Annotated in this window: 117 protein-coding genes and 4 pseudogenes (1 of these 121 running past the window's edge); 60 read left to right on the plus strand and 61 right to left on the minus strand. The window is 62.8% G+C overall.

The genetic code is table 11. The annotated features are described in order from the left end of the window. Positions 1-152: 152 nt before the first annotated feature. Positions 153-1,124 carry an alpha/beta hydrolase gene (locus AOT83_RS21825; RefSeq protein WP_057964204.1) on the plus strand — a complete coding sequence of 324 codons (972 nt, stop codon included), beginning with the start codon at positions 153-155 and terminating at the stop codon, positions 1,122-1,124. A gap of 56 nt (positions 1,125-1,180) precedes the next feature. On the opposite strand, the gene AOT83_RS21830 is transcribed toward AOT83_RS21825, so the two are convergent. From AOT83_RS21830 to AOT83_RS21845, 4 genes are read right to left on the minus strand one after another with little or no spacing between them, the layout of a single operon-like run. Continuing rightward, the gene (locus tag AOT83_RS21830; protein WP_057964205.1) at positions 1,181-1,984 is read right to left on the minus strand and encodes an MBL fold metallo-hydrolase; all 804 of its coding nucleotides are present in this window, start codon (positions 1,982-1,984) and stop codon (positions 1,181-1,183) included. Continuing rightward, complete coding sequence (locus AOT83_RS21835) at positions 1,981-3,498, minus strand: NAD(P)/FAD-dependent oxidoreductase (RefSeq protein ID WP_234797705.1); 1,518 nt, start codon at positions 3,496-3,498, stop codon at positions 1,981-1,983. Before AOT83_RS21835 ends, AOT83_RS21830 begins: the two co-directional genes overlap by 4 nt. Positions 3,499-3,540: 42 nt before the next feature. Beyond that, positions 3,541-4,272, minus strand: a complete 732-nt coding sequence (locus AOT83_RS21840) for a dienelactone hydrolase family protein (protein WP_234797704.1) — start codon at positions 4,270-4,272, stop codon at positions 3,541-3,543. Continuing rightward, complete coding sequence (locus AOT83_RS21845; protein ID WP_057964207.1) at positions 4,269-5,090, minus strand: MBL fold metallo-hydrolase; 822 nt, start codon at positions 5,088-5,090, stop codon at positions 4,269-4,271. The genes AOT83_RS21840 and AOT83_RS21845 overlap by 4 nt, the downstream gene beginning before the upstream one ends. A gap of 250 nt (positions 5,091-5,340) precedes the next feature. Between AOT83_RS21845 and AOT83_RS21850 the strand changes: the two genes are divergently transcribed. The 4 genes from AOT83_RS21850 (at position 5,341) to AOT83_RS21865 (ending at position 9,676) form a co-directional block, all read left to right on the plus strand. Beyond that, positions 5,341-6,219 carry an SDR family NAD(P)-dependent oxidoreductase gene (locus AOT83_RS21850; RefSeq protein ID WP_057964311.1) on the plus strand — a complete coding sequence of 293 codons (879 nt, stop codon included), beginning with the start codon at positions 5,341-5,343 and terminating at the stop codon, positions 6,217-6,219. Then, on the plus strand, positions 6,216-7,805 hold the full coding sequence (locus AOT83_RS21855; protein WP_057964208.1) for an AMP-binding protein: 1,590 nt from the start codon (positions 6,216-6,218) through the stop codon (positions 7,803-7,805). The genes AOT83_RS21850 and AOT83_RS21855 overlap by 4 nt, the downstream gene beginning before the upstream one ends. A 57-nt stretch (positions 7,806-7,862) precedes the next feature. Then, positions 7,863-8,972, plus strand: a complete 1,110-nt coding sequence (locus tag AOT83_RS21860; protein ID WP_057964209.1) for an alpha/beta fold hydrolase — start codon at positions 7,863-7,865, stop codon at positions 8,970-8,972. A gap of 89 nt (positions 8,973-9,061) precedes the next feature. Next, on the plus strand, positions 9,062-9,676 hold the full coding sequence (locus AOT83_RS21865; protein WP_057964210.1) for a TetR/AcrR family transcriptional regulator: 615 nt from the start codon (positions 9,062-9,064) through the stop codon (positions 9,674-9,676). Between the two features lie 16 nt (positions 9,677-9,692). Here AOT83_RS21865 and AOT83_RS21870 read toward each other — a convergent pair whose 3' ends face one another. Beyond that, positions 9,693-10,169 (minus strand): hypothetical protein, encoded by a 477-nt coding sequence (locus AOT83_RS21870; RefSeq protein WP_057964312.1) that lies wholly within the window; start codon positions 10,167-10,169, stop codon positions 9,693-9,695. 90 nt (positions 10,170-10,259) lie between these two features. Between AOT83_RS21870 and AOT83_RS21875 the strand changes: the two genes are divergently transcribed. Next, positions 10,260-10,871: a TetR/AcrR family transcriptional regulator gene (locus AOT83_RS21875; protein ID WP_057964211.1), complete on the plus strand. Its 612-nt coding sequence runs from the start codon at positions 10,260-10,262 to the stop codon at positions 10,869-10,871. 3 nt (positions 10,872-10,874) lie between these two features. On the opposite strand, the gene AOT83_RS21880 is transcribed toward AOT83_RS21875, so the two are convergent. Together AOT83_RS21880 and AOT83_RS21885 are read right to left on the minus strand one after the other, a co-directional pair. After that, positions 10,875-11,711, minus strand: a complete 837-nt coding sequence (locus AOT83_RS21880; protein WP_109394597.1) for a metal-dependent hydrolase — start codon at positions 11,709-11,711, stop codon at positions 10,875-10,877. Positions 11,712-11,720: 9 nt separating this feature from the next. Then, positions 11,721-12,557 carry a metal-dependent hydrolase gene (locus tag AOT83_RS21885; protein ID WP_057964213.1) on the minus strand — a complete coding sequence of 279 codons (837 nt, stop codon included), beginning with the start codon at positions 12,555-12,557 and terminating at the stop codon, positions 11,721-11,723. Positions 12,558-12,687: 130 nt separating this feature from the next. Here AOT83_RS21885 and AOT83_RS21890 point away from each other — a divergent pair, with 130 nt between their 5' ends. From AOT83_RS21890 to AOT83_RS21900, 3 genes are read left to right on the plus strand one after another with little or no spacing between them, the layout of a single operon-like run. After that, positions 12,688-13,023, plus strand: coding sequence for a metalloregulator ArsR/SmtB family transcription factor (locus tag AOT83_RS21890; RefSeq protein ID WP_030097128.1), 336 nt, complete (start codon positions 12,688-12,690; stop codon positions 13,021-13,023). Further along, on the plus strand, positions 13,020-13,514 hold the full coding sequence (locus tag AOT83_RS21895; protein WP_057964214.1) for an SRPBCC family protein: 495 nt from the start codon (positions 13,020-13,022) through the stop codon (positions 13,512-13,514). Before AOT83_RS21890 ends, AOT83_RS21895 begins: the two co-directional genes overlap by 4 nt. A gap of 28 nt (positions 13,515-13,542) precedes the next feature. Then, the gene (locus AOT83_RS21900; RefSeq protein ID WP_030097126.1) at positions 13,543-13,989 is read left to right on the plus strand and encodes a nitroreductase family deazaflavin-dependent oxidoreductase; all 447 of its coding nucleotides are present in this window, start codon (positions 13,543-13,545) and stop codon (positions 13,987-13,989) included. On the opposite strand, the gene AOT83_RS21905 is transcribed toward AOT83_RS21900, so the two are convergent. Beyond that, entirely contained in the window at positions 13,973-14,722 is a 750-nt protein-coding gene (locus tag AOT83_RS21905) for an acyltransferase (RefSeq protein WP_030097125.1), read from the minus strand. The two genes, AOT83_RS21900 and AOT83_RS21905, sit on opposite strands and share 17 nt — an antisense overlap. A gap of 85 nt (positions 14,723-14,807) precedes the next feature. Here AOT83_RS21905 and AOT83_RS21910 point away from each other — a divergent pair, with 85 nt between their 5' ends. Next, on the plus strand, positions 14,808-16,100 hold the full coding sequence (locus tag AOT83_RS21910; RefSeq protein ID WP_030097124.1) for a PQQ-binding-like beta-propeller repeat protein: 1,293 nt from the start codon (positions 14,808-14,810) through the stop codon (positions 16,098-16,100). Here the strand turns inward: AOT83_RS21910 and AOT83_RS21915 are convergent. The 5 genes from AOT83_RS21915 to AOT83_RS21935 are packed head-to-tail and all read right to left on the minus strand — an operon-like array spanning position 16,054 to position 20,722. Beyond that, positions 16,054-17,247, minus strand: a complete 1,194-nt coding sequence (locus AOT83_RS21915) for a class I SAM-dependent methyltransferase (protein ID WP_057964215.1) — start codon at positions 17,245-17,247, stop codon at positions 16,054-16,056. The two genes, AOT83_RS21910 and AOT83_RS21915, sit on opposite strands and share 47 nt — an antisense overlap. 18 nt (positions 17,248-17,265) lie before the next feature. After that, entirely contained in the window at positions 17,266-18,231 is a 966-nt protein-coding gene (locus AOT83_RS21920) for a class I SAM-dependent methyltransferase (protein WP_030097122.1), read from the minus strand. Positions 18,232-18,252: 21 nt separating this feature from the next. Continuing rightward, positions 18,253-19,047 (minus strand): enoyl-CoA hydratase, encoded by a 795-nt coding sequence (locus AOT83_RS21925; RefSeq protein WP_057964216.1) that lies wholly within the window; start codon positions 19,045-19,047, stop codon positions 18,253-18,255. Beyond that, entirely contained in the window at positions 19,044-19,877 is an 834-nt protein-coding gene (locus tag AOT83_RS21930) for an NUDIX hydrolase (protein ID WP_057964217.1), read from the minus strand. The genes AOT83_RS21925 and AOT83_RS21930 overlap by 4 nt, the downstream gene beginning before the upstream one ends. After that, positions 19,877-20,722, minus strand: coding sequence for an ABC transporter ATP-binding protein (locus AOT83_RS21935; protein ID WP_044105339.1), 846 nt, complete (start codon positions 20,720-20,722; stop codon positions 19,877-19,879). The genes AOT83_RS21930 and AOT83_RS21935 overlap by 1 nt, the downstream gene beginning before the upstream one ends. Before the next feature lie 120 nt (positions 20,723-20,842). Here AOT83_RS21935 and AOT83_RS21940 point away from each other — a divergent pair, with 120 nt between their 5' ends. Next, on the plus strand, positions 20,843-21,589 hold the full coding sequence (locus AOT83_RS21940) for a helix-turn-helix transcriptional regulator (RefSeq protein ID WP_057964218.1): 747 nt from the start codon (positions 20,843-20,845) through the stop codon (positions 21,587-21,589). Here the strand turns inward: AOT83_RS21940 and AOT83_RS21945 are convergent. Next, positions 21,571-22,260, minus strand: a complete 690-nt coding sequence (locus AOT83_RS21945) for a membrane protein (protein ID WP_057964313.1) — start codon at positions 22,258-22,260, stop codon at positions 21,571-21,573. The two genes, AOT83_RS21940 and AOT83_RS21945, sit on opposite strands and share 19 nt — an antisense overlap. 62 nt (positions 22,261-22,322) lie before the next feature. Between AOT83_RS21945 and AOT83_RS21950 the strand changes: the two genes are divergently transcribed. Beyond that, the gene (locus AOT83_RS21950) at positions 22,323-23,771 is read left to right on the plus strand and encodes a PLP-dependent aminotransferase family protein (RefSeq protein ID WP_030097116.1); all 1,449 of its coding nucleotides are present in this window, start codon (positions 22,323-22,325) and stop codon (positions 23,769-23,771) included. An 18-nt stretch (positions 23,772-23,789) separates the two neighbouring features. Here the strand turns inward: AOT83_RS21950 and serB are convergent, their stop codons facing one another. Together serB and ctaD are read right to left on the minus strand one after the other, a co-directional pair. Continuing rightward, the gene (serB, locus tag AOT83_RS21955; protein WP_030097115.1) at positions 23,790-25,025 is read right to left on the minus strand and encodes a phosphoserine phosphatase SerB; all 1,236 of its coding nucleotides are present in this window, start codon (positions 25,023-25,025) and stop codon (positions 23,790-23,792) included. An 18-nt stretch (positions 25,026-25,043) separates the two neighbouring features. Beyond that, a complete protein-coding gene (ctaD, locus tag AOT83_RS21960; protein WP_030097114.1) occupies positions 25,044-26,741 on the minus strand; it encodes a cytochrome c oxidase subunit I in 1,698 nt (565 codons plus the stop codon). A 170-nt stretch (positions 26,742-26,911) separates the two neighbouring features. Between ctaD and AOT83_RS21965 the strand changes: the two genes are divergently transcribed. From AOT83_RS21965 to AOT83_RS21980, 4 genes are all read left to right on the plus strand, one after another. Then, positions 26,912-27,985, plus strand: a complete 1,074-nt coding sequence (locus tag AOT83_RS21965) for an iron-siderophore ABC transporter substrate-binding protein (RefSeq protein ID WP_232783313.1) — start codon at positions 26,912-26,914, stop codon at positions 27,983-27,985. Positions 27,986-28,036: 51 nt separating this feature from the next. Further along, a complete protein-coding gene (locus AOT83_RS21970) occupies positions 28,037-28,315 on the plus strand; it encodes a YciI family protein (RefSeq protein WP_030097112.1) in 279 nt (92 codons plus the stop codon). Beyond that, on the plus strand, positions 28,312-28,824 hold the full coding sequence (locus tag AOT83_RS21975) for a nitroreductase/quinone reductase family protein (RefSeq protein ID WP_030097111.1): 513 nt from the start codon (positions 28,312-28,314) through the stop codon (positions 28,822-28,824). Before AOT83_RS21970 ends, AOT83_RS21975 begins: the two co-directional genes overlap by 4 nt. A 135-nt stretch (positions 28,825-28,959) precedes the next feature. Then, the gene (locus AOT83_RS21980) at positions 28,960-29,433 is read left to right on the plus strand and encodes an SRPBCC family protein (protein ID WP_030097110.1); all 474 of its coding nucleotides are present in this window, start codon (positions 28,960-28,962) and stop codon (positions 29,431-29,433) included. Between the two features lie 6 nt (positions 29,434-29,439). Here AOT83_RS21980 and AOT83_RS21985 read toward each other — a convergent pair whose 3' ends face one another. Then, positions 29,440-29,856 carry a hypothetical protein gene (locus tag AOT83_RS21985; protein WP_057964220.1) on the minus strand — a complete coding sequence of 139 codons (417 nt, stop codon included), beginning with the start codon at positions 29,854-29,856 and terminating at the stop codon, positions 29,440-29,442. A 36-nt stretch (positions 29,857-29,892) separates the two neighbouring features. On the opposite strand from AOT83_RS21985, the gene AOT83_RS21990 reads away from it, so the two are divergent. The 8 genes from AOT83_RS21990 to AOT83_RS22025 all read left to right on the plus strand — a co-directional run bounded on the left by AOT83_RS21990 (position 29,893) and on the right by AOT83_RS22025 (position 37,573). Beyond that, on the plus strand, positions 29,893-30,465 hold the full coding sequence (locus AOT83_RS21990) for a TetR/AcrR family transcriptional regulator (protein WP_046254320.1): 573 nt from the start codon (positions 29,893-29,895) through the stop codon (positions 30,463-30,465). Continuing rightward, on the plus strand, positions 30,462-31,331 hold the full coding sequence (locus tag AOT83_RS21995) for an EamA family transporter (RefSeq protein WP_057964221.1): 870 nt from the start codon (positions 30,462-30,464) through the stop codon (positions 31,329-31,331). Before AOT83_RS21990 ends, AOT83_RS21995 begins: the two co-directional genes overlap by 4 nt. A gap of 26 nt (positions 31,332-31,357) precedes the next feature. Next, entirely contained in the window at positions 31,358-31,948 is a 591-nt protein-coding gene (locus tag AOT83_RS22000; RefSeq protein WP_057964222.1) for a TetR family transcriptional regulator, read from the plus strand. Positions 31,949-31,983: 35 nt separating this feature from the next. Continuing rightward, the gene (locus tag AOT83_RS22005; RefSeq protein WP_057964223.1) at positions 31,984-32,460 is read left to right on the plus strand and encodes a nitroreductase family deazaflavin-dependent oxidoreductase; all 477 of its coding nucleotides are present in this window, start codon (positions 31,984-31,986) and stop codon (positions 32,458-32,460) included. Between the two features lie 92 nt (positions 32,461-32,552). Continuing rightward, positions 32,553-34,433 carry an ABC transporter ATP-binding protein/permease gene (locus tag AOT83_RS22010; RefSeq protein WP_057964224.1) on the plus strand — a complete coding sequence of 627 codons (1,881 nt, stop codon included), beginning with the start codon at positions 32,553-32,555 and terminating at the stop codon, positions 34,431-34,433. Positions 34,434-34,492: 59 nt separating this feature from the next. Next, on the plus strand, positions 34,493-35,533 hold the full coding sequence (locus AOT83_RS22015; protein ID WP_030097103.1) for an NAD(P)-dependent alcohol dehydrogenase: 1,041 nt from the start codon (positions 34,493-34,495) through the stop codon (positions 35,531-35,533). A 56-nt stretch (positions 35,534-35,589) separates the two neighbouring features. Then, positions 35,590-37,041, plus strand: a complete 1,452-nt coding sequence (locus AOT83_RS22020; protein WP_030097102.1) for an LLM class flavin-dependent oxidoreductase — start codon at positions 35,590-35,592, stop codon at positions 37,039-37,041. A gap of 10 nt (positions 37,042-37,051) precedes the next feature. Beyond that, positions 37,052-37,573 (plus strand): hypothetical protein, encoded by a 522-nt coding sequence (locus tag AOT83_RS22025; RefSeq protein ID WP_057964225.1) that lies wholly within the window; start codon positions 37,052-37,054, stop codon positions 37,571-37,573. Here AOT83_RS22025 and AOT83_RS22030 read toward each other — a convergent pair whose 3' ends face one another. Together AOT83_RS22030 and nrdF are read right to left on the minus strand one after the other, a co-directional pair. Continuing rightward, on the minus strand, positions 37,574-37,903 hold the full coding sequence (locus AOT83_RS22030) for a DUF3349 domain-containing protein (RefSeq protein WP_030097100.1): 330 nt from the start codon (positions 37,901-37,903) through the stop codon (positions 37,574-37,576). Between the two features lie 121 nt (positions 37,904-38,024). Next, a complete protein-coding gene (nrdF, locus tag AOT83_RS22035; protein WP_044105336.1) occupies positions 38,025-38,987 on the minus strand; it encodes a class 1b ribonucleoside-diphosphate reductase subunit beta in 963 nt (320 codons plus the stop codon). A 186-nt stretch (positions 38,988-39,173) separates the two neighbouring features. Between nrdF and AOT83_RS22040 the strand changes: the two genes are divergently transcribed. The 3 genes from AOT83_RS22040 to AOT83_RS22050 are packed head-to-tail and all read left to right on the plus strand — an operon-like array spanning position 39,174 to position 41,926. Next, entirely contained in the window at positions 39,174-40,028 is an 855-nt protein-coding gene (locus AOT83_RS22040; RefSeq protein WP_057964226.1) for an SDR family oxidoreductase, read from the plus strand. Between the two features lie 29 nt (positions 40,029-40,057). Then, the gene (locus AOT83_RS22045) at positions 40,058-41,251 is read left to right on the plus strand and encodes a geranylgeranyl reductase family protein (protein WP_057964227.1); all 1,194 of its coding nucleotides are present in this window, start codon (positions 40,058-40,060) and stop codon (positions 41,249-41,251) included. Positions 41,252-41,281: 30 nt separating this feature from the next. After that, on the plus strand, positions 41,282-41,926 hold the full coding sequence (locus AOT83_RS22050; RefSeq protein ID WP_057964314.1) for a YoaK family protein: 645 nt from the start codon (positions 41,282-41,284) through the stop codon (positions 41,924-41,926). On the opposite strand, the gene AOT83_RS22055 is transcribed toward AOT83_RS22050, so the two are convergent. Next, on the minus strand, positions 41,906-42,643 hold the full coding sequence (locus tag AOT83_RS22055; protein WP_057964228.1) for a maleylpyruvate isomerase family mycothiol-dependent enzyme: 738 nt from the start codon (positions 42,641-42,643) through the stop codon (positions 41,906-41,908). The two genes, AOT83_RS22050 and AOT83_RS22055, sit on opposite strands and share 21 nt — an antisense overlap. A gap of 219 nt (positions 42,644-42,862) precedes the next feature. Here AOT83_RS22055 and AOT83_RS22060 point away from each other — a divergent pair, with 219 nt between their 5' ends. Then, on the plus strand, positions 42,863-43,588 hold the full coding sequence (locus AOT83_RS22060) for an alpha/beta hydrolase (RefSeq protein ID WP_030097094.1): 726 nt from the start codon (positions 42,863-42,865) through the stop codon (positions 43,586-43,588). Positions 43,589-43,614: 26 nt separating this feature from the next. Here AOT83_RS22060 and AOT83_RS22065 read toward each other — a convergent pair whose 3' ends face one another. Beyond that, a complete protein-coding gene (locus tag AOT83_RS22065; RefSeq protein WP_057964229.1) occupies positions 43,615-44,328 on the minus strand; it encodes a LysR family substrate-binding domain-containing protein in 714 nt (237 codons plus the stop codon). A gap of 28 nt (positions 44,329-44,356) precedes the next feature. Between AOT83_RS22065 and AOT83_RS22070 the strand changes: the two genes are divergently transcribed. Further along, on the plus strand, positions 44,357-44,737 hold the full coding sequence (locus AOT83_RS22070; protein ID WP_030097092.1) for a DUF5997 family protein: 381 nt from the start codon (positions 44,357-44,359) through the stop codon (positions 44,735-44,737). Between the two features lie 26 nt (positions 44,738-44,763). On the opposite strand, the gene AOT83_RS22075 is transcribed toward AOT83_RS22070, so the two are convergent. Genes AOT83_RS22075 through AOT83_RS22100 form a run of 6 tightly spaced genes read right to left on the minus strand, consistent with a single transcriptional unit; the run spans position 44,764 to position 50,155 of the window. Further along, positions 44,764-45,471, minus strand: a complete 708-nt coding sequence (locus AOT83_RS22075; RefSeq protein WP_057964230.1) for an anti-sigma factor — start codon at positions 45,469-45,471, stop codon at positions 44,764-44,766. Continuing rightward, positions 45,468-46,049 carry a sigma-70 family RNA polymerase sigma factor gene (locus tag AOT83_RS22080; protein ID WP_057964231.1) on the minus strand — a complete coding sequence of 194 codons (582 nt, stop codon included), beginning with the start codon at positions 46,047-46,049 and terminating at the stop codon, positions 45,468-45,470. Before AOT83_RS22080 ends, AOT83_RS22075 begins: the two co-directional genes overlap by 4 nt. Then, entirely contained in the window at positions 46,046-46,831 is a 786-nt protein-coding gene (locus AOT83_RS22085) for a DUF1295 domain-containing protein (protein ID WP_030097089.1), read from the minus strand. Before AOT83_RS22085 ends, AOT83_RS22080 begins: the two co-directional genes overlap by 4 nt. Beyond that, entirely contained in the window at positions 46,828-48,102 is a 1,275-nt protein-coding gene (locus AOT83_RS22090) for a class I SAM-dependent methyltransferase (RefSeq protein ID WP_057964232.1), read from the minus strand. Before AOT83_RS22090 ends, AOT83_RS22085 begins: the two co-directional genes overlap by 4 nt. After that, entirely contained in the window at positions 48,099-48,836 is a 738-nt protein-coding gene (locus tag AOT83_RS22095) for a DUF1365 domain-containing protein (protein ID WP_057964233.1), read from the minus strand. The genes AOT83_RS22090 and AOT83_RS22095 overlap by 4 nt, the downstream gene beginning before the upstream one ends. Then, the gene (locus tag AOT83_RS22100; RefSeq protein ID WP_057964234.1) at positions 48,833-50,155 is read right to left on the minus strand and encodes an FAD-dependent oxidoreductase; all 1,323 of its coding nucleotides are present in this window, start codon (positions 50,153-50,155) and stop codon (positions 48,833-48,835) included. The genes AOT83_RS22095 and AOT83_RS22100 overlap by 4 nt, the downstream gene beginning before the upstream one ends. 224 nt (positions 50,156-50,379) lie before the next feature. Here AOT83_RS22100 and AOT83_RS22105 point away from each other — a divergent pair, with 224 nt between their 5' ends. From AOT83_RS22105 to AOT83_RS22120, 4 genes are read left to right on the plus strand one after another with little or no spacing between them, the layout of a single operon-like run. Then, positions 50,380-51,273, plus strand: a complete 894-nt coding sequence (locus tag AOT83_RS22105; RefSeq protein WP_057964235.1) for a cyclopropane mycolic acid synthase family methyltransferase — start codon at positions 50,380-50,382, stop codon at positions 51,271-51,273. 23 nt (positions 51,274-51,296) lie between these two features. Beyond that, entirely contained in the window at positions 51,297-51,944 is a 648-nt protein-coding gene (locus AOT83_RS22110; RefSeq protein WP_030097084.1) for a heme-binding protein, read from the plus strand. Between the two features lie 50 nt (positions 51,945-51,994). Then, positions 51,995-53,353: a TIGR01777 family oxidoreductase gene (locus AOT83_RS22115; protein WP_057964236.1), complete on the plus strand. Its 1,359-nt coding sequence runs from the start codon at positions 51,995-51,997 to the stop codon at positions 53,351-53,353. Continuing rightward, a complete protein-coding gene (locus AOT83_RS22120) occupies positions 53,350-54,717 on the plus strand; it encodes a deoxyribodipyrimidine photo-lyase (protein ID WP_057964237.1) in 1,368 nt (455 codons plus the stop codon). The genes AOT83_RS22115 and AOT83_RS22120 overlap by 4 nt, the downstream gene beginning before the upstream one ends. On the opposite strand, the gene AOT83_RS22125 is transcribed toward AOT83_RS22120, so the two are convergent. The 3 genes from AOT83_RS22125 to AOT83_RS22135 all read right to left on the minus strand — a co-directional run bounded on the left by AOT83_RS22125 (position 54,714) and on the right by AOT83_RS22135 (position 58,731). Beyond that, positions 54,714-55,208: a TspO/MBR family protein gene (locus AOT83_RS22125; RefSeq protein ID WP_057964238.1), complete on the minus strand. Its 495-nt coding sequence runs from the start codon at positions 55,206-55,208 to the stop codon at positions 54,714-54,716. The two genes, AOT83_RS22120 and AOT83_RS22125, sit on opposite strands and share 4 nt — an antisense overlap. Before the next feature lie 220 nt (positions 55,209-55,428). Next, entirely contained in the window at positions 55,429-55,794 is a 366-nt protein-coding gene (locus AOT83_RS22130; protein ID WP_057964239.1) for a hypothetical protein, read from the minus strand. A 3-nt stretch (positions 55,795-55,797) separates the two neighbouring features. Further along, the gene (locus AOT83_RS22135) at positions 55,798-58,731 is read right to left on the minus strand and encodes an amidase domain-containing protein (protein ID WP_082628297.1); all 2,934 of its coding nucleotides are present in this window, start codon (positions 58,729-58,731) and stop codon (positions 55,798-55,800) included. A 780-nt stretch (positions 58,732-59,511) separates the two neighbouring features. Between AOT83_RS22135 and AOT83_RS28465 the strand changes: the two genes are divergently transcribed. Together AOT83_RS28465 and AOT83_RS22140 are read left to right on the plus strand one after the other, a co-directional pair. Then, positions 59,512-59,613: an excalibur calcium-binding domain-containing protein gene (locus AOT83_RS28465; protein ID WP_324610512.1), complete on the plus strand. Its 102-nt coding sequence runs from the start codon at positions 59,512-59,514 to the stop codon at positions 59,611-59,613. Positions 59,614-59,729: 116 nt separating this feature from the next. Then, positions 59,730-60,029: a cyclic-phosphate processing receiver domain-containing protein gene (locus tag AOT83_RS22140; RefSeq protein ID WP_057964240.1), complete on the plus strand. Its 300-nt coding sequence runs from the start codon at positions 59,730-59,732 to the stop codon at positions 60,027-60,029. 129 nt (positions 60,030-60,158) lie between these two features. Here AOT83_RS22140 and AOT83_RS22145 read toward each other — a convergent pair whose 3' ends face one another. From AOT83_RS22145 to AOT83_RS22160, 4 genes are all read right to left on the minus strand, one after another. After that, complete coding sequence (locus tag AOT83_RS22145) at positions 60,159-60,398, minus strand: hypothetical protein (protein WP_057964241.1); 240 nt, start codon at positions 60,396-60,398, stop codon at positions 60,159-60,161. Positions 60,399-60,483: 85 nt separating this feature from the next. Continuing rightward, positions 60,484-60,720, minus strand: a complete 237-nt coding sequence (locus AOT83_RS22150) for a hypothetical protein (RefSeq protein WP_234797702.1) — start codon at positions 60,718-60,720, stop codon at positions 60,484-60,486. Positions 60,721-60,835: 115 nt separating this feature from the next. Continuing rightward, the gene (locus AOT83_RS22155; RefSeq protein WP_057964242.1) at positions 60,836-61,252 is read right to left on the minus strand and encodes a hypothetical protein; all 417 of its coding nucleotides are present in this window, start codon (positions 61,250-61,252) and stop codon (positions 60,836-60,838) included. A 53-nt stretch (positions 61,253-61,305) separates the two neighbouring features. Continuing rightward, entirely contained in the window at positions 61,306-61,773 is a 468-nt protein-coding gene (locus AOT83_RS22160; RefSeq protein WP_234797701.1) for a hypothetical protein, read from the minus strand. 711 nt (positions 61,774-62,484) lie between these two features. Here AOT83_RS22160 and AOT83_RS22170 point away from each other — a divergent pair. After that, entirely contained in the window at positions 62,485-63,150 is a 666-nt protein-coding gene (locus AOT83_RS22170; protein ID WP_234797700.1) for a hypothetical protein, read from the plus strand. A 220-nt stretch (positions 63,151-63,370) separates the two neighbouring features. On the opposite strand, the gene AOT83_RS22175 is transcribed toward AOT83_RS22170, so the two are convergent. The 3 genes and pseudogenes from AOT83_RS22175 to AOT83_RS22185 all read right to left on the minus strand — a co-directional run. Beyond that, a complete protein-coding gene (locus AOT83_RS22175) occupies positions 63,371-63,787 on the minus strand; it encodes a DUF2628 domain-containing protein (protein WP_057964245.1) in 417 nt (138 codons plus the stop codon). Between the two features lie 43 nt (positions 63,788-63,830). After that, positions 63,831-64,166, minus strand: coding sequence for a hypothetical protein (locus AOT83_RS22180; protein WP_057964246.1), 336 nt, complete (start codon positions 64,164-64,166; stop codon positions 63,831-63,833). 44 nt (positions 64,167-64,210) lie between these two features. Next, positions 64,211-64,402 (minus strand): annotated as a pseudogene (locus AOT83_RS22185) (DUF1963 domain-containing protein); the annotation flags it as partial. Between the two features lie 262 nt (positions 64,403-64,664). On the opposite strand from AOT83_RS22185, the gene AOT83_RS22190 reads away from it, so the two are divergent. Next, entirely contained in the window at positions 64,665-65,327 is a 663-nt protein-coding gene (locus tag AOT83_RS22190; RefSeq protein WP_234797699.1) for a sensor domain-containing protein, read from the plus strand. 217 nt (positions 65,328-65,544) lie between these two features. Beyond that, complete coding sequence (locus tag AOT83_RS22195) at positions 65,545-66,075, plus strand: hypothetical protein (RefSeq protein WP_057964317.1); 531 nt, start codon at positions 65,545-65,547, stop codon at positions 66,073-66,075. 442 nt (positions 66,076-66,517) lie between these two features. Here the strand turns inward: AOT83_RS22195 and AOT83_RS28470 are convergent, their stop codons facing one another. From AOT83_RS28470 to AOT83_RS28045, 6 genes are all read right to left on the minus strand, one after another. After that, on the minus strand, positions 66,518-67,189 hold the full coding sequence (locus tag AOT83_RS28470) for a DUF6636 domain-containing protein (RefSeq protein WP_346424263.1): 672 nt from the start codon (positions 67,187-67,189) through the stop codon (positions 66,518-66,520). Next, a complete protein-coding gene (locus AOT83_RS22205; protein WP_131726932.1) occupies positions 67,119-67,991 on the minus strand; it encodes a hypothetical protein in 873 nt (290 codons plus the stop codon). Before AOT83_RS22205 ends, AOT83_RS28470 begins: the two co-directional genes overlap by 71 nt. Before the next feature lie 224 nt (positions 67,992-68,215). Beyond that, on the minus strand, positions 68,216-68,743 hold the full coding sequence (locus tag AOT83_RS22210; protein ID WP_057964249.1) for a hypothetical protein: 528 nt from the start codon (positions 68,741-68,743) through the stop codon (positions 68,216-68,218). A 105-nt stretch (positions 68,744-68,848) separates the two neighbouring features. Further along, entirely contained in the window at positions 68,849-69,184 is a 336-nt protein-coding gene (locus AOT83_RS22215; protein WP_057964250.1) for a hypothetical protein, read from the minus strand. 72 nt (positions 69,185-69,256) lie between these two features. Then, the gene (locus tag AOT83_RS22220; RefSeq protein WP_057964251.1) at positions 69,257-69,817 is read right to left on the minus strand and encodes a hypothetical protein; all 561 of its coding nucleotides are present in this window, start codon (positions 69,815-69,817) and stop codon (positions 69,257-69,259) included. Between the two features lie 5 nt (positions 69,818-69,822). Further along, positions 69,823-73,236: a toxin glutamine deamidase domain-containing protein gene (locus AOT83_RS28045; RefSeq protein ID WP_234797708.1), complete on the minus strand. Its 3,414-nt coding sequence runs from the start codon at positions 73,234-73,236 to the stop codon at positions 69,823-69,825. A 3,018-nt stretch (positions 73,237-76,254) separates the two neighbouring features. Between AOT83_RS28045 and AOT83_RS28475 the strand changes: the two are divergent. The 7 genes and pseudogenes from AOT83_RS28475 to AOT83_RS22255 form a co-directional block, all read left to right on the plus strand. Beyond that, positions 76,255-76,917 (plus strand): annotated as a pseudogene (locus AOT83_RS28475) (DUF4132 domain-containing protein); the annotation flags it as partial. 12 nt (positions 76,918-76,929) lie between these two features. Beyond that, positions 76,930-77,154 (plus strand): annotated as a pseudogene (locus AOT83_RS28480) (hypothetical protein); the annotation flags it as partial. Then, on the plus strand, positions 77,151-80,339 hold the full coding sequence (locus tag AOT83_RS22235) for a DUF4132 domain-containing protein (RefSeq protein WP_057964253.1): 3,189 nt from the start codon (positions 77,151-77,153) through the stop codon (positions 80,337-80,339). The pseudogene AOT83_RS28480 and the gene AOT83_RS22235, both read left to right, overlap by 4 nt. A gap of 19 nt (positions 80,340-80,358) precedes the next feature. Continuing rightward, a complete protein-coding gene (locus AOT83_RS22240) occupies positions 80,359-81,447 on the plus strand; it encodes an AAA family ATPase (RefSeq protein WP_057964254.1) in 1,089 nt (362 codons plus the stop codon). Further along, a complete protein-coding gene (locus AOT83_RS22245; protein ID WP_057964255.1) occupies positions 81,444-83,720 on the plus strand; it encodes a DUF5682 family protein in 2,277 nt (758 codons plus the stop codon). The genes AOT83_RS22240 and AOT83_RS22245 overlap by 4 nt, the downstream gene beginning before the upstream one ends. Positions 83,721-83,746: 26 nt before the next feature. Next, positions 83,747-84,865, plus strand: coding sequence for a VWA domain-containing protein (locus tag AOT83_RS22250; protein WP_057964319.1), 1,119 nt, complete (start codon positions 83,747-83,749; stop codon positions 84,863-84,865). Then, a complete protein-coding gene (locus AOT83_RS22255) occupies positions 84,858-86,807 on the plus strand; it encodes a hypothetical protein (RefSeq protein WP_057964256.1) in 1,950 nt (649 codons plus the stop codon). The genes AOT83_RS22250 and AOT83_RS22255 overlap by 8 nt, the downstream gene beginning before the upstream one ends. A gap of 402 nt (positions 86,808-87,209) precedes the next feature. On the opposite strand, the gene AOT83_RS22265 is transcribed toward AOT83_RS22255, so the two are convergent. Continuing rightward, the gene (locus AOT83_RS22265) at positions 87,210-87,428 is read right to left on the minus strand and encodes a cold shock domain-containing protein (protein WP_057964257.1); all 219 of its coding nucleotides are present in this window, start codon (positions 87,426-87,428) and stop codon (positions 87,210-87,212) included. Positions 87,429-87,489: 61 nt separating this feature from the next. Between AOT83_RS22265 and AOT83_RS22270 the strand changes: the two genes are divergently transcribed. Together AOT83_RS22270 and AOT83_RS28250 are read left to right on the plus strand one after the other, a co-directional pair. Continuing rightward, positions 87,490-87,921, plus strand: coding sequence for a DUF2628 domain-containing protein (locus tag AOT83_RS22270; protein ID WP_234797698.1), 432 nt, complete (start codon positions 87,490-87,492; stop codon positions 87,919-87,921). 434 nt (positions 87,922-88,355) lie between these two features. Then, positions 88,356-88,913, plus strand: coding sequence for a hypothetical protein (locus AOT83_RS28250; RefSeq protein WP_057964258.1), 558 nt, complete (start codon positions 88,356-88,358; stop codon positions 88,911-88,913). Between the two features lie 479 nt (positions 88,914-89,392). Here the strand turns inward: AOT83_RS28250 and AOT83_RS22280 are convergent, their stop codons facing one another. Both AOT83_RS22280 and AOT83_RS27940 read right to left on the minus strand, forming a co-directional pair. Continuing rightward, positions 89,393-89,740, minus strand: a complete 348-nt coding sequence (locus AOT83_RS22280) for an SdpI family protein (protein WP_057964259.1) — start codon at positions 89,738-89,740, stop codon at positions 89,393-89,395. Positions 89,741-90,158: 418 nt separating this feature from the next. Continuing rightward, positions 90,159-90,326 carry a hypothetical protein gene (locus AOT83_RS27940; RefSeq protein WP_165592893.1) on the minus strand — a complete coding sequence of 56 codons (168 nt, stop codon included), beginning with the start codon at positions 90,324-90,326 and terminating at the stop codon, positions 90,159-90,161. A gap of 675 nt (positions 90,327-91,001) precedes the next feature. On the opposite strand from AOT83_RS27940, the gene AOT83_RS27945 reads away from it, so the two are divergent. Then, a complete protein-coding gene (locus tag AOT83_RS27945; protein ID WP_157858374.1) occupies positions 91,002-91,148 on the plus strand; it encodes a hypothetical protein in 147 nt (48 codons plus the stop codon). A 235-nt stretch (positions 91,149-91,383) separates the two neighbouring features. Here AOT83_RS27945 and AOT83_RS22290 read toward each other — a convergent pair whose 3' ends face one another. Continuing rightward, on the minus strand, positions 91,384-92,745 hold the full coding sequence (locus AOT83_RS22290; protein WP_057964261.1) for an SMI1/KNR4 family protein: 1,362 nt from the start codon (positions 92,743-92,745) through the stop codon (positions 91,384-91,386). A 102-nt stretch (positions 92,746-92,847) separates the two neighbouring features. Between AOT83_RS22290 and AOT83_RS22295 the strand changes: the two genes are divergently transcribed. Then, positions 92,848-93,426, plus strand: a complete 579-nt coding sequence (locus tag AOT83_RS22295; RefSeq protein ID WP_057964262.1) for a hypothetical protein — start codon at positions 92,848-92,850, stop codon at positions 93,424-93,426. Positions 93,427-93,541: 115 nt separating this feature from the next. Further along, on the plus strand, positions 93,542-94,111 hold the full coding sequence (locus tag AOT83_RS22300; RefSeq protein WP_234797697.1) for a hypothetical protein: 570 nt from the start codon (positions 93,542-93,544) through the stop codon (positions 94,109-94,111). Positions 94,112-94,417: 306 nt separating this feature from the next. On the opposite strand, the pseudogene AOT83_RS28255 reads toward AOT83_RS22300, so the two are convergent. Then, positions 94,418-94,665, minus strand: a pseudogene (locus AOT83_RS28255) (hypothetical protein); the annotation flags it as partial. Between the two features lie 121 nt (positions 94,666-94,786). On the opposite strand from AOT83_RS28255, the gene AOT83_RS27495 reads away from it, so the two are divergent. The 5 genes from AOT83_RS27495 (at position 94,787) to AOT83_RS22330 (ending at position 98,171) form a co-directional block, all read left to right on the plus strand. Beyond that, the gene (locus tag AOT83_RS27495; protein ID WP_057964264.1) at positions 94,787-95,680 is read left to right on the plus strand and encodes a hypothetical protein; all 894 of its coding nucleotides are present in this window, start codon (positions 94,787-94,789) and stop codon (positions 95,678-95,680) included. Between the two features lie 73 nt (positions 95,681-95,753). After that, positions 95,754-96,113, plus strand: coding sequence for a DUF732 domain-containing protein (locus AOT83_RS22315; protein ID WP_081343793.1), 360 nt, complete (start codon positions 95,754-95,756; stop codon positions 96,111-96,113). Between the two features lie 615 nt (positions 96,114-96,728). Further along, positions 96,729-97,280 (plus strand): SMI1/KNR4 family protein, encoded by a 552-nt coding sequence (locus AOT83_RS22325; protein WP_131726933.1) that lies wholly within the window; start codon positions 96,729-96,731, stop codon positions 97,278-97,280. A 95-nt stretch (positions 97,281-97,375) separates the two neighbouring features. Continuing rightward, a complete protein-coding gene (locus AOT83_RS28370; RefSeq protein WP_267888687.1) occupies positions 97,376-97,510 on the plus strand; it encodes a hypothetical protein in 135 nt (44 codons plus the stop codon). Positions 97,511-97,649: 139 nt separating this feature from the next. Continuing rightward, positions 97,650-98,171 carry a hypothetical protein gene (locus AOT83_RS22330; RefSeq protein ID WP_057964267.1) on the plus strand — a complete coding sequence of 174 codons (522 nt, stop codon included), beginning with the start codon at positions 97,650-97,652 and terminating at the stop codon, positions 98,169-98,171. Between the two features lie 21 nt (positions 98,172-98,192). On the opposite strand, the gene AOT83_RS22335 is transcribed toward AOT83_RS22330, so the two are convergent. The 7 genes from AOT83_RS22335 to AOT83_RS22360 form a co-directional block, all read right to left on the minus strand. After that, positions 98,193-98,792, minus strand: a complete 600-nt coding sequence (locus AOT83_RS22335) for a DUF805 domain-containing protein (protein WP_234797696.1) — start codon at positions 98,790-98,792, stop codon at positions 98,193-98,195. Positions 98,793-98,990: 198 nt separating this feature from the next. Then, positions 98,991-99,542 (minus strand): hypothetical protein, encoded by a 552-nt coding sequence (locus AOT83_RS22340; RefSeq protein WP_070943209.1) that lies wholly within the window; start codon positions 99,540-99,542, stop codon positions 98,991-98,993. A gap of 46 nt (positions 99,543-99,588) precedes the next feature. After that, positions 99,589-100,131 (minus strand): hypothetical protein, encoded by a 543-nt coding sequence (locus AOT83_RS27670; RefSeq protein ID WP_131726934.1) that lies wholly within the window; start codon positions 100,129-100,131, stop codon positions 99,589-99,591. A 297-nt stretch (positions 100,132-100,428) separates the two neighbouring features. Continuing rightward, positions 100,429-100,659 (minus strand): hypothetical protein, encoded by a 231-nt coding sequence (locus tag AOT83_RS22345; RefSeq protein ID WP_057964270.1) that lies wholly within the window; start codon positions 100,657-100,659, stop codon positions 100,429-100,431. Positions 100,660-101,175: 516 nt separating this feature from the next. Continuing rightward, positions 101,176-103,257, minus strand: a complete 2,082-nt coding sequence (nrdE, locus tag AOT83_RS22350; protein WP_044105330.1) for a class 1b ribonucleoside-diphosphate reductase subunit alpha — start codon at positions 103,255-103,257, stop codon at positions 101,176-101,178. A gap of 53 nt (positions 103,258-103,310) precedes the next feature. Next, complete coding sequence (nrdI, locus tag AOT83_RS22355) at positions 103,311-103,751, minus strand: class Ib ribonucleoside-diphosphate reductase assembly flavoprotein NrdI (RefSeq protein ID WP_030097076.1); 441 nt, start codon at positions 103,749-103,751, stop codon at positions 103,311-103,313. A 28-nt stretch (positions 103,752-103,779) separates the two neighbouring features. Further along, positions 103,780-104,022 (minus strand): redoxin NrdH, encoded by a 243-nt coding sequence (locus AOT83_RS22360; RefSeq protein WP_005056596.1) that lies wholly within the window; start codon positions 104,020-104,022, stop codon positions 103,780-103,782. A gap of 605 nt (positions 104,023-104,627) precedes the next feature. On the opposite strand from AOT83_RS22360, the gene AOT83_RS22365 reads away from it, so the two are divergent. After that, on the plus strand, positions 104,628-105,899 hold the full coding sequence (locus AOT83_RS22365) for an MFS transporter (RefSeq protein ID WP_057964272.1): 1,272 nt from the start codon (positions 104,628-104,630) through the stop codon (positions 105,897-105,899). Between the two features lie 77 nt (positions 105,900-105,976). Here AOT83_RS22365 and AOT83_RS22370 read toward each other — a convergent pair whose 3' ends face one another. Beyond that, positions 105,977-106,531 carry an NADPH-dependent FMN reductase gene (locus AOT83_RS22370; protein WP_044105234.1) on the minus strand — a complete coding sequence of 185 codons (555 nt, stop codon included), beginning with the start codon at positions 106,529-106,531 and terminating at the stop codon, positions 105,977-105,979. A gap of 116 nt (positions 106,532-106,647) precedes the next feature. Between AOT83_RS22370 and AOT83_RS22375 the strand changes: the two genes are divergently transcribed. Together AOT83_RS22375 and nadE are read left to right on the plus strand one after the other, a co-directional pair. Then, the gene (locus tag AOT83_RS22375; protein ID WP_030097073.1) at positions 106,648-107,262 is read left to right on the plus strand and encodes a TetR/AcrR family transcriptional regulator; all 615 of its coding nucleotides are present in this window, start codon (positions 106,648-106,650) and stop codon (positions 107,260-107,262) included. A gap of 22 nt (positions 107,263-107,284) precedes the next feature. After that, positions 107,285-108,106, plus strand: coding sequence for an ammonia-dependent NAD(+) synthetase (gene nadE, locus AOT83_RS22380; RefSeq protein ID WP_030097072.1), 822 nt, complete (start codon positions 107,285-107,287; stop codon positions 108,104-108,106). Here nadE and AOT83_RS22385 read toward each other — a convergent pair. Continuing rightward, a complete protein-coding gene (locus tag AOT83_RS22385) occupies positions 108,103-108,987 on the minus strand; it encodes an SDR family oxidoreductase (protein ID WP_030097071.1) in 885 nt (294 codons plus the stop codon). The genes nadE and AOT83_RS22385 overlap by 4 nt on opposite strands. A 137-nt stretch (positions 108,988-109,124) precedes the next feature. Here AOT83_RS22385 and AOT83_RS22390 point away from each other — a divergent pair, with 137 nt between their 5' ends. Continuing rightward, positions 109,125-110,000 (plus strand): DUF4349 domain-containing protein, encoded by an 876-nt coding sequence (locus AOT83_RS22390; protein ID WP_057964273.1) that lies wholly within the window; start codon positions 109,125-109,127, stop codon positions 109,998-110,000. Here AOT83_RS22390 and AOT83_RS22395 read toward each other — a convergent pair. Then, a complete protein-coding gene (locus AOT83_RS22395) occupies positions 109,971-110,594 on the minus strand; it encodes a TetR/AcrR family transcriptional regulator (protein WP_030097069.1) in 624 nt (207 codons plus the stop codon). The genes AOT83_RS22390 and AOT83_RS22395 overlap by 30 nt on opposite strands. A gap of 116 nt (positions 110,595-110,710) precedes the next feature. Here AOT83_RS22395 and AOT83_RS22400 point away from each other — a divergent pair, with 116 nt between their 5' ends. Further along, positions 110,711-112,189, plus strand: a complete 1,479-nt coding sequence (locus tag AOT83_RS22400) for a cytochrome P450 (protein WP_030097068.1) — start codon at positions 110,711-110,713, stop codon at positions 112,187-112,189. 12 nt (positions 112,190-112,201) lie between these two features. On the opposite strand, the gene AOT83_RS22405 is transcribed toward AOT83_RS22400, so the two are convergent. From AOT83_RS22405 to AOT83_RS22415, 3 genes are all read right to left on the minus strand, one after another. Continuing rightward, complete coding sequence (locus AOT83_RS22405) at positions 112,202-112,651, minus strand: hypothetical protein (RefSeq protein WP_057964323.1); 450 nt, start codon at positions 112,649-112,651, stop codon at positions 112,202-112,204. Positions 112,652-112,796: 145 nt separating this feature from the next. Beyond that, the gene (locus AOT83_RS22410) at positions 112,797-113,789 is read right to left on the minus strand and encodes a GTP-binding protein (protein WP_030097066.1); all 993 of its coding nucleotides are present in this window, start codon (positions 113,787-113,789) and stop codon (positions 112,797-112,799) included. A 35-nt stretch (positions 113,790-113,824) separates the two neighbouring features. After that, a protein-coding gene (locus tag AOT83_RS22415) for a hypothetical protein (RefSeq protein ID WP_232784388.1) crosses the window boundary here: on the minus strand, positions 113,825-114,527 show its 3' portion. Its footprint extends 302 nt past the window's final position; only the last 703 of its 1,005 coding nucleotides appear in the window; the start codon falls outside the window, past its right edge — the gene reads right to left on this strand; it ends in the stop codon at positions 113,825-113,827.

Genomic DNA, 114,527 nt, shown 5'->3' on the forward strand with positions numbered 1-114,527 from the left:
CTGGCCACCCGCTACGACAAACTCGCCATCGTTTACCGCGGCGGAGCAGTCCTAAGGGCCATCACACTTTGGCTACCGCATTTATCAGACACGGCCTAGCCCGACAGCCGTTAGTCCACCGATTCTGCTCCACCCGACGAAAGGACCCCGCCGTGCACAAAAAACTCGAAGCCCAGGACCGTGCAAATACCTTTGTGCCGCATACACGCCCCGAACATGCCATCGACCTTGGCGAGATTCGCATGAACCATGTGATCGCCGGAAGCGCGGAACTGCCGGCGCTACTACTCATCCCGGCTCAGGGAGAGTCGTGGTGGGGATACGAGAACGCTATCCCGCTGCTGGAAAAGACTTTTCAGATATTTGTCGTCGACCTTCGCGGACAAGGCAAATCAACCTGGACACCAGGGCGCTACACCTTGGACAATTACGGAAACGACCTCGTACGATTCATCGATCTTGCCATCGGCCGCGAGACACTTGTCGCGGGCAACTCATCCGGCGGCCTACTGGCCGCGTGGTTAGCCGCCTATGCCAAACCAGATCAGATTCGCGGCGCATATCTCGAAGACCCACCACTGTTTGCATCCGAATTGACCCCAGCGTGTGGACCGGGCATTAAGCAGGGCATCTTGGGCCCGCTCTTTGCCTCATGGGCCAAATGGTTCGGCGACCAATGGTCCATCGGTCATTGGGAGGATTGGCGCAACGCGCTGCCACACGAACTCCCTGACTCACTGAAGCCCAAAGCCGCTGACATACTGGAGTTTTTGGGCATCAGCAACGACGACAGCGATCCGCCGCAGCACCTGAAGGAGTACGACCCGGAACTATGCCGGACGATCATCGAGGGCCGGTTCTTCTCCGGTTGCGACCATGAAACGCTCCTCTCAGATATACGCAGCCCCATATTGCTGAGCCATCACTTCCGTGCCATCGACCCCGAGCATGGGCTGCTGGTCGGAGCGATGGCAGATGTGCAGGCACGGTTCGCTGCGAGTCTTATCGCATCGTCAGGCAACCCGCTGGTACACAAGGACTTCCCTGACGCGGAACACGCGATGCATGACGCGGACCCACATCTGTACGCGGAGACGCTGATCGAGTGGAACAACGGCCTCTGAGCCAACACTTGGCGACCACGCAGGAGTGCCTCGACCCTGCCTCGGACTTTGTCGAGTTAGGCCTTCGAGGCCGCGGCGATCCGTTGGGCATGTTCGAGCAGCTCGCGGTCATGGGCGCAGACGATCAGTAGATCCGGCCGACTTCTGTCGGAAAGCGCCTTAAGTACGTCGTGGTTCCGCCGAACGTGTGCGTAGCTTTCGGCGGAAAGTCGTTCGAAAAGCCTTGATGTAGTGGGCACTTTCGACTCCGTCCGCAGGGTCTGGTGGTGGTAGAAGGCATCACCGCAATGCAGGATCCAGCGATGGCCGGCGTCGACGGCGACACAAGCGTGCCCCATCGTATGGCCCGGCATCGGAATGAACGCGATCCTGTCGTCGATCTCCGGCAACGGGGTGACGTTCGTAAACCCTTGCCAGGCTGTTGTTCCCGGATGGTGTTCAACAACGGACGCTCTATCGGAAGGCAGCTGGGATTGACGGTAGCGCAGGCGAGCATATAGACGCGAGGAGTACGCCGATGTCGCCTCGGAAGCAGTCGTGTGTAGCTGCGCGTGAGGAAAATCCGAGACGCCGCCGACATGATCGATATCCAGATGCGTGGCGACGATATGTCGCACATCTGCTACGTCGAAACCCAAAGCTGCTACTTGCGCAGCGGCCGTCTCCTCTTCGAGGAGGCGCGGTCGAATGAGGTGCCGTATGGCGCCGATCCTGCGCTGAGGGTTCGCAATGTCGCTGCGACCAAATCCGCTGTCGACCAGAACCAGGCCGTTGTTGGTCTCCAGTAGCAGGACATGGCATATGTGCCGCTCCGAGAGCAGCGGATCCATTGTGCCGCAGTTGAGATGATGAACTTTCATCTCTCACCTGTCTGAAGTACCGAATCGTCGCAAATGCCCTGTCCATTAGTACCGTTGAGCCGGACGGTGAAATCCGCAGGGTTCGGCCTCGACAACATCCGCGTCATGGTTCTGCGGTCAAAGGGCCACAGATCGACCGTTCCGTTGTCGGTGAGATACCACGAGTTGCAACCCGTATTCCAGACGGTGGGCCCCAGGGCTTCCGCGACCTCTTCGTTGAAGCGGGCAGTGGCCTGTTCGGTCACTTCAACGGTATCGATTTCACCATCACGGAATCGGTCAAGCCATTGCACGATGTAGCGCGCCGTCAGTTCTGAGGTGTACTGCAACGAAATCGAGCCCGTCGGCGAATTCGGTCCTAACACCGTGAAGAGATTGGGGAACCCAGGGATTGCGGTCATCCGGTATGCGCGCGGCCCATCCTTCCAGGCTTGATCGATGCCGATTCCGTCGCGTCCCCGTAAATCCATCGGGCGCATGTAATTGTGGGCCGCAAATCCGGTAGCCAGCACGATGATGTCGACCTCGCGTTCGACACCGTCCGCTGTCCGGATGCCGGACTGCGTGATGCCGCTGACGGGAGCCGATACCAGCTCCGTGTTGTCTGCCCGGATAGCCCGGTAGTAGGTACCGGACATCACTTGTCTTTTACAGAACGGCTCGTAGTCGGGCGTAAGCGCCTCGCGCAACGGACGATCACGCACTTGTGTCTTCAGGCTCCATCGCGCCATGCTTTGCGCCAGGCGCCGGCGCCAGCTAGGTGTTGTTGTCACGTCGGCGAAGATCCACGATCCCGCCAGCAATGCTCGGTACAACGTGTCTCGGAGTCCGGGCCAACGGGTAAGGGCGGCGGTGACCAGTCGCGGTTGGTGTAGACCCATCGGTGCCCACAGGATCCACTGGGGAGTTCTGGTGAAGTGATGCACACGGTGGGCATGAGACTGCAGGGCGGAAACAATTTGCACACCAGTCGATCCCGACCCTATGACGGCGATCTTCTTCCCGCGGGTGTCAAGAGCGTCATCCCAACGCGCAGTGTGGACGACTTGCCCGCCGAAATCATCCAGGCCCGGTATATCCGGTATATGAGGGTGATGCAGCAGCCCAGTGGCCATGATGACGAAGTCTGCGGTCAACGTGTCGCCACGGGAGGTCTCGACGCGCCAGTCCTCACCGGTGAAATGGGCGGCGGTGACTTCCGACCCAAAGACGATGTGAGCAGCAAGCCCGTGCTCGTCGGCTACGAACCGTAGGTAACGCTGAATCTCCGGTCCTGTGGCGTAGACACGTGACCAATCAGGCTTGGGGGCAAAGGAATACTGATACAGGTTCGAAGGCACGTCGCAGGTCAGGCCCGGGTAGTGGTTCCAGTACCACACGCCTCCGACGTCGGAACCCTTCTCAAGGATCGTCAGATCGTTGTATCCGTGGCGTTTGAGGATTACCGCCGTGGCGATGCCTGCCACACCGGCACCAACGATAATGACGCGCGGCTGACGCGGAGCATTGGTCACGTGTCTCTCCATTGAGTATCGAGAAGTTAAATCGTCTGTGCACTAATCTGATTCACCGCGCGCAAGGTGCTCCTCGAAGAAGGTCCGCACGCGGCCCCATGCGTGGTTCGCGGTATTCTCGTCGTACCCGAAACCAGTGACACGCAGCAACGGCGTGGCTACCCCCAGATCAATCTTGTTCGCGAAGCTATGCCCCACACCGGAGTACGTCTTGATGTCATGCGTAATCCCGGCCTTCTCCAAGGTTTTCCGAAGGCGGTAGCCCGCAGCCGGCAGCGTCGGATCAAGTTTTCCGAAGGAGGCCACGATAGGGCACGCATCTTGCAACGCGCGGCCCTGGCCGAGGGGTATCTGTCCGTAGAAAGGTGCGGCAGCGTCAAATCCCTGCGAGGCCGCGAGCAGAGCAAAGCCCCCGCCAAGACAGAACCCGACAACCCCCGTCTTTCCGCTGCAATCGGCGCGCGAAGACAGCCAGTCAGCGACGGACAACACATCGGCCAGTACCGGACCACGCCGCCGGACGAGATCGCGCATTGCCCTGGCGATGCACGTGATTGGGCGACCGTTCGCGAAAAGATTGGGCCCCACGGCAACGAATCCATAGCCGGCTACCCGCTCCACATGGCTACGCAGATCCTCTCCTGCACCGGTGATGTCGTGGAGCACAACCACTCCCGGATACGGTCCCGGACCGAACTCTTCACTATCGGGAACCGCAACGAACACGGGCAGGGAACCGCGAGGTGTCTCGATAACGCATTCGGTGATGGTCACTGCTCTGCCTCCACCAGATAACGCTTGGCCGGAGCCGAGACCAAGGAGGCTCCCAGAGGCACCTGCGCGACACCCTTGTGGGAACACATGACATCGACACCGTCGAGTTTCGCAATACGCTCGAGGTGATTGCGGCTGGATACAGCAGCGGCGCGATCGGAGGCCGCTACGTGCTGATACTGACGCAGCGGAAAGCTCGGTGGAATCACCGACTCCCCCGTGGATCGCGTCGGCGTGCTGTACGTGGCGTCTCCCGCATGCAGAAGCCAGCGGTCGGGTGCGGTACGAACCGCAATTCCACAGTGCCCCAGGGTATGTCCCGGAAGAGGTACCAACAAGACATCGGCACTGATGGCGGCCACACCCTGGATGCCGTTCCACGTCTGGGCTCCGCTATGCAGCTCCCACCGCGGTCCATGCGCCCAGATATTGCGGCGATAAGAAATGCGCGAACGTACCGAGCCATCATGTGCAACGTCGAATTCCCGCTTCGCCACGTGGATCCGAGCGCTCGGGAAGTCCATGATTCCAGCGGCATGCTCGCTGTGCAGGTGGGTCAGCACTATGTCGGTCAAGTCGCCCGGGCGGTAGCCCAGCGCCTGAATCTGGTTGACCAGAGCCAGCGCGGGAAGCTTCGGCGGTCTGATGAAGAAGCGCTCGAACGACAGACCCCGCGGATCCTCCAACAGCGCTCGGCTGAGGCCGGCATCCACGGCCAACAGCCCCTCTGGCCGTTCGATCACCAGGCACTGCGTGGGAACTTCACCACCACCCAGTGGACGTAGCGTGCCCACGTCGAGCACATACACAACTGTCATCCCTTGCCACCTCCGAGCCACGACGGGGAATCTTCTTCCGGCGAAAAGATCTAAATGAACGTTGTTCATTGAACTTTGTTCATTCAGTGAAACACCCGCCCGTCCGGGCTGTCAATGCCCAGTTTTGATCGCTTTACATGCCGATTTATCTCTATCCATACGCGGCCTTGACAGCAAGAGCTCACGCATGGCGTAATGAACATTGTTCATTACGCCGAACATTGACCGCCCTAAAGGGAGATTCATGTCGATGAGAAACAGCCCTGCACTGACCAGCCGGCTGCTCAGCCCTCGGAGAGAGCCAGACCTTGACCGGCTGCGTCACGCAGTCCACGGCAAGACGATTCTGGTGACGGGCGCCTCTTTCGGCCTGGGCGAGGCCACCGCACGCGCGCTTGCCGCCGCCGAAGCCCAGGTGCTGCTGACCGGACGCACCAGTGACAGACTCCAGGAGGTCGCGTCGTCTGTCACCGCCGCCGGGGGTCGCGCCGTGGTTTATCCCGCCGATCTCGCCGACCCCGCCGCAGCAGACGATCTCGCTCAGCGGATCACTCGCGAGCATGGCGCGCTCGATGTGATCGTCAACAACGCCGGCAAGTCGCTGCGTCGGTCACTGGAGCTGCAGTACGACCGGCCGCAGGACTTTCAACGAACCATCGCGATCAACTATCTGGGGCCAATCCGGCTGTTACTAGGCCTTTTACCTCCCATGCGGCAAAACCGCGGAGGTCAGATTGTGAACATCTCCACCATCGGAGTGCGCATAGCACCGGGGCCGCGCTGGGGCGCCTATCAAGCCTCCAAGGGGGCGTTCGACATCTGGTTGCGGAGCGTTGCCCCGGAACTCCACCGTGACCGCGTCGCAGTCAGCTCTATCTACATGGCGCTGATTCATACTCGAATGAGTGCCCCCACACCCATCATGCGCAAGCTTCCGGGCCTGAACCCCGACGAGGCGGCCGACGTTGTCGCCAAAGCCATTATCGAACGGCCTCGCAGCCTGGCGCCGTGGTGGGCAGCACCCGCCAACGTGCTCGCTGCCAGCATTCCCGGGCCCATAGACAAGGCGATGCGCTTGATGCACCGCTTCTCCGATGACTCCGACAGCGCACGAAGGATTGACCGATGATCGACATGGATGTTGCAACCACCTGCTTGTCGGCCGCATTCACCTCCCGTCTCCCCCTCGCGAGCCCGGGCGAAATCTACAGATTTGCAAAGACTCTGGGAAACACACGCGGCGCCAATCCGGCCTCGTTGCTGCGGATCGCCGCGGCGCGGTGGCCGGATCGCACCGCCATCGTCGACGACCACGGCTCGCTCACGTACATACAACTGCTGAATCGCGCCCAAGCGGTTGCGGCCAATCTACGACAGGAACATGGCATCCACGATGGCGCGGCAGTAGCGGTGATGTGCCGCAACGGCAGAGGTTTCATCCAGGCTGTATTCGGCGCAGCAATGGCCGGCTCCGACGTCGTCTTACTGAACACAGACTTCACCGCACCCACCTTGGCAGCAACCTTAAGTTCGCACGCGATCGGCGCCGTACTGGCCGATGACGAGTTTGCCGAAATCCTCGCCGTGGCTGACTCACGTGTCGTGGTCGTGAACCCGGAACAAGGAGCACGCCAAAGTAATACGTTCCAACCCAGCCAACGTGAGATAAGTCTCGTGCTTCTGACCTCGGGCACCACGGGGACACCCAAAGGTGTCCCCCGTAAGCCCAGTCCGTCGCAGGTGCTAGGAGTTACCGCAAGCATCCTCCAGCGCACCAAACTACGCACCGGCGACCGCGCCGTTGTCGCCGTACCGTTCTTCCACGCATTTGGGCTCGGGTCATTGTTCCTGGCAGTAACTTTGGGCGCCACCATCATCACTCGACGGCGCTTCGATGCCGAAACCACACTGGCCCTGGCCAGCATCCACCGGGCGCGGGCGATGATGGTCGTACCCGTCATGCTGGCACGCATCCTCGATCTCCCCGAAAACGTCCAAGATCGGAACCCGTTGTCCTGCTTGAGCATAATCCTCTCCGGAGGAGCACCCCTTGAGCCAGCGCTGGCCACTCGGGCACTCTCCACATACGGTCCTGTCCTGTTCAACGGATACGGATCATCGGAAGTCGGAATCGGCGCTATCGCCACCCCAGCAGATCTGCAACGGGCGCCCGGCACCGTGGGCCGACCCGTAGCCGGGTCACCGATGCAAGTGCTGGACGACGACGACAATCCCCTGGGACCCAATACCGTCGGGCGCATCTTCGTCGGCGGCAGACTGGCATTCGAGGGCTACAGCAATGGAGCAACCAAACCAGTCGTCGCGAACCTAACCGCCACCGGTGACATGGGATTCATCGACAACCACGGCTGCCTACACGTCGTGGGTCGCGATGATGACATGATCCTCAGCGGCGGCGAAAACGTGTACCCCCAAGGAGTCGAGAACGCTCTCGCCAGCCACCCCGATGTGCTCGACAACGCCGTAATCGGAGTACCCGATCGTGAATTCGGCCAGCGACTCGCAGCTTTCGTAGTCGCGCGACCCGAGAAGGAACTCACCGAAAACTCTCTGCGCGACTATCTGAAAGGCGCGGTCTCGCGCTTCGAACAACCTCGCGACTTCTGGTTCATGGACGAAATTCCACGTAACCCCACCGGCAAGGCGCTCAAGAAGGAACTCGCCGAACGCTACGAATGGTTCGCCGGCAGGTAATTCATCAGACTTCGGCTCGATGACGAGCCCTCCATATCGATTCGAAAGGTAAGAGTCATGACCGCACCACAGCCGACAACCGACAGCCCCGAAGTCCTCGGCTACAAGCGCACAGACATAACCTTTCCCTCGGGCAAATCGACCTGCGCGGCATGGCGGTATCTTCCAGACAATGCGGGAGACGGCCCATTACCGGTGGTCATCATGGCACACGGGCTCGGGGCTGTACGTCAACTGCGTCTACACGAATTCGCAGAGCGCTTCGCGCAAGCAGGTTACGCGGTTGTCGTTTTCGACTATCGACACTTCGGCGCGAGCGGCGGTCATCCACGCCAACTCGTCGACATCCGTGCCCAACTGCAAGACTGGCATAGTGCGCTGGCCTACGTGCGCAGCGAAGAGCTATTCGACAGTAGCCGCATTGCACTGTGGGGCAGTTCATTCGGCGGTGGCCACGTCCTGCAGGTCACAGCTGACGACAAGGCGGTGAAAGCCGTTATCTCCCAGTGCCCCTTCACCGACGGGCCCGCTTCCTTCCTCGCACGCATGCGCACCGGAAAGATCAGCGCCCCAATCATGTTGCTAGCAGCCATCGCCGACTGCGCCGGCGCAGCGCTCGGCCGCAATCCACTGCTGCTACCCATGGTTGGCACACCGTTGATGCCTGCGTTTCTGGCCGCACCGGATTCACTTCCCGGAGCAATCGAACTCTCACCACCCGGCGCGCAGCTCTCGGCCCGAACCACACAGACAATACGCAAGATCCGGCCCCTGGCACGACGTATCCCAGCTGCCCACTGGGCTGCAGCATCGAGGACTCCCAACCCCAGCGATGACATCTGGGGCGTTCTGGAAGCCAAAGACGGCAGCGTGATCATGCGCAACGCCATCGCCGCCCGGCTGGTGCTGACCTTGCCACGTTACCGGCCCGGACGCTCACTCAAAGAACACTCCATCCCCACCCTTGTCTGCCTAAGCGAGAACGACACGGTAGCGCCCGCAACCGCCACCGCACGCCATGCACGCGGCCTGAAACACGTCAAGGTAAATCCCTACGAGGCTGGGCATTTCGATCTCTACGTGGGCACTTGGTTCGAACAAGTATCAACGGATCAGATCAAATTTCTGGTACACCATATGCCGTCTACGCCTCCGGCAACTCATTGATACCGTTCGGCGAGCGAACTTGACAAAGACTGCTTCATTGCCAACCCTTGGCGCTGGACAGTAAATGAACTGCGTTCAGTGGGGTGATAGTGGCGCAACATGGCGATAAAGAGGCTCGGCGCCGCGAAATCCTCGACGCCGGCCGCGCGGTCCTTCGGAGCGGCGGACTTGCCGGGATGCAAATGCGCGAGGTCGCACGCCGCGCCAGCGTAGCTCTTGGCACCCTATACACCTACTTCGCCACCAAAGAGTCGTTGTACGCCGCGCTGTATTCCGAAGCGGTGGAGCAATTCTTCCTCGACATGGAACCACTGCTTGAGGACCGAGCCGTCGATCCAGAAGAACTATTCGTGGCATTCGCCAACGGCCAACGCACGATGTACGCCGAATACGGCAGGGAGCTGGATCTCTTCACCATGCTGGGCTCAAAGTCCGGGGTGGATCAGCAGGTTCTTGAGCGGCTCATCCAGGCAACCACGCGCATGACGAGTGCATTCAGGAAGCAGTTGGCTGACCGACACATCGACAACCCCGACCTCGCCCTGGTTGTCCTATGGTCGACAGCCACCGGTCTCGCCGAGCATTTCACCGGCCCACGGCACGCGTTCCATGGTTTGAGCTGGGACGAAACCGTACGGTACGCGGCAAGTGTCCTCACCAACAATGCGTTGTCGTCGGCAACCCCAGACTCATCGCAGCAGTAAGCGCCCGGAACCGCCGCTACCCCTGGGCGTATGCGGGCCCGACCGGCAGCAGGTGCTTGTCGACCAGCTTGTGCCAGCGTCGCTGCCGGTATCGGAATATCGCCGCGGCTCCCCTGGCGGCCAGCGCAGTGAGTATGCCGGCGTCGATGTCTATCGAATCGCTGTAACGGCTTCGGCCTTGGCCAATCGGTTCAACGTGCAGAGTATGGTTCCAGGTCCGCAGGATTCCGCCGCGTTCGTTGGTGCGCACAGTGCGGGTCTTCTCGTCGACCTCGATGACATGGATGGTGTGCCGGTACAACGGGATCAGATGCAGCCCCCACAGCCAGGCAGTGCCAACCTCGCCGACGCGCATCGGGTCGGTACGGCCGGAGAGCGCCGGTATGCCGAACAGACCACGACAGAGGTACAGGAAGGTACCGGCATATCGCATGGCCTCCCACACCCTGTCTGCGTCGGTGGGCAGTTCAGTTTCCAGGTAGACCGTCTTCATCCACATCCCCTTCCATAGGGCCAGGTCAACCACTATTATGAGTAATTACTCACATAAGCGGTACTCGCTTTTGAGGAAGGCGCCAGCATCATGTCCAGCACCCGGCTACAGCCGCGTAAGCAGCCACGACAAGACCGTGCGGAGAACACCCGGCAGCGCATCCTGGATGCGGCTGCTCACGTTTTCGCCGACTTCGGCTATGCCGCCGGGACCACCAATCGCATCGCCGAGCGGGCCGATATTTCGATCGGGTCGTTGTACCAGTACTTCCCGAACAAGGACTCCATCCTCGTCGAACTCATGACCGCGCACACCGAGGAAGGCTTCGCAGTCATCCAGCGCCACCTTGCTGCGGGACTGCCGGATTCAATCGAAGACACCCTGCGTGTCTTCGTCAGGGCGGCCATCGACAACCATCGCGATAACCCCAGGCTGCACCGGGTGCTATTCGAAGAGGCACCCCGCCCGCCTGAGTTCCTGGCGATGCTGCACCGGTCTGAGGATGCCGTTGTCGCCGCCGCGGAAGCACTTCTGGTGGCACACCCCGAGGTCCGGGTCGCCGAAACAGCCACGGCGGCAAGGATGGTGGTAGCGACTATCGAGTCATTGGTACACCGCCTGGTGGCGGGTCCACGCCCCGTCGACCTTGCGCCATTCGAGGACGAGTTGGTCAGCATGTTGACGCGGTACCTGACGGGCTGAGGATCAGTGCAGATGGTCGGCGATCTGCCCCTGCTCACCGAACAACGCGGCATTCCACTTCGTGATGAGTTCGGAGTTGTCGACTTCGTCGGGGTGAAAGTCTTTGCGGCTGTAGGACAGTAGGCGTCGAAACACCGCTCGTGAGAAGAACGGCGAGCCAAAGAGTCGTCGAGCACTGCCCACTAAGATCCTGGGGTTATAGAAATCACGGTCCCGAAGCAACGATAAGAACGATGCGCACGCGGCGAGGGTGAAGAACCCAAATGTTGTGAACCACATGACGAGAACCCTCATCCGATGGGTTCCACCGATGGCCCGGTAGACGTTGAACGCCACCGTGCGATGCTCGGATTCTTCCAACGCATGCCACAGCAGCATCGATCGAACCTCGCCCTGACCCAACATCTGCTGGGCGCGTTCGTCGGCCAGCAGAGTCTCAGCCAGGATCGCGGTGTAATGCTCCAACGCCGCGGTCATCGCAAGGCAGTACTTGGCCGAGGAGTAGCGCGTGCGCGCTTCCAGGATCTTGTTGGTCGCCCGGTCCACCAACGCGGTCGGATAGCCCATCTCCTGCAGACGTTCGTTGAGCTGGCGATGCTCACGGCTGTGTGTGGCCTCTTGGCCGATGAATCCGGCCACCTGCTTCTTGAGCTCCGGGTCGACAATCTGATCCGAGACCGCGCGCACCGAACGGATCATGAACGCCTCCCCCTCGGGGAACGCCGCCGACAGTACGGCCACCACATGACTCATCCCCAGATCGCCCTGCACGTAGTGACGGCGCAGAGAGCCCGCGGGATAGCGAAACTTGATCCGCCTTGTCGCGATTTCCGGTCCCACCATCACCCCCTAGTGCAGATGACCGGTCAGCTGCCCGTTCTCTCCGAAGAGCTCGGCGTGCCATTTCTCGATCAGTTCGGTGTTGTCGGAATCGTTGGGGTGGAACCCCGGGCGGTTGTATTCACCGATGCGACGCCGTACCTCACGACTCAAGAAGGGCAAGTGCCGCAACGCCGCAATGCTCTTCACCAGCCGGACCGGGTTGTAGGCGGCCTTATCGCGCAGCAGCGAGATCACCGTCTCAAAGAACGTGGTGTAGATGAAGGCGATGGTGGTGCGGCGCATCACCCAGATGCGTAGCCGCTCGCTACCACCGACGGCGCGGTACACATCGAAGGTCACGCACCGGTGCTCGGCTTCCTCGAAGGCATGCCACAGCAGCATGGAACGCACCTCACCCTCACCCAGCATGTCCAAGGCACGCTGATCGGTCAGCAAGGTCTCGGCAAGGACCGCGGTGTAATGCTCCAACGCGGCCGTGACGGCCAAGGTGTAGATCGGCGGATAATTCCGGGTCTGGAAGTTGAAAATCCGCCGAGCCAGCCGCTCCACGAACGCGGTGGGATAGCCCATCTCCTGCAGGCGCTCGTTGAGTTCGCGATGTTCACGCCCGTGTGTCATCTCCTGGCCGATGAACCCGGCCACCTGCTTTTTGAGCTCAGGATCGGTGATCTGGTCCGAGTAACGCCGGACCGACCGGATGAAGAACTCCTCACCCTCCGGAAACACCGCCGACAGCATCGCCATCATGTGGCTAGACACCAGGTCGCCTTGTACAAAATGACGATCCAGCGAACCAGGTTGGTAGCGAAACTTGATACGGCGGGTCTTGATCGGCCTGTCCATACTCAGCTTCCCACTACCCCGCAATGACTGATTTCGGTCGGCATCGCCGACGCGCTCAGGGTACCGCAATCCGCTGATTTTCCGAGGATTCCGGGCTTGACATATACCTATATCGGTATATGTTTCCTTCATGGCCCGCACCCCCACCACCGCCGATGCGTTCAACGCGATCGCGGAGGCCGGCCGTCGCGACCTTCTCAGTGCCATCGGCACCGGCGAGGTCACGGTGAACGATCTGGTGGCGCGGACCAGGATGGGTCAGCCGCAAGTGTCGAAGCATCTGGGCGTGCTCCGCGCCGTCGATCTGGTGCGGGTGCGCTCGCATGGACGGCACCGCTTCTATCGGGTCAACGGTGCGGCTCTGCGGCCCGTCCATGACTGGGTGACCGCGTTTGAACGCACCTGGAACGAGCGCCTCAACCGGCTCGACGACCTACTCACCGAACTACAGGAGGAAACCCCATGAGCAGTCGGTATGGCAGCGCCACCGTCGAACTTCCCTCGGATACAACGATTCTCATCACCCGATCCTTCGACGCGCCCGCCGCACTGGTCTTTCGAACGCTCACCGAGCCCGATCTGGTCAAGCGCTGGTGGGGATTCGAGACCGCGCGCTGGCAGGTCTGCGATATCGATCTGCGAGTCGGTGGCACATGGCGGTATGTAGTCAGCCAACCGTGCGAATCCGCGCCGGACATGGAGGTCGGGTTCCACGGCGAGTACCACGAGATCGACAGACCCCACCGATTGGTCAATACCGAGGTCTACGAGGGGATGCCCGATGCCTCGGCCCTGGTGTCCACCACCCTGGACGAGGTCGACGGGGTCACCACCATGCGGGTCTTGGTACAGCACAGCTGCAAGGAGCATCGGGACGGACACATCGAGTCCGGCATGGAGGTGGGCATGCAGATCAGCTACAACCGCATCGAGGATCTGCTGGCTGACCTGAAATAGCACGCCCACGGCGGGTGTTGCAGCCACGGTGACCAACGAATTCACCTTCGAATACATCGCCGCCAACCCACAGTGGGTCGACGAGCAGATCGAGATCTACGAATCCAGCGGCGGCGTCGAGGGCACCACGTTAGAGGGCATCCCCGTCGTGATCTTGTACACCGTCGGCGCGAAATCGGGACAGATCCGCAAGGCGCCGCTCATGCGTGTGGAACACGAGGGCGTATACCTCGCGGTCGGCTCGATCGGCGGCGCACCGAAGAACCCTGCCTGGGTCGCGAATCTGCGTGCCAATCCGGTCTTCGAGCTGCGCGACGGCGAGAACGTGCAGACCGTCCGTGCCGAAGAAATCTCGGACGACGCCGAGCGTGCGAACTGGTGGGAACGTGCCGTGGCGGCCTTCCCGCCCTACGCCGAGTACACGAAGCGCACCACGCGGGTGTTCCCGCTGTTCACCCTCACTCCGGTGAGTTAGCGGCCGCCTTCTTACGTTCGATATCGGCCAGCGCCTCGGCCAGCTGAGCTCGTTGCGCGGCCGAGGCGTCCCAGGCCACCTTGCGGTTCTTGACGACCCTGGCCGGGGCACCGACCGCAATCGAGTAGTCCGGAATGACACCCTTGACCACGGCGTGAGCGCCGAGCACGCAGCCGCGGCCGACGATCGTGTCCCGCAGGATCGTCACCTTGGCGGCGATCCAGGTATCCGGCCCGATGCGCACCGGGGACTTGACGATGCCCTGGTCCTTGATCGGATAGGTGATGTCTTCCATCCGATGGTCGAAATCGCACACATAGCACCAGTCGGCCATCAGGGCGGAGTCGCCGAACTCGATATCGATGTAGGCGTTGACGACGTTGTCCTTACCGAACACCACCTTGTCACCCAGCCGCAGTGACCCCTCGTGGGCGCGCAACGAGTTTCCATCGCCGATGTGCACCCACCGGCCGATCTCCATCCGGGCCAGCTCGGGTGTGCAGTGGATCTCGACGTTCTTGCCCAAGAACAGCATGCCGCGCGTGACGATGTGCGGATTGGAGAGCTTGAACTTGAGCAGCCGCCAGTACCGCACCAGGTACCACGGTGTGTATGCCTTGTTCGCGATCACCCATCGCAGTGAAGCCTTGGTCAGGAATTTGGCTTGTGCCGGGTCGCGCAGGCGCTGTCCGCGCCACCGCTTGTGCAGGGGAGCGCCCCACATCGTCGTCATGGCCGCACAGCCTACGGGACGCGGCAGAGCGCGCACGCTACCCTGCGATGGGCCGGACCGCCCCCTAAGGAAGGAGTGTCTCACCGTGCTTTCCCGGGCACGAGTACTCGCGAGCATGGTCTTCGCGGCACTCCTCACCGTCACCGGATGCTCCGGCGATGATTCCTGGATCAACATCAAAGCGGCGCCAGGCTGGTCCGCAAGCTACGCCGACGCGCACAACAGCAGCTACACGCCCACCGAGGGCGCTCGCGAACTGACCCTGGAATGGAGCCGGAACACCAAGGGCCAGATAGGCAGTGCCGCGGCCATCGGCATCGACAACTTCATCGCGGTCAGTGCCGACACCCCTGCCGGTTGCACGCTCATGGAGTGGGAGAACAACAAGGCCGCGCGCCAGCGCTGGTGCACCCGGATGGTCACCGGCAGCCCATGGTCAGGACCGCTCGCCGACGGCTACAACAACATCTACATGGGCCAGCCCGGCGCCGTGGTGTCATTTCCCCCCACCCAGTGGATCCGGTGGCGCAAGCCAGTAATCGGCGCACCCACCACACCCAAGATCGTCGAGCCCGGACGGCTCCTCATCGTCACGCACCTCGGTCAGATACTGATCTTCAACGCGCAGCGCGGTGAGGTCGTGGGCACCCCCATGGATCTGCTCGAAGGTGTCGATCCGACCGATCCGCGGCGCGGCCTGGGTGACTGCGAAGCGGCGGGACCGCAATGTCCGGTATCCGCCTCACCCGCCTACGACCCGGAAACCGGCACCATCGTCACCACGCTGTGGCAGCCAGGAAAACCCGTACCCGTGCTGCTGGGAATCACGTACGACGCCGACGGCCACATCACCCTGAAACACAAGTGGGCCAACAAGATCATTGACGAAGGCGTGATCGGCTCCCCGGTGATGTCTCGAGATGGCGAAACGGTCTACATCAATGACCGCAAGGGTTCGCTCCACGCGATGCATACCTTCGATGGCAGCCAGAAATGGTCGCTGCCCTTGGGATTCAACGCCGTCACACCGCCCTCCGTCGCACCGGACGGAACCATCATCGCCGGAACCGGCGATAAGGCCACCCTGGTGGCCATCAAAGACTCCGGCAGCAAGGGTGAAATCGCCTGGCGGCGCGACGACCTCGTTCCGCTCTCGACATCCAGCCAGGCCGCCGGAAACGTCGGTTATGCCGTGGTCAAGGACGGAGACAAGGGCCTGGCTCTGGTGGTGTTCAACACCCCGGACGGAGCCACCATCAACCGCTATCCGCTACCCGATGCCGCCGGCGTCCCGGTCGGCATCTCGATTGGACCGGATCAGCGCGTGATCGTCACGCTGAGCGAGGGCCAGGTGTACGGGTTCCGCCCGGGGACCTAGCCGCACAGACGAATGCTCTTGCGTCACTACCTATCCGGGTGATGACGACCGAGAGCGCCACACCGCCTCGCAACTTCATCCTGGTGCGCAGCACCGCGGGGTCAACGTCTACCCCGCGCACGGTGATCTCGACAGAACCGCAGTCTCGTGCGGCGAGCGCCTGGCGCAGCCGTTTCTCGCTATACGCCAGCGCGTCGAGCACCCGGTAGCCCTGCACACCGGCGGGCACCGAATCCCCCGACAGGTACGCGATGCGGGGATCCAACTGCCACAACCCATGCCGCGCAGCGTATTGCCGCACCAGGCCCGCACGCACCACCGCACCATCGGGGTCGACGATCCACTCGCCCGCCTCGGCGAGTGCACAGTCATCGGGATCGGCATCTGTCAGCTGGAAGCCGTCGCCGGCCGTCGAGAGCACCGTGGCGCGTCTGCGTGCCCGTGCCAACCCCGCCGACCACAGACACGCCTCCCGAACGCCGCCATCAAGGGAAACAACCTCGATCTCGCCACCGAATCCGGTCTGTTCCCGTAGATCGGTGAAGTCCAGTCCCGGCGCACATTTGACGACCAGGTCGCGATCCGCGTATGTCCGCAGCACCAGGTCCAGAGGCGGCGAGTATGCCGAGGGGTCGAACCGCCGGCGCCCGCCGGAGCGGCGCCCCGGATCGGCAATCACCACGTCGGCGCGACTGGAAGGTGCCAGCGCATCTGCCTGACAGATCAGAACTCGCCTGCCAATGTTGTGACGTGCCATCGCCGTTCGCACCGGATCGATATCGCTGCCGATGACCGTCGCGGCGACACCGTCGAGGGCGGCCAGCTCGGCCCCGACCGAACAGGTGACATCGTGAACCACCCGATCGGCCAGCCGCTCGGCGCGATGCCGCGCCACTGCCGCAGGTGTCGCCTGCTGTAGCGCGTCATCGGTAAACAGCCAATTCTGTACGTCGCCCAGCTTGGCCGCCGCCTTACGGCGCAACTGCACCGTCTGCGCCAAAACTGCGGCGCGGTCACCGAATTCGGTACGCAGAGCCGCCGTATCGGCCACCAGGGTGCCCGCAGAGAACGTGTAGGCCGATGCCCGTGCGAGGTCCGTACTGCCTGCCTCCGACGACAGATATGCAACGTCGGAAGGCTCGAACACCGGCGGGAATTCGAGGGATTAGGAGGACTTGAGCCCTGTGATCATCACGTTGTAGTACCAGCCCTTCGGCACCACGTGACGCCACACGTTCTCGTCGACCCAGCTGAGCGCCTTCCAACCGCCGAACGCGAACTTCGCCCAGCCCCAGCCCAACTTGCCGGGCGGCACCGTCGACTCGAACGTGCGCACGGGCCAGCCCAGCATGGCGGCCGTGAATTCCTCGCTGGCGGTCCGCACCGCGACAGCACCGGCGTTGGTGGCCATCTTCTCCAGGTCTGCAGGATCAAAGGTGTGCAGGTCAACCACCCATTCGAGGGCGGCAGCGCGCGAGTTCTCGTCGAGTTCCTCCTGCGGACGCCGCCAGCTCTCCAGTCCGGGCAGCTTCATCGCCTGGACCGTGGCCTTCCAGGTCAGATTCGCCAGCGCGCGGGCGTATAGGTTGCCGACCGTGGTGGGCTCCCCGGCGAAGATGAACCGTCCACCCGGCTTGAGCACCCGCAGCACCTCACGCAGCGACAGCTCGACATCGGGAATGTGGTGCAGCACGGCATGGCCCACCACCAAATCGAAGGTGTTGTCGTCATAAGGAATCCGCTCGGCGTCGGCGACCCGGCCGTCGACGTCCAGACCTAGCTCCTTGCCGGTACGCGTGGCGACCTTGACCATGCCCGGCGACAGGTCGGTGACCGAACCACGGCGCGCGACACCCGACTGCATCAGGTTCAGCAGGAAGAAGCCGGTGCCACACCCCAGCTCCAGGGCACGTTCGTAGGGCAGCTCGCGCTGGTCCTCGACGGGCACGATGGCGTCGAACCGGCCGCGCGCGTAGTCGATGCATCGCTGGTCATAGGAGATGGACCACTTCTCGTCGTAGGTCTCTGCCTCCCAGTCGTGGTACAGGATCTGGGCGAGTTTGTTGTCCTCAAAAGCAGCAGCGACCTGCTCCGCAGTGGCCTTGGTCGTCGGCTCCGAAATCTCCGTCATGGCCGTCAGCCTAACGCCTGGTTAGGCTCCCCTGAACCGGGCCGTCCCTGGGCCGATCTCCAGCTGAGCAGCCACCCCGTCCACGCGGTCCTGCGTCGCGAACACCTGGCAAAACAGCTCGCGTTCCCTGTCCAGTCCCCCGGCCAACGGACTGTCGAAACCGTGGTCGATGGCCTGTTTGGCGGCGGCGAGTGCCAAGGGCGGCCCGTCGACAAAGCGCCGGGCCCACGCTGCCGCCTCGGTGTAGACGTCGTCGGGTGCCACCATCTGGTCCAGGAGCCCCATCCGCAGGGCCTCCTTGGCGCCAACCAGGCGGCCACTGAACACCATTTCCTTGGCCCGGCTCAGCCCCACAACGCGCGCCAACCGCACCGTGCCGCCGCCACCCGGGATCATGCCCGCCAGGATCTCGGGCGAACCGACCTTGGCGTTGTCCCCGGCGATCCGCCAGTCGGCTGCCAGTGCCAGCTCCAGGCCGCTACCCAAGGCGTACCCGGTGATGGCGGCGACTGTTGGTTTGGCCAGCTCCGCCACCGCGGTCAGCGCGGCCTGCCGGTCACCGGTGCTGCGCGACATCTCCTCGGCGGTCAACTCCGATAGTTCATCCAAATCATCTCCAGTGCAAAAGATTTCGTGCCCGCCGTAGACAATGACGACCCGGATGTCCTCGCGTGCGTTCGCCTCGGCCGCAGCCAGCGCCAGTTCGCGGTACATCTGGCGGGTAAGGGCATTGGTGGGCGGACGCGACAGTGCGATGGTGCCGATGCCGGGGTATTCGGGCGCGGTGCGCACCGACACGAACTCGGGTTCGGTCACGTCAGCTCCGTCCCGGTCACCTCGGGGATCTCCACGGCGCCCTGCCGGGCCGCCTCGTAGCGGTCCACATCGGCGAATTGGACGAGCCATCGGCCGTCCTGCTCGGTCAAGATCGGCATGATCGGCGCGATCTCCCGCACGGAAGCCAGCACGTCCGCGACCGTCGCACCGGACGAGGACACGGCGTCGAGCTGGGACCAGGTCGGTGGAAGCAAGAAACTGCGCCGTTCGGTAAAGGCCGAGATCGCGGCGCCGGGGGTCTGCCATCCCGAGGCGACCGCCTCGGTGTTGTCGCCGTCGGCATCCTGTCCCGAGGGCAATGCCGCGACGAAGAAGAAGGTGTCATAGCGACGCGGTTCTGCCTCCGGAGTGATCCAGTTGGCCCACGGCCGCAGCAAGTCTGCCCGCAAAAGCAAGCCCTCGCGCTGCAGGAACTCCGCAAAGGACAGGGACTTGTCCGACAGATCCTTGCGCGCCTGGTGATAGACCGCCGCGTCCTCGACGATCGAGGTATCCGAGGTGCCCGCGAACAACACACCGCATTCCTCGAAGGTCTCGCGCGCGGCCGCGCACACCAGTGCCGATGCCAGCTCGGGTGTCACGCCGAATTGTTCGGCCCACCACGTGACATCCGGGCCCACCCACGGCACATCCGCACGCAGATCCCGCGAGTCCACCCCGCCGCCCGGGAAGACCGTCATTCCCCCGGCGAAGGCCATGGCGTTATCGCGACGCATCAGAAAGGCCTCGACACCGACGGCGCCGTCACGTATGAGTACGACGGTCGCCGCCGGCTTCGGCGGCGTTGGATCGTTGGGGGTAGATGTCACTACTGCCTCCTGGAATGTGCGGCGCGGGGCCGGGCGCGTCGCGCGAAGTAACGCCCATCGATCATCTCAACCACGATCGACTGCCCAAACGCGCGGGACAAATTCTCACTGGTCATCACATCCGCCAACAGACCGTGAGCGACAATCCCTCCCTCGGACAGCAACAACGCGTGACTGAAACCCGGAGGGATCTCCTCCACGTGGTGAGTCACCAAAACCATCGCGGGCGCATCCGGATCGGCCGCGAGCTCACCCAGCCGGGCCACAAGTTCCTCACGCCCACCCAGGTCCAGCCCGGCCGCCGGCTCGTCGAGGAGTAGCAATTCGGGATCGGTCATGAGCGCACGCGCGATGAGCACCCTCTTGCGCTCTCCCTCGGAGAGCGTGCCGTACGTGCGTTCTGCCAGATGCTCGGCGCCCAGCGTCTCAAGCATGTCGATGGCGCGCGCCGTATCGATCTCCTCGTACTCCTCGCGCCAGCGCCCCAGCACCGCATAGCCGGCCGATACCACCAGGTCACGCACTACTTCGTCATCCGGTATCCGCTGCGCAAGGGCGGCCGAGCTCAGTCCGATTCGCGCCTTGAGCTCGGAAACATCGACACGGCCCAACCGCTCGCCGAGGATCACGGCCTCCCCCGATGACGGGTGCTCCATGGCCGCCGCGATCCGCAGCAACGATGTCTTCCCGGCACCGTTGGGGCCGAGAACCACCCACCGTTCGTCAAGCTCGACCGACCAGGTAACCGGGCCTACCAACACCTTGCGATTACGGCGCAGCAGCACATCGCGGAAATCGAGCAGAAGGTCCGGATCAATTTCGGCCACGGGGCCATCGTGCCGCATCGAGCCCGGCAAGCGGCGAGCGGGAGCCATCTCGCGGGCCGTCCTGACCGTGCGCCCAGACCTCTATCGCGTATCCTCATCCATACGTCAGCAAGCTCGGAAGGAATTCTAGGCAACCATATGACAAACGATCTTGATCCGGATCCCTACCTGGACACGGTGCACAACATCGGGCTTGCTAACCATCGACTGATCGCACAGCTCGATGCCGAGGCATGTCGCATTCAGCAACGTGCAGCTCATGGCGAGGATCGATCATGGGTATGGGATGACCTCAAGGCATGGCGTCGCCGAGTGGACGCCTTCCAGTCTCAGCTGCGTCGCGATACGACGGCTCTCGGCCGCCTGATCGATGCCAACCGGCGAATTCAAGGATCGGACAGTCCGGACGATAGTCGCACATCAAAACTCGATTCTTCGGCTGAGAGCAACCGCAATGCCCTCTATCCGTTCAAGGACTCCCGAGCACAAGAGGAATTCGTCGCCAGACTTAACCGGGTGTTCGCGGTACTGCATACACCGGGCCGCGGCCCCTACTCCAACAGCGAATTTCTTGTGTTCATGCGCACTGGCGGCACCGTGGTCTCGGCGCCTTATCTGTCACAGCTGCGCAATGGGCAGCGGGGACGCCCTTCCCTGCAAGCACTGGAGAGCATCGCGCACGCTTTCCGCATCGATGTCCGTTACTTCACAGATAGTGGCTACGCAGACGAGCTGGATGCCGATCTGACCACCCTTGAACTCGCCCAGAACCCAGTGGTGGCCGAGCTGACATCCAAACTGCTCGACCTCCCGGAAGCGGTTCGCAATCAGTTGTTTGCCGATGCCGAGTCACTCGACCGACACAGTCAAGCCGCCACATCCTGAGGTGATTTCGACGGCGCCGCGCATGCGGCGCTCTCACGCTGCGTGCTCAACACCACGCCCCAGCCGCTGACGGCCAGCAGCCGCCGTGGCAGCAGCCGCAACACCACCTGAATGAGGGGGCCGATACCTAGCGCGTAGAGCACGGTCCCCACCCCGACGTTGCCGCCGAGCAGCCAGCCCGTCCCCACCACGATGACCTCGATGGTGGTTCTGATCAGCCGTACAGACCGACCGGTGCGATGAACCAGTCCAGTTGTCAGTCCATCACGAGGCCCCGGGCCCAGCCCAGCGCCTACATACAGCACCGTGGCAATCGCGTTCAGCAGTACGCCGCCGACCAGGAACGCCACCCGCACAGCCATCGCCGAGGGCGCGGACAACCAGGCCAATGTGGAATCGACGGCGACGGCGATGACGACAATATTGGCGATCGTTCCGACACCAGGCTTGTTACGCAACGGAATCCACGCGAGAAGCACCACGACACCGGTCACCGCTGAGGCCAGCCCAATGCTCATTCCGGTCCGCAGGGAGAGCCCCTGATGGAACACGTCCCACGGGTCCAGCCCGAGGCCCGCCCGCACCATCAGTGCCATCGAGACCCCGTACAGATACAGACCCACCAACAGCGCGGTGCCGCGAGCACTCCATCCAATCCATTTCCCGGTCACCACACGATTTTCTGGGCTAACTGGCTTGTCTTTCAATAGCCAGTTGAGTCACACTGGCTTTTATGTCCGATCGTGTGGTCGTTGCAGACGCCCTGGCCCGTCACCTCGGCCAATGGCGCACGGCTGGGTCTGCCGGACCCGCCTACGGAGCGTTGGCGGATGCGATCCGGCTTCTCGTCATCGATGGACGCCTGCCCCTGGGCGCCCGCGTCCCCAGCGAACGAGCATTGGCAAGTTCCCTGCACGTCAGCCGTACCACCGTCACCGCCGCGTACGCAGAACTGCGCGAGAGCGGATATCTGCGCGGCCGCCAGGGCGCGCGCAGCACTACCGCCCTGCCCGGCCCCGACCGATCACCCTCGGCCACAACGGGATTGGCAACCCCGATGATCGACCTACAAAACGCCGCGACCGCAGCGCCGGCGGCCGCGGTACTGGACGCCTACCAGGTGGCCCTGACCAAGCTGCCGACCCACCTTCGGGGAATTGGCCATGAGCTGGTGGGCATTCCAGAACTGCGCCCTCGTATCGCCGAACACTTCTCACGACGCGGGCTGCCTACTACCGAGGATCAGATCATGGTGACCTGCGGCGCCCAGCAGGCCATCGCCTTGCTCCTCGGCGCCTTCGTGGAGCCCGGCGACCGGGTCCTGGTGGAGCAGCCGACGTACCACGGCGCACTCGATGCGATCACCCAGCGTGGCGGGCGCCCGGTTCCGGTACCGATGCACACCCACGAGCGCGAATCCGGCTGGGATATGACCGGCATGGAGACCACCATCCGCCAAACGGCCCCCAACCTGGCCTACCTGGTGCTGGACAACCACAACCCCACCGGTCTCACGATGCCGCTTGCGCAGCGAAAGACGTTGGCGGACATAATATCCCAGACTCGAACCCGCACCGTTGTCGATGAGTCACTTGTCGGTGCCTGGCACGAGGCCTCGACCCCCGCGCCGATGGCTTCGCTGGTGGCCCGGCCCGATCTGGTGGTCACCATCGGGTCGATGTCGAAGTCGTTCTGGGGCGGCATGCGCGTCGGCTGGGTCCGTGCCGACCGCACCACGGTCGCCCGGCTCGCGGCAGTGCGCTCCGCCATGGACACGGGCACGCCGATCCTGGAGCAGTTGGCCGCCGCCGAGCTTCTGGAACACGCGGACGAGGTGGAGGCCATGCAGCGGGCGACCCTGCGCGCACGGCGCGCCCTGGTATTGGCCGAGCTGCGTCGTCGCCTCCCCGATTGGGAGCTACAGGAAGCCGAAGGCGGACTGTGCATCTGGGCCCGGTTGCCCGCCCCGATGAGTACCGCACTCGCCGCCGCTGCCGCGCGCCTCGGGGTCCGTATCGCCGCCGGCCCTCGGTTCGGTGTCGGCGGCTCGCTGGAACGATTCGTGCGAGTGCCCTTCACCCAGCATGACGATGAGTTGATACGCGGTGTCGAGCTGCTGGCCCAGGCCTGGCACACCGTGACCGGTGCGCTGCCGCTTTCCGACTCGGCGATGGTGGGCTGAGGCCCGATCCGGCAGCGGCTAGTCGTCCGGTATATCGACGCGACGCACGCCACCGTCGACGGCATCGGCCGCCTCGATCTCGGCGCGGGTGATACCGAGGATGAAGAGCACCACATCCAGATACGGCTGGCTCACCGATGCGTCGGCCACTTTCCGCAGCGCGGGTTTGGCATTGAAGGCCACGCCGAGCCCGGCCGCCGAAAGCATGTCGATATCGTTCGCACCGTCTCCGACGGCCACCGTTTGCGCCAGCGGAACACCTGCCTCATAGGCGAATTGGCGCAATGCCTTGGCCTTGCCGGGGCGGTCAACCACCTCCCCGATCACCCGGCCGGTGAGCTTCCCGTCGACGATCTCCAAGACATTGGCCGCCACGAAGTCCAGGGCCAGTTCATGGGCCAGCGGCTCGATCACCTGACGGAATCCACCCGACACCACGCCGCAGGAGTAGCCCAGCCGACGCAGAGTCCGGATGGTGGTACGCGCGCCCGGCGTGAGCACCAATTCGTCGGCGACATCGTCGAGTACCGACTCGGGAAGCCCGGCGAGTGTGGCGACCCGCTGGTGCAGCGACTCGGCGAAGTCGAGTTCCCCACGCATGGCGGCCTCGGTGATCGCGGCGACCTGCTCGCGCGCGCCGGCCCGATCGGCCAGCATCTCGATGACCTCACCCTGGACAAGGGTCGAATCCACGTCAAAAACGATGAGCCGCTTGGCCCGCCGGTCCAGACTGCTGTGCTCGACGGCGATATCCACCGGCTCGTCGGCGGCCACCTGGGCCATCGCGGTGTGCAGGTCGACATCGGTCAGCTGAGCTTGCGGGACGGTGACACGCAGTTCCAGGCCGGTCACCGGGTAGTCGGCGATACCCCGGATGAGGTCGATGTTGATGCCAAGTCCGGCCAGCCCGCGGGCGACCGCGCCGAAAGCGCGCGCCGTGACCGGCCTCCCGAGCACCACGATGGTGTGCGTCGACGGATCTTTGATCACCGAACTGTCCCCACCGAATTCGACGTCGACATCGAATCCGAGGGTATGCATGGCCTCTTCGAGCTCGTCCTGCAGCGCCTCAACAGCTTCGCTGCGACCCTGTGCCTTGACGAGGACACCGAGCGTGAGCTTGCCGCGAATGACAACCTGTTCGACATTCAGCAGCTCGACACCGTGGCGGGACAGCACCCCCATCAGCACCGAGGTGACGCCGGGCTTATCGGCCCCGGTGACGGTGATCAGAACCGTGACGCGGTCACTCACAGCTGCGTATCGCGGCCGTTATTTATGGCCGCCACCCACATGTGCCTCAGCGCGCATGCGCTCGGACATGTGCGGGTAGTGCAGCTCGAATGCCGGGCGCTCCGAACGGATTCGGGGCAGCTCGGAGAAGTTGTGCCGCGGCGGCGGGCAGCTGGTGGCCCACTCCAGGGAGTTGCCGTAGCCCCACGGGTCGTCGACCGTGACAACCTCGCCGTACCGGTAGCTCTTGAACACGTTCCACAGGAACGGCAGGGTCGAGGCACCCAGGATGAAGGCACCGACCGTCGAGAACGAGTTCAGGAAGGTGAAGCCGTCGGTGGGCAGGTAGTCGGCGTAACGGCGCGGCATGCCCTGGTTACCCAGCCAGTGCTGCACCAGGAACGTGGAGTGGAATCCGATGAAGGTCAGCCAGAAGTGGAACTTGCCGAGGCGCTCGTCGAGCAGGCGGCCGGTCATCTTCGGGAACCAGAAGTAGATACCGGCGTACGTCGCGAACACGATGGTGCCGAAGAGCACGTAGTGGAAGTGCGCGATCACGAAGTACGAGTCAGTGACGTGGAAGTCGACAGGGGGCATGGCCAGCAGCACGCCGGTCAGACCACCGAAGAGGAAGGTGACCAGGAAGCCCACCGAGAAGATCATCGGGGTTTCGAAGGTCAGCTGCCCCTTCCACATGGTGCCGATCCAGTTGAAGAACTTGATGCCGGTCGGGACGGCGATCAGGAACGTCATGAAGGAGAAGAACGGCAGCAGCACGGCGCCGGTGGCATACATGTGGTGCGCCCACACCGCGATGGACAGCGCCGCGATACCGAGCGTCGCGTAGATCAGCGTGGTGTAACCGAAGATCGGCTTGCGGCTGAACACCGGGAAGATCTCCGAGACGATGCCGAAGAACGGCAGCGCGATGATGTACACCTCGGGGTGTCCGAAGAACCAGAACAGGTGCTGCCACAGCAGGACACCGCCGTTGGCGGGATCGAAGACGTGTGCGCCGAGGTGGCGGTCGGCCGCCAGACCGAACAGCGCCGCGGTCAGCAGCGGGAAGGCCAGCAGCACCAGCACGCTGGTCACCAGGATGTTCCAGGTGAAGATCGGCATCCGGAACATGGTCATGCCGGGGGCGCGCATACAGACGACCGTGGTGATCATGTTGACCGCACCGAGGATGGTGCCTAGGCCACCGACGGCCAGACCCATGATCCATAGGTCAGCACCGGCACCCGGCGAGTGGATGGCGTCGGTCAACGGGGTGTAGGCGGTCCAGCCGAAGTCGGCGGCGCCGCCGGGGGTGATGAAGCCGGCGATACCGATCATGGCGCCGAACAGGAACAGCCAGAAGGAGAAGGCGTTCAACCGCGGGAAGGCGACGTCGGGGGCGCCGATCTGCAACGGCAGCACCACGTTCGCGAAGCCGAACACGATGGGCGTCGCGTAGAACAGCAGCATCACGGTGCCGTGCATGGTGAACAGCTGGTTGAACTGCTCGTTGGACAGGAACTGCAGACCCGGCACGGCCAGCTCGGCGCGCATGAACAGCGCCATCAAGCCGCCGATGAGGAAGAACGCGAAGCACGCGACCAGGTACATGATGCCGATCAGCTTGTGATCGGTGGTCGTGATCAAGCGATAGATCAGAGTGCCCCGCGCGCCCGTGCGGGGCGGGAACGGGCGGCTGGCCTGCAATCCACCAATGGGGGGTGCTTCGGCGGTCACGGCTCCTCCGATTCCTCGTAGCGCGCAGTCGTTCCAGTGACTGCATGTCTGGGGTGAATCCTAGCCCGCGCCACCCCCGATCGCGGAGCGGGTCCTACAGAGAGTCGTACTTAGGGTTGATTACCATCCGCGCGGACGTGGTCACCGGGCCCTGCCGCGGTCCTACCCGCGTGTTCACGACCCCGCGCGGTAAGTTCAACCGGGTGCAGACAGTGAGGTTCTGGGGCGCTGCCGTGATATCGGCGGCACTGGCGGCGGCGACGGTGGCCGGCTGTACCGAGAAACCCACCAACGAGACCGCGAGCACCGTGGTCACCAGTACGACGAGGATTGCCGGCGCGGGCGTGTTGGGTAATGAGCGCAAGCCCGACGAGTCCTGCGCCAAGGATCCGGCGGCGCTCGACTCGGCCGCGCCACGCGAGGTGAGGCACGCACAGGGCGAGACCGAGGTACCCGAGGACCCCAAGCGGATCGTGGTCCTTGACGGCGGCGCCATCGACACCCTGTGTGCGCTCGGGCTGCAGGATCGCATCGTCGGGGTCGGGTTGGCTGACCGCGCGACCTCTCCCCCGTCATACCTGGGCACGACGGTCCACGACCTGCCGTCGATCGGCCCGATGGCATCTCCGGACCTGGCCAAGATCGGCGCCGCCAAGCCGGATCTCATCCTGAGCTCCAATGGGGAGCAGAATTCCTACCTCGACCTGAGCGCCATCGCTCCCACCGTGATCGTGTCGGGCCACGATCTGGCCGAGCACGTCCGGCTGGTAGGTAAGGCGACCCGCCGGACCGCAGAGACCGACAAACTGTGGTCGGATTTCGTCGACGCCGCCAAGAAGGTGGGCCGCGAGAACGACACCGCACACTTCCAAGCCTCTATCGTCCAGTTCACCGATCAGACGGTGCGGGTATACGGGGCCAACAACTTCCCGGCATCGGTGCTCACCACAGCGGGATTGGATCGTCCTGCCACCCAACGGTTTAGCGATACCCCCTTCATCGAGATCGACACCGACGACTTCTCGGCCGCCGAGGGCGACATCGTCTACGTCTCGTTCACCAGCCCGTCGGCCAAGGATCGCGCCGCCCGGATTTTCAGCACCAAGCCCTGGATGGCGCTCGGCGCCACCCGCGACCACCGGGTGTTCGCGGTCAACAACGAGATCTGGCAGACCGGGGACGGAATTGTCGCGGCGCGCGGGATTCTCGATGACTTGCAGTTCGTCAACCGACCCATCAACTAGATCCCCGGTCGCCCGGCCCGTGCCCGCCGCTGCACGCGTTACGCTCCCGGCATGTACCACGTACTGCAGCTGACCTATACCCAACCGCTCGATGTCGTGGACGCTGTCCGCCCCGCACACCTGGAGTGGCTCGATGGCGAGATCGCGGCAGGCAACCTGCTGATCAGCGGCCGCAACGAGGCCGGCACCGGGGGCGTGCTGGTCACCGGCGATATCAGCGCGCAGGACGCCGAAGCCCTGATCGCCGCCGACCCCTACACCACGGCCGGGGTCGCCGAATACACCCGAATCGGGTTCAACGCGGGCCGCAAGGCGGAGATAATCCCATGAGCGATAAGGGTTTTCCTGAGAATCGCTGGGGCAATCCGGACAGTGCTCTGTCGCGGGTCGCGGCCAAGTTCGCCGCCACCAAACCGGGTTCGTGGACCATCCGGAAACTGACGCCACTGGACCGGGCCGTTATGGAGCGCACCGGTAGCAGATACACCGTGCTGGGCCCGCTGGGCTTGTCGACGCTGCTGCTGACCACGACGGGTCGCAAGTCTGGCCAGCCTCGGGTCTCTCCGCTGCTTTATCTGCATGATGGTGACCGAATCGCGCTGGTGGGCAGTAATTTCGGCCAGGAGAAGCACCCCGCTTGGACCACGAACCTGCTCGCCGACCCGCGGGCCAAGGTGACACTGGCCGGCCAGACCTTCGACGTGATCGCGACCCTTGTCCAGGGCCCCGAGCGCGACGACTACTACCGGCGCTTCGAGGCGATGCTCGAGGTGTACTCCGCGTACAAGGGCCGCACCGGACGCGAGATCAGGGTTTTCACCCTTGAGCGCACCCCGTAAAGCTATCCGTTACGGGTAGTATCCGTACCTTAAGTACCGGTTCTGAACTGGCAATTTACAATCAACTTGCCACAAAGGCCCCCATTTAGGCTCGTATTGGGCTAACGTTCCCCGCAGTCCGCGGAAGGATGGAACGTGATCCAGGAACGCTTAGACATCACCGTCGCAGCCCGGCCGGAAACCGTCCTTGAGGTACTCAAGGACGTTGAGTCCGTCGACAGTTGGCTACGGCCACATCTGCCGACATGGCCACCGGTCACCAGCACCATGACCGTCGTCGAATCGTTTGACGACGGCTCACCACGGCTGGTGCGAACGGTGAGCTCCACGCTCGGAATCTCCGACGATTCCCTGACCGAGTACGAGTGGTATCCCGACGGCTGCCAGCTCACGCTGCTGGAGAGCAGAACCCTGCGCCACAACGTAAGCCGGTTCACCGTCATCCCCGACGAGCCCGAATCCCGGCTGACCGCCGACATCTCCCTGGATCTCAAGATCCGGTTGCCGGGCCTGCTGGAACGCCAGCTCAAGAAGACTCAGGTCGGATTCGTCCGGAGCTTCCAACGGGCGCTTGCCGAGGAATCGGCACGACGAGAACTGAATTCGTAGCTGAGTTCAACGCGAACCCACATCGACGGCGCGGCGTTTCACCGAGCGCAGCACGTGATTGGTCGCCAGCACGTGTCCGCGGGTGCCGATCACCAGCGCGCGGTAGATCCGGCCGCGCACCCCGGGAAAGTCCGCGTACGTCTGCGCGCGCAGACGGGTAGTGCCGCCGCAGTCGTCATCGAGCTCAAACACTAGTTTGTACCGCGAAAAACGATGCCGCCCAGTTAAACTCAGGCGCTGTTCGGGGTCGATGCGGTCTACCGCGAAGCCCGCACGCGGACGGGTACCCAACACAGCGCCGAGCGGATTGCGCTCGGCGGATCGCAGGACCGCGTCCACGTAGCGCCGCAAACTCTCCCACACCTGCCCCCGCGGCGCGTCGATACGAATCGCATGCTCGTCAATATAGGATAGATGTTCCATATTCCAGATTTACCAGAATTAGGACGAATATTCCAGATGGCTCCTGAACGCAAACACACCAGCGATGCCATCCTTGATGCGGTGCGATCACTGCTGCTCGACGGCGGCCCCCGCGCCGCGACCATTGCGGCGATAGCGGAAGCCTCGGGTGCACCACCGGGGACGCTCAATCACCGCTTCGGCAACCGCGAGGCCATCATGTCGGCAACGTGGCTACGTGCGGTTGAGCGCTTTCACCAGCACGCCCTCCATGCGTTACGCACCTCCGCCGATCCTGTTGAAATTGCCGTGGCACTAGCCCTTTCGGTGCCCGCCTTCGCGCGTGCATACCCCGAGGACGCCCGGTTGCTGCTTTCCCTGCGCAGTGCCGACGTCCTGGGTACCGACGCGGGCTCCACGCTCGACGAGATGAACGAGCCACTGTTCACCTCCGTGCGGGATCTGACGCGGGCCATCTACGGCCGCACCGATGCGCGCTCACGCGACCGGCTCACCCGGGCCGTGGTGGACTTGCCGTATGCCGCAGTACGCCGCCACATGCCCGCCCTGCCCGCGTGGCTCGAAGAAGATCTGGCCGACGCGGTCCGCACGCTCTTGGCAGCGCGGTGACTGAACCCGGGCACCACCGGCTCACCGCGCCGGCACTCATGCTCGTCAGCGGCACCTCCCTGTACATCGGGGCGGCGGCCGGAGTCAGCCTGTTCCGCTGGCTCGACCCGGTGAGCGTGGCCTGGCTGCGGATATGTGGTGCGGCGCTCGTGTTCCTCGCCATCGCCCGGCCCGCGGGCTCGGCCTGGCGGGGCCGGGCGTTGTGGTGGGCGGGGGGCTTTGGCGTGGTCACCGCGCTGATGAACATGTCGTTCTATCTGGCCATCGACCGGCTGCCGTTGGGCACCGCGGTGGCGATCGAATTTCTGGGGCCGATCGGTGTGGCCGCCGCCGGATCACGGTCCCTTCGAGACGGATTCTCGGTACTGGCCGCGCTCGTCGGCGTGGTCCTGATCGCAGATGTACAGCTTTCCGCCGAGCCGGTGGGAATGGCCTTCGCACTACTGGCCGCGTTGTTCTGGGCCGGATACATCGTGCTTGGAAAACGTGTTGCGCTGCAGGGCAACCCGGCAGACTCACTTGCGGTGGGCTTCACGGTCGCCATGATCGTGACCGCCCCGGCCCTGGCTGTGGGCATCGCTGGCATCCACGGTCAGGTACCCGTCGTTCACATCCTCGTCCTGGGACTCCTGATGGGCGTGCTCTCCAACGTCATCCCCTACGGGCTAGATCAGGTGATCCTGCGGCGGGCGGGGCGAGGCCACTTCGCGGTACTCCTGGCACTTCTCCCGCTCTCCGCGACCGCGATCGGTGTACTTGTCATGCACCAGATTCCCAGCACACCAGAACTTTTCGGCATCCTGGCAATCGTGGTGGCGGTGGCTGCACGCCGAGACTCCCCGCCAAGCGAGCTCCCCGGCGCATAACCTCCGGCGCGTGGTAATTTAGCCATATGACCAACTTGGTCGATCGGCCTAGTTTGGGGCGCGGTGACCGGCGACGTGCCCAACTCGTGCAAGCCGGGGTCGAGCTGTTGTGCGAAGGCGGATGGCCCGCGGTAACCACCCGAGCGGTGGCCGCCCGCGCGAATACCAACCCCGGGGTCATCCATTACCACTTCGGCGGACTGCCGGGCCTGCATTGCGCCGTCGCCCGCCAGACTTGTGAACTGGTGATCAGCCCATTGGTGACGATGTTTCTCGATGCTCCCGATACACGCACCGCCCTGCGCACGATGCGGGATGCGCTCCCCCAGACTGCGAGTGACGACCACGCGATGCATCTGGCCGTTGAACTCATCGCGGGGGCGACCCGCGATTCCACGTTGGGGTCGGCGCTGGGCGCCAAGCTCAAAGAGGTACGCGCGGAGATCGCCGATCATGTACGGATCCGTCATCCCGACTGGACCCGGCGCCGCGCCGCCGGGATGGCGACGTTGATCATTGCTTTCATGGACGGACTGGTGCTGCACCACTCAGTCGATCCCAATATCGAAACGGCCGAGGCATTTTCACTACTCGAAGGCCTGCTGGTCGAACAGTGAGCCGAATCGACCGCACCATCTGAAGGGAGAGTGTCGTGAGGAGGATCCAAAGACCCAATCCGCCAACCGGTTTCCAGCGCCTGCTGTGGCGCCTACCAATTACGTTGTTCCGGGCCCACCTCGGATTCCTGGTGAGCAAGAGACTGATGTTGGTCACTCATGTGGGCCGGTCTTCCGGTCAGCCCCGACAGGCCGCGCTGGAGGTGGTCGAGCTCAGGGACGACGGCAGCATCATTACGGCGTCGGGATTTGGCACGGCCGCAGACTGGTACAAGAACATCCGCAAGACACCCGAGGTGACCATTCAGGTGGGTAACCGCGTTCACGGTGCGCGGGCAACCACGCTGTCCACCGAGGAAGGCGGCGACATCATGGCGAACTACGCGATAAAGCGTCCGCGGTTGGCGAAGCGACTGAGCCGTGTGATGGGTTTTGAGGTTGACGGCTCCGTCGATGACTATCGCGCGGTGGGATGCGCCATCCCGTTCGTGAGGTTCGTACCCGTCGTCTAGTAGTTCACTCTTGGCGCTTGTCAGGACGTGCTCAGCATGTGCCCGTACACTCCGCGGTCAACTGGATAGTGATGGACTCGGAAGGTGTACGGATGAAGACAGCCATCGACTGGGGCGACGCGCTCGCCGAGTCACTCAAGTGGATCGCCTGGGTGTGGCCGCTAACAATCGCGGTCTTCCTGCTTATAGCGCTCATCATCATTCGGTTCACCCAATGGGGCCAACAGTTCTGGCGCATCAGTGGAGGTTTTTTCACCGGCGCCGAACGTCTGGCCGCGTGGATACTGCTGGCGCTCCTGCTGTTATCCGTCGTATGCGGTGTGCGGCTCTTGGTCCTCTTCTCGTACTACTCCAATGACTTTTCGTCCTCGATCCAGTACATCGTTCAGGCGACCGCACGCCACGGTGAAGGCATGGCCGAGGCCAAGGCGGCGTTCTGGCACGCCATGCTGATGTTCTGCATCTTGGCGACCATCCATGTAATCCGTGCGCAGATCGATGTCTTACTGTTGCAAACGTTCATTATTCGGTGGCGCGTGTGGCTTACCGACCGCATCACCGCTGACTGGCTCTCGAAGCGGGCCTTCTACCGATCCCGGTTCATCGACAACACGATCGATAACCCCGATCAGCGAATCCAGGCTGATATCAACAACTTCGTGTCCATGTCGACGAGTCCCGACGCCCCGCAATCCACCGCTGTACACCTTGTCTTCGGCGCTATCAAATCCACGATTTCGTTGGTCTCATTCACCTTGATCCTGTGGGAGCTATCCGGCCCCGTCGATGTCTTTAGTGTCGAGGTGCCAAGAGCTATGGTCTTCCTCGCCTACGTCTACGTGCTCATCGGAACCTTCATCGCGTTCCGGGTGGGCCGCCCGCTCATCCGGTTGTATTTCCTCAACGAACGCCTCAACGCCATGTTCCGGTATGCGCTGGTGCGCCTGCGCGACACCGCGGAAAGTGTGGCCTTCTATCGCGGCGAGCGCGCCGAATCCAAGCAACTGAAGGGGCGATTCACGTCGATCATCGCCAACTTCTGGCACCTTGTGTTCTGGACTGTGGGTTTCAACGCCTGGAATCTGAGTGTCACCCAGGCCGCGCAAGTGTTCCCGTACATCGTCCAGATCCCGCGTCTCATAGCAGGCCAGATCACCTACGGTGACCTAACTCAAGCTGCTGGCGCTTTCAACAGCGTTCACGACAATCTGTCGTTTTTCCGGAACATGTACGACACCTTCGCGGCTTACCGCGCCACCGTCATGCGTCTGGATGGCCTGTTACAGGCGAATGCGCAGTCGCGCGAGCTGCCTATGCTCGAGCCGGGCGATCAGGAGAACGGCGTCACGCTGCACAACATCTACGTCCGTAAACCCAATGGTGACAGTCTGATCGATGATCTGAACCTGAGTCTTGACGCGGGCGACGCGCTACTGATCAAGGGGCCCTCGGGCGGAGGCAAGACCACGCTGCTGCGCTCGCTGGCCGGGCTGTGGCCCTACACCGATGGCGATTGGACTCGCCCCGGCGGCGAACACGAAACGTTGTTCCTCTCGCAGCTGCCGTACCTCCCGCTCGGCGATCTGCGCGAGGCGGTGAGTTACCCGGCACCAGCTGGCACCTTCACCGACGAGGAACTGCGCACAACGCTCGACCAGGTGGCACTTGGTCATCTGTCCGACCGGCTCGACGAAGAATCCGACTGGATCAAGGTGCTCTCCCCCGGTGAGCAGCAACGTGTCGCATTCGCCCGGGTGCTGCTTCTTAAGCCCAAGGCCGTGTTCATGGACGAGTCCACGTCCTCGCTCGACGAAGGGCTGGAATTCGCGCTCTATCGGCTCCTTCGCACCGAGGTGCCCAACTGCACACTCGTCAGCGTCGGCCATCGCAGCACCATCGATCAGCATCACGATCAGAAATTGCAGCTGGTGGGCGAGGGTCGCTGGGCGCTCTCTCCCATCGGACAGGAATAAGCGGGGCCGAGTAGGCTTTTAATCGGTAGCAATGTTAACTATCGCAAAAGGATGCATATATGGTCACCGTGTCGGCTTATGCCGCCGTTTCCGGTAAGGACCCACTGGTTCCCACCACTATCGAACGGCGCGAAGTAGGGCCCCACGATGTCTTCATCGACATCAAGTTCGCCGGTATCTGTCACTCCGATATCCACACCGTCCGCGACGAGTGGGGCCGCGCCAACTACCCCATCGTCCCCGGTCACGAGATTGCCGGCGTCATCACCGAGGTCGGCTCCGAAGTAACCAAGTTCAAGCCGGGCGACCATGCCGGCGTCGGCTGTTTCGTCAACTCGTGCCGTGAGTGTTCGAGCTGCCTCGCCGGGCTGGAGCAGTTCTGCGAGCGCGGCATGGTGGGCACCTACGGCGCCAAGGATCGTGACGGCACCCAGACCCAGGGTGGGTACAGCCAGGCCATCGTCGTCGACGAGAACTATGTGCTGCGCATCCCGGACAGCCTGCCGCTGGACGCGGCCGCGCCACTGCTGTGCGCAGGCATCACCACCTTCTCTCCCTTGCGGCACTGGAACGCAGGCCCCGGCAAGCGCGTCGCTGTCGTCGGACTCGGCGGCCTCGGCCATATGGCCGTCAAGCTCGGCAAGGCGATGGGCGCCGAGGTGACAGTCCTGAGCCAGTCACTCAAGAAGATGGAAGACGGCCTGCGTTTGGGCGCCAGCCACTACTACGCCACCGCCGACCCGGACACCTTCAAGTCGCTGCGCAGCAGCTTCGACCTGATTCTCAACACCGTGTCCTCGAACCTGGACATGGGCAAGTACCTGGGCCTGCTGGGTGTCGACGGCACCCTGGTGGAATTGGGTCTGCCGGAGCACCCGATCGAGGTCCCCGGCTTCCCGCTGCTGACCAACCGGCGCAGCATTTCCGGTTCGTTGATCGGCGGCATCCCGGAAACCCAAGAGATGCTTGACTTCTGCGCCAAGCACGGCATCGGCTCGGAGATCGAAGTCATTGACGCCAACTACATCAACGAGGCCTACGAGCGCGTCGTGGCCAGCGATGTGCGGTACCGGTTCGTGATCGACACCGCCACTTTGTAAGTTTCATCCCGAGTACAACCGGTGACTGATGTCGTCGGGGTGCCGATGCTGAGGGGATGACCCGCGTCATCCGTTTCAACGCGTTCGATATGAATTGTGTTGCGCACCAATCCCCCGGCCTATGGCGGCACCCCGACGACCAGTCGTGGAGGTACAAGGATCTGTCCTATTGGACGAATCTGGCCAAGCTCCTCGAACGCGGTCGCTTCGACGGACTGTTTATCGCCGATGTACTCGGCACCTACGACATCTACGACGCCAGCGATGAGGCCGCTATCCGCCAGGCAGCGCAGATACCGGTCGCCGATCCCCTGCTCCTGGTCTCGGCGATGGCCCTTGTCACCGAACATCTTGGCTTCGGAGTCACCACGGGCACCGGATTCGAACACCCATATCCGTTCGCGCGCAGGCTATCCACCCTCGATCACCTCACCGGAGGCAGGGTCGGATGGAACGTGGTCACGGGGTATCTGCCCGCCGCGGCGCGCAACATGGGACAGACCGACCAGCCCGCGCACGATGCCCGCTATGACCACGCCGACGAGTACCTGGAGGTGCTCTACAAGCTCTGGGAGGGCTCCTGGGAGGATGACGCCGTTGTCCGCGATGCCGCGCGTGGTGTCTTCACCGATCCCGACAAGGTGCACCACATCGGCCATGAGGGAACGCATTTCACCGTCCCCGGTGTGCACCTGGTGGAACCATCGCCGCAGCGCACCCCGGTGATCTACCAGGCGGGATCCTCACCGCGCGGGGTGCGCTTCGCCGCCGAGAACGCCGAGGCCGTGTTCACCGCGGCCCCCACCAAAGAGCTGCTACGCCAGACGGTCACCACCATCCGCCGCGAGCTGGAGCTCGCCGGGCGAGACCCCTACTCCGCCAAGATCTTCAACCTCACCACCGTGGTCACCGGCGAGAACTCCGAAGCAGCGCACGCTAAGCACCGAGAGCTGCTGAGCTACGGCAGCGCCGAGGGCGCGCTGGTGTTCATGTCCGGCTGGATGGGCGTGGATCTGGCCCGTTACGGCCTGGACGAACCCATCGGAAACGTGGACTCCAACGCGATCCTGTCGGCGGTCGCAGCGTTCCAGTCCGCCACCGATGATGGCAGGGAGTGGAAGGTGCGCGATATCGCCGAGTGGGGCGAAATCGGTGGCATGGGACCGCGTGTGGTCGGCTCGGGCGCCGAAGTCGCCGACACCCTGCAGGAATGGGTGGAGGAAACCGATGTCGACGGCTTCAATCTGGCCTACGCGATCACCCCCGGCACTTTCGAGGACTTCATCGAGTACGTCGTTCCGGTGCTGACCGAACGTGGTGCCTACCAAACCGAGTACGCATCAGGGACATTGCGCCACAAGCTGCTGGGCAAGGGTGATCGCCTCCCCGACGAGCACCGAGGGGCCAAGTACCGAATCGGCGGGCCGCTCTCGACGATCATCGACCGTCCCTCGACCGTTCCCTCGTCGTCGGGTTCCACCGCACCGGCTCCGACACGCGGGCGGTAGATTTCCGTGTATGAAGAGCAGCGTCAGGCTAGGCGTGTGCGCATCGGTCGCGCTGCTGTGCGCGACAACCGTTAGCGCTGGTTCCGCTGCCGCCGACCCGCCCTCTGGCTTCCCCGACATCAGCGGGCTCCCCGCCGTCGAGTCCCGGCAGTACTTCAGCGTCAAGGTCTACCGGTTCGCGACACCCGATGGGGTTTTGTGTGAAAGCGCCGGATGGAATCCGTATTTTCAGTGGACCTGCATCGGGCCTAAGGGCTCCGGGTCGGCGCAACTGGATCTGGGTAGCTATGCACGGAACAACGGCACCCCTGCGACCGTGGGCGAATCGCAGGGCAACCCCGATTTGTCCCGTGTCCCAGTGCTGCCCGGCAATCACCAGGTACGGATAGCCGCCCCAGTGCACAACGACGACGGCAGCCAGACCACGTTGACATGTGCCACCCCGGCACCCAAGACCACGGCGTGTTTGGTGGACGATCTCCGCGGTACACACGGATTCGTACTCAGCCCAGAACGCAACTGGGCGTTCTAGTTACGCGTTGAGCGCGGTGGAGTCCACGCCGGCAAGCGGCCAGCCACCTGCGGCCAAGCGCGAGGCCACCCGCGAAATGTCTTGAGCGGTCGGCTCATCCTTCGTCACGTCCGTGATGAACTTCTCGATCTCGTCCTGACTCACCACACCGTCGATCTGTGCAGACGACTGGGGGTCGGTCAGCTTGGCGACGACTTCCTTGACCTGCTCTTCGGTTAGCGTGCGGCGCAACAGCGCCAGCAGTGGAAACCGATCCGTGGGGGGTACTCCCTCGGGGTATCCCGCAGACAGCCAAGACAGGATCGAACCGATAATCGATGTGCTCGTCACGCTAATAGTGTCCCTGCAGCAGGTTCACAGCGCGAGGTGACATCAGTACAGTTCACCGGCCGTTCATTTGTTCTCGGCGAACAGTCCCCCGGCGTCGAGGGACTGTTCAGCAGTAGAAGATCTAGAAGTCCCAGTCCTCGTCTTCGGTGTTCACTGCCTTGCCGATGACGTACGAGGAACCGGACCCGGAGAAGAAGTCGTGGTTCTCGTCGGCGTTCGGTGACAGCGCCGAAAGGATCGCCGGGTTCACGTCGGTCTCCTCGCGCGGGAAGAGCGCCTCATAGCCCAGGTTCATCAGGGCCTTGTTGGCGTTGTAGCGCAGGAACTTCTTGACGTCCTCGGTGAGCCCGACCTCGTCGTAAAGGTCTTCGGTGTAATCGGTTTCGTTCTCGTACAGCTCGTAAAGCAGGTCGTAGGTGTACTCCTTGATCTCGGAGCGGGTGACCTCATCGACGCGCTCCAGACCCTTCTGGAACTTGTAGCCGATGTAGTACCCGTGCACTGCCTCGTCGCGAATGATGAGGCGGATCATGTCGGCGGTGTTGGTGAGCTTGGCGCGACTCGACCAGTACATCGGGAGGTAGAAGCCGGAGTAGAACAGGAAGCTCTCCAGCAAGGTCGAGGCAACCTTGCGCTTGAGCGGCTCGTCGCCCCGGTAGTACTCCATGACGATCTCGGCCTTGCGTTGCAGGTTCGGGTTCTCCTCCGACCAGCGGAACGCGTCATCGATCTCGCGCGTGGAGCACAGCGTCGAGAAGATCGAGCTGTAGCTCTTGGCGTGCACCGACTCCATGAACGCGATGTTGGTGTACACCGCTTCCTCGTGTGGAGTGATCGCGTCGGGGATCAGGCTGACCGCGCCGACGGTGCCCTGAATGGTGTCCAGCAGCGTCAGGCCCGTGAAAACCCGCATGGTCAATTGTTTTTCGAAATCGGTGAGGGTGTTCCACGACGGGATGTCGTTAGATACCGGCACCTTTTCGGGAAGCCAGAAGTTACCGGTGAGCCGGTCCCAGACCTCGGCATCCTTCTCATCGGGAACCCGGTTCCAGTTGATCGCCGAGACGCGGCTGACCAGCTTCAGTTTTTCACTCACGAGACCACTCCTGGAGAACGTCGAACAGATTCGCGGGATTCGCTGACTGTGGGACAGACACTACCCCTGGGGGCCGACATCGCGGCGCAACACAACGTGTTGTGGTTAAGCGTGTCGAACTCATTCGGCAGAATTCCCAGTGACACAAACTTGACACGTGTAAAGTCCGTGGTCATGGACAAAATCACGGGTAAGAACATCGCCATTACCGGTGCCGCGCGCGGTATCGGCTACGCCACCGCCACCGCCCTGCTGCGGCGCGGCGCCCGCGTGGTGATCGGCGACCGTGATGTTGAGGCACTCGGCGCGGCCGTCGAGGGCCTCAAAGAAGAAGGCAATGTCGACGCCCACCCCGTGGACGTGACCGACCCCACCTCGTTCAAGCGTTTTCTGGAGGCAGCCGGTGTCGGCGGACCTGTCGATGTGCTCATCAACAACGCGGGTGTCATGCCGATCGGACCATTCCTGTCCACGAGCGACGGCGCGATTCGGTCGATGCTGGAGGTGAATCTGTACGGCGTCATCAACGGCTGTCGCCTGGCACTTCCCGAGATGGTGGCGCGTCGCGGCGGTCAGATCGTCAACATCGCCTCGGTGGCCGGTTTGATGGCGGCCCCCGGCATGGCCGTCTACAACGCGTCCAAGTTCGGTGTTGTCGGGCTGTCCCGCGCGCTGAGCGACGAGTTCGAGCCACAAGGGGTCCAGGTCAGCGCCGTACTGCCGACGTTTACCAACACCGAGTTGATCGCGGGCACCGATTCGACCGGCGCCCAGAAACCCGTCGAACCCGAAGACATCGCCGCGGCCGTGGTGCGCATCATCGAGAAACCGCGCGTGCAGGTCACCGTCCCCAAGCCACTCGGTGCCGTCACCACGATCGTCAACTCCCTGCCCACCAAGGTCCGCCGGTTCATGAGCAAAAAGACCGGAACCGATCGCGTGTTCCTCGATATCGACACCAACGCACGCAGCGCATACGAGAACCGTGCGGGTTCGAGCCTGGGCGTGACCAAGCCCGACGGCGAATAGCCGCGCTCTCGGCCCTTACTATTTGATACGTGAGCGAGAAGCACTACGACATTGCGGTAGTCGGCGGAGGCCCGGCCGGGTCATCCGCGGCCTGGCAAGCCGCCCGAACCGGCGCCAGCGTGGTTCTCGTCGACAAGGCCGAGTTCCCGCGGGATAAGCCCTGCGGCGACGGCCTGACCGCCCGTGCGGTGAGCTACCTACAGAAAATGGGCCTGGCCCATGAGGTCGCCCAGTTCCATCGCGTCGATGGTGTGCGCGTGGACAGCGGCAGCGTCTGGGAACTCACCTTCCCCAAGCGTCCCGGTATGCCCGATCACGGACATGTGGTGCGCCGCCCTGAGCTGGACACCCTGCTGCTCAAACACGCCGAGTCCGCAGGCGTGGAAGTGCGCCAGTCCACCGAGGCAGTGGCCCCAATCGGCGACGGCGACCTGGTCAAGGGCATCGAAGTCAAAACCGCGAATGGATCTTGCGAGACCATCTCGGCCGACGCGGTGATTGTCGCCGACGGCGCCTACTCCCCCATCAAGCGCGCGATGAACCTCGACTCCGAGGTCAAGGGATACACCGCGATTGCGATCCGGGCCGAGATGGAAGCCAACCGCGAAGACTCCAACATGCTCGACATCGACCTGCGACTGCACCACAACAACGACGCGTTGATCGGATACGGCTGGGTTTTCCCACTCGGCGCCGGACGCATCAACATCGGCATCGGGTACGTCAACAGCTACAAGAAGTGGCAGGACGTCAACGCCGCGCAGGTGCTCGACACCTACATGAAGAAGCTGCCCAGGGAGTGGGAGCTACCCGACCTGGCCGAGCTGCGCAAGAACAAGGGTGTGCGCGCCTGGCGCCTGCCCATGGGATTCACCGCGTGGCCGCCCTGGCGTCCCGGCGTGCTGTTCGCCGGCGACGCGCTGGGCGCGGGTAAGCCGGTCAGTGGCGCCGGCATCTCCAAGGCGCTCGAATCCGGTTTGGCGGCAGGCGAATGCGCGGTGGCGGCGTTGCAGAACGCCGGGCCACAGGACTTCACCAACTACCAGCAGCGGATGAACGACGCCTGGGGCCGGGAGTACCGCCGCGGGCGGATCATGCACCGCGCGCTGGGCAATCCGTGGCTATGCGACAAGGGCATCAAGCTGATGGACAACGCGACCTTCCGCGACAACATGCTCAAGGCCTTGTACAAGCGGGCTCAGGGCCCCGGCCACAAGCACTGATTCGCCGTGTGGTCGATCCGGCGGCGTGAGATGGTGCTCGCCACCGGACTATCCACTGTCGCGGGGTTTCTCGATGCGATTGGGTTCGTGCATCTGGGCGGGTACTTCCTGTCCTTCATGAGCGGGAACACGACCAGGATGGCGGCGTCAACCGCCACCCAGCACTGGGAATCCGCTTACAAGGCAGCCGGTTTGATTGGCATGTTCTTCATCGGAGTGATGGTCGGCTCGGTCGCATCACGCATCAGCGGCCAACATGAACGGGTCGCCGTCCTGGCGGTTGCCTCAAGCACCGTGGCGGCGGCGGCGATCACCCAGGAATTAGGCGCGGGCGTCGCGGCGCTGCTCCTGACGGCACTCGCGATGGGCTCCATGAACTCGGTTTTCCAGCGCTCCGGCGAAGTCCAGGTGGGCCTCACCTACATCACCGGCACGGTGGTCAAGGCCGGGCAGCGACTCGTCGATGCGTTCTTCGGCGGCCCTCGGTGGGTGTGGCTGCGCTACATCACACTCTGGGCGGGCCTAACCGTCGGCGCCGTCCTGGGCGCGGCGACCTACCACCGCATCGGACTCAACGCACTGTGGATTGGCCTGGCGCTGCTGCTCATCGCCACTATCACCACGTGGTTGGTGCGCCGTTCCAGCCCTGAGGATTTAGATCCGGACCAGATCTAGCACCCGCTCGACACGAGCCACATCTCCATCGACCGTCAAGTGTGACAACGGAACCCGGTGCCATAGCGCCAGCAATAGGTCAGACGTCGACGCCGTAATCGTGGCGTCCGGTTCCGCGTCGTCGTCCACGATGCCGATGCCGTCGGCATCGGCACGCAACAGCCAGGAGCCGTCGGCGTCGTTGGCGTGCAGAAGTATTCGCGCTCCCCGTAGGTCCTCCGGGGTGCCGCCGTCACGCCCGATACGCCTGGGTGTGAAGAGCTCCGACCACTCGCTGATGCCATCGGCCGCGAGGGTCTCGTCGATGGGGGCGGCGTCCCAGCCCCGGTATGCGTACTCGATGTCCCAGCGGTGCACCGCCACCTCGTTGGCCTGCCGGCGATACCAGAACCGCACCGGCCGCTCACCGAACGGCGACTTCGTCGGCGCATCAAGGTAGTTCGACGTCAACGCAGCGACAAGGCTATCTGCGCGATCGGCATACCACCCGATGACGGTCTCCCCTGTCGGAGCCTCCGGGTCGACATCCGCGTACGGAATCTTTTGACCGGTAACGACTCCCACGGCCCAGCGGTGCACTCCGCCGAGATGGGCCACGACGTCGCGTGCTGTCCAGCCAGGGCAGGACGGCGCTTCCCGGTCCAGATGCTCGGGCGGGGTCGCGACGACCGCCGCAATCCCGGTACGTAGCGCTTCTAGCCACTGATCGGGTGTCATACGGCAGTCATACCAGCATCCGGCAAGTGCCGAGACCCGAGTCCGCTCAATTGACCGAACAGATACGGTGCGGCGAGTTTCGCGCGACATGATCGTCATCGCGTGCCGCCGCCGTGCATGCCACTACGCATGCATGTTCTCGTGCTCGACAACAACCCACGCGGCGGGGCCACCTCGTTACCGCAATCGCCGAACACACACGATCAGTAGAGTCGTGACGTGCCTTTTTTCGATGCAGAGAACACCAGCCTCTACTACGAGGAACAGGGCTCCGGACACCCCATCCTGTTGCTTGCGCCCGGTGGCCTGCGCTCATCGATTCCGTACTGGGAACGCGTCGCATGGAACCCTATCCAGGAACTCTCCGCCCACTATCGCGTCATCACGATGGATCAGCGCAACGCAGGCCAGTCCTCGGCCAGGGTCACCGGCCAAGAGACCTGGGCGACCTATGCGTCCGATCAGTTGAGCCTGCTCGATCACCTGGGTATCGACCGCTTCCACGTCCTGGGCATGTGCATCGGTGGCTCCTTCATCGCCAAACTCGCCACCACCGCACCGGAACGGATCACCGCCGCGGTGGTGGCGCAGACCATCGGCCAGGACGACAATCTCGCCACATTTCGGGAGATCTTCGACGAGTGGTCGACAGGCTTGGTGTCAACTCACCCCGAAGCCGATGACACCGCATGGCAGAAATATTGGAATGCGTTGTTCATCAACGACAATCGAGTCTTTAGTGTGCCCGACGCGGAATTGACGAATATCCGGGCTCCGCTGCTCGTCCTCAACGGTGACGACAGGTTCCATCCCGCGGTCGCCAGTCGCGCACTTGTGGACGCGGTACCGGATGCGCAATTCATCGAACGGTGGAAAGAGCCCGAGGAGCTTTCCGCTGCACGAGAAGCGGTGTCCGAGTTCCTGAAACGACATACCCCGGTCTAACCCGACGCACACCACTTCACTCGGTGTCAGCGCCGACCGCGCTCGGTTCGTCCCGGCTTGCGGGCGACCTTGCCCGCGGTGGCGCGGGCGGCCTGCTTGGCCAGGGTCTTCTCGCGGGCGGTACGTTTCGGCGCCGGCTCGGCCTGCCCCCGCGATGAACCGGGTTTGCGGCCACGCACAATGCCGATGAATTCCTCGACCAGTGCCGACTGCGTGCCCTCCGGAAAGGCAAGCGCCACCGGACACGTGGGCGCGTCGGCGATCGGGCGATAGGTGAGGTCCTTACGGTGATAAAGCCGCGCCAAGGACTGCGGGACGATGAGCGCACCCAGCCCCGCCGCGACGAGTTCTATTGCTTCCTCGGTGGTCTCGGGTCGATGCTTCACCGGACTGCCCGGAGCGTCATCCCAGTTCAGGACATCGTCGAGCGGCACCAGCGTCGGCTCGCCATCGAGGTCCGCCGCGGTTATCGCGTCGGCAGCACTGAGATGGTGATCGACCGGAACCACGGCCACCGTTGTCTCGTCGTAGAGAGGGATCACCGCCAGCCCGGCTGGGTCGGGTAGCGGCCGCAACAAGGCCACATCGACGACGCCGGCCCGCACCGCGTCCGCCGCGTCGGCTGCGGCGACCGCTCGCAACTGCAGCGGGACCCCGGGATGACGCTCCGCCCAGATGCGGGCCCACTTCGCGGGCGTCCCGCCGGGGACGTACCCGAGAGTGAGCGAGGGCGGGGTCACCGCATCAGGCTACCGATAGGCTGATGCCATGAGCAGGCCGAACGCGCAGTCCATGAAACCCGCCACCGCGGCGAAGAAGTTGGACGTGTACTTACAGGCGACCCCTGCGGAGTTCCAGGAGAACCCGATCACCCGCGCCGAGCTGGCCGCCCTGCAGGCAGACCCGCCCGAGTGGCTCAAAGACCTCCGCAAGCATGGACCGCACCCGAAGAACCTGGTGGCAGCCAAGCTGGGCGTATCGATTTCCGGCCTCACACGCGGGGGTGTCGAGGGCGCGCTGACCACCGAGCAGATCGATCAGCTGCTCGAGGAGAAGCCGCCCTGGCTGATCGCCGAACGCGAGAGCTACCAAGAGGTGCTACGCGAACAGCGGCGCGTGAAGGCGCTGCGCGCAGACAAGGCCCGCTGATCCGTTAGAGATCAACGGGCCTTCGGCTACTGGTTCAGCGGCAGTTGCGCGATGATCGGGCCCATCGGCGAGGTCGAGCCGCGGCCCTTCTCGACAGAGAATGCCAGTGCGGTGGAGTTGTTGAGGTGGGGTATGACCGCTGTGGTCGACGGTGCGACGGCCTGAGTATCCATGGTTCCCGCCGACTCCGGCCCGCGGTCGCCGATCAGCCACATTTGGTACACAGTGCCGGGTTGTGGTGGTGCGACATTGTTCATCACCAACACCGCCGTGTTCTTCTGCCTCGAGTAGACGACCGTCGCGGTACCACCGGTCGGGATAGAACCGCTGACCGTTCGCACATCGGTTGCGGTGAAGACCTGCTGCGCGGACGGTGGCGGAGGCCGCAGGATAGTTCCGATCCCAGCCGCCGCCAGCCCGATTGCGGTAGCGGCCGCAACAGCCACCAGAGGTGCTCTCCAACGGTTGATATCTTTTGCCCCGGAATCTCTTTGGATATCCCGGGCCACAATCTTGAGCAGGCGCGGTCGAAGCCGGGCCGGGGGTTCGACTGCGGTACTTGCCGCCAGGGCCGCCATGGTTTCGCGTGTGGCACGCACTTCCTGGGTAAAGGAGAGCGTGTGTTCAGGCGCGCCGGCTGACAACCACCGGTCGATGTCGTCTCGTTCATCGTCGGGCAACGCATGCAGTGCGTATGGAGTCGCGGCGGTGATGAGGTCGTTGGGTTCGGTCATGGTGTCCCCAGGCATCGGCGCAGCGCCTTGATTGCGTCACGCATACGAGACTTGATAGTTGCCAGATTAGCGGCAAGCCGTTGTGAGACTTGGTTATAAGTCAAACCGTCGTAGTAGGCCAGATGTAGGCACTGGCGCTGTGTATCCGTGAGTGTGTCGAGGCATTCAGTGACTTGCCGCTGCTCTTCGCTACGGATCACCGATTCAGTGACCTCGTCGGCGGCACGCTCGATAGTGGCGGCGCCGTAGCGCGACTCGCGGTCGGCGGCGGATTGCTCCGAGCGCACGCGGTCGATGGCGCGCCGATGAGCCAAGGTCATGATCCAGGCCAGAGGCGATCCGGCGGTCGGGTCATAGCTTTGGGCGGAACGCCAGATCTGTAGGTAGATCTCTTGCGTTGTCTCCTCGCTATAGCCGGGGTCCCGTAATACCCGCAGCACCAGACCGTACACACGCGAGCGGGTGTGATCGTAGAGAGCGGCGAATGCCGCGGAATCACGGTCGGCGACATCGCGCAAGAGGGTATCCAGGTCGCCAGTCACGCCCGTGAGCCTAAACGCATCGCGGAGAATGTTCATGGCGATTCGCGTTTCGGGGGACGCGGCAGGATAAATGAGACCCGGCGTTGGTAGTCAGCGAATCCGGGCCGCCCGGCCATTGCCTTCTCGGTGCGGCGACCTCCGGTGGCGTAGACCAGGAAGTAGGTCATCAGCACCGGGTACGGCACCGTTGCCAACGATTGCCAGCCAGTGATGGTGATCAACCACAGCCCCCACCACACGCAGGCATCACCAAAATAGTTCGGGTGCCGAGTCCAAGCCCATAGGCCCTGCTCCATGATCTTGCCCTTGTTGGCCGGGTCCTGTTTGAAACGGCGCAGCTGAAAATCACCCACCGCTTCGAAAAGCATTCCTAACAGCCACAACCCGATGCCGACGACTACTACGGGACGCAGCGATTCAGGGGTTGGCCCTTCAACGGCTGAGCGTTGGATGGGTAGGGATACCAACCAGGTGGCAGCGGCCTGGATGACGAAGATCTTACGCAGCACATGCGGCACCGAGAAGTCGCCACCAAGCAGGTCGCGGTACCTCGGATCTTCGCCTTTCCCAGCCGACTTCACCCACATGTGCCACGAGAGCCGGGCACCCCATATACCGACGAGCGCGAGCAGCAGAACCTGGCGCTGCCGATCACCGTCACCGAACGCGGCACACACCACGGCAACTGCGATGAACCCGAGGCCCCACGCGACGTCGACCACGTTGTAGCGGCCTATGCGGTAGCCGATCAGGAAAGTGACACTGTGCACGGCCACCACAGCGCACAGCGAGCACACCATCACGGTGAAGAAGTTCATTGTTGACCTCGCTGGAAAATCCATTGGTGGACATCGAGATATCCGGATCGGAACCCGGCCTCCGAATACGCCAGATACAGCTGCCACATACGGTAGAAGGCGTCGTCGAATCCAAGCGCCAGTACGCTCTCGCGCCGGGCCGCGAGCTGCTGACTCCATAGCCGCAGTGTTTCGGCGTAGTGCGGCCGCAGGGACATTGTCTCGATGGTCCGCAAATGCGTGGTATCCGTGGTTGTTTCGGCGATTGCCCGTACCGAGGGAAGCAGACCGCCGGGGAAAATGTACTTCTGTATCCAGGTATGGGTGTTGCGGCTGGCCAGCATCCGCTCATGGGGCATGGTGATGGCCTGAAGGGCCAGTCGGCCTCCTGGTTTGAGCAAACGGTCGATGGTTTGGAAATACGTTGTCCAGAAATCGAATCCGACCGCTTCGAGCATCTCCACCGACACGATAGCGTCGTATTGGCCCTGAACGTCTCGATAGTCGCGCAGCTCTATCTGCACTCGGTCAGACAGACCGGCAGCCCGTACCCGCTGCAGAGCCAGTTCCCGTTGCTCGCTCGACAAGGTGACCGACCGTACGTGCGCACCGCGAGCGGCGGCCGATAAACACAATTGCCCCCACCCGGTACCAATCTCCAGAACCCTGGTGCCGGGGCCTACCTGTGCGTGGTCCAGCAAGCGATCGATCTTGCGGTGTTGGGCATCCGCCAGCATCGCTGCTGAGCCAGGGATGTGGTCGAACAGCGCACTCGAGTAGGTCAGCGTCTCATCCAGGAAAAGCGAGAAGAAGTCGTTCGACAGGTCATAGTGATGCGCAACATTGCGATGGGCCTGTGGTGGCTCGTTGCGCTGAGTCCGTGGAGCGCGCGGCACGGTGAGATGCCGGAAGCGTTGCAAGCTAGGGGGAATCAACTCCCCCATTGATGCTGCCCATGGGGTGAGAAAGCCGGGCAGATCGTCGCAGTCCCAGTCTCCAGCCATGTACGCCTCGCCGAATCCGATCAAGCCGGATCGACCCAGACGTCGTGCCAGTGCCGTCGGCTGCCGAACTCTCATGGTGGGCAGGGACGTATCTGCTGCTCCCACAAAGGACCCGTCCGGGTACACCACCCGCACCGGGAGCCGCGCGGCCGCACGGCGCAGCAGCTTGTCGGCTACTACCGCCCGTGCCGCTGCCAGCGGCCCGGAAGGAACCGGCGCGATATCCAGCGGGCGATGCGCCCCGATATCACGCGCATCGGTAGTGGTGCTGTCGAGATGACCGTTCACGCTATCCTTTCCCTCTCGCGTGTAGGTGTGCGCTCTACCACCGGTAGCCCTTTCAGCCACAGCCTGATCCCTTCTTTACGGATGGCCAGCGCACCCATCAGTGGGGCCAGGGGCGCGGCGGCCTGCAACCACAACAGTTCACCGACCCGGGCCCGGCGCCGGGTGCCGCGCACCGCGGCGAAGAACGGCAGATGTCCGCCTCGCTGCAACCAGATACTGATGCTCAATGTCTCGCCGGGGCGAGTGGCTCGAACTCGGTATTGTCCGTCGACACCGTTGAATGGCGACACGTAAAGCTGTTTGTCCACTGGGGAATCGGCGGTCGGGGGCAGCAGGTATGCGTGCCGTCCGCCATAGGTGTTGTGGACCTCGGCAATGATGTGGACGAGATTGCCGTGGCGATCATGGCACCAGTACAAGCTGAGTGGGTTGAAGACGTGACCCAACACCCGTGCCTGCAGCAGCGCGGTGACCGTACCGCCGCCCAGTTCTACCCCGTGTGCGGCCAAGAATCGATCCACGCGTTGGCGCAGCGTGTCGTCAGCATCCCCCCGGAAATGGTCCCGTGCTTGGAAATTGGCGAAGGCGCGCAGACCGAAGGGCAGGCGCGGCGGCTTGTCGATATCGATGTACCAGCAGTAGCCGCGATAGGCGAACCGGTGTGTCACCGGCGAACGCCGCACATGGATGATCCGGGTGCGGTACAGGCAGGGAACCGCCGTCGCCGAACTCATCGTGCTCCCACGCGATGCTCGCGCTTGGTGGCCACGCCGACCGGCCAGTCCCGACCCAATGCTTGTGCGGCACGTAGGCCCGATGCGGCACCGTCCTCATGAAAACCCCATCCGTGGTACGCACCGGCGAACGCGATACGGCCATCGTTGAGACTTGACAATCTGCGTTGGGCAGCAACAGATTGCGGCGTATAGACCGGGTGTTGGTAGGTCATTTCGGCAAGCACCGCCCCGGGGTCGACCAGATGCTCGCCGCCGAGGGTGACCAGAAACCTGCGCGGACCGGGCAGTCTCATCAACCGGGTGATGTCATACGTCACCACGACGCCCTGGCCGCCTTGGCCGCACAGGTAGTTCCACGACGCACGGGCACGGGGATGTCGCGGCAACAGTGACTCGTCGGTATGTAGTTGCGCGGAATTGCTCACGTAACCAATGGCTCTCAGCACCTCGCGCTCGGTGGCGGTCGACTGCGCCAGCAGGGCCAGCGCCTGATCGGGATGCGTCGCGATCACGGCGGCATCGAACACCTTCGGCGGGTGCCCCGCAGCTGTCACCACAACGCCCTCGGGAATCCGTCTGACCTGGGTGACAGGGGAATCGGCGAATGCCTCGTGTAGGCCGCGCACCACAGCGTCGACGTACGTGCGCGAGCCCCCTACCACTGTTTTCCACTGCGGCGACCCGAATACCGACAGCATGCCGTGATGGTCCAGGAACCTGAACAGGTACTGCGCCGGATACGCCATGGCCTGCCCGGGCGGGCACGACCACACGGCGGCCACCAGTGGTGTCAGGAAGCGGCCGAGGAAGAACTGTGAGAAACCCCGCTGCCGAACAAAATCCCCGAGACTCAGGGCGTTGTCGTCCGTATCGGGGGCAGCGAGCAATCGGCGGGCGTGGCGATGAAACCGCTTGATCTCTGCCAGCATCCATAGATAGCGAGGGTTCGCTGTCGCGGGCGACGCAAAGAGGCCGCGCACGCCCCTTGCGCCCGCGTATTCCAGCCCAGTGCTGTCATCACGCACCGACATCGACATATCCGTGTCAGAGGTGGCGATACCGAGTTCGTCGAACAATCGGCACAGTGTGGGGTAGGTGCGGTCGTTGTGCACCAAGAACGCGGTGTCGACTGCGGTCGGGGCGCCTTGGCCAGCATCGACGAACTGGGTGTGGGCATGTCCCCCGAAACGCCCATCGGCCTCATACAACGAGACCCGGTCGTAGGCAGAAAGCACGTGAGCTGCGGTTAGTCCGGCCACACCACTACCGATGACGGCGACGGACCGTGACCCGTCGGGGCCAGATATTGCACTCACACCCCGTATTCGGAGTAAACCTGCCCGCGGATGGGTATTGCGTCTATGAGCGGCGCCACAGCCCAAGCTCAAATTTTTAGGTAACCGACCCATCCGGATGGCGTTTAGCACCGAATGACCCCAGAGCTGCACATACATGCCCGGTGCAGCAGCGCCCGTACACCCGCAGAAGAAAGACCGGCAGGTAGACGTTCCCCGCACCGCCTAGGAAAGGTTTTGCCCAGATGTCAGACTCACCGCGACTGCGCCCGCATTTCGCCGATGTTCAGGCCCACTACGACCTATCGGATGACTTTTTCCGTCTTTTTCTCGACCCGACCCAGACATATAGCTGTGCTTACTTCGAACGCGACGATATGACTCTCCAGGAGGCTCAGATCGCCAAGATCGACCTGGCGTTGGGCAAGCTGCATCTGGAGCCCGGGATGACGCTTCTGGACGTGGGGTGCGGTTGGGGTGCCACCCTCAATCGCGCATTGGAAAAGTACGACGTCAACGTCATCGGTTTGACTCTGAGCAAGAATCAGAAGTCGCACGTCGAGAAGCTTTTGGCGGCGTCCTCGAGCACCCGGTCAAAGAGCGTCCAGCTGCACGGGTGGGAAGAGTTCGACGGCAAGGTCGATCGGATCGTGTCGATCGGCGCGTTCGAACATTTCGGCTTTGACCGCTACGACGACTTTTTCAGGTTCGCCTACAACGCGCTGCCTGACGACGGTGTCATGCTGCTGCACACCATCACCGGGCTGCACCCCAACGAGATCATCGCCAAGGGCCTGCCGCTGAGCTTCGAACTGGCGCGTTTCATCAAATTCATGGTCACCGAGATCTTCCCCGGCGGGCGATTACCCTCCATCGAGATGGTGCGAGAGCATGCCGAGCGGGCGGGCTTCACCTGCACGCGAGTTCACCAACTGCAGCAGCATTACGCCAAGACCCTGGACCTATGGGCGGCAGCACTCGAGGAACACAAGGATGAGGCCATCGCCATTCAGGACGAGGTTGTGTACGAGCGTTACATGAAGTACCTCACCGGATGTGCGAACTACTTCCGCATCGGCTACATCGACGTCGCCCAATTCACCCTCCCGAAGCTGCACATCCCGTATCTCGAGAAGTAGCGCTTGTCGAAAGGAGCAAGAAATTGAGTGCCATCGTGCCGCTGTGGACTCTGGGGGCCGAACTACTCAAGGCTGCGGGCAATATCGTCGGAATCCGTTCGGGGACCGAAGAACCGCAATACTCGTCACGGCCACTGACCGCTTCGGTCCAGATCAGGCAATACAGCAGCCGAGTCGCGGCAGAAACCACCGTCTTGGCCGACGACGACCAGGCACGCAGCGAGGGTTTTCGCCGCCTTGCGGGTTACATTTTCGGCAAGAACCAACGGCAGGCCAAGATCTCGATGACCGCACCGGTAGCCCAACAAAGCGACACCATCGCCATGACGGCTCCGGTAAGCCAATTGTCAAGTCCTACTGGTGGTTCAATAATCCGGTTTTACATGCCGGCGAAATGGACGCTGGCAAGCCTGCCCACTCCCGGCGACGAGAGCATTCGGCTCACCGAAGTGCCGGCCGAGACGCTCGCGGTGCTGCGCTTCAGCGGCGACCGATCGGCGGCCGCCGTCGCCAAACGAACCGACGAGTTGCTTAATACCCTGCGCGACAGCAACATAAAGACCTCGGGCGATCCGCAAGCCTGGTTCTACGACCCGCCGTGGACACTCTCGTGCGCTCGACGCAACGAGATCGCAGTTCCCATCCACGCGCAAGGTGACGACACCTTCTGAGGGACAACGCAGAGGACGGTGGAACTAGACTTCCCGATGATCGGAGACTTATGGGTATCAGTGGTTCGGTGATTGTCGACGCGCCCGTCGACGACGTGTTCGCCTGGCATTCCAGGCCGGGCGCCTTCAATCGCTTGGCGGCGCCGTGGGCGCCGGTCGAGATGCGTACCGAGGCGGCCTCGCTGCGCGACGGGACTGCGGTCCTGGATTTACCGGGAGGCTTGCGCTGGATCGCCCGGCACGATCGGGAAGCGTTCCTGCCCGGCCGACGATTCGTCGACGAGGCGGTCGCGACGGGACTGAGGTCGGCGGTCAGTGGTGCATTGCCCTGGCGGCACATTCACGAGTTCGAGCCCGTCGGCGATAGCAGCACTCGGGTACGCGACACAATCGAGACTCCCATTCCGGGACGGCTTCTCGCCGATCTGATCGCGTATCGGCACCGGCAACTCACCGGAGATCTGGCCGCGCACCGCAGAGCAGCCGACCATGGAATGAATGCCTCGACAGTGGCCATCACCGGGGCATCAGGCCTGGTCGGCACCGCTCTTGCCGCGTTCCTCAGCACAGGTGGGCACCGCGTGATCCGCCTGGTTCGCGGAGAACCCAAGAACCGCACCGACCGCAACTGGGAACCCGATGATCCCGATCCGGCCGCGTTGGAAGGCGTTGATGCCGTTATCCATCTGGCGGGTGCCACCATCGCCGGACGCTTCACCCAGCGGCACAAAGAACTGATCGCCTCAAGCCGAATCGAGCCCACGCGCCTACTTTCCCGAGCCGCCGCATCCGCAGGTGTCGGCACCTTCGTCAGCGCCTCAGCGGTGGGGTACTACGGGAAGAATCGAGACGACGAAACGCTCACCGAGACTAGCCCTCCCCCGCCGACGGCAGACTTCCTTTCCAATGTGGTCGCTCGTTGGGAACAGGCAGCGTTAGCCGGCGAGGGTGCCCAGACCCGCGTTGTCACCGTCCGCACCGGCATCGTTCAGTCACCACGCGGCGGAACGCTCAAGCTCCTGCTTCCGCTTTTCCGGGCCGGTCTGGGCGGGCGTCTGGGCTCCGGCACCCAGTGGTTACCCTGGATCGGTATCGACGACTTGGTGGACATCTATCACCGTTGTCTGTGGGACCTTTCACTATCGGGTCCCGTTAACGCCGTGGCCCCCGGCGTGGTTCGCAACGTCGACTACACACGCGCACTGGCCCAGGCAGTCCACCGCCCCGCACTCTTACCCGTGCCCGCCTTCGGCCCTGCACTGCTGCTCGGACGCGAGGGTGCCGACGAGCTCGCGATGGCAAGTCAGCGTGTTTCTCCCGCAACGCTATTGGACCGTCAGCATGTTTTCCGGACTCCCAGTATCGGTCCCGCCCTGGGACATCTCTTGGGAAGTCATACCGGCTCGTGACCGTTATCTGGTGGGCCCGCCGCGATTTGCGGTTGGCCGACAATCCCGCGCTCCAAGCTGCCGCCGCGAGCGGTGACGTACTTGCCCTCTTTGTGCTGGACCCGCAGTTGCTTCGCAGCGCAGCCCGCCCGCGGGATGCATGGCTTGCCGCCAACGTTCTTGACCTTGATCAACAACTCGATGGGCGGCTCTCCCTGTGTTCCGGTGCACCGGAAAAGATCCTGGTAGAACTGGCGGAACGTTCCGGTGCGACTGAAGTGCACGTGGCCCGGGAGACGACCCCCTTCGGCAGGCGCCGGGATACGTCGGTATCGGCCGCGCTGGCCAAGATTGGTGTGGACTGGATCGAGACGGGCTCGCCCTACGCAGTGACGCCGGGCCGAATCACCAAATCAGACGGGTCTGCGTATCGGGTGTTCACCGCATTCGAGCGCGCCTGGCGCGAACACCACTGGCCGCGCCCCGCCCAGCTGAAAACCAGTCCTTCCTGGGTTAAGCCTCCCAAGCCTGCACAATCAGGCCCCGCCAGGTCGTTACTCACCGAACTCACCCAAAGCTGCAGCATCACATTGCCTCCCGCGGGTGAGGGTGCGGCCCGCGCGCAGTGGGAACACTTCCTCACACGCGAGCTGACGGGCTACGCCGTAGGGCGTGACCGCGCCGACATGGACGCCACATCCAGGATCTCGACCTACCTCAAAGTCGGGGCAATACACCCCCGCACGCTGCTTGCCGACCTGGCAGCCATCGCGGGCCAAGACGCCGCCAAGTTCATGTCGGAGCTTGCCTGGCGAGACTTCTATGCCGACGTGCTCTACCACCAACCGCACTCCGCGCGCGCCGACTTGACCGATGCGCTAGCGCATTTGACCTATACCGAACCTGGCGAAGGCTTTACGGCCTGGCAACGCGGAGAAACCGGATACCCATTGGTGGATGCCGGCATGCGACAACTACTTGCCGAAGGGTGGATGCATAACCGAGTACGGATGGTCACCGCAAGCTTCCTTACCAAGGATCTCCACATCTGGTGGCCGCACGGAGCCAGGCACTTCATGAACCATCTCATCGATGCCGACAGCGCATCCAACACGCACGGCTGGCAATGGGTCGCAGGAACGGGCACCGATGCGGCGCCGTACTTCCGAGTCTTCAACCCCACCGCTCAGGCGCAAAAGTTCGACCCGAACGGCGAATACATCCGCAAGTACATCCCGGAGCTACGGCACCTGCCCGGGGCCTCGGCCATCACGCCCTGGAAACATCCCGCCGGTCATACGCGCGGGTACCCGGCACCCATCCTCGATCACGCAGAGGAAAGAAACATCGCTCTGCACCGTTACCGGTCCAGGCAAGACCACTAGCTATTCAGCTGCCACACCGAGAAATTCAGCACCGCCGCGAACGTCGTCCATGCCACGTAGGGAAGCAACAAGATTGCGGCCCAACGACTTCTGTTCCAGAAGAGCACCACCGTCGCGGCAACAAATCCCCACAGCACGAGGATCTCGATGAATGCCACTCCCCGCCAGCCAAGTCCAAAAAACAGCGGTGTCCACGCCATGTTCAGGACGAGCTGCACGCCGTACACGATGAGCGGCACACGGTTTTCCTGTGATGGCTCTGACCGCCATACCAGCCAGGCCGATATCGCCATCAAGACATACAGCGCCGTCCATACAGGACCAAAAAGGTAAGCCGGTGGCGCCCAGCCAGGTTGTTGCAGGCGCCCATAGGTGTCCGCAGCCCGCGTCGCGGCCGCGCCGCCGACTCCTGCGACGATGGTCACCGCAATGACAGAAACGGCGAGCCCAGCCCACTCCCTGGGCCAGCGGCGCGAAATCCCCTGAGTCATAACGCCATAATAGACAGAATTTCGTACGTCGGTAACGCTCTACCCGCCGCCTAATGTCCAGACCGCGCGTTCCACGCGGCGCGATCAACTCGCCGATCAGGGCCGGGTACTGTCTCCGATCTCGACTGCCAGCGGCGTGGTGTCGGCAGGACCTCCGGAAGGCGACACAGGTGGGCGGCGAGCTTCGCCGGGCCAGGACAACTCGGTGCTGGCTTCCGATTCACGGGCCGCCAAGTCGGCCGTAAACCGTCCAAGGCTCGTCTTTCCATTTCAGATACACGGCGACCGGGCCTTCGGTGCTCTCGCACACTCGCCCATCGGGACCGTGCGGTGTCGCCGCAGCGATCGGGTAGGAGAACGGAAACATCGTGCCGAGCAGACAGTAGTGCGGGCCAGGCGCCCGCACTAGTCCATGGCCGCTATAGCCGCGGTCCCGCACTTGCAGAAAGCGCGGCTTATCGTCCCACCACGCGAACACGCCATAGCGCTGCCACATCGTGTACTGCCCCGCAGCCCCTAACACCAGCACGACCGCTAGTGACCACGCGAGAGTGACCTTCCAATGTGACAACCAAAACTCGCGCACCGTTTACTCTCCCGGATATTGCATGCGAACGAATCGATAGGTCACATCGGTGGGATTGCCCGAATCGTCCAGATGCGGCAAAGCCCACGAATGATGTTGCACGTCGTTTGTATGATAGTCCACCGCGTCTCCTACTCCAGGCATATCGATAAACTGTTGCTGCCCAACGTACATCGAAGCGTGGATCACTCCCTCGCCCGTATGGAAGTCGTAGAAGAGAATGTCACCTGGCTTCATTCCCATTTTGGATAGCTGGTTGGGATCCCAGGAAGCCGTGCTCGGGTTGAACGTCGTCTCGCCGATGACCGTGCCGACCGGTCCGCCCGAGGCCTTTCCATAGCCGTTATTGATGTAAGTCAGCAGACCACTAGCGTTGTCCCACGCGGCAGACGGACTGCCCAGCTTCAAGGATGTGTTGAACCACTGGTCCTCGGTGTGGTTGTTGATATGGAACGGATCGGCAGGTTTGAATCCACCCTCTCGTAGCGCGTAAGAGACGAAGTTGGTGCAGTCGTAGGTTTGTGGGTTGAAGTACATCTCATCAGCGCCCCAGCCTTTCGCATACCTCTCGGCAAACGCCACAGCATCCGCGCGATTCCCGCCGACCGGCATATCGGCATATCGCCCTACAGGCGGCGGCGTCGGCGTAGGCGGGGCCGGTTCCATCGGTGTGCCGAATTGCGGGGCCTGCTGGAACCCGCTTCCCAAAGCGGTGGCGTCGCCGCTCATTAGCTCAACAGATTTCACCTGGGACGGATCCATGCTGGAGCCACCGCTCACAGCTCCGGCGCCCTGGGAGGTGAGTTCGGCGACCTGACCGCCGAACTGGGTGACCTGGTCGGCGCTTCCAAGGGTTTCAGAGAGTTTTTCAAGCTGCGCGCGCTGCGCGGGGTTCAAATCACCAACGATCTTGGTGACACCCTGGGCGTCCTGAATACCGGTGTGTGCGATATCAGTTCCCGCATTGATCGCGTCCGCGGTCCCCTGAATGCCTTGCGAAACACCCTGCACCACCGTGATCGCATCCTGCGGATTCACCGCTCCGGATTGCGCAGATGAGGCCAGCGAGGCACCTGCTTGCGCGGCGGACCCGAAGCCTTGCGCGGCCTGCCCCGACGACTGCCCGATCTGCTGACCGGACTGCACATAGGTCTGCACATCGCCCGGAAGACCCTGCACCGCTTGGGATGCATCCTGACCGAGCGCCTGCGTATCCGGCCCCTGCTCCTGCTCGTCCTGCTTACGACGCCGCGTCGACGCCGCACCAAGTAGCAGCGAGGCCAGATCGGTGTTCTGCGACTGATCGTCGCGGTCGTCCTTGTCGTCCTTCTTCTTGTCCTTCGACGGGAACTTCGTCGACTGCTGCTTCTGGTTCTGCTTTCCCTGTTGCAGTTGTTTAGTCAGATCGTCAATGCGCTGCCGATCCTGACCGGACTGCTGCTGCTTTTCCTGCAGCTGGCGCGTTAGATCGTCGATCTTCTGCTGATCAGGGTGATCCGGTGACTGGTTCGGCTGCTGTCCCGTATCTTGTTGCGGCGGCTGCTGCTGAGGTGGCTGCTGCGCGCCCTGATTCGGTTGTTGGGCTGGCTGCTGCACACCCTGATTCGATTGGCCGCCTTGCGATCCCGGATTGGCCTGTCCGCCGTTGAAATCCGGATTCGGCTTACCCGGTCCTTGGGTATACGGCGTCGCGTTCTGATAATCCGGAATCTGAGTACCGTGCGCGGGCTGATCCCACCCCTGCTGAGACCCCTGCTGCCCACTAGACCCGTTAGCACCATTGTTGCTAACTGAGGGTGCCTGAGTGTTGTAGATACTGATGCCGTTGTTCTGATCCAGCGGCGCCTGATTGATGCCACCTTGATAGTCCGGCATCTGCGGGCCACCCTGACTGGGCGGCTGAAACATCTGCCCACCCCCAGTCGGACCATCACTACCACCAGGACCACCACAATCCGGCGGGCACGCCGCCCGCGCCTGCGGAACCGTGGCCGGAGTAAACCACCCCAAACCCAAACCACTTGCCGAAAACATCAACACCGCAACAACACCCGCGACAGCACCAGCCTTCTGCGAGGCATCCGTGGCCCACTTCCACAGACCCACAAGACCTTTCCACCACCCCAGGTTGGAGGCGATTGCCCACAGGAGGACCAGAGTGATCGCCGCCACCGCAGGAAACACGTCCGGGCCCGTGATCCACACATACAACCGCGGAGTAATCCCAGCCGCCAGCAGCACCAAACCCAAACCACCGCCGATGAGTGCGGCCACCAGGCCCGGATGCCACAACCCTTCCGGTGCGCGGCGCTTGCCGGTTGCCTGGTCACGCTCAATGAGCAGACCCGAGCCAGCGAGCGTCTCCTTAGCCAGGCCTGTCATATACCTGCCGCCGGTGAACAGTGCAGCGCCGGCCAGAACCGCCACCAGCATCTGGCCAACTCCCAGCGGCAGCGACCACTGACTCTCCCCGGTGAGGTGCTGCCACCAGATCGCATACCCACCGCGGAACGTCCACCACATACCCAACGCACCAACGATTACCGCAACGGCCGCCATGACAGCGAGCAGCGGCTCGGACAGGCGCCCTTTCACTGCGTCAGATAGCTCGGCCGTTACCGGCCTGACGCCCCACATCGCAAGCTTGACCCCACCACCAAGCGCGGTCATAGCCAGCAGCAGCAGCCCGGCCCAGCCAATCAACTCGGTGGCACTATCACCGCTGCGGTACAGGTGGTGCAACGCAGCCACCGCACCAACCACCAGAACACCCCCAACAGCGAAAGCCGCCAGCCGGTGCCCGAGGTCAGATCCAGCAGTGCGCCCGGGTTCAAGATCACGCACCGGCAACTTCTGTGTGGTTTCATCGGAACGAGCCTTATCGCGGGCTACCGCCACCGCTGTCAGCTGTTCAGTTGACTCACCATTCCCCGCCACATCGCCTCCGTCGAATCAGCGCAAACCCCTCGAGGACACGACACTACGCCCGTTCGCTCGCCACTGTCCAGACGGGTAGCAAACATCATGCTTCGCAGAGAGACATGGCGATGCGTGAGAAGGACTTAGCAGCGGCAAACGCGTAGGCGAAAGACGAAAGCACCTCGCTCCGCAGTTCCAACTGACGTATTGGGGTCCGAATGAATCCAGTTGTCCCACGCCCACCGCATAGCTCGCAGATGCAGTAAAAGGGCCTACTCATCACCGCCCCACACCGGTTCGGAGGCACGGAGATGTCGTCACATTCGCAAGGCCTTTGGCCTTAGCTGAATAAGAAGCAGGCCAGGGAGCATTTTCCCTGGCCTGCTTCTTTACCAAAAGTGCTTCACAGCATGCAGGAGACGCAGCTATATAAACGACTATCGACGCAGTTAGGAGATCATTGGTCGCCGAGGGCCACGCTTCCATGCCCCACACGTGCCCCACCGCTAGACGCCCATTGCAGACAACGAAGCCATCTTCAGCCAAGTTCTAGGCCTCCTCGACCCCGTCAAACATTCTCCGCCCTCACCGGAGCTCACGATATTGTCATGGACAGCGCTCCGCCGTCCTAGATTTACTCGACGATCAGATCAGCCTCCATGGCACTGGACGTCCCGGATCAGATACGAGAACTGGCGCAACCTCGTCGCTCTCGCGGTTCTGATCCCCGCGTTGACCGCCGGCTAGCATCTCTACGCGTCAGTACCTTTCAGCGCTAGCGCGGCGACACCAACGCGGATAGATCCGCCATATGGGAGTTGCAAGGAAGCTCACGCAGACGGCGCATACAACATCAAGAAGGGCGATCCCGGATATAGGAAAGCTGGGATTAGACAATGACGGGCCTCGCCTGCGAGAGACGCCCGACACCCAACGATCGTCGGCCTAAACGACGTACGCGTGTGCAGTGCGGAAAATCAGTACCGGCCTTAGCGAATGCTCGGCAAGATCGACGCATGAGGTTGTGGGTGGACGATGAACGCACCGCCCCGGGCGGTTGGGCCTGGGCGAAGACTTCGGACGAGGCTCTGAACCTACTCGGTGGAATCGAGCCCGTCGAAGCGATCAGCCTGGTCCACGACCTGGGTGGCGAGGACACGACGCGGCCGGTTGTGCTGTGGCTCGCCGAACATGGCAACTGGCCACAGCGTGTGTACGTGCACACCGCGAATCCTATTGGTAGACAGTGGCTCGAAGGAATGGTGCAGCGGTACGGGCCCGGCGTAAGCCGATGGAGCAACCCCGGCGCGCCGTAGCCATCAACCGGGGTCAGACGAGTCGTGGGGCCGTAGCCGCAGAACCCGTACCTTGCTCGTTGGTGATTCTGCCACTTGTGGCGAACTAGCATCTGACGGCGCACCCTTGCCCGTCACCCCTCCACGGCACTAGAGCTTGTAGCGGAGATACGTCATGGCAAGAAAGAGGAGCACGAACGCGCCAAGTCCCAATCCGGCAAGCACGCTTTTGAGCGCCAATGAGATGCATACGACCGCGACCGCAGGAGCGACCACCCAATAGAGCCACTTCTGGGCGGTGCTTTCGCGCGGCTCCGCGAATAGGGATACGCCTCCGATCACCGCGGCCATCAAGGCGATGTAAAAGTCCGGTTCCGGGGCTCTCATCATCTGACTCCATGTGTGAACCCCATCGAGGCACCGCCACAGGGCATTTCAGCAATGCGGTTGGTGGGCAACATGATTCTGCCGACGCTCAACGGTGCGGGGTCTGTACGCCGTACTCCACGGCCGTATCGACTGCCACGAACCAAGTGAGGGAACACAGGCCGACCAAGACAGCGTGCCAGTAGCAGAGTTGTTCATTGAACCGGCCCCTGCGGGCCCCAGCCACGATCGCAAGTATCACGCTGATACCGAAGGTGATCCAGGATCCCAAGTACAGGGCCTCGGACCAGAAGACCGGGAACAACACCGCCGCCACGATCAACACAGCAGCATGCTCAACCCGAGGCCCGCCGCGAACGCCAAGACTGCGAGGACGACAGTTTTGGTGCTCAAAACATCCAACTCTCATGAGGTTTGGTGACGGCCTCCCTTGGGCCCACTCATCCGGCGATCTCCGCGGCGAGCTGGAAACCCCATGCAGCTACGTAGCCCAGTGCTATCACTGCAGCCGCAACCAAGGCATAGCGAGCCAGGAATTCACGTGCAGGCGGCGCTTTCCTGAGTCCGTCTACTGCCAGTCCAACGGCGAGTGCCACCACCAGAGGGCCGACTAAACGGCACAAGTTTGCCCAGAGACCAGCGGTATGAATCTGGTCCAAATAGTCGTCGGGATCGACGTTGGCACGACCTTGAGCCTCGATGAGCACCACCGCGACACGCCAAAACCCCAAATACATTCCAAACAAAAACGTCGCCACGACCGTGGCAAGCATGGAGAGCCTCGTCGCCAGTTTCCCTGCAGCACCACGCCGCTCAAACGAACCGGGCTGCCCAACCGGCTGACCTTCAGGAACCATACTGCCTCATTCTCCCAGCCAGTGCTGGCTCGATGATCGCCACACGGTGACCATCATTGCCTGCCACTTGAGCGCGCTGACGCAATCCCAACCGCGACGATACCGCCGCAGTACTTCCAGCCCTCGTTCTCTTTAAGGAACGCGACACGGTAGCCCTCGGCCAGCTCGCGCGCTATCTCAGGAGGGGCTGCAAGCGTGGCTAGAGCGGCGTCACCGTGCACTGACACGTCGGTGAGAGCGCCAGTTGCGGGTAGATCGGCTGCAGAGCCGCTCTTAATGGAATCGATCCCATCCAAATGCTGCCGGGCACAGGTCAACGCGTTGTACACATCGAGGTTGTGGTTCTGCACCGCCTGGGCGACCTCGCGGTAGATGTCATTGAGCTCATCGGCAAGCACCTCGTCTGGAGTCCGACCACACGCAGACAGAACACACACGCCAATCAATGTGAATACCATTGCAGTGCAAACACTCTGATGACGCAAAAACCGACAGACCATTCCAACCAGCCCTTCATCCATACGGCGAACCTAGAAAACCCAGCTCTTGGGCGCCGCGATCACGAAACCGTGAGCGACCGGCGAACCCGCGTCAGAGCTGATTTCGTGTGGCGCTTTAAGGACACAAACCAAGTCCGCTGACGCCGGCACCCCACACATGAATGACTCCGTGGCCGAAAAGTTCCAGAACACGATCTTGTGACCTCGCGGAAGCAAGACAGGCGCCGCGCCGCTGGTATCGCCGAAGAACTCTTCAGAGGTTCTGGCCACGAAATTAGCAGGGCCAGAACCTCGGTCATAGATCGAGTCCAATGTCACCGTATGCGTCCTCGCCGAAAGTCCCGCCAAGTCACCCGCGCATGCCACCTGGTGCATAACCTTGACAGTCCATTCTCTGCACAGGAGCCCAGTCTCCGTGGTGAACCATAGAGCGGGTATCGCATTAAGGTCATCAGGGCTGACAGGCAGCGGACCGCTGTCGTCGACCAACGAATCGATATCCGGAATCGGCGGTGCTGCCGCAGCATTCAATGGCGATCCGAGTTGTAGCAGCGAGAATGCAACCGCACCAACCAATCCGGTTGTGAGTGCTCTGACAACCGAGTCCACATTGCTACCCGCTCTGCCCATACGAAGCCCCCTATCTACCCGCTATCAATGTCCCCGGCACGCCATCCAACCGTCCACCATCCTCTCACATCCACCGGTTTGCTGTTCGCTTACACTGTGCTGGTGTGGATCAGACTTGCACTTGCCCCGTGGTGGATTCAGTGGTTCGCGTATTCAGCCCTGATTTTCATCGCAGCGGGCATCCCGGTGGCGGTCATCAACCGCGAAGACAAACAGGGGCAACGGCTCGGTTGGTGGATCGGTATCGCCGTGGTGGCGCTCGTGGTCGGGCTGGTGTGGGCGTTGGCCGCGCGGTCCCGGGCGCCGCAGCTGCACCAGATGCTCGACGGCCTGACACCGGCCCAATATCGGCAAGCCTCCAAAGCAGTCCTGTTCGGGCCGATACCTTCCGATCCAGCGATCCGGCGCGCCGCTGCACACTTGGCCCAGAACACGATTGAGCGTCAGCTGCGCGTGATGTCGCCAGCAGTGCGCAAGTTCTTGATCGGATCCATGGCCGTCAATGTCCTTATCCAGGTGGGTATTTCAGCCACCGGAGCGACGATCAGTTTTACAACCGTCTTCAACGCTGCCGTCTTCACGGGCACGGCCGTGTACTGGTGGCTCTATCCCCCACTACTCGAAGCACGAGCACAACTACTCGCAGGTGCTGCGCTCGCACCGAACATCGGCATCGCTGCGCCGCCGATGCTGTGGTCGTATGCCGCCCCAGACGCAGGCCGCTATCAGGGCCAGCCCGAAGGCACTTACCCCCCACCACAGGTATGACGACGCAGTCGACCGTTGGTCGAACCTCAACATGGCTTCGTCCCAGGCCTGCAACATGATTCCGAGGCCGGTCAAATAGATACCGGCGAGAGCCCCCACGAGCAGCACGATCGCTGTGAGGATCTTCCTGATCACGATGGAACCCCTTCTGCCAATGGCGATGTATTTAGTCAAAGCTGCGTAAAACCGTTTGGTTCAAGCAGCTTTGGGAAACCTTCCATCACCTCCGACGTTTCCACCGCTTCATGCCCTCGCAGGGGTTCCACGACCGGCTGCCCTTGACCTGGTCGAGGTAATAGGCGTAGTTCGCCGTTACCATCAGCACGCCACTCATGGCCAAGTTGATGGCCTGATAGACCCTGTCAGATCCGCCCAACGCATACTGCACGGCGATAACCGCTAGCGTGAGCGCCACAATGGTTAAACCCTTGCGCCACATGCCTTTAACGAAGTAGTAGATAGGGCCGAAAAAGAACGCCAGCAGATTGCCACTGAGCATCAATCGGGCACCGAACGGGAGCGCCCGATAAGCCGTTTCGGATTCAGGGCTAGAGCCCGGGTGTCCGAACTGGTCATAGAACCCAAACCGCCACTGCCAGACCGACGCCAACTCGGTGCGGTCATCAGCTTGATTCATCTCGATACCCTCGATCTAGACCACTGAGTATGCCTTCATCGCATCACTGCCTGCGCCCGTCTCGAACCAGCCGCGTTGCCGCCGCCAGCCCTAGCCTGGGTTGTGCTTCACGTAGAGCCTTGACTGCCTCGATCACCGAGTCCCGCCCGGCGACAACCTCGGATACCTGTACGTCCGTCCACTCGGCCACCACCTGCTCTTGGGCTCGTCGCTGTCGGACCTTGCGGCGCTCGCTCCACACCAGATAGAACGCCCCGAGCATGTACAAACCATGCAAGAAGGTGCCAGTCCAGTCCCGCTCAAGCATTGACGACGCACACAGGATCAGCGCCGCGACAACGAGAATCCACGGAACAACAAGGCTCAGACGATTCATCACGTCTAGAAAGCTCGGGACCCGTCGGGGTCGATCACGAACCCATTCGCAAAGTTGACCTGGCAGACAAACGACATAGGCTCGCCGCGATAGTTCGGCCACTGGCCGCCCACTGTCCAAGACGGATCACCACCCAGATACGACGACCGAACATCCGGGTCCCCACACTCGGACTCGAGACTGTCAGCGTCGGCACCCAGTTCCGAAAGCAACCCATCTAGCCCCGCTGGAATCCCCATAACAACGAACTATATCCAAGTTCAGCAACCTACCGCAGCCAGATTTTTCGGCTCCTGCGCTCGCACCTACCTCTAGCGGGGCCTAGCGCAGTTGATTCGACCGGTCCATAAATCGTGACGGCGTACTCATCACGGCTAGCAGCAATCGCCGCGGTGGCGTTACCTAAGATCATCAATTGTGATCAACATGTGGCAACCTTGCACTGTGGCGTGTACCGCGATGCTGCTGGCCGGTTGCTCCGTAGCAGTGAGTGGACGCGCTGTGACTACCAGCCCACTGCCCGAACCGCCACAGCGCCCGATCACCAAGCTGCTGCCCGATGAGGCTGAACTTTCAGCAGCGCTGGGCTCACCCATGCGAAGCAGATACGGCGGCAGACCCGGCGGGGTCGAGATACTTCCCAACGGCAAGAAAGGCGCTGCCCCCGTCGAATGCCTCGCGGTCCAGTCCCCGGCGATGGGCTACACATACAGCAGTGCCCCCGTGCGCGCGGCGATCCGACTCACATGGGCCACCAACACCGAGACCATCCACCTCCCCACACCCAATTTCCGTACCACCACCGGAATCATCGAACTGGACACTCAAGCCAGCGCACACACCTGGTACTCACAGTTCTCCACCCAATGGCGCCAATGCGAAGACAGAACCGTGACCCTGCAGGTGAACGCCAACTACACACTCACCTACGAAATCACCTCAGTCTCCGACGATGGCAACAGAATCACATCAACCGAACTGCTCTCGGGGCCGGGTACCCGCAGGCCCGGCGTCGTACAACGTGTTCTCGCCCAAGAAGGCCGGTATCTCATTGACACCGAAACCATTGACACCACCGAAGATCCCGGCAAGACGCCGCCAACCACCCACGACGCCGAGACCATCACAGATCTGATCGCCCACAAAATCAACACCCCGAACTAGGTCCCAGCCCACCATCAGAAGCCAGTCAGCTACCCTCGTACTTGATCGCGAACAGGTGAAATGCGAACGGGGGTTACGGGTGCAAGTCAACAATCCTGATGCTTGGCCGCCACACGCCGACGCATATCCCTGGGGCGCTCCACCACCACCACCTCCGCGTTGGCCCACGCCCCCTCCCGCCGCACCACACCGGCCGACACCGCGCTACTGGTATGGCATCGGCGCGGCCCTGATAGCGGTCGGGCTGATCGGCGGCCTCGGCATATTCGTCGGCGGACTCATATCGGCAATGAAGGGCCCCACAAGCCAGTTCGACGCAAACGGCTCTGCCACTGCACAATTCACTTCAGGCGAACAGATGATCATCTACGTCGCCGATGTCGAACCCGTACCGAAGCTGACTCTGAACACCCGCTGCGTGGCCCGCGACGAGAACAACAACGACGCCACCGTCAGCCGCTACGACGGCTCCATGAGCATCAACCAATGGCATGCCCTTTACGTGGTGCGCGCCCACCAGAACGGCAACTACACCGTCAGCTGCGCCGGATACTCCGACATCACCTACGGGCTCGGACCACGAGCCGGAACCGGAGCCATCACGGCGGCCCTCTTGGGGCCCATCGGCGGCATCACACTCGTGGGAGCCGGAGTCATCGTGATCGCCGTCACCGCATCCCGGCGACGCAAAACACCACCGCAGTACCCGTACGGCAATCCGTACCCGTACCCACCTGCGCCGCAGTAGCCGACCACAGTGGGCAAGCACTCCGAGGACGGCACACGGCGCCCGTTCCTATCGAAGAACCCTTACTCGGACTGGCGCCTGGTGATCGCAGTCCCTATGTGCACGCTTTTCCTAGCGATCGCACCGGTCATATATCTGCATCCAGCGACCTGCGATCACAAACCCATGAGCCAATGGGACCGCTGCCACCACTACGGAAGAACCAAAGAGCAACTGCTCACAGGCTCCCCAGACCATGCGCCCAGTTTCGGATACGACGTACATGGCCAGATCGTCCACAACCGGATCCTCGCTGTGGCGGCAACAGTTTTGGGCGCAACTGGATGGGCAATCGCTATCGCCTGGGCCCGACGTGAATACATCCGACGCAAGGCCCGGACCCACGCGGGCTAGCGGACGATAGCCGTTCTCACTGTTCAAGCAGCGGCCGAATTCGGCCTTCTCAACGCAGGAATTCGTAGGATTGCCGTGCGAGTCGGAACCCGCGGCCCGTGGTGGTGTCGACACAGGTGATGCCGTCGACTCGGCTCGAGCATTGGAATGGGCCCACCTTCGTGTCGTCGCCATACTTCAGCACGAACAAGTTCTCGCCACCCGCCCAGTCCGAGATGCAGTGGAACGCAGGGTCCTCACCAATAGTCATCGTCACACTTCGCCCCCACACGCCATGACAATCTGCAGACGGCCTAGGCGGCGGGGTGAACGTCGCTTCCTTGAGGTCGCACCGCACAGAAGGTTTCGGCCATTCATTGACGATGATGCAGAAAGTGTTGCCCGACGGCGTGGTGAAATGCCTGACGCCATAAGTATCGGCCAGCGCTGGCGGTACGCGAACCCCAAAGCACCCCAACACTATTGTCATGACTACGAAGAAGCTAAAGACGCGCGACAGCGGCGGCAGAAGTGCCCAACGCTGGGGCCTGGTCGCCACCAGATGGAGCGAGACCTCCTGGACCCGGAAGGCCGCGAGAACCGCATCAACGATTCTGTGCAGTAATGAAACTCGCATAGTTGTGCTAATCCGATCCATTTGAGGCAGGTACCTACTTTTTCGCGTAATAGTCGCCCAACGCGGCACACAGATGCTGTTCGGCGGTATCCAGATCGATCCCATGAGCCTTTAGCCGCTCATCACCAGCTGCCAACGTCTTGGGTGGGCGACCCTCACGACCCAACGCGCATTTGGTGTTGCCGATCACTATCCACGGACGAGTAATCCACGGGTCATCGAAACTTGCCACCGCGACCTCAAGGGCAGCGGCCTCCACCAACCGATCACCGACAAACTCGTAGAGTGACACCACACCAGAAGCAGCACTCGAATGCGCATACTGAGCAACAAACCCGTCCGTGGTCTGCCAGAAGTTTAAGAACCCAAACGTCTCCCCGGCACGTACGAACTGGGCCGAATCCCCCGTTGCTCGCCAGATTGCCAAGTTCTCGCCACCGGTGCCGCCGCAGCCGGTGATGGCCAATAGCTCGTCGCGGCCATCACCATCAAGGTCGCGCAAGAAGAACCCATTGCCGCAAGCCCTAGACGCTGGTTCGGTAATCACCTGCTGCTCTTGCCCGCCCGACGACATCACATGAACGTCGACCTCATACGCCATCGGATAGCCAAAACGTTGTGCCCCCGTGTTCTTCTTGATCGTCCGGCCTTGGAACAACAGCCCCACATGGTCGCTGGATATCAACTGGCAATCCTTCTGGTCGCCCTCATCCCAAGTGCTGATCCGATCACATGACGGCAATGGATCAGCCCCCTCGGGCGGCGCATCTGTGTGACATCCACCGACAGTCGCCGCTGCGATCACCGCAGCTGCCCGAACACCCCGCCAGCGGCGCTGGCAGCTGGACCCATCAGCCATGGCGACGATCATACGACCAAAGTTGTTTGCTGCTAGCTGACCGCCCATGTCTTATGCCACGACCACGGCCGATGCACACGGTAAAATGGAACCAGTCTCCCAGACCCTCCATCAGGACGACCTCACGTGTCTCGTTTGTTTGATGCCTTCCGACCCCGGTGGTCTAGCCGACTTGCCGCGCGTCAGTGCCCCGCATCCTGATCGCACCGGAATCTGTAATAGTTTACGGCAGAACAGAAATCAACACGTCCATAGGAGCATCCTGACGGTTCTCATCCTTCCGATGCACCCAGCCGACGCATGAGATCGTGAACGTCGAATTCAGGAGCGCGCCGAGTAAACGAGAATGTGCCCTGCGTGCCCGAATCGACGTGAGTCGAAGGCGTTTTCGCCCCCGCGCCGAGCAGTAGTGGCAACGCTTGCTCGCCTACGGACCCCGCCAACGCGCAGCCTTCCGCAGCACAGGCCGCGAAGTCGATGCCTGACAAGTCCGCCGCTCGGTGAAGAAGCGACGCGACCAGTGAGCATTCGCGCCAGTCGATACCGCTTTGCAGGACGATACTCACCGCGAACGCTGAAGTTATAAGCGTTCGACGCGCCTTACTGCGAACGATATGGTTAGCAGCAACTTCCGCCCATGACAACAAACTCCAAGCGTCGTCTTCACCCATTTCCGTCGCGGCGGTAACCCAGTCCTGGGGATGCTCCTCCAGTGAGCGCTCGATACGCACGAACCAATCCCCCTCCGGTAGAGACGAACCCACCGGAGGGATTCCCTTGAGAACTACAAAGACGCTCATGCCGGAGGAACCAAGTAGTCGCCGACTTTGGTACAACCAGCTTTCGTGAGCATGTCGAGTCCGCACGTGGCTGTCATCGCTGTATCCGGAACAGGACTAGGGGCCTCATTGGGAGACTCTCAAGGAGGTGAGGAGCTTGGCGGCGAGAAGCCGGATTTCACCCCATCGAGCATCCAACTGCAGCCCCTCATACGACCACTGGCCGACATCCGGGGCCTCTGTCATCGCGATCAGAAGGCGATCCACGTCGAGCGCATACACACCCTGCTGATCAGTTAACGAAAGACGTTCTGGCACATGCAAAGATTCGAACTCAAGCGCCAGTTCATCAGTTCCCACGCCAAGCTCTTGTAGGTAACTGATCTGAATTTCCGGCGAAGCTGCCATTCGCGCAACAAGCGCCACGAAACTGTTACGCCAGTTGTCGATGCCTGATGTCATCGGCTTACCCAACCGCGGCCATCAGCGTCGGGCGCTAGGACACAGAGTGTGAAGGGTAATTCTGACATTGCCTTAGCCCGTTCGGCCAGACCAGATCTCGGCCAGTACCGATTTGGGTGTGCGCCTGCCGCCACGCCATTGCGCGACGGCTTCTTGTGGCCACACGTAGGAAGGAAAGAACAGCGTCGACAGATCCGGGCCGATCAATACTGACCCCGCGCCTCTGGCCTCGCTTGAGACCACAATAATCCCATCTTCCATATCATTAGCCCGAACAGCTACTGCTTCGAGGGTCCCATTGAGGATCCCCGCGGCCACACTGAGTTTCTCGTCACGCGTTGCCAGGTGGGAGTGGCGCTCTACCGTTTCCGAGGGTGACTGCCAAAGCAAAGCGAACTCTTCGACCGGTGTACGTTGACCACTGCGCCAGTATTCGAGCGCATCGTTGGCGTCATTGAACGGCGGTACAAACATGGTTGAAAGATCGGGAGCGACCACCACGGCACCAACTTTCGGCAATGGACTTTCGATCAAGATCAAGCCAGACTCAAGATCTTGAGCGGTCTGCTCCGCCGCATCGACGCCAATGTTCATGCACTGAGCACCGACCGCGATCTGCTGCTCTCTACTCACCCTAATCACCCTTTGCCTGTCAAGACGCCCATATCCCAGTGCGTGACCGGGGCCCCTGGCGCATCCATGTTAGGCGGCCAACCAAATATTTTCCCCACCTGACCATCTATCGCCCAAACGTTCTGGCCATCGTAGTACGCGTTAAACCAGTGCCCTGCAACCCCGTTGGCGCGATCTACCCCAACGATCGTGTGTGCTCCCGGCCCCTGCTTAATAAGGTTCTGTGCAATCTGATCCGGGCTCATCGACACCTGTTTGAACCCCGTCGCCGCCTCCATCTCGGAAATCGAGAGTGTGCCTAGGCCAGCCGTCGCATCAGGCGCGTGGCCTGACAAACGGTGTTCAATCGCGAGCGCACAGTTGCCGCAATTCACCGCACGCCCTGGCGTCGATATTCCGGGACTATTGATCTGCTTCAACCAACCACCGATTTCCTCGACGCTCGCCACACCAGGTCTTGCTGCCCGTACCGCCGCGCCTTCGCCACCAAAAGGAAGAGTGGCTATGACTGGAGCTGCTTGCCCTGCCTCAACTCCGAAACCGTATGCAAGGCTGGGCGCATCCTTGATCTGCTCGACGCTGTGAACAGTCGAACCCACAGGGCCGTCCGCGAGTCTCCCAAGTAGACCTCGCCACGCATCCGGCATCGCATCGACACCCTTCTCGCCCTGGCCTCCAAGGTCGCGTATCCCTTCGAATAAGCCATCCCAGCCCTCCTTGAACCCATCAGCAAATCCAGGTGCTGGCTGCCTAGTCGCCGGTGTCTGCCCCCAAGAAACAACCGGCTTTTGCTTCGACAAAAGCTCAGCCATCTTGTTGATCTGGGCATCAACGGTTTCGGGCGGCAGCTTCTGCTCCAATAGGTACTGGCGTGCGTGGTCCAAAAGCGCTTTGCCCTCAGCACTGCTGGGGTCCAGCGGCATCGAAACGCTCGGCGATGTCGATGGTGTCGGCGGCTTCCAGGTGTCCCGAACGCCAGGCAACATGGCCATACTGCCTGCAGCAGGGTTCGGCGTGGACGGCGTTGGTGTGCTGGCGGCCTGCGCCGTGTTCAGGGCCTGCAGCGGTGCCGGGAGTGCGGAAGCCTCTAGCGGCGAGAGTGGCTTAGAGGTCGAGGTCTGGTTGGCGGTCTTCGGTGTCGACGGGTTAGACGGTTGAGGTGGCTGCTGGGGCGCACGCGTAGTCGTGCTGTCGAGCCCCTGCACACCCGACGATGGCTGGGGTAGGGGCGGTGGCGTGGGTTTGGGGACATCCACGGCTGTGGCGGTCCCCGAGAGCGCATCAGTGGCACCTGAGGTGTCGGGCATGCCGGAGGCGCCGAGGCTGGAGACGGAGTTGACGACACCGGATACCTGGGAGACGCCGCCAGCGACTTGGCCCGTCAGGTCCGCGACTTGGCCACCAGCCTGAGTGAGCTGCTGAACCTGCTCGGCTTGCGGTTTGAGTTGCGGGTTTACATCGGCGGCTAGCTGCGCCCCCTGACCGGCGTTATTGATCCACGTCGAAGCGATCGAGGCACCCGAACTCACGGCGTCAGCGGTATCGCTGATGCCACCGGAGAAGCCCTGCACGACCTCAACGGCGTCCATCGGATTGACCGCACCGGATTGCGCACTAGAAGCAATCGAGGCACCCGCCTGTGCTGCGGACCCGAAGTTCTGCGCCGCAGATCCTGCAGACTGACCCAGATTCACACTGTCGGAGACGGTGTTGGCGATATCGCCGGGCAGGGACTGGCCCAGCTGTGCACCGTCTTGTGCCAGCGCTTGGGTGTCCGGTCCCTGCTGCTGGCTTTGTTCAGGCTGCTGCTGGTCGTCTTGTTTACGGCGCCGTGTCGACGCTGCACCGAGTAGTAGGGCGCTGGTGTCGTTGTCTCCGGATTGCTTATCGCGATCCTGCTGATCGTCTTTTTTCTTGTCCTTGGACGGAGCTTTGGGGAGCTTCTGGTTGCCGTTCTGCTTCTGCTGCCCCTGCTGCTGCAACTGCTTGGTCAGGTCATCAATACGTTGCCGGTCCTGACCGGATTGCTGCTGTTGATCCTGTAGCTGGCGGCTCAACTCATCGAGGCGCTGCTGATCAGACTGCTGCGGCTGCTGGTTGGGCTCCTGCCCGGTGTTGTTCTGCGGCGGCTGGTTTTGGGGCTGCTGGCCGCTGTTTTGTGACGGCGGCTGCTGGGGCTGCTGGGCACCCTGGTTACCGCTTTGCGCGCCTTGGTTGGCTTGCCCGCCTTGCGATCCCGCATTGGAGCCTGGGTTCGATTGTGCGCCTTGGGATCCTGGGTTGAAATCTGGATTCGGTCTGCCCGGTCCTTGCGTGTACGGGGTCGCGTTCTGATAATCCGGGATCTGGGTGCCGTGTGCGGGCTGATCCCACCCCTGTTGAGGACCCTGCTGTGCATTGGAGCCGCTAGTGCCATTGTTACTGACCGAGGGTACTTGAGTGTTGTAGATGGATACCGAGCCGTTTTGGTCCATCGGCGCACGGTTGTTACCGCCTTGGTAGTCGGGCATCTGCTGCCCACCCTGGCTCGGCGGCTGGAACATTTGTCCGCCCCCAGGAGGACCGTCCAACCCGCCACCGCCGCCGCAGTCCGGTGGGCACGCCGCGTGAGCCTGGGGGACCGTGGCTGGGGTAAACCATCCCAACCCCAGACCGCTTGCCGAGAACATCAGCACCGCTGCCACGCCCGCGACCGCGCCAGCTTTCTGGGAAGCGTCGGTGGCCCATTTATAGAGCCCCACAAGACCTTTCCACCAGCCCAGGTTGGACCCGATCGCCCACAGCAGCACGGCAGCGATGGCAGCGATGGCGGGAAGTACGTTGGCACCGGCGATGGTTGGTGCGAGTTTCGGAGTCAACCAGGCGGCCATGACCACCAGCCCGCCGCCCCCGACGATCAGGGCCGTCAGCAGCGCCGGATGCGACGGCGCGCTGTCGTCGCGGTGGTCTGCGCGGCCACGTTCGGTCACTAGACCCGCCTCGGTCAGGGCCACTTTGGCTAAGCCGACCAGATATCGGCCGCCGGTGAACAGCGCTGCACCGGCCAACACCGCCACGAGCATCTGACCGACGCCGAGCAGTAGCGTCCACTGGTGCTCGGCGGAGACCTGCTGCCACCAGATGACATATCCGCCGCGGAACGTCCACCACATGCCCAACGCCCCGGCGATCACAGCACCGGCGGCCACGACAGCGCGCCCGAACGCGGTCAACTGGGCCTTCGCCGCGTCGAACACCGCCGCGGTCACCGGCCCCGCACCCCACACCGCCAGTTTGATTCCGCCGCCCAGGCACGAAAGCCACAACAGCAACGGCCCTGACCATTTCACCAGCTCGCCGATACCGTCCCCGGCCCGATACAGGTTGTGCAGCCCAGCCACCCCGACGACCAGCAGCACTGCCCCGGCAGCGAAGGCCATTAGCCGACGTGCGGAGTCATCGGCCCCGTGGCGGACGGGTTCAAGATCACGTGCGGGCAACTCCTGCGTCACCGCAGCCGATCGCGTCAAATCGCGGCAATCGGTCACCGCTGTCAGCTGTTCAGTTGATCGCCCGTTCCCCGACACATCGCCTCCGTCACACACCGCAAAGCCTTCAGGGACGTGACACTACGCCCACCCGCAGACCCATGTCCACACAAGCAGCAAACATTCAGCTATATGGGAATGCCTGATCATCGATCAGTTGGTGTTGGCTATCGCTGCGCGATACATGGACCGACCTGGTAATCGCGGCAACTCAACTTGCGCCGGATACGCTGCGGGCTCTGGCACACGCCTATCGTCTCAACGTCAGCCCGGTTTCGACCGTCGCCGCCAAACCAACCGCCGCCGGAGTTCTCTAAATTTTGTGAGTGAAAAATTGTGAAGCGGATGAGGGCGTCGCCGGCTGTCCAGTATCTCGTTAGCGATCACGATTGTTGGCCCTCCGCTGGGCCATCAAGCGTCATCCGTTGAAATACCGTTGGCTATCGCTTGCCAAAGCCATGTCGGGAGCGTGTCGCGCCAGTGGCTCAGCTACCTGGTCGCCGTGACCACAAGAGCTCCGTCGACCGTACAGCTATTCTCAATCCGGCGAGCAATGAGACTAGGGGGGGAACTGTCGTGGCAGATATCTGCTCGGCGACCGATGAGGCGGCGGTGACGATGGCGCCTTCGTGGCGCAAACTCATCTTGCCGCGGCGCGGCGGCCCGCCGATTCCGATACGTCCCGTCGACGAGGATGCCGTCGCCCGGATACGGAAAACGACCTTCGAGACCAGGCGCGCCGATATCGAGGCGATGCTCGCGTACCACCGGACGTTTCCGGAGACTGCCGAGGCGGGGCGGCGCTACCTCGCTGGGCAGCCAGATCCGCTCGGCGCTGCCGCGGCGGCACGCCTGAACCTGTTAGATGGCATCAAGCCTGCCGACTACGCGGACCTGTGGATCTGTGAGCACGGTCTTGCCTTCGCTTTATGGACGGCGGTCCAGCTGGCCGATGGGCCTCCTTTGTTCAGCATGTGGAGTTCCGCCGATGCGCCCGTCCCCGACTTATGGAGCCACGTCCGGGTCGAATGTTTTGATGTGGCGCTGCGGCTTCGCGGGCGACTAACCCTGGTGGGCTCCACGGAATACCAGCAGGCGGTGCACGCGATCTCCCCGGCCCGCGTCTCGGACAAGACGAAATGCATTGCGGCGTTTATGTTCCCGACGGAGACTCAGTGGGTTTCAGAGGCCTGTAAGGAGCCGATCGGGCTTGTCGAGAACCGCTCTCGCCTGGAGCTGCTGACCAGTGTCTCCTCGATCGACATGGTCTGCGAGCTGCTTTTCCACGACACCGGCTGGGACTCCTACTACCAGGACTACCGGCGCATCCTGCCCACGCTGGTGGACCGGTTCGGGGTGGCCCTGGTGCCCGTCCTGGACCGCATTCTCGACGGGTACTTATCGAAGGGGCGCGCCGCGGTGGTCTCCGAAGCACTGGCCTGCCTGCCCGGTGAGGCGGCCTTTGCCGCATTGCTGCGGCATGCGGACAAGCCTGGGGTGCGACAGTCGGTGGAGCTCGCGATGACCCGCTTCCCGACGCGCGCCGCGGACCAGCTGGCCAAGCGGCACGACCCGGCATCGGCCGAGCTGCTCGCCATGCATCTGGCGCTACGCCCGCACCTGACGGCACACCTGCCGCAGGGCTCTGCTCCCGTGCCCGACGCCGCGCCCACCGTCGGCGCCGCAGACTTGCCCGAGCTGCTGGTCTCCCCGCCTTGGACCACGAAACAGCCGAAGGCCAAACCCATCGTGCTCAGTGAGCTACCCGCCCCTCCAGATGCCGAATTGTCGTGGACCCCAAATGAATTGGAGAAGTTGAGGAATTTTCCCGAACATGAGCCGCGGTTGGGCGCGCGGACCTGGGGTGATCTGGAGGCCGACGGCGAGCGCGGCAAGCTGTCCGGCTTCGATTTCCAGTCGATTCTGCTCAGCGGTCCGCCTGAGCTGGCCCGCAAGCTCATCGAGGGCCATTGGTTGCCACTTTGGTGTTTCTCGGCTGGCTATTGGTTTCCAGCAGCCCTGCACCGGCACGGACCGGCACTCGGCCCTGTGGCCATCCAGATGTCCGCTAAGGAACCGGAGGCCGCATCGGCGGTCTTGGGGCCGATCATTACTCGCGAGGTGGCCGAGACCCAAGCTCTCTGGCTCGCCGGAAAACGCCGACTCCTGTCCATCGCCGCGCGGACCTACTTCCGTAGGCACGGAGCCGCCGTAGCCCCGATGTTGGTACCGGCGGCGTTGGGTCCACTGGGCGCCCTTCGCGAGAGCACCCACCTAGCACTGCGGTACCTGGCCCGCACCGACAGCCCCGCGGCGGTCATCGAGTCGAGCCGTCACTATGGCGATGCCGCCGCCAACGCCATCGGCGAGATCGTCGGGCTCGATCCCCTACTGGTGTTTCCGAAACGGATACCCTCCGTACCGGATTGGGCTGCAGGGGCGCTGCTGACGCCCGTTACGCTCACCGACAGAACATCTCTGCCGACCGAGAGCGTGAACGTCATCGTCGTCATGCTGATGATGTCGAGCCTCGATAATCCTTACGCCGGGCTCATCGCCATCGCCGAGAGCTGCGATACCGCGGCACTGCGCAGACTGACTTGGTCGCTGTACGAGGCGTGGGACCGCATTGGTGCACCCACCCGGCACTCGTGGGCGCTCGACGCCCTAGCCTGGTTTGCCGACGACGAGACGGTCGATCGGCTCAACGACATCATCCGGCGCTGGCCGGGAATGGGACGTAGCGCCAGAGTCCCCCACGGGCTGGACGTGCTGGCCAACATCGGATCCGACCACGCTCTGCTCACCATCTATCGCATCTCTCAGCGCGAGCGCTCAAAACCATTGAAAGACAAGGCAAACTCTAAGATACAAGAGATTGCGTTGAGCCGGTCACTGTCTGCCGAACAGATGGCAGACCGTCTGGTACCCGACCTTGGCCTCAGCGACGCCTCAGCCCTGGCACTGGACTACGGCAGCCGGGTATTCACAGCCCGATTCGACGAACGGCTGCAGCCTGTGGTGACCAACGAATCAGGTTCGGTGTTGAAGGCCCTACCCAAACCGGGTAAGGGCGATGACGCCGTCCGCGCCGAAGACTCTTACCGGCGTTTCTCCGCACTGCGCCGACAGGTGCGCACCGTGGCGAAGGAACAACTGCGCAGGCTCGAAGACGCCATGATTCACGAACGACGTTGGAGCGTTGAGGAATTCGAATCACTGTTCGTGTCGCATCCGCTGTTGATCCATGTCGTCAGGCGCCTGCTGTGGGCTGCCTTTTCACCAACCGGGCAGCTGAGCTTGTTCCGGGTGGCCGAGGACCGGACCCTTGCCGACGACAATGACTCCCTGATATCCCTCACGCCGTCCCACACCGTGGGCATCGCGCATCCACTCCACGCCCCTGAGCACATGATCACCTGGGGCAGGATATTCACCGATTACGAACTGCTGCAGCCCTTCCCACAGATCAACCGGCCGGTGATCAACGCTACCGAGCAGGATCTACGGGAGCAGGAACTCTCCAGATTCGCGCAGGTCACGGCAAAGACGTTCTCGCTCACCGCGCTCAGCAGCCGGGGATGGGAGATCGGCCAGATGTTCGACGGTCCATTCCGCCGCCAGATCTCGCGGTCTGCGCCCGGCGGCCGCATCGTCGACATCTGGCTCGACCCAGGCATTCCTGCAGACCCGCGGGAGATCGAAACCCAAGAAATATCGGTGCGACTAGACCGAGGCACGTTCGCCGAAACAGGCCTGGTGTTCGCTTCGGAAATCATCACCGACGTGACGGGAGCAACTGCACAATGACCCCATTTTCATTGCCAGACAAGTGGCTCAACCGGGTGATCCCGTGGCGCGGGTGGGACCGGCCGCAGGCCCTCAAACCGATCGAGAGGGTCAGCGCGCGAGATTGCTTTGAAGCCCAATCGGTGGAGATCGACAAGGAGCTGGCCCGGTCGTCCACCACCGATCAGGTCCGCGACAGTATCAGCGAATGTGATTGGGATATACCCGATCTCAAGCTCGCACTACCGGCATTGCTCGGGTTTTCCGGGTCGGTCGGCCTGCTCGCCTGGACCTTGGACACCTACGGAACCACCCCGGCGATTCAGGCCTGGGCGCAGTCCACGCATTTCGGTTCCTGGTACCGGGGGCTGACGTACCAGCCGGACCCCGCGGTGTCCTGGCGAACCGCGCAGCCTGAGTTGCTGCGGCAGACCCTCGCCACACTGCCCGAATCGGAATACCGCCTCGCGGTCACCGAGCTTCGCGATCCTGCGATTCATCCCGTGCACGCGGCCTATATCGCCCCCACCGAACCGGACCTGATCGACGCCGCGCTATCCCTAACACCAATAGACCATCTGAGCTTCAACCTGCTGCTGTGCACCGTGAAGACACAATCGCAAGTACATGAGCTCGTGGTAAACACGCCTACCATCTACACCCGACTGAGCAGCATGCCCAGCTTCGCGACTGCTGCCGTGCGCGCCGGCACCGCGGTAACCGAGGCGATCGCAGCCGCCTTCAAAAACGAGGCGGACACCGACGGGCGTGTCGAGCTAATGGACCTCCTCGCCCACTGCCCGACACCCGAAGCATTCCGGCAGCTTCTCGGATACGCTGGCGCCCGAGGCGGCTACGGCGCCATCCGATCCGCTCTCGAGCGCCACCCGAGTGTAGGTCTACCTGCACTGGCTCACTCAGGAACCGAAGCCGCGGCAGTCGAGCTGCAGGCCTACGTGCTCACCCAGCCCGAGCAGATAGCCACGGCGTCGCCCGCGCTGGACGATGCGACCAGGGCAACCATCGAGAAGATCACGGCAATGCAAGATGCCCTGCCCGAATCCGACTCGCCACCAACGATTCTCCTGAATCCACCGTGGATCGGCCGGAAGAAGTCCGCCAAACCGCCGGTATTCGAGCTGCAAGCTGAGCTGGCCGTAGCCTTTCATTGGCCGCCGGGAGAACGCGAGCGTCTTTTGGCCAGGCAGCCCACCTTCCGGTTCACACCGCAGTACATGCCGTCCTGGCAGCGCCTCGCCGAAGGCGGTTACTCGGATTGGCAGATGGAAGGGGCACTGGTCGAGCTTTCTGGCGATGATGCGTTGGCGTTGGTGCGTCACTGGGCACCAACTGCCCGTTACTGGGATGCGGGATGGCTGCCCTATGCGCTGGCGCGCTTCGGCGTGGATGCCTACCCCGCCGCCGTACGTGCGCTCGACAAGAGCGCGGTGGCGGCCGCCTACACGCTGATTCCGGTGCGCAGTCACGAGGTGGCGCCCCGGATGGCCGAATTCCTGCTGCGCCGCGGCAAACTCCGCACCGTTGCCCTGGATTGGCTTCGCTGTCACGGGCTGGACGCCGTGGCGTATCTGGTACCTGCTGCGCTGGGCAAGGCGGGAGCCCGTCGCCGGGGTGCCGAGGCGGCATTGCGCCGTCTGGCGGCGGATCACTCGCGGGTGGAGATCGTCGACCGTGCGCGCAGCTATGGCGAGGAGCCCGCCGCCGCCATCGCGGTGCTGCTGGACACGGAACCACTCACCATCTTGCCTGCCAGGATCCCCGCGCTTCCCCCTTGGCTTGCACCGCAGCTACTTCCGCAGGTCAGGCTGTCCGGACGGCAATCGGCGTTGCCGCGGGAGCTGGTTCCGGCCCTGATCACCATGTGTCAGCTCGGCGATGCCGGCGCGCCCTACCCAGGGTTGGAAACCGTGGCCGTACTGTGCGATCCGGGATCGCTGGCGCAGTGGGCGTGGGCACTCTTCCAGCAGTACCGCCGGATGGACTATTCCAGCAAGGATGTGTGGGTTCTGCGCCTGCAGGGTTGGCTGGGCGATGACGACACGGTGCGTTCCCTCTCACCACTGATCCAGGCCTGGCCGGGAGAAAGCGCACACCAGCGCGCGGTTGCTGGCCTGGACGTCCTCTCCGACATCGGGACCGATGTCGCGCTCATGCACCTCTACCGCATTTCGCAGAAGGTACCGTTCAAGGCCCTGCGGGCCAAGGCCGCCGACAAGATCGAGCAGATCGCCGACGAACTGGAGCTGACCCCCGAGCAACTGGGCGACCGGCTCGTCCCGGATTTCGGTTTGTCCCCGCAAGGTACGGTCACGCTCGACTTCGGGCCCCGACAGTTCATCGTCGGATTCGACGAGAGCCTCAAGCCCTACCTCACCGACGCCGACGACAAGCCGCGCAAGGCTCTGCCCAAGCCCGCGGCCACCGACGACCCGGACCTAGCGGCCGCAGCCACCAAACAGTTCTCGGCCCTGAAGAAGGACGTGCGGGGCGCGGCCTCCGATCAGATCGCCCGGCTGCAGCGCGCCATGCGGTATCAGCGCCGCTTCGGCGCCGCGGACTTCCGCGCCTACTTCGTGTCCCATCCCCTGGTCGGCGTGCTGGTACGTCGGCTGGTCTGGGGTACCTACGAGACCGCAGAGCCCAATTCGCCACTGCTGCAGAGCTTCCGGGTCGCCGAGGACAACTCCTTCGCCGACGCCCAAGACAATCCGTTCGAATTGGACGAAAACGCTGTCGTCGGCGTGGCTCATCCCGCCCAGCTGTCCGCCGAGCTGCTGGCCGCCTGGTCCGAGTTGTTCGCGGACTACGAACTGCTGCAACCATTTCCGCAACTGAGCCGTCCGGTATACCGACTCACCGACTCCGAGAAGTTCACCAACGTCCTATCCCGGTTCGACAAACTGACGGTGCCGTCGCGCGTGCTGCTCGGCCTAGCCAAGCAGGGCTGGAACCGTGACACCCCCGCCGATGCGGGGGTGCAGAACAGCGTCATCCAGACCCTGCCCTCGGGTGCCGAGGTGAGCATCGACCTCGATCCGGGGATTCCGGTGGGCGAACCCGACATGCTGGGAGACCAGACCATCCAGCGGGTCTGGCTGTCGTCCGGGACTTACGGTGATATCGACCCCGTACTCATCTCCGAAATCCTGGCGGACCTGACGGAACTAGAGCGGCACCGATCATGACTGACGCGAGAGGACCACTGTGACAAGTGATCTGCAGAGGCCACCGGCCGAGATCCGGTACGCCGAGGAACTGCGGCGGCTGCGCGACAACGACCCCGACGACCGGCCGCCCGGCTGGGCGCTGAGCATGCGAACGGCCAGAGCCTTCATTCTCGGCGACCGCAAGCTCGGTATCGAGCGCAAATTCGTCGGCGATCCCTCCCTGATCGATCGAGCGCTGGTCACCCTGGCCACCAACCGCGGTCTCATGTTGGTGGGCGATCCGGGAACCGCGAAATCCTGGCTGTCCGAACTGATCGCAGCCGCCGTCAGCGGCGAGTCCACCTTGGTCATCCAGGGTGGCGCCGCCACCACCGAGGATCAGATCAAGTACTCGTGGAACTACGCGATGCTACTGGCACAGGGGCCCAGCCCGGATTCGGTGGTACCGGCTCCTCTGCTATCGGCCATGCGCACCGGCACGGTGGTGCGCTTCGAGGAAATCACGCGCTGTCCCTTGGAAGTTCAGGACAGCCTGCTCTCGGTACTCTCCGAGCGCGTGTTGGCGATACCGGAACTGCACGGCGCCGACGGGCTGGTTTTCGCACGGGCCGGCTTCAACGTGATCGCCACCGCGAACACCCGGGACCGTGGCGTCAACGAAATGAGTGCCGCGCTCAAGCGACGCTTCAACTTCGAGACGGTGTTTCCGATCAGGGATATGGAGACCGAGCTGGCCCTGGTCACCACCGAGTCTGCCCGGATGCTCGTGGAGTCCGGCGTCACGATCGCTCAGAGACCCGACGTGCTAGAGGTCCTGGTGACGATATTCCGCGAATTGCGAACGGGCCGAACCGCTGACGGCACCCCCATCGAATCGCTCAGCTCCGTGATGAGCACCGCCGAGGCCGTGTCGGTGGCGCACGCCGTCGGTATCCGAGGCTGGTTCCTGCGCCGCGAAGCCGGGTCTGCCGCCGATATCGTGGAGGCCATCTCCGGCACCGCTGTCAAGGACAACTCCGACGACCTCACCAAGGTGCGCACCTACATCGACCACCACGCCGCACGGCGAAACGGAAAGGCCTGGAAGGACTTCTATCAGGCCCGACACCTACTGAGCGCCGATTGACCGTCCACTTCATCGGGGTTCGCCACCACAGCCCGGCATGTGCCCGGCTGGTGCGCGACGTGATCCACAACGTCTCTCCGGCTTACGTTCTCGTCGAAGGCAGCGCCGACTTCAACGATCGAATCGACGAGTTGCTGCTGGGACACAGATTGCCGATCGCCCTGTTCAGCTTCATCACCGGCCCCGACGTCCACCGGATGATCTGGGCACCGTTTTGCGACTACTCCCCGGAATGGGTGGCGCTGACCACGGCCAAGGCCGTCGGCGCCGAGTTCCGGTTCATCGACCTGCCGGCCTGGCATCACGCCTTCGAGGAAAGAACCAACCGCTACTCCGATGCCGATGCCCGGCATATTGCCGTCACCTCCCGGCTGTGTGCGGAGTTCGGGATGGACAACAACGACGTGCTGTGGGATCACCTCGTCGAGGTGCCCGGGGCCGAGCACCACACCCTGGCCCGGTACTTCGACACCCTGCGTGGGGATGCGCGGGGTGGGGACTCAGATGCGGCCCGCGAGGAGTACATGGCCCAGTGGATTTGCGCCGCAAAACACTTCGCTCGTGGACGCCCCATCGTGGTGGTGACCGGAGGGTTTCACCGACCGGCGCTCGTCTCACTCACCGCCGGACGCGATGATCTGACGCAATGGCCCGCGGTGCCCCCGCCCCCGGACGGCCACCGCGTCGGCAACTACCTCATCCCCTACTCCTACCGGCGCCTCGACGCGTTCTCCGGCTATCAGTCGGGTATGCCCTCGCCGGGCTACTACCACCAGGTATGGCACAACGGTGCCGAGGCTGCTGGTCAGCGGCTCATCGCGGATGTCGCGGGCCGGCTGCGCGAACGTCACGTGCCGGTCTCCACTGCGGATCTGATTGCGGCCCAATCTCTCTCCGAGGGCCTGGCCCGGCTGCGCGGACATCCTGTGCGCGCCCGCGCCGATATTCTCGACGGGTTGGCGGCCGCCCTGATCACCGAGGACTTGCCGGTTCCGTTGCCGTGGGCCGCCCGTGGTGTGCTGCAGACCGGAACCCATCCCGCCGTCCTGGAAATGCTCGCGGCCCTCACCGGCACCGCTCACGGTGAGCTTCATCCCGACACCCCGCTGCCGCCGCTGGTGCCCGATGTCGAGCGACTGCTCGCCGAACACGATCTGACGCCGCCTCGTCAAGTCCGGCTCACCCTGACCGTCGGGGCTGACCTTGACCGTAGCCGCATCCTGAATCGTCTTCGGGTGCTGAGTATCCCGGGGTTTGAGCGCATCTCGGGGCCCACCGCCGGCACGGACCCGGCGACCACGGAACGCTGGGAATTGCAGGTGCGGGATACCCAACTTCCCAAACTTCTGGAGGCCAGTGCCCACGGCGCTACCCTCGGCGCTGCCGCGGCACATGTATTGCGCGAATCGGTGGCCGATGGCGGCACGACACCGGCCACGCTCGGCCCGGCACTGTTCAACGCCGTGCTCTGCGGCAGCGACGAGGTGCTCGGCGAGCTCGTGCCCCCCGCTTCCCAGGCCATCGCCGACAGCTACGACCTGGGCGGGCTCGGTACCTTCCTGTCCGCGCTGCTGGCCTTGTGGCGCCACGACTGGATCTACCAGGTCCGCCAGCACGACCGGCTTCCGCCGCTGATCGCGGCCTCGGTACGCAGGATCGAATGGCTGGCCGAGTCGGCCCGCGCGCGCACACGCGACGCCGATCGCAGCGAAGTCGCCGCCCTCGCGGCCGTCTGCGATGCACTGACGCACGCCGGTGAGGCGGCCGCCCTCGACAGACCTGCCTTCCTGGGCACCATGGAACGCATCGGCCAAGACCCACAGGCCCCATCCGATCTGCGCGGTGCGGCCCTGGGCGCCCGCTGGCGACTAGACGACGAGGCTGCCGTCGATCCGGTGGACATGGTGCGAGCCCTGAGCATGCCCGAGACCCTCGGGGACTTACTCGTCGGCGTGTTCGGTCTTGCGCGAGAACAGGTTCTACACACTCAGGACGGCTCGGGATTCGACGTGATCTCCGCCCTCGACCACATCGTCGAGGATATGACCGAACGCGATTTCCTGGCGGCGCTGCCCGCCGTGCGCCAGGCCTTCGAGTACTTTCCGCCGCGCGAGCGCACCCGCATCGCCGACCGGATACTGGTGGCGCGTGGCCGGGCGGCCGCAGGACGGGCATTCGTACGCACCGAGTCCGATCCGGCGCTGCCGGCCTATGCCGCGAGGATCGAGGAGCGCGTCGACAGTCTGCTGTCGGAAGCGGGGCTGAACCCGTGAACCAGCAGGAAAACCCGAACGAGCTTATGCTGCAACGCTGGCGCCTGATCCTGGGTGAGCCGGGCGGCAACTGCGCCCGACTCACCGGCGACATGGCCGGCCGCGATGCCGCGCTGTCGTGGCTATACGGACGCGACGACGAGCTGGCGGCCCGCGGCGCCCGGCCGTCAGGTGAACGCGCCGGAGGTGACGCTGAGTCGCTCGTTGACACCGTGGAGTGGATCAACGAGGTACACCGGCTCTTTCCCCGCGACACGGTCGAACGTCTGGAACGAGACGCCTTGGAGCGCTATCAGATCCAAGAGATCGTGACCAATCCCGACGTGCTTGCCCGCGCCCGCCCCAACCAGACCCTGCTGCGCGCCGTGCTGCGAACGAAACATCTGATGAACCAGGACGTGCTCGACATGGCCCGCAAGCTCGTAGCGGCCGTCGTGCAGGATCTCGTCGACAAGCTGTCCGTCGAAGTGCGGGAGGCATTTTCGGGCCCGCGACTACGCCGGCGTAGCATCCGCGGCAGCTCACGGGATCTGGATGTGCGTGCCACCATCCGGCGCAACCTGCGTCACTACGACACCAAGCACCAGCGCATCGTGATCGAACGGCCGCTGTTCACCTCTCGCAGTCGGCGCCATCTCGAGAAGTGGCAGATCATCATGCTGGTCGATCAGTCCGGTTCGATGCTCGGATCTGTCATCCACTCCGCGGTCACCGCGAGCTGCCTGTGGAACCTTCCTGGGGTCAAGACTCATCTCGTCGCCTTCGACACCTCGATCGTCGACCTCACCAGGGATCTCACCGACCCGGTGGAGCTGCTGATGAAGGTGCAGCTGGGTGGCGGCACCGACATCGCCAAGGCCGTGAGCTACGGTGCGGGGCTTATCGAAAACCCGCAGCGCACCATCTTCGTGCTCATCAGCGACCTGTTCGAGGGCGGGGACCCTCGAAACTTCACCGGACAACTGCGTGCCCTGGTCGAGCAGGGCAGCAAGGTGTTCGCACTGTCCGCGCTCGATGAGAACGCCGAGCCGTCCTACGACCGCGCGGTCGGGCAGCTGCTGGCCTCCTTCGGCGTAGAGGTTGGCGCCCTCACGCCCGGGCATCTGGTCGACTTCCTCGCCGAATGCCTGACCCCGCATGGCTGAAAAACCGTGCCGTCCAGATCTGGACATCATCACCGAGGCGGCGCTCATTGGGCTGACGAATAAGGGCCTGGTGAAACGTGCGCAGCGCGAACTGGATTCAGAGACACCACCGGAAATATCACAGGCACCTGACGGCGCCGTCACCGCCCGCTGGCACGACGGAAACGTCTCGACGCTGGCGGTGGACCGAGCCCTCACACAGGCCGACTGCACCTGCGGGGCAACCACACTGTGCCGGCACCGCATCGGCCTGGTACTCGGATACCAGCGGGCCGCCCAGGACACAGAAGATGCCACGGCGGGTTCCGACTGGTCACCCGCGATGTTCACCGACGCCGAACTGGCCGCAGCGTTCGGTGCGGCCACCATGAAGGCCGCCGAGCGGCGCCGCGCCGCCGGCTATCCGGCGACAGTTCGGCGCGGTCAACCACCCACGGTAGAGTTTCCCTCCAGCACAGTTCGTTTCATGATTCCCGAACATCTCGACTTCGCCCTCACCGATGCAGACAAGCAGGCGTCCGCGGTGACCGTTGTGCTGGCGGTATGGGCGTTCCGCCTCGCGGACGCGATCGATCCCGGCACAACGCGCGTAGAGATCGAGGTCGCATCAACCGCCGAGCGAGACGACAAGCCCACCGCGGAAGCCTACGATCTCGCCGTAGAGCTGTTGCGCTCCGGAACTGTCAACGTCACCGACGTGCTGTCGGGGAAGCTCGATCGGACCGCGGCAGACCTCGACCGCGACAACATCCGATGGCTTGCCGACACATTGCAGGACCTGCATACTCAATTCAGCGCGTATCGCACCCGCCACGCCGCATTCTCTGATCTGCGGGTGGCCGAGCTGTTAGCCGAGGTGCATGCTCGCAGTCTGGCATCCAGCAGCCCACGCCTGACCCGGGCACAGATCCTGGGCACCGGTGAAAAGGCGTCCACCCGAATCCGGTTGACCCGTCTCACCGCGCTCGGCGCGCGTCTCACCCGAATGGACGACGCGGTATCGGCGACGGTCTATCTGGTGGGCGACTCGATCCCGATGGTCATCCATCGCAGCTGGCCCGTCGACGACGATCCGGGCTTCGCCGGCGAGGTGGTGGGACGGAGGCGCATCGCGGGCACCACCCTGGAACGGCTCGCCAGTTCTTCGGTGGTGACCGAGTCCGCGGTGCGGCACGCCAATTGCGGACTCGAACTCACCCGCTCGGCCGTGGCCAAGACATCCGTGCTCCCGCTGGGCCGGGCCTGGGAATCGCTGCCCGATCATCTGGCCCACCACGAATTTTCCCTCCTAGAACGCGAAATCACCTCACAACCACCTCGATTCGTCAGGCCGCGGATCGAGGCCGAGTTCGTCAGGGTGTTCGCGGTGCACCGGGTGGTGTCCATGTCCTACTCCCCCGGCGATCAGCGCTTGGTGGCCGAGGTTGTCGACGCTCACGACGGCAGAGCACTCATCGCCGACGAATATCGCTCAGTGGCACCGGGAGCCCTCGATGCCCTGCACCGCGCCTTGAGCATGATCAGAGAACAAGCCCAACCGGTATTTCTCAGCGGGATCGCGCGACGCTCACACGGGCGCCTGATCGTGGAACCACTGGCCGCCCTGTTGGGCACCGAGGTGTCCGTGTTCGATTTCGCGCCGGCCATAACTCGTGCACTGCCGGAGCATCACGACGTTCCCCCCGATCCGCTGCACCGCTCGGTGCTGGCAGCACAGTCGCTGTTGTCCCAGATCGCGCACACCGGGCTGGACCACTGCCGTGCCGGCATACATCAGCAAATACATTCCTGTGCAGATGGACTCACAAATACGGGATTCCATCAAACAGCCTCGGCGCTGCGCCAATTCGGCAATGCCCTGAGCTCCGCAGACAGCATCGAAGCATCAAATCACTGGTTCGCCGCGACGATCCGGGTGCTGGCGATACTGGAACAGCTCTGAGTACAGGGCGTGGCTGCCTCCCACGTGGTGTGCGACCCGCCAGAAATCGAGCCCGAAAATGCTCCGCGCATCCGTGGCGAGTAGGGGGCGGTGACTGCAGGTCTGCGCCAGCGTCTGCAACGATTCCTGTATGTGGGGACGAAAGTTGGTAGATAAGGCCCACCCCCACCGCACGAACAACCTTGCCGCACTGTGTAGGTCGGCCGTCAGCGGCGGCTTCTACTGTCTGGCAATCTACTCACCAAGCACGATCACCGAATGGACCGACTACGACGATTCCGCCCTATGTCCCAAGTGTGGAATCGATAGCGTGCTCGCCGAGAACTCGGGGTCTCCGATTACAGCCTTCCTCACGAGGATGCACGCACGCTGGGCCGGAACCGCCCATCGGTTCGACGGCGATCAGAGCTGACGCACACGCGTTGCAACGTACTGGAAGCTGTCCTGTCGTCTCTGCTCGTAGTCGAACTCGACGCGCTCCCCTTCGTTGAGCATCCGGAAGCCCCCGCCCTCGATCATTGTGTAGTGCGCGAACGCATCTAGCCCATCGGGCAGCTCAGGCGACGTGATCGCGCCCCAGCCCCTCTCAGGATTGAAGAACTTCACAATGCCTTGCGCCATATCCCTAGCATGGCTGCCAGCGTCGATCGCATCAACCTGGAAGTTTGCTAGGTTACTGACCGTGACGGACGATCGCGGCGACTTGTCGGCATACTGGCGGCTCAAGTTCGACTTTTATGACCGCTACGGCACGAGATTCACCCCGCAGGCAGTTGCCGCAGCGAAAGCGAGGCCTTTCGCGGTCAGAATGCGTTCCTATTTCAACCTGCCGGCCCTGTTCTTTGGACCCGTCTACTTCGTTGTCAAAGGCATGTGGCGTAAGGCCATAACAGTGATGCTGTTTAGCCTACTTCTGGGAGCGGTTGTGTACCTGGCGTTCCCAGCGCTGGGTTTTGGTGGATTTAGCACCAATGGTGTGGTGTACATGATCCTTGCAGGCCCTGCCTACTACCGTCACCGAGTTATCGGCAGCCGATCATGGAATCCGTTCGATGGGATCGGATGGCGCTTCAATCGCGAGATGCGCGAAGACTGGACGCTACGTCGCAAGTAGGTCACACAAGTCAGGCGACCCGAGTCCGCCCGCACCACTACCCGCGGTCCCCAGTCCTGGCCTTGTGGTCATTGCATGGCTGGCACGCCGCACGCAGGTTCCTCGGGTCGAATGCCAGATCGGGCCGGCGCGATGCGGGCTGCTCCTTGTCCACCACAGTCGCTCGACCCGTGCAGATGCCCTCGTACTGGATGCGGCAGCGGTAGCGGCCTCGGTCCAAGATCTTCGGGACCAGCTCGCGCCGGGCGCTGACGCGTCACCTCACTGGAAGCTGCGCGTGGTCCGCTCCACGCCTGCGTGTGCCCAGGGCAATAGCGTGTGAAGCGGATCAAGTTGGGGCATCCGGACACTGGGCACGGACGCGGAGCGCGGGGCATAACGGCGATCTAGGCCACGAACAGGTACGGCACACGGCATACGGTTAATGTTTGCCCATGGGCGACTGCTTCCAGAAGATCGGCGACCTTGATGCGAGCGCCGAAGAAGCTCCGGCGCTGGCCGAATCGGTTCGTCACTGGCTCATCGCCGAAGGTGTGGTTTCTGGTGATCTCACGGATCGCCTGTTGAGCGGGCCGGGGCACCCGCCCGGACCAAACTGGGCGGCAGCTGTCAATGCGCCAGATCGAACCGATGGCCGATGGACTGCCCTGTGGACCAATGGGTTACACATCAAGGTGAGCCCTATGGTCTATTGGGCCATGGAGCCTGAGGATCCAGGTTGTCCTCAATGCGGGACCCAGCAACGATTCGATGAGTTCAAGGGATTAGACGAGTGGACCCCGGGCGTGGGCTTGGGCGTAAACGACGAATACCTCTGCCCAATGTGCATGAGGCCCAGCTCCGTCAACGAGTGGTTGTCGAGCATCGGGCGGGGCATTGGACATCTATGCCTGGAATTTTGGAACTGGCCCCCACTGAGCGAGGAATTCCAGAAAGAACTGATCCAACGTCTTGGCGGTCACAAGATCCTCTATCTCGGTGGCAAGCTCTAGTGCTCACGCAGATGTTGCCCGCCTGGCACTCACGCACTAACTAGCGCAATATGGAGAGACGTTCAGCAAAGTGGCGGCCAGGCTCAGGGAGGAGCTTCTGTGGGGATTGCACTGATGGTGCTGGCACTGATAGCAGTGTTACTCGGATGCTTCGGCTGGCAGTTGGCCCGCAAAGCGGTCCACAGGGATGCGCGTCGCACGCCGGAAGTCAGTAAGCCGCACCAACCTACAGCGTCACGATCTGAGAATTCCAGGCCGCGGGTCCCTACACCGCGACGCCGCGGTCCTTCAGCCAATTCGCCTGGACATGGCCGAGGATCCGGGACCGGCACGGGATCATTCGGCTACTTCGGCGGATTCGGCGGCGACAGTGGCGGTAGCGGTGGGTACTGCGACAGCGGCGGATTCAGCGACGGCGGCGGTGGATGCGACGGCGGCGGGGGCGGCTGAACGCGGCCGGAGTTCCGGTCGGCTTCGCCCTATTCCGAAACTCTCCGTGCAGCACGCCCAGCAACAACTCCGGCGATGATTATGACCGCTACCGTTGCTGCGACCCAAAGCCACATGGTGAGCATGGTTGCCACACCACTTAGGGCAGCAATGTCAGCGGCGGCCGCAACGGGCGCGAGCAGCCACATCACCGGCAATGCCGCACGATGGCCAGCCCGCCAAGCCTTCTCGCTCGCCATTGTGGACGGAATCCGGATGCCCGCCGTTTGATTGCGCACCAAACGACCGGTCGCCGCACGCGCCGTCACAGAAATAACGACGAAGGCCAGCGCGATGGAAACAATCAGCTGAATGCCAAGAGTGAACGTGTCGGACATGCCAGCAACGATAACTGCGAGCCCGAGCAGCCAGCACCGTTCAGTGCTGTGTCCTCAACGCCGGGGTTGCCTGCGTACATCGCCTAACGGACGCCCAGACGCAACCCGGCCCTTACCTCCGCTGTATCGGCGTATACCCCCTCGGACCGATCCAAACGGCACCAACACTCGCTCATTCGCCGACTGCTCTTGGGCTACCCATTGCTCTACGCGGTGCAGCGGAACTGTCGCACGGCGACCGCCATCGACTGGTTCAATCTCGGCGTAGCTGAACGGCGCCCAACGTACCGCCCGCACGACGTACTTCATACGTCGACGACCCGGCAGAATCCGCACGAACGTGTTCCCAGGAACCACAGTCATCGTCCGCTCCTCGCTGACGGCCTACCGAAGCCGAGGCTACTCCCCTTGTGCGTGCTCATAAACCCTGTATTCGCGCGCAAAACGCACGGGCGGCCAGCAGTCCTGCCGCGATCGCGGGTACGTCGTCGGCGGCGAATGGGAGCGCGGTCCCCACGACCGTGACCTGGTCACCGGTGGGCGGGCGGCGCATGCGGATCTCGGCGGGCGCCCACGGGCGGGACACGCACCCGTATAGGTGCCGTACTCGTCTCGTTCCACAGCTGGCAGCTCCAGAAGCTCGTAGCCGCGCTCCCTCAGGCCAGTTGGGAGGTTGCCCCGTACAAGGGGAGCGTCAGATCGCGCGGATCGGTCGCGCCGAGAGGCTTGGAAACGTTGTGGCGGTTCGTCTCTGGCTGGAATGGTTCGGTGCGCATTACAGATCTCCTCTGCTGGGGTTAATTGGGCTCGGGCGGACGCGGTTTCATCAGAGCGCGGCCCTCGTAGGGAGTCGGTGCTCGGTCATGCGGGAAACGGCCACAAGTTGGTAATTCCGTTCGGGCAGAGTTCGTTTGTGGCAGGGGTATATACGCTGCTGACCCCCAGCACTACCGCAGCTGCTGCCGCTAGCACCGCCATCCCGATGGCCAGAAGCACTGACCAGTCGCGCTGCACGAGGGACACCGTCAGCGCGAACAGGACTCCGGTGACCGCCGTTGTTCCGACTAGAATTGATGGTGCGGCGATCAAAAATTGCAGGCCATCGCCCACATTTGACTCGACACCGCATTCCTGCCGCATTGCGTCTACGACTCTCACCACCACAACCAGACTGAGAAGCCCAAGCACCCCGCTAATCGAGGCGCCTACGGCGACCTTTTGATCCTTGAGCATCTAGGTGTAGCCAACTTTCAATGGCACTGTGTCGGCTTCATTCTGGCCAGAACCGCTCACGTACCGGCCATCGGTGAACAGCGGCGCCGACGCCAGCGAAATCGGCACGGCGCAGACCAGAGCCGGAGCCGACAAGGCGCCCTGTGTCATCATCTCGCCGGAGCAACGCTCGTAGAGTCGTCACTGACCGCACCAAATCGCGGTAGTTAGAAACCGCTGTCGGACATCGAATTGATCGTTTGTTCTCTGACACATCGCCTCCCCCGGTCAAAGCGAAACTTCAGGCTGATGACACTACTCTCAGATCCAGATGCATGTCTACGTGGATAGCAAACATATAACATTGCAGCGGATGCGTTGAGAGTCGATACTGTCCGCAGTGGCGACGGTGCCCTAGCTCCTCGCCGAGTTCAGTTCAGTTTCGAACGTCGCCACCACACCGCCCGGCGGCGGGGTTTGTTTTCTAGGTGAAGAGCTGTGACGGTTATGAGGGGACGTCCCCAGCGGGTGAGAATCTCATTTGCGATGGCGACCGTCTCTATCGCGTCAGCGCCATCGATGTTGGCGGCCATCAAGCCACCGGGCACACTGTCAGTGTCCAGCAAAGCACGCCAGTCTCTTGACGTCATTGAAAGATACTCCAGTGCGGGAAAGCTGTTGACTTGCATAGGTTCTGCCAGCCTGCTGTAACTGGCATCTATTGTGCGGACGCTCGAGTGATCTAGCAGTGGACCCAGATCGACTGCGGTGTCAGAAATTCCGAGGCACACTACTTCGAGATCGTCGCGGGCGGCGGCATCTTCAATCGCCACCCGATTCAAGTAAACCTTGACCGCGTCTCTGACTGGTCCGGTGGGTGGACACAATCGCTGATGAACCAGCAGATCTGTGAACGAGTCGCTGACAAGCTCTGCGCCGGTGTTCAATTCGTGATCGAGGAAGATCACCTGTCCATAGTGGCCGTTTTCAGCCGGTGCCAGATCAGCGCAATAAACATTGCCTGCGCCGTCGGTACCTACCGGAAACCACAAGGCCGTGCCTGCTAGCGGCTGGATTCTGCCATTGGGGTCAGGCGCTAGTGTCTCGGTTGCGCCGTATTTCCATGCTGAGAGCCGGTTTTCCGGAAGGTACGCCTGCCTGTAGGGTCCGTCACCCAGCGGGATGATGTCCATGCCGTAGAAGTCGCCGGCGTCCGGATCTTCGTTGAGGACGAGTTCTCCGCTTCCGGCCGTCAGATACAGCGCACGTATTTCTTCTGGCAGGGCGATGCCGAGCCTGGACTCAACAGCCAGAATTTCTTCCTGCGTGGCGGGTTGGGCACCGGGGATCTTGCGTGCAGCCAGCGCGGCCAACGCGCTGGGATCTGTGCCCGGGGCGGGCGCAGCACGCGGGCATCGCTCCGCTTGGCGCCGATACGGCGCCGGAAGCGCGCCGTCATCACGGACGAGGTCTCCCACGATGTCGCCGCCAAGCCCGTAGGACACGTTCTGGGGTAGTTCGACCAGGTGAACCTCCCGAAGTCCGGCGCGGCTTGCACGCAGAACCGCGCCGAATTGCTTGTCAAGGCCTTGATGGATGCGGAATGCGGCTTCGCGAAAGTAGTCGGTAGCTGGGGAGTTCGTGGGGTTGGCGCCGTCGTAGGTGAATGACCATCCAAAGCTGTGTTCGGCGAAAGTAATGGCGCCCTCAACCAGGTTGATCCGCGGCGAGGCGTCCTGAAGCATGGCGTCGAGCGTTGGCAACCAAGTTTGGATATCGCGGGGCACCGTCACGGCCAGAGCCTAGGCCACAACCTGATCATCGACACCCGGGACGGTCACTGCCAGATCGGCGATCATGCCACGTAGGGACTGACTCTGTGCTGCGATGTCTCTATGGCTGCTGTGCCGCCCGATGCCGTGACGCAGCGAGCCGCGCTGCGCAGTGCGGTCGCCGACACGATCGCGCCCCAGACTCAAACCAACCTGCTCATCGGCACCTGGAATCTGCGGGCCTTTAGCGGTCTGAGTCCAACCTGGCAGGCCGGGGCAGGTGATTCACCTAAACGTGACTGGCGGGCCGTCACGTTCATCGCCGAAGTAATCCGGCGCTGCGATGTCGTGGCGCTGCAAGAGATCCGCCGCGATCCGACCGCTTTGCGCTTCCTGCTGAAAACCCTTGGGCCGCAATGGCGAGTCATCGTCTCCGACGTCACCGAAGGCGAGGCCGGAAACGGTGAACGGTTGGCCTTCGTCTACAACACCGAACGGGTCCAACCATCCGGACTCGTAGGCGAACTCGTCCTACCTGCAGTGAGCGATCAGCCGGTACGCCAGTTCGCCCGCTCCCCCTACGCTGCCAGCTTCCAGCGCGGCGACACCGAGTTCATCTTGCCCCTGACTCCTCCACTTTGGAGGGAGTTAGGGGGCGCCGTCGACCACGGTGGACCGCGGCCGTGGGACTGTGCCGCGTAACCCTGCGGTGGGTCCGTTCCCAAGACACGCGGGCACGGAGTTAACGCCGGACCGGCACTTCGCGTCACCAGCTCCATGCCGGCCCGATGCTTTGCTGCATGCCTATACTCACCTTGTGAGGCTCCGGTTAGAGATTGCTCCGTGGTGGGTGCACTTGGTGTTGTACTCCCAGTTGGCACTCGGAGTGCTGGCAGTGGCCTTCTGGGATGGAGAGCTGTCCACCACCAAAGTCGCTGTGAGCGGCTCCGTTTCGGCCGTGCTGGGAGTGTGGTTCGCGCTGGCTGGCCGCAAGCGGGCGACTTTCGTTCGCGAGACCCTTAGCGCGGTGGATCCAGAGCGTCGAGCCGAAGCGTTCAATGCACCTCTATTCGGCCCGATCCCCACCGATCCAGCCGTACTGCGCGCCGCGGCAGCGCTGGCGCAACCCAATCTCGGCAGCACGCCGACCAAGTGGATGGCTGTCTATGCCGCCTTGCTGATCCTGACCAATCTGAACGCACAACCCAAGGTTGGTGACATATTGATGGTCGCCTTCTTTTCCGCGATGGGGGTCTACACCTGGATCAGCCCGATCCGCTTGGACGCTCGCGCTCAACTACTCATCCAAGCCACCAAACGGCAGGAGATCGCCGACGGCCACAACGACGGCTCACCCATAACCAAGCCGCTGCGGGTACAGCGATGAATCTCCGAACGAACGTCGCCTCGGGGCTCTCGATGCTGCCTATTGATTGGTCGTGTGCAGGTTGCGGAGTCGACACCGACAATGTCGATGGGCGGGGTCACGACGAGTACTACATGCTGCATCACGATCTCTGGCTTGCGATCAATCCCAACGATGCTGGCCACCTGTGCATCGGATGCGTCGAAAGTCGACTGGGTCGACGGCTAATTCGCGCGGACTTCACCGATGCACCCGTCAACACCAACCCGCGAAGGGCAACCGCGAGGTTGACGTCGCGTCTCGCACATCCGAATTAGGGCTGGACCACACGTCATCCCGCAGTTCGGGCGGTAGGGCGGTCGCGGGGCGCCGGGTACATGGTGTGTCGCCCCGCCCATCCAGTCGCGGATATGCCGCACAGCGGCCCGGAACTTGGTGCGGAAGGTGTCTCGCTCCAACTCGACTGCCCGCAGCCGGGTTTCTAGATCGCGAACCTTGCGCGAGGTCAACGCTTGCCACGCAGCGAGGATCGCAGCAACGGCAACACCAACGGCTTGGATTATTTCGGGTGCCACACGGCCGACCCGCCACCCCCCGCAAGCCATGGCGATCGACGCTCTAGCCGTGAACCGCCTCCGTCGCATCCGCACCAAGGCGTAATATCCGCTGATCAATTTCAGACCTGGGGAGGGATCCATGGGCGGTGCCACCGAACCACAAGAGCTCGGGATTGACGAATCCCCGGGAAAATCCGTACGCCCAGCTACCGCAGTCATGATCGGTTTCACAGGTGCGATTGTGATCGCTGCCATCGGTATAGGCGCCTTCATGTTGTACTCCCACCTGACGACGCCCCGCTCATTCACCATCAACGGCAGCATCACGATCTACGACGACAACGTCTCGGTCCCACCCGGCTCCAGCTGCCGCGGCATCGGCGGTTATCGAGACATCGGGCCAGGAACCGCCGTCACAGTGTCCGACGAGTCAGGAACTCTGCTCGCTAAATCACAACTACAGTCCGGCACCAGCGCGCAAGGTACATGCTCACTTCCGTTCGAAATCCCCGATGTGCCAACCGGAAAAAAGTTCTACAAGGTAGAAGCCTCGCATCGTGGCGAGGTCAACTACACCGAGTCAGAAGCAAGGCGAGGCATCACCCTCCAGATCGGACAAGACGCGGACCGTTCAAACCCGACCGTGTCATCGCGACCCCCGAGCACAACGACCACCGCACCCGCTCCATTGGCCACACCCCTTTATCCAGGCGCAAGCGGAATGGTGTACATATCCACCAAATCGGGCGCAACGCGTTGCCAGATAAGCGAATTCGAAGTCGACTGCCAGAGCCGGTTTCAGAATGCACCTCACGTGGACGGGTACCCTGCGAACGGTATCCGCTTTACCTCTAGTGGTACACGGCAATGGGTTTCCGGCGACTTGGGTGATATCCACCCGGTCACTCTCGACTACAGCACCTACAGCGCCATGTCATGGACGATAGAGGCCACAGCTTCAGGCACCACCTTCACTAACACGACAACTGGCCACGGTGTGTTCGTGAGCGTCGAAAAAGTCTCATCGTGGTGAGAGCTTCCAACTTCGCCGCGCAACTGTAGGCTTCCCTCACGGTTGGGGCGACCACTTATGGAGGGGATCCCGAATGGCTGATGCGCCGAGACTGTTCGCAGTATGGAAACTAGCCATTGCGATTCTCGTGTTCGCGGGACTGTCCGTGGTCCTCGCGCCGCAATCATCCGCCGATGAGGCGGGATTCATCGCCGCGATTGAATCGCTCGATCACTATGCGACCACCTGCGCAGGGTGCGCTCAGGACGCGATCAACGTTGGATATCGCGCATGCCGGGGCTTCGATACCGGCGGTACCGCGGCCGCGATCAACGCCGTGAAGAACGCCTACGACCGCGATGACAACAGCGCCGAGTACTACGCGACGCTGTTCGCCCAGTACGCAGCAGTCCAACTGTGCCCGCAACACCAAGGGAAGATCGGACCGATCTAGACCGTCAGAGTCTTTCTGCTATGAAAGTTGTACGTTGCGAACAGGGGTGACGATGATCGAGGGGACCAAATTGGCGGAGACACGCTGGCGTTCCGCTAACACGTTCCGCGGAGTGCGACCACAAAGAATCGCAGCGGCACTAGCAGTAACAGCACTGCTCTCCGGCTGCAACCCGTCGGCAAATGCCCCGTCCGAGACATCAACCAATTCGGGAGCTTCCGTGCGGGGTGACAGCAGCGAAAGATGGAATCCATTCGCAGACAAAGGATTAGCAAGGATTGCTGTCGACTTGCTCATCAACGGCCTTTCACGATCTCAATCGATCGACTCATACCTATCCGATGCGCTACTCGCGAAGGTTCGAGCTCTACCGGAGGCGGAGGCCCGAAACTATCTCCGGAACATGATCTTTCGGGACGGCATGGAGCCGAACCTATCAAGCATCAAAACAACGCTGGACCTCAATCGGGGAGAGCCCAGCTACATCGAAAGTGTCGCCTACTACGACCGCGACATACGCCCAGGCCTTAACCACGAGAACGTCCGGATAACCATGCTCTTCGAAGACGGAGCGTGGCACGTTGATGGATGGACTCGGTGGAGTTAACTGGGCAGATGGAGCCGATTGAGCGATTGACGTCGGTGGTGACGCCGCCGAGCGGATTGTGGAACTACGTAATCGATTGGCAAGCGGCCGAATCGGCGTTGGGGGTAGGCCTGCCCGACGATTACAAGTTGATCGTTGAGCTCTACCAGTGGGGCGGCTTTGATGATGACTTGGGGATATGGGTGCCGCCTGAAATGGCACCGCATCCCGGTGCTGACATAGTGAAGCGTGGCCCTGAGATCGGCGGGGAGGTAGAGCGTGACTGGACCTATCTGGAGTACAACCCATGGATGCTTCCGGGGGCGACAACGGTCAACGCCTCCGACCTCGGATTAGCAAGGCCAGTGAAAGCGCTGGGGTGGGGCGGAGACAGTAGCGGCGCCACAGGCTATTGGCTCATCACCGGCGCAGATCCAAATAGGTGGCCCGTCCTGTATGCGTGGTGGCGCGGAGCAACCTATCAACTACATCCCGCAGGGCTAGCAGCGTTCCTAACCACCAAGTGTTCTGGCGAATACGGCGACGACTGGAACGCAAGCTCATTCACCAGTTGGACGTGACTGCGGTTGGCGACGATCTTCCACTCTCCGAGGCCGCAAGGCCCATCGAGATCTACGGTGACGCCATCGACACCGAAGGCAACTAGGTGGGAGGAGTGCAGCTATTCCCGCACGAAGGCCTGCTCGCGATCCTAGAGGTCAACTCCATCGGACGGCCCAAGCTGGCGCTCCCGCCGCTGGACATGATCAGGTGGCAGCGCTGCCCCGGGCCACCGACCGACCTTTACTAGCTAAGTTGGTCGCGGGTTGTGCGTCTTTGGCCAGGAGCTCGCAGCGGGCGCTAAGCGAGACCCACGACTAACCGATTATGACGCTAGAGCGCCTCGCAGCCCGTCCTGATAAGGTTTGCTATAGAGATATACTGCGCTAGTGGACCTTGGATTCAAGCTTGCTCGCTGGTGGCTGCGCTGGCCCGTCTACTCCACACTGCTTTTCCTTGTATTGCTAGCACTGAGTTGGGATGGCAAAACGCACGCAAGCTGGCTGATCACGCTTACATCCATTGCCGCGGTTGTGGGTTTTGTGGCCGCCCTAGCCGACAGGAAGGACAGCTTCGTCGCACGCGAAGTGGTGAAAGACTTATCGCCACAACAGCGTTCACAAGCTGTGCGCGCCACTCGCACTGGTCCGGTCCCCGCAGATCCAGCCACATTGCACGCAGCTGCACGGCTCGCTCAGCCCAATCTCGGCAAAAAGGGAGACCCCTGCGGACTCATGATGGTGGGAATCTTTTCAGCGATCAGCTTCGACAATCTGAATCGGATCAACATGCTCGGCCTCCTCTGTCTCGCCGCGATAGGCACCTATCAAATGACCAATCCCGCCCGGCTCGATGCACGAGCCCAACTACTGGACCAAGCCACCAAACAGACAGAGCTCGACCCCGCCTGATCACAACGCAGGAACGCGCATTTACCCCGAGACCGAGGGGTTGTCGTAGCGGGCGCCGAGGGGGTTGGTGCTGAGCAGTCCGATCACGATCCACATGACGTAGTTGATCAGCGGAATGAAGTTCACCAAGTACAGCCAGCCGGACATGTTCGCATCGTGTAGGCGGCGCACCGACACAGCGATCGTCGGGAGACAGAACCCCAGCACAACCAAGAGGAACACAATGCCGAAAACGCCTGCGGCCGTATCCCCGTCGACAAGGTTCGCGAAGATGATTGCCAGTGCGCACAATGCCACGAGGACGAGGACATAGGCGAGTATCGACCACCAGTACTCGCTCTGCGAGGCCCGCCCCGAGAATTTCGCGTAGCTGCGGAAGAACCTGCTCACGGCCTGACCGAAAGTAGCGCCGTACAACGGCAGGGACAGGTCCCGCGGATCATGAGCACCTGGATTCGGCTGCGGCCACATGACGCCCGGCGCCGGATACCCCGGCGGCGGGTAGGGCTGCCCCGCGTACTGCGGGGTGCCCTGCGGCTGCCCGTGCCCATAGCCGAGACGGTCACCGTCTCCAGGCTCCGCTTCCCATTGCCCCCCGTAGGGCGGTTGTCCATATGTCATCCCGATTCCTCCCTCAAAAGTCGCCCAAGCGGCGACTCGTGTGTGACGTCGACGTGCGACGTAGCGGCAGCCTACAACCACTCCACGTTTGCCACGGGAGACACTCACGCAACCGACACCATCGATTCTCATCCCTTTGGCCACTGGCCCGTGTCGCGTTCTCACTGCGGAAAAGCGCTCTGCCGTGGCAGATTAATTTCAGAAGTGCCAGCTGCCTTCGGGTTTGAGAACGAAGCCATGATCAGGTCGGGGTGGGTCGAACTGTTCGCCGGACACGATGCAGGCGGTCTGGCTACTGTCGTCGACGCCGCACGAGATTTCGTCGTAGACGATTTTGCTGCCTGCTGGCAGCGGCCGGTAGCTAGCCGGATCTACGGGTTTGTCGTGCCAGCCATCTGAATCGAGGACCTGATAGGTCTCAGGTTTATTCAGATCGATCTGGGTCCATGTTCCCCGGCCGGAGGTGTCTGCGCGGACCGCATTAACGCCCGCGATTCCTGGCAGGTTCCCTGTGCAGCCTGCCGAGGACCAGCCTCCGCGACCGTTCTTGATGAGTGCACAGTGCAAGCCGTCTGGCGTACTGAACCGTACCCCAGCGTTCCCATAACCGAATGGAGCAAAGTAGATCGAGGCGTCCACCGCGCGGTACGGGGCGAGGTTCGGAAAGTTGGGATCAGCGCCCGCGCGTGGTGCCGCCACCACCGATAGCGCAACAGCTGCTACAAGAAGCCACCGCAATGCTTTGCTCATCGGCCCAGACTAGCGACCGCGGCGGCCTCGCTGGCCTGGCTCCTGGTTAGAAAGTCCAGCTACCGCTTTCGGACAGCACGAACCCGTGCGTCTGTGGGGGTTGATCAGGTGATTTTGCGTCGATTTTGCAGACCAGCAGGTATCCAGGTGGTGAGCCGCAGATATGGGCACTTACCTCATAATTGGGCCTTAGTGGCAGCGCATGGCCAGCGGGTAGCGGGCGATAGAAGTGTTGCTGATCCGGTTCCGGCACCTCGTTTGGCGCACTGCTCATCTGCGAATTCCCGGTGTGGTTGAGCATCTCCCAATACACCGCCACATAGTTTTCTCCGCTCGGCACACCCGGAAGCCGACCCGCGCAGCTGCTGTGATTGGTGAACCGTGAGTAGCTCATCGCACACCACACGTCCGGCGCGGCACGAAACGCAACGCTATAGGTGCCAGCAACGTGGAAGTCGGCTGCCGCATCGCGGGGCAGAGTACTCAGGTCGGGGATTTCCGGCTCGCTTGCAGCTATCGGCGTGCCAACTAGAAGTGAGGCAACCAGCGCAATTCCGCCGAGGGATGCTTTCGCAACGCTGAGCAACATGATTAATGACGATACCCGATGCACCGATCTTAGCGCTGCACAACGAAGTACAGCTGATTGCGCCTCGGATCTGAGGGCCAGAGCTATCATCGTAACGATGCGATCCTGCGCCTGATCGGAGGTGTGAATCTATGACGGAAGTTGTCTTCTCAGCTACCGTATCTACTCTCCGCCGGCTATCCCAAGAAACAGCTAGACCCCCTTATCCACGGGTGTGGGGGGTCTGCGCAGATAACAGTACACCGACCAGCGCCAGCGCAACCAGCCCTTTTGTGATGCTGCAACGTTTCCCAGCTGCTAGCTGATCGGCAGGTTCTGATTGATGCCCGAGCTCAGACGATCCGCCAATCGCTGAGTACGTCGTTTCGCTGTGCTGGTGTTGATCGGTGAATCAGTGAAGTCGGCGGCGGTCAGACTTCTGCCGAGGCGCTCTTCGACACAAGCGATACAAAGGTGCCCATCGATATCCGGATTCGCTTGTGCCCACACATCGTTTTGCAGCATGTAGTACTCATCGACAGTAGACATGTCGAGACCGCAACAAAGGCAGCGCCAGTCGCAGACAAACAGCTCCCATCGATACACGATTCTGGAGCCGCCCCGAAGATAGACATCGCGGCCGCCGAAGGTGTGTGCACCACGCGAACGACGGCGGTGCCGTGTTCGACCAGACACACGTTTACGGCCTGCTCGACTTCCAGCATCGTCTGTAGAACGCTCCGTGACGATGAGGTCGCGGCGGTCGCCGAGCCGGAGTCCGCAAAACTGCTCACGTCGAGCACCGGCAGCAACGACTCCAGCTCTTTCGTCACGTTGAAGGTGGTAGGCGCCGTTGCGTAGTGGCCATCCATCCTGGGATACCGCCCGTTGGGCAGCTTGTGAATGTTGCTGAGCTGTCGTGCCCCGTGCCCCACGGCGTGCCCCATACGTGCCCCACCGGGTGCCCAAACCTGCTCATCGAGCGCAAAAGTTGCTTGGGCCGTCACTTTGAAAAGAAGCAGGCCAGGGAGTATTTTCCCTGGCCTGCGACCTAACGTAAAAAGCCTATAGCATACAGGAGACGCAGCCCTCGACCTCGGTGCCTTCCAGCGCCATCTGCCGTAGCCGGATGTAGTACAGCGTCTTGATTCCCTTGCGCCAGGCGTAGATCTGCGCCTTGTTTACGTCACGCGTGCTGGCGGTGTCCTTGAAGAACAGTGTCAGCGACAGGCCCTGGTCCACGTGCTGAGTGGCCGCGGCGTAGGTGTCGATGATCTTCTCGTAACCGATCTCGTACGCGTCCTGGTAGTACTCCAGGTTGTCGTTCGTCAGGTACGGCGCCGGGTAGTACGCCCGGCCGATCTTGCCTTCCTTACGGATCTCGATCTTCGAGGCCACCGGGTGGATCGACGACGTCGAGTGGTTGATGTAGGAGATCGATCCGGTCGGCGGCACCGCCTGCAGGTTCTGGTTGTAGATGCCGTGCTGCTGCACCGACTCCTTCAGCCGCAGCCAATCTTCCTGTACCGGAATGCGAATCCCTGCATCGGCGAACAGCTGGCGCACCTTCTCGGTCTTCGGCTCCCACACCTGCTCGGTGTACTTGTCGAAGAACTCGCCGCTGGCGTACTTCGACTTCTCGAAGCCGCCGAACGCCTTGCCGCGCTCGACCGCGATGCGGTTCGATGCCTTCAGTGCGTGGTAGAGCACCGTGTAAAAGTAGATGTTGGTGAAGTCCACACCCTCTTCGGAGCCGTAGAAGATGCGCTCGCGCGCCAGGTAGCCGTGCAGGTTCATCTGCCCCAGGCCGATGGCGTGAGAATCGTTATTGCCCTGCTCGATTGAGGGCACCGACCAGATGTGCGTCTGATCCGATACCGCGGTCAGCGCGCGGATCGACACCTCGATGGTCTGCGCGAAGTCCGGTGAGTCCATCGTCTTGGCGATGTTCAGCGAGCCCAGGTTGCACGAAATGTCCTTGCCCACCTTGGCGTAGGACAGATCGTCGTTGAACAGCGAGGGCGTCGACACCTGCAGGATTTCCGAGCACAGGTTCGAGTGGGTGATCTTGCCTTCGATCGGGTTGGCCCGGTTCACGGTGTCCTCGTACATGATGTACGGGTAGCCCGACTCGAACTGCAGCTCGGCGAGGGTCTGGAAGAATTCGCGCGCCTTGATCTTCGTCTTGCGAATCTGGCCGTTATCGACCATCTCGTAATACTTTTCGGTGACGTTGATGTCGGCGAACGGCACCCCGTAGGTGCGCTCGACGTCGTAGGGCGAGAACAGGTACATGTCCTCGTTCTTCTTGGCCAGCTCGAAGGTGATGTCCGGGATCACCACACCCAGCGAGAGCGTCTTGATGCGGATCTTCTCGTCGGCGTTCTCGCGCTTGGTGTCCAGGAAGCGGTAGATGTCCGGGTGGTGCGCGTGCAAGTACACCGCACCGGCACCCTGGCGGGCACCGAGCTGATTGGCATAGGAGAACGAGTCCTCCAACAGCTTCATGATCGGGATGACGCCCGAGCTCTGGTTCTCGATGTTCTTGATCGGTGCACCATGCTCACGAATGTTGGTGAGCAGCAAGGCCACACCGCCACCGCGCTTGGACAGCTGCAGCGCCGAGTTGATGGAACGCCCGATGGACTCCATGTTGTCCTCGATGCGCAGCAGGAAGCAGGACACCGGCTCGCCGCGCTGCTTCTTGCCCGAGTTGAGGAACGTCGGGGTTGCCGGCTGGAAGCGTCCGTCGATGATCTCGTCGACGAGCTTCTCGGCCAGTTGCAGATCACCGGAGGCCAGCGTCAGCGCGACCATGACCACGCGATCTTCAAAGCGCTCCAGGTAGCGCTTTCCATCAAAGGTCTTCAGCGTGTAGGAGGTGTAGTACTTGAACGCGCCGAGGAAGGTCGGAAACCGGAACTTCTTGGCGTAGGCCCGATCCAGCAGCGACTTCACAAAGTTGCGTGAGTACTGGTCGAGCACCTCGCGCTCGTAGTACTCCTTCTCGATCAGGTAGTCGAGCTTTTCGTCCTGATTGTGGAAGAAGACCGTGTTCTGGTTGACGTGCTGCAGGAAGTACTGCCGAGCCGCGGCGGCGTCCTTGTCGAACTGGATCTTGCCGTCGGCGTCATACAGATTGAGCATGGCGTTGAGGGCGTGATAGTCCAGCTCGCCGTGAGCCGAGCCGTGCGCAGAGGTCACAGGTTCTGCAGTTGTCGCGGTTGGCGCCACGGTGTGTCCTTCCAGAATTCGTCGAGTCCAGCCAGCACCTGCTGCACGTCTTCAGCGGTGCCCATGAGTTCAAAGCGGTACAGATATGGCACGTCACACTTGGCTGAGATGACCTTGCCCGCGTAGCAGTACTCCGCGCCGAAATTGGTGTTGCCGGCCGCGATGACCCCGCGGATCAAAGACCGGTTGTGTTCGTTGTTGAGGAACTTGATGACTTGCTTGGGGACATACCCCGCGGCCTGACCGGGCACCGGGTGCCCGCCGCCATAGGTCGGCAGGATCAGGACATAGGGGTCGTCAACCTGGATATCGCCACGCAGCGGGATCCGGGTGGCGGGAACCCCCAGCTTCTGGACGAAGCGGTGGGTGTTCTCCGACACGCTGGAGAAATAGACCAGATGGGCCATGCCCGGCTCCCGTACTACTTACTACTTATTAGGCAGAGACTGCGACTGCGCCCGCGAGCGCCTTGATGCGGTCCGGGCGGAAACCCGACCAGTGATCGTCACCGGCCACCACCACGGGCGCCTGCAGGTAGCCGAGTGCCATCACGTAATCGCGCGCCTCGGGGACCTCGGTGATGTCCACGACGTTGTACTCGATGCCCTGCTTGTCGAGGGCCTTGTACGTCGCGTTGCACTGTACGCAGGCGGGCTTGGTGTAGACGGTGATGCTCATGCGTAGCTCCTCAGCGAATCGATCGTAGACATCTCAACAAAGTTTTCAGCAGTCCAGCACCCGGGAAAATTCCACGCCGCCCGTGGTGGCTGAGCGCCGGGATCGGCCAGAAGATCTGGCGAAAATCCGGGCCGGGCGGCCCGGAGTGGTTCCCGGCCTTTCGGTGTTCCAGACACTACACCTAGTGTCCGACAATCGGAACCCATACAAGATGTTCTGAACAACATTCGTGAAATTCCCTGGTCGTGAGACCTGACACCCCTGAAATTCCGGCGTGTCGTAACCAGGGCGTGTCCGGGCCCTCCGAGATGGCTGGAACATATGTGGTGTCTACCACCGGGCACCGACACCGGCTAGCAGATCGCCCACCGCCGGGCAAACCTTTTCGCCTGGCGAGTCTGTGGAAACTGTGAAGTTCTGTGGACGAATCTGGGGACAGATCGCGATCTAGCGCAAGAGTCCCACGTCGGCGGCGGCCCCGCCCGCAGAAGTGGTACCCCGGTACCCGGTCGGAACGGACACCGATATGTTCGCCGGACCGGAGCGTCCTCGGCCGCGTTCCGCAGCTTCAGGACCTAGCGGGCACGCACCCTAAGCTCCCACGCATGGAACCGAGCCCCCGCAGAGTGTTCATGGCCAGCGCAATCGGGTCGGCCATCGAGTTCTACGACTTCTATATCTACGGAACGGCGGCCGCGCTCGTCTTCCCCGCGGTGTTCTTCCCGAATCTCAGCCATTCTCTGGCGCTCTTCGCGTCCATCGCCACCTTCAGCACCGCGTTTCTGGCACGCCCCCTCGGTGCCGCGCTGTTCGGTCACTACGGAGACCGCTTCAGCCGCAAGGGCACCCTGGTGGTCACCCTGATCACCATGGGACTCGCCACCATGGCGGTAGGCCTGGTTCCCGGCGCCGCCTCGATCGGGGCCGCCGCACCCACGGCCATCGTTTTACTGCGCCTCGTGCAGGGCCTCGCGGTCGGCGGCGAATGGAGCGGGGCGGCACTGCTGTCCTCCGAATACTCGCCAAGCCGCGATCGTGGTCGCGCCGCGACCGCTGTGCCGATTGGCAGCTCGACAGGGCTATTGCTCAGCAGCCTGGTGTTCCTTGTCGTCAGTGTCACCGTCGGGGAAGACAGCCCCGCATTCCTGTCGTGGGGATGGCGCATACCCTTCATCGCCAGCGGGCTCCTGGTGGCGGTCGGCCTGTACATCCGGCTCCACGTGGCCGAGACACCCGAATTCGTGAACGCGAAGGCTCAAAACAAGCTGGTCAAATCACCTCTGCGGCATGTGCTTACGGAGAGCCCTCGCACGCTGGCGCTCACCTGCGGGACGATGCTGATCATTTTCACGCTGTCCTTCATGACCAACACCTACTTCCCTGGATTCGCCCGATCCGAGTTGCATTTCTCCCGCGCGGCCATCCTGACCGCGGGCGCGCTCGGGGCGGTGGTGCTCATGGTGTCCGCCGCGGTCGGCGGAATCCTCAGCGACCGATTTGGCCGGCGGCGGGTGATATTGACCGGCATGGGGCTGATACTTCCGTGGACGTTACTGGTCACTCCCCTGTTGAGCAGCGGACCGTTCTGGGCCTACCTCGCCGCGATGGCGATCACCTACGTGCTGTTCGGCCTCGCATTCGGGCCGATGGCGAGCTTCCTTCCGGAGTCCTATCCCGTGGGCACCCGCTACAGCGGCACCGGGGTGGCGTTCAACGTGGCCGGCGTCTTCGGAGGCGCCATCCCGCCGTTGATCGCGGGCCCGCTGCAGAACGCTCTGGGCAACTGGGCTGTCGGGCTGATGCTGCTGGTGATTTGTGCGATCAGCGTCGCGTCCGTCTCCGCGATGAAAGAAACCTGGGCCGGATCCAGAAGCTGAATCGTCTACGGGCCGAAGACAAAGGCGGTCATGCCCGGCACGGCGCCGGGCATGACCGCCAGTGGTGCCTTTGCGAATTAATCGTTGACGGACGTCAATGCGTCCAGGGCCTTGGTCAGCTCGGCGACCGTCTCGGCGTGCTCCCGCGGATGCTTGCCGTCGAAGGCCGAGGACGGCACGGCCACCTTGATGTCGTCAAGGACATTGGCGGTCGCGATGGACGCCACCTTCCGGGTGTCGTCAATCGCCCAGATACCGCCGTACCTTCCGGCCGATGTTCCGATCACCACGGTGGGCTTGCCCTTGAACACGCTGCTGCCGAACGGACGGGACAGCCAGTCGAGCGCGTTCTTCAGCGCACTGGAGACGGTGCCGTTGTTCTCGGGGCTGACCAGCAGGACCGCATCGGCATCGGCCACAGCGGCACGCAACGACTCCACGGATGCGGGCGCGTTGTCGCCGTCGATGTCCTCGTTGTAATGCGGCAGGTCGGCCAGGCCCTCGAAGATATTGACGCTCACACCGGCCGGCGCACTCTCAGCGGCGGCCTCGGCGAGCTGCCGATTGAGCGATGCCTTACGCAGGCTTCCGACGATTGCCAGCACGTTCTTCTCTGCCACTTTCTCGGCCATGGGGAACACCTTTCATCAGAGCGGCGCGTTTGTCGCACCTACATCCTGCTTCTCTGTCACCTTTTACAATACGGACCGTGGTCCGTTTGATTCCCAGCGGCTAGTATTGAGGCGTTATGCCTGGTCAAGAAATACCCCTGCTTTCTGTCGACCTTGCGCAGAATCCCACCCGGGAGCGTGCCGTCGCCACTCGCAACCGGGTTCGCCTGCTGGAAGCCGCACGTCAGATCCTGGACGAGGTCGGCCCGGAGAGCATGTCCATGGATGCCGTCGCCAACGCGGCAGGCGTTGGCAAGGGAACCCTCTTTCGCCGATTCGGCAGCCGCACCGGGCTGCTGCTGGCCCTGCTGGACCACGAAGAACACATCGAGCAGCAGGCTTTCATGTTCGGGCCACCGCCGCTGGGACCGGATGCGCCCCCACTGACCCGGCTCATCGCGTTCGGGCGCGCCCGACTCGCCTTCCTGGAACGGCACCTCGACCTCGCGCGCGCCACCACTGCCGACGCCGACGCCTGGCACAAAGCACCGCCGACGATGCTCGTCCGCACACATATCCGGTCACTGCTGGCCCAGCTCGAATGCACCGGCGATCTCGATGCACAGACCCACGCCCTGATGTCGATCATCGATCCCGGCTACGTGCACTTCGCCACCGTCTCCAACGGCCAGTCATTAGCTCAGCTCGGCGACGCGTGGCAGGACCTGGTGTGCAAGGTGTGCGCACGCTGATCCGGCGTTCTACAGTCGGGCAATGAGCACCCTTCGCGAAGAGATCCGGTCCGCCCTCGACGTCTCCCCCACGATCGATCCGGCTGCCGAGGTGTCGCGACGGGTGGGGTTCCTCAAGGACTATCTAAGGGCCAGCGGGACAGCGGGATTCGTGCTCGGCATCTCCGGTGGACAGGACAGCGCCCTGACCGGACGGCTGTGCCAGCTGGCGGCGCAGGAGTCAAGACTGGAAGGGGTTCAGGCAGAGTTCATCGCCGTCCGCCTGCCCTACGGGGTGCAGGCCGACGAGCACGATGCCCAAGTGGCCCTGAGGTTTATCGACCCCGACCGCTCCATCGTCATCAACGTCAAGGACGCCTCTGACGCGGTTTCCAGTGCGGTCGCCGACGCCCTGGGCGAGACGCCCTCTGACTTCGTCCGCGGCAACATCAAGGCCCGCGAACGCATGGTCGCCCAGTACGCCGTCGCAGGTCAGCATCGGCACCTCGTGGTCGGTACCGACCACGCCGCCGAGGCGGTCACGGGCTTCTTCACCAAGTTCGGCGATGGCGGCGTCGACGTCACCCCGCTCACCGGACTCACCAAACGCCAAGGTGCGCAGATTCTTTCCCACCTCGGCGCGCCGGAAAGCATCTCCCACAAGGTGCCCACCGCCGATCTGGAAGATGACCGGCCCGCACTGCCCGACGAGGTCGCGCTCGGCGTCACCTACGCGCAGATCGACGACTACCTGGAAGGCAAGGCGGTCACCGTCGAGGCCGCCGACCGCATCGAGCGCTGGTACCTGCAGACCCGGCACAAGCGCACCGTCCCGGTCACCCCGTTCGACGGCTGGTGGCGTTAGGAATCTGACGGCGGCTGAGTCGATCCCGCCTTCTGCAGTCCGGGCCGCAGCGCGTTCGTGAAGGCGAGATTCACGAGCCGCATCGCCACGCTGTAGGGCCACCACAACGTGCGCTTGAACAGATACAGCGCCCGGATATCGATCCCGGTGTAGACGAGATAGCGGTTGCGGCGGACACCCTGCAGAATCCGTTCGGCCACCTTCTCCGGGGAGGTCGCATGCCCCACGAATCTGTTCACCCACTTACTGACGTCGGGGTTGTCACGGTCCACTCCCGCGATGTCGACGGTGCGCACCAACGGGGTGTTGACCGCCCCAGGGACAACCACCGTGACGCCGATCTTGTACCGAGCCAGATCGAAGCGCAGCACCTCCGAGACGCCCCGCAGTCCGTACTTGCTGGCGCTGTAGGCGGCATGCCATGGCAGGGCCACCAGCCCGGCCGCCGACGACACATTCACGATCTGGCCGCCGTTGCGGGCCTTGATCATCGCGGGGACGAAGCTTTCGATGACGTGGATGGGCCCCATCAGGTTGATATCGACCACCGAACGCCACTGCTGATGCGACAGCCGGTCCACCGATCCCCACACCGAAATGCCCGCGATGTTGAGTAGGACATCCATGCTCGGGTGGGTCGCCAGGATGTCGGCCGCGAAGGCGGACACCGCGTCGTAGTCGGAGATATCGAGCGCCCGGTAGGCGCTGACCTTCCCTCCGGCGGCCTTGATCTCCGCGACGACGGACTCCAGCCCGTCCGCGGCGCGATCGGTCAAAAACAGCTCGGCGCCCTCGCGCCCCAGACGCAGCGCAGTGGCCCGTCCGATCCCGCTCGCGGCCCCGGTGACGAAGCATCGCTTACCGGTAAATTCGTATGCCATCACTGAACCGTACCGGCCATCGATCTTGAATTTCTGCGCGGTCCAATAGCAAACGGTACCTTCGGAATATGACGATTGATGACACGCAATCTCGCCGTAGTTGGTTACCTTGGGCAACTACAATTGCAGTAGTACTGATGGCCACGACGGCCTGCGCGGGAGGCTCGCACCCCCGGTCTGAAGCACCCCAGGAAGGCGGCTACCCCGCCACCGCGGCGCCCACCTACACACAACTCCCGGCGGCCCCGCTCCGCGACTCGATGCAACAGGCCCCGCAGCACGGACCGCCGATCGATGCCAAACGCGACATCGTCAAGACCGGGACCATGACCATCACCGTCTCCAGCCCGTCCGAGGCCGCCGACAAAGCGGCCGGCCTGGCCGAATCCGCCAACGGCCGGGTGGAGAGCCGTTCGGAAGACGCCGGATCAGGATCGGCTCGCGCGCACACCTCGATCGTCCTGCGTATCCCCGCCGCCAAGCTCGACGGCGTTCTTCGTGAACTCAAGGAGCTGGGCAAGGTCAAGTCCGCCGACACCAAGAGCGATGACGTGACCGCCCAGCGAGTGGACCTGGATGCCAGAATCGCCGCCCTGCAGACCTCCGTCGACAGGCTGCTGGTCATCATGCGGGACTCCAAGGACACCGAAGCTCTGATCCAGGCCGAGACCGAGTTGTCCAAGCGTCAGGCGGACCTCGACAGCCTGCGCGCGCAGCGCAATCAACTCGGGGAACAGGTCGCCTACAGCTCGGTCACCGTGACATTCCTGGCCGAAGAAGTCGGCCTCCCGCCCACACCACCCAAGTATCAGGGATTCTTCGGGCAGATCGAGCGCGGCTGGGACGGGCTCGTGTCGGCGGGCAACAGCGTGCTACTGCTCTTCGGACTACTCCTGCCCTGGCTCGGTGCGCTTACCGTTCTGGGCGCGATCGGCTACGGAGTTCGCCGCGCGGTACTGCAGCGCCGATCAGAGACGGCGCAGTCAGCGCCCCAAAAGGCTGACACGCCATAGGGTCTCGATAACCCCGAGTGCCCGTGCGGGGTCCACGTTGCGGCCGACAAACGAACTGTCACCCGACACGGTCGACGCGGTCAGCGCTACCAGTGATCGCACCAACGCGGGCAGGTCATCCGAGATTGGCTGGGCACCACGCTCATTCACTTCGATCTCGGCGATCTTGATGATCTTCTCGATGACGACATCGGTGAGGTCGTCGAGCAGACCCGCGATCGTCGGATCGGTGATCCGTGCCTCCTGGCACGCCTTCATCAACGGGTCGTTGTGCGCGAAAGACGCGGCGGCACTGCCCACCATGCGGTTGGCGAACTGTTCGGGCGTCTCTTTCTCACCACGCGGCGCGAAGTAGTCGGTGAGCTCGTCAAGTTCGGCGAACGCGTCGCCCACCATCTGCGCCAGCACCGAGTACTTGCTGTCGAAGTAGAAATAGAACCCCGACCTGCCGACGCCCGCCCGCTCGCTGATAGCGCTGACCGAGAGGTCGGCAAAGCTGTGGTTTTCCGCGATGAGCTCGGCGACAGCCGTCATGATCGCGTCCCGCTGGCGATCGCCACGGGTCTGCGTGCCACTGCGCGCTGGACTGACCACCTGCACAGTTTGCACTGAAATACCGTATGAACAGAACTTGACACCCGTCAAGTCCTGTGGCGAAGATGATCTGGAGCACACCGATGTGCTCGTCGCGAGCGAAGGAGCCACGCCCCATGGCGACGATCAGCAGCACCGATTACCTCATCGACCAGGCCAAACGACGTCTTCCCACCATGAACACCCTTCCGGGGATGGCATACGTCGAGAATTACCTCAACAATCGCGACTGGCCACTGAGCGAGCTGGCTCCGCCGCCACCCGGAAGCGGTCTGAAGCCGGTGATGGGCGACCAGGGCTTGCCGATGCTCGGGCACATGATCGAGATGTTCCGCGGCGGCATCGACTGGGTACTCAACATGTACCAGGAGCGCGGCCCCGTCAGCTGGTCACAGACACCCATCGGCAAGATCGTCGCAGCGCTGGGTCCCGACGCCACCCAGGCGGTATTCAGCAACGCGAACAAAGACTTCTCCCAACAGGGCTGGGTTCCGGTCATCGGACCGTTCTTCAGCCGTGGACTGATGCTGCTGGACTTCCAGGAGCACCGCGAGCACCGCCTGATCATGCAGCAGGCGTTCCTGCGCAGCCGCCTGGCCGGCTACGTGGAACAGATCGACTCGGTCGCGAACGAGATCGTCGCCCAATGGCCAACCAACGACAGCAGATTCCTGTTCTACCCGGCCATCAAGGAACTCACCCTCGATGTCGCGTCGGTGGTGTTCATGGGCAATGAGCCGCATTCACAACACGAGCGGCTCGAGAAGGTCAACAAGGCGTTCGTGGCGACCACCCGCGCCGGCGGCGCCATCTTCCGCTTCGGTCTGCCCCCGTTCAAATGGTGGCAGGGCTTGCAGGGGCGAAAGCTGCTCGAGGAGTACTTTGCCGAGCGGGTCAGCATTGCGCGCCAAAAAGAGTCGGGCGCAGACATGTTGACGGCGCTGTGCCACGCCGAGACTGATGAGGGCGATGCCTTCACGGACACCGACATCGTCAACCACATGATCTTCCTGATGATGGCCGCGCACGACACCACGACGTCCACCACCACCACCATGGCTTATTACCTGGCCGCGAATCCCGAATGGCAAGAACGGGTTCGGGAAGAGTCGGACCGCCTCGGCGACGGACCGCTGGACATCGACTCGCTGGAGAAGCTGGAGAGCCTCGACCTGGTGATGAACGAGGCGCTGCGCCTTGTGACGCCGCTGCCGTTCAACATCCGGTCGGCGGTGCGCGATACCGACCTACTCGGGTTCCACATACCGGCCGGAACCATGATCAACATCTGGCCAGGCATGAACCACCGGCTCCCCGAGCTGTGGACCGATCCAGACACGTTCGACCCCGACCGTTTCGCCGAACCGCGCAACGAGCACAAACGGCACCGGTACGCGTTCTCACCGTTCGGCGGGGGTGCGCACAAGTGCATCGGCATGGTGTTCGGCCAGCTGGAGATCAAGGCCGTCATGCACCGGCTGTTGCGCCGGTACCGGTTTGAGCTGGCCCATCCCAACTACGAGGCCAAATGGGACTACGCCGGTATGCCGCTGCCAATCGACGGCATGCCCATCGTCCTGCGGCCCTTGCACTGACCCGAAGGGCCTCTAGCAGGCCAAACGATTGGCACATGCGGTGACCGCCCTGAGCGATGACGCGATGGCATCATGAGCGCGTCCCATCGCCCAGGCGGTGCTGGCGCCGTTGGTGCCGCGCACAAAGGTGAAGGTCTGATCGCCGTCCCGCAGCTGGTGGAAGCTGAGCGTCTCCATCCGTATCCCCCGCTCGGACAGCATGGCGGTCAGCGCCGCCATGGGCCCGCACGCGGCCGCCGTCGACGATTCGATGCGCTCGCCGATCGCGAGCGTCGCTTGGTAGATGCCGTCATTCTCGGACCACTGGCCCAGCCGCAGTGAGCCCGCGTGGCGCTCATAGGTCTGGCAGAACGAGGTCCAGGACATCTCGCCTGCCTCTTCGCGCAGGCCGCGTGGCAGTGGGACGCCGAAGCGGTCTGTGAACGGGTCGGTCCGCGGGGGAATTGTTGTTGAGGAGTGCATGTGCCGGTCTTTCATCCGAAAGGGAAAGTGACCGACAGGTAGTAGCTTCGACCCACAGCGAGGGGTCGGTCTGAATCAGACCCCGCTGCGGGTTGCTACTACGAGTTGACGCTGCACGAGAAGCAACACTAGACGTGGCGTCTGATTAGCGCAAATACTTTCCCAGGACCAGCATCGACCGTTCGTGATCGGGGTCCGGTGCATCATCGACAAGAGCGTGCAGGCGCTCGGTGATGGTGTCTCCGTCCAAATGCGTACCGATGAGCACGAGATTGGCTCCCGATGCCAGCCCCGCCCGCTTGGGTGCCTTATCGATGCTGATGTGATCACCCACGGTGTGCACGGCAAGCGTCTTGTCGCCGAGCCGCACCACACCCTTGATGCGGTACACACCGGCCGGCTGACTGTCGAGGAACTCGATGAGCCGTCGCGGATGCAGGGACTGCTCCGTGGCGAACTCCACTGTCTCGTAGTGGTGGTGGGCGTGCTGATGATGGCCGTGGTCCTCCCGGATGAGGTCCTCCAGCGAGAGCTGACCGATCGGTGCCGGGCGCTCCTTCTTGTCGAACAGCAGCCGGGGGTCGACATCGGCTCCGGTGGTCTCGACGATCGACGCGCGCGGGTTGCGTTCCTTGACGACGGCGCGCAGGTGAGTGCGGTCGCCGGCATCGGCCAGGTCAATCTTGTTGAGGACCACAAGATCTGCCAATGACAGGTGCTGCGCGATCTCCGGGTGCCGCACCGCGACATCTTCGTACTGGGCGGTGTCGATGACTGTGACGAGTCCCCCGTACCCGATCCGGTTATCGTCGGCGGCCGCGGCGAGCACCATGCGCACCAAAGGCAACGGCTCGGCCAGGCCGCTCGCCTCGATCACGATGGCATCGATGTCGCGGCCGGCGAGCACGGTCAGCATGCCGCCCAATTCGTCGTCGTCGGCGGTGCAGCACAGACACCCGTTGGACATCGTCATGGTCGAGTCAACCTGACCGGCGACCAGCATGGCGTCGATGTTGATGGCGCCGAAGTCGTTGACCACCACACCTATTCGCACACCCAACGTATTGCGCAACAGGTTGTTCAGCAGCGTCGTCTTACCGGCGCCCAGGAAACCCGAGACAATGGTGACCGGGATCAAGCGATGTTCTCGACAATTCTCCGCACGGTGCCAGTCTAGGTTTTGTCGACAGCGGCGCGAATATCGGCCGCCTGGATGTCCACCGTCTGCGGGCCGTTGCCCGTGACGAGGCCGATCTCGTTGTCCGAGAGCAGGATCAGCGAGGTAGGAATGGGCGCGGTGGCCACCGTGAAACCGGCCTCACGCAGCCCCTCGTCCACGAAGTACTCCAGACGTGTCGGGCCGGGTGGGATGTGTACATACCCCTGGTCGAGCATGCCGGTCTCGCCCTCTCTGCCCACCGTCGTGACCTCGGCCGAGGCGAATACGTTGTCTTCGACGGTGTAGACGGCGCCGTCGGCGTCCACCCGCAGGTTCGTAGAGGTCAGGGCAATCGGCGCGTGACAGATCAACGAGATGTACACGCCGTTCTCCCGGGCGGTGTGCAATACCTCGCCGAGCCACGCGTTCTTGTGGAAATCGACCATCGGGGCGTGCCCGCCCGGGGCATGGATGAAATCGAAGTCGGCGAGGCTGAAGGGCTCCGATGGGTCTCGGTGCCTGCCGATCAGCTCGGAGAGCGACAGATACGGTCGCGGCGCCAAAGCATCCACCCGGCGCACCACCTCCGGGCGGAACGCGCGCACCTCCGCGTCCGTTGAGGGCAGCGGTTCGGTGATCGGGAGCCGGCCCAGATGGCGCTCCAGCAGCTGCAATTCACGCTCGCGGCGCTCGACAAGATCGGCATGCTCGCGGCGG

The organism is Mycobacteroides sp. H001, from assembly GCF_001440005.1.
GTDB lineage: Bacteria > Actinomycetota > Actinomycetes > Mycobacteriales > Mycobacteriaceae > Mycobacterium > Mycobacterium gwanakae.

Excerpts from the sequence above, each read along its gene's own strand:
- AOT83_RS21830 (WP_057964205.1), bottom strand. The coding sequence starts at position 1,984 with ATGAAAGTTCATCATCTCAACTGCGGCACAATGGATCCGCTGCTCTCG.
- AOT83_RS21845 (WP_057964207.1), bottom strand. The coding sequence starts at position 5,090 with ATGACAGTTGTGTATGTGCTCGACGTGGGCACGCTACGTCCACTGGGT.
- AOT83_RS21850 (WP_057964311.1), top strand. The coding sequence starts at position 5,341 with ATGAGAAACAGCCCTGCACTGACCAGCCGGCTGCTCAGCCCTCGGAGA.
- AOT83_RS21855 (WP_057964208.1), top strand. The coding sequence starts at position 6,216 with ATGATCGACATGGATGTTGCAACCACCTGCTTGTCGGCCGCATTCACC.
- AOT83_RS21860 (WP_057964209.1), top strand. The coding sequence starts at position 7,863 with ATGACCGCACCACAGCCGACAACCGACAGCCCCGAAGTCCTCGGCTAC.
- AOT83_RS21870 (WP_057964312.1), bottom strand. The coding sequence starts at position 10,169 with ATGAAGACGGTCTACCTGGAAACTGAACTGCCCACCGACGCAGACAGG.
- AOT83_RS21875 (WP_057964211.1), top strand. The coding sequence starts at position 10,260 with ATGTCCAGCACCCGGCTACAGCCGCGTAAGCAGCCACGACAAGACCGT.
- AOT83_RS21885 (WP_057964213.1), bottom strand. The coding sequence starts at position 12,557 with ATGGACAGGCCGATCAAGACCCGCCGTATCAAGTTTCGCTACCAACCT.
- AOT83_RS21890 (WP_030097128.1), top strand. The coding sequence starts at position 12,688 with ATGGCCCGCACCCCCACCACCGCCGATGCGTTCAACGCGATCGCGGAG.
- AOT83_RS21895 (WP_057964214.1), top strand. The coding sequence starts at position 13,020 with ATGAGCAGTCGGTATGGCAGCGCCACCGTCGAACTTCCCTCGGATACA.
- AOT83_RS21905 (WP_030097125.1), bottom strand. The coding sequence starts at position 14,722 with ATGACGACGATGTGGGGCGCTCCCCTGCACAAGCGGTGGCGCGGACAG.
- AOT83_RS21920 (WP_030097122.1), bottom strand. The coding sequence starts at position 18,231 with ATGACGGAGATTTCGGAGCCGACGACCAAGGCCACTGCGGAGCAGGTC.
- AOT83_RS21935 (WP_044105339.1), bottom strand. The coding sequence starts at position 20,722 with ATGCGGCACGATGGCCCCGTGGCCGAAATTGATCCGGACCTTCTGCTC.
- AOT83_RS21940 (WP_057964218.1), top strand. The coding sequence starts at position 20,843 with ATGACAAACGATCTTGATCCGGATCCCTACCTGGACACGGTGCACAAC.
- AOT83_RS21950 (WP_030097116.1), top strand. The coding sequence starts at position 22,323 with ATGTCCGATCGTGTGGTCGTTGCAGACGCCCTGGCCCGTCACCTCGGC.
- AOT83_RS21970 (WP_030097112.1), top strand. The coding sequence starts at position 28,037 with ATGTACCACGTACTGCAGCTGACCTATACCCAACCGCTCGATGTCGTG.
- AOT83_RS21975 (WP_030097111.1), top strand. The coding sequence starts at position 28,312 with ATGAGCGATAAGGGTTTTCCTGAGAATCGCTGGGGCAATCCGGACAGT.
- AOT83_RS21985 (WP_057964220.1), bottom strand. The coding sequence starts at position 29,856 with ATGGAACATCTATCCTATATTGACGAGCATGCGATTCGTATCGACGCG.
- AOT83_RS21990 (WP_046254320.1), top strand. The coding sequence starts at position 29,893 with ATGGCTCCTGAACGCAAACACACCAGCGATGCCATCCTTGATGCGGTG.
- AOT83_RS22000 (WP_057964222.1), top strand. The coding sequence starts at position 31,358 with ATGACCAACTTGGTCGATCGGCCTAGTTTGGGGCGCGGTGACCGGCGA.
- AOT83_RS22010 (WP_057964224.1), top strand. The coding sequence starts at position 32,553 with ATGAAGACAGCCATCGACTGGGGCGACGCGCTCGCCGAGTCACTCAAG.
- AOT83_RS22015 (WP_030097103.1), top strand. The coding sequence starts at position 34,493 with ATGGTCACCGTGTCGGCTTATGCCGCCGTTTCCGGTAAGGACCCACTG.
- AOT83_RS22020 (WP_030097102.1), top strand. The coding sequence starts at position 35,590 with ATGACCCGCGTCATCCGTTTCAACGCGTTCGATATGAATTGTGTTGCG.
- AOT83_RS22025 (WP_057964225.1), top strand. The coding sequence starts at position 37,052 with ATGAAGAGCAGCGTCAGGCTAGGCGTGTGCGCATCGGTCGCGCTGCTG.
- AOT83_RS22040 (WP_057964226.1), top strand. The coding sequence starts at position 39,174 with ATGGACAAAATCACGGGTAAGAACATCGCCATTACCGGTGCCGCGCGC.
- AOT83_RS22050 (WP_057964314.1), top strand. The coding sequence starts at position 41,282 with ATGGTGCTCGCCACCGGACTATCCACTGTCGCGGGGTTTCTCGATGCG.
- AOT83_RS22055 (WP_057964228.1), bottom strand. The coding sequence starts at position 42,643 with ATGACACCCGATCAGTGGCTAGAAGCGCTACGTACCGGGATTGCGGCG.
- AOT83_RS22070 (WP_030097092.1), top strand. The coding sequence starts at position 44,357 with ATGAGCAGGCCGAACGCGCAGTCCATGAAACCCGCCACCGCGGCGAAG.
- AOT83_RS22075 (WP_057964230.1), bottom strand. The coding sequence starts at position 45,471 with ATGACCGAACCCAACGACCTCATCACCGCCGCGACTCCATACGCACTG.
- AOT83_RS22080 (WP_057964231.1), bottom strand. The coding sequence starts at position 46,049 with ATGAACATTCTCCGCGATGCGTTTAGGCTCACGGGCGTGACTGGCGAC.
- AOT83_RS22085 (WP_030097089.1), bottom strand. The coding sequence starts at position 46,831 with ATGAACTTCTTCACCGTGATGGTGTGCTCGCTGTGCGCTGTGGTGGCC.
- AOT83_RS22095 (WP_057964233.1), bottom strand. The coding sequence starts at position 48,836 with ATGAGTTCGGCGACGGCGGTTCCCTGCCTGTACCGCACCCGGATCATC.
- AOT83_RS22105 (WP_057964235.1), top strand. The coding sequence starts at position 50,380 with ATGTCAGACTCACCGCGACTGCGCCCGCATTTCGCCGATGTTCAGGCC.
- AOT83_RS22115 (WP_057964236.1), top strand. The coding sequence starts at position 51,995 with ATGGGTATCAGTGGTTCGGTGATTGTCGACGCGCCCGTCGACGACGTG.
- AOT83_RS22125 (WP_057964238.1), bottom strand. The coding sequence starts at position 55,208 with ATGACTCAGGGGATTTCGCGCCGCTGGCCCAGGGAGTGGGCTGGGCTC.
- AOT83_RS22140 (WP_057964240.1), top strand. The coding sequence starts at position 59,730 with ATGAGGTTGTGGGTGGACGATGAACGCACCGCCCCGGGCGGTTGGGCC.
- AOT83_RS22145 (WP_057964241.1), bottom strand. The coding sequence starts at position 60,398 with ATGATGAGAGCCCCGGAACCGGACTTTTACATCGCCTTGATGGCCGCG.
- AOT83_RS22155 (WP_057964242.1), bottom strand. The coding sequence starts at position 61,252 with ATGGTTCCTGAAGGTCAGCCGGTTGGGCAGCCCGGTTCGTTTGAGCGG.
- AOT83_RS22160 (WP_234797701.1), bottom strand. The coding sequence starts at position 61,773 with ATGGATGAAGGGCTGGTTGGAATGGTCTGTCGGTTTTTGCGTCATCAG.
- AOT83_RS22175 (WP_057964245.1), bottom strand. The coding sequence starts at position 63,787 with ATGAATCAAGCTGATGACCGCACCGAGTTGGCGTCGGTCTGGCAGTGG.
- AOT83_RS28470 (WP_346424263.1), bottom strand. The coding sequence starts at position 67,189 with ATGGGATCGATCTGGATACCGCCGAACAGCATCTGTGTGCCGCGTTGG.
- AOT83_RS22205 (WP_131726932.1), bottom strand. The coding sequence starts at position 67,991 with ATGGGCGGTCAGCTAGCAGCAAACAACTTTGGTCGTATGATCGTCGCC.
- AOT83_RS22210 (WP_057964249.1), bottom strand. The coding sequence starts at position 68,743 with ATGAGCGTCTTTGTAGTTCTCAAGGGAATCCCTCCGGTGGGTTCGTCT.
- AOT83_RS22215 (WP_057964250.1), bottom strand. The coding sequence starts at position 69,184 with ATGACATCAGGCATCGACAACTGGCGTAACAGTTTCGTGGCGCTTGTT.
- AOT83_RS28045 (WP_234797708.1), bottom strand. The coding sequence starts at position 73,236 with ATGGCCTTCGCTGCCGGGGCAGTGCTGCTGGTCGTCGGGGTGGCTGGG.
- AOT83_RS22235 (WP_057964253.1), top strand. The coding sequence starts at position 77,151 with ATGACCCCATTTTCATTGCCAGACAAGTGGCTCAACCGGGTGATCCCG.
- AOT83_RS22250 (WP_057964319.1), top strand. The coding sequence starts at position 83,747 with ATGCTGCAACGCTGGCGCCTGATCCTGGGTGAGCCGGGCGGCAACTGC.
- AOT83_RS22255 (WP_057964256.1), top strand. The coding sequence starts at position 84,858 with ATGGCTGAAAAACCGTGCCGTCCAGATCTGGACATCATCACCGAGGCG.
- AOT83_RS22265 (WP_057964257.1), bottom strand. The coding sequence starts at position 87,428 with ATGGCGCAAGGCATTGTGAAGTTCTTCAATCCTGAGAGGGGCTGGGGC.
- AOT83_RS28250 (WP_057964258.1), top strand. The coding sequence starts at position 88,356 with ATGGGCGACTGCTTCCAGAAGATCGGCGACCTTGATGCGAGCGCCGAA.
- AOT83_RS22280 (WP_057964259.1), bottom strand. The coding sequence starts at position 89,740 with ATGTCCGACACGTTCACTCTTGGCATTCAGCTGATTGTTTCCATCGCG.
- AOT83_RS22295 (WP_057964262.1), top strand. The coding sequence starts at position 92,848 with ATGGCTGCTGTGCCGCCCGATGCCGTGACGCAGCGAGCCGCGCTGCGC.
- AOT83_RS27495 (WP_057964264.1), top strand. The coding sequence starts at position 94,787 with ATGGGCGGTGCCACCGAACCACAAGAGCTCGGGATTGACGAATCCCCG.
- AOT83_RS22315 (WP_081343793.1), top strand. The coding sequence starts at position 95,754 with ATGGCTGATGCGCCGAGACTGTTCGCAGTATGGAAACTAGCCATTGCG.
- AOT83_RS22325 (WP_131726933.1), top strand. The coding sequence starts at position 96,729 with ATGGAGCCGATTGAGCGATTGACGTCGGTGGTGACGCCGCCGAGCGGA.
- AOT83_RS22335 (WP_234797696.1), bottom strand. The coding sequence starts at position 98,792 with ATGACATATGGACAACCGCCCTACGGGGGGCAATGGGAAGCGGAGCCT.
- AOT83_RS22340 (WP_070943209.1), bottom strand. The coding sequence starts at position 99,542 with ATGAGCAAAGCATTGCGGTGGCTTCTTGTAGCAGCTGTTGCGCTATCG.
- AOT83_RS27670 (WP_131726934.1), bottom strand. The coding sequence starts at position 100,131 with ATGTTGCTCAGCGTTGCGAAAGCATCCCTCGGCGGAATTGCGCTGGTT.
- AOT83_RS22345 (WP_057964270.1), bottom strand. The coding sequence starts at position 100,659 with ATGTCTACTGTCGATGAGTACTACATGCTGCAAAACGATGTGTGGGCA.
- nrdE (WP_044105330.1), bottom strand. The coding sequence starts at position 103,257 with ATGCTCAATCTGTATGACGCCGACGGCAAGATCCAGTTCGACAAGGAC.
- nrdI (WP_030097076.1), bottom strand. The coding sequence starts at position 103,751 with ATGGCCCATCTGGTCTATTTCTCCAGCGTGTCGGAGAACACCCACCGC.
- AOT83_RS22360 (WP_005056596.1), bottom strand. The coding sequence starts at position 104,022 with ATGAGCATCACCGTCTACACCAAGCCCGCCTGCGTACAGTGCAACGCG.
- AOT83_RS22365 (WP_057964272.1), top strand. The coding sequence starts at position 104,628 with ATGGAACCGAGCCCCCGCAGAGTGTTCATGGCCAGCGCAATCGGGTCG.
- AOT83_RS22370 (WP_044105234.1), bottom strand. The coding sequence starts at position 106,531 with ATGGCCGAGAAAGTGGCAGAGAAGAACGTGCTGGCAATCGTCGGAAGC.
- AOT83_RS22375 (WP_030097073.1), top strand. The coding sequence starts at position 106,648 with ATGCCTGGTCAAGAAATACCCCTGCTTTCTGTCGACCTTGCGCAGAAT.
- nadE (WP_030097072.1), top strand. The coding sequence starts at position 107,285 with ATGAGCACCCTTCGCGAAGAGATCCGGTCCGCCCTCGACGTCTCCCCC.
- AOT83_RS22385 (WP_030097071.1), bottom strand. The coding sequence starts at position 108,987 with ATGGCATACGAATTTACCGGTAAGCGATGCTTCGTCACCGGGGCCGCG.
- AOT83_RS22390 (WP_057964273.1), top strand. The coding sequence starts at position 109,125 with ATGGCCACGACGGCCTGCGCGGGAGGCTCGCACCCCCGGTCTGAAGCA.
- AOT83_RS22400 (WP_030097068.1), top strand. The coding sequence starts at position 110,711 with ATGGCGACGATCAGCAGCACCGATTACCTCATCGACCAGGCCAAACGA.
- AOT83_RS22405 (WP_057964323.1), bottom strand. The coding sequence starts at position 112,651 with ATGCACTCCTCAACAACAATTCCCCCGCGGACCGACCCGTTCACAGAC.